The sequence below is a fragment of the Pseudomonas sp. Eth.TT006 genome (assembly GCF_054456575.1).
In genome coordinates this window covers 1-108820 of record NZ_JBTJEN010000012.1, presented here as the reverse complement: position 1 = coordinate 108820, position 108820 = coordinate 1, and the positions used below count along the sequence as shown (strand labels likewise).

Genomic DNA, 108820 nt, shown 5'->3' with positions numbered 1-108820 from the left:
CCCGCTTGCCGCCGGGCGTGAACTCGATGCCGGCGCGGATGACGTTGCCGTTCTTGGTGCTCTCGAATTTGTCGTGCGGCACGAACTCCGGCGCCAGAATCTGCAACTGCAGCGGAACCGCCAAGCCTTCATCCAGACTGCGAGGACGCAAGCGAACAAAGCATTCACCCGATGTTTCTACCGTGCGCGCCACCAGCGCCTGCTGGCCGTAAAAGTCGGTGCGGTCATCCGCATCCGACTCATCGACCCAATCGCACCACAGCTCCTGCAGCAGTTTGCGCAGGGCATCATCATCGGTTGCTGGCCGAGGGGTGATGCCGGTGCCGATCAGGTTGCTGACCCGCTTGTCGATGACGTTGAAGGCATACGGATCATTGCGAACCGCCGCCCGGGAGCGCGACCGCAAATTGCGCAATGCCGGGGTGTTGATGCTGTTGATCCCGTTGTCAGGAGCGTCCCAGTTAGCGGATCGGCGGCCTTCACCAGCGCCTTCGTAACTGGCCTTGATGTTGGACGGCAGCACAAAGCCGTTACGGGTCAACGTCGGAAAATGTCGGGCCATTAAAGTCCCTTGCCCCCGTGATAAAGGCGAACCACGCGCGAACGCGGCCCGGCGGCGCTGGCCAGCGACGAGCGTATTTCTTCGCGCGCCTTGAGCAGCTCATCGACCGTGCGGTATTCCACAGTACGGTCGGTGTAGCGCACAGTTTTTTCACCGCGAGCAATCGCCGCCTCAACCGCGTCGAGGTGCTTTTTCGTAAATGACATATCAGCGTCTCTTCAGGTAGCCACTGGTGGAAATGCGGCGTTGTGGGGGAGCGGCTGCCGGACGTGATTTCACGGCTGGTTGCGGCGCCTGCGGTACTGCCGTTGTTACGACTGGCTGGCTGAGCCGTTCGCTCTGAACGGGTTGACTGTTATCGCCCGAAACCGACTGGTTGACCGCCTGCCGAATCCGCGCCCAATCGTGATCCTGGTAGCGATTGATACCGAGGTAGTGGGCCATGGCCAGGTTGTAAACCATCAGATCGAGCGCTTCGTTACGCTCGGATTTGCCCTTGGTCCATTCGATGCGTTTATGCCCCCTGACGTAACGAGTGACTTTGCGCTCAGCCACGCACTGGGCGAAAAAGTCATCCGGCAGGTCGTTGGCAAAGTGCAGCGCTCCCGGGCCGGTGTCGAATACATAGCGGTTATAGATCCAGTCCTTCGCCGTGTCGGTACCAACAATCCATAGCTCGGCGCCATGCCGTTCAGTCAGGCCCTTCCATGTCACGTCGACCATCGAAGGTCGCTGCGCGATCACCGGCCGGCCCCGCTTGCTCGCCCCCTTGATGGCGAACACGCTGCGCCAGCGGCGCATACGACAGAACTGATAGACCTCATCCGTATGGTTACCACCAGAGTCGACCGCCGTAGCCATGATCATCAGCTCGGCACCACTAGGGTGTCGGTAACGGGCCTTAAGCAAATCATCCAGCGCCGCCCAAGTACGCTCATCTGCGGGGTCGCCGGAGATCACTTGAAAGTCGACCACCCAGCGCTCCATGCCGGCACCCCAACCCATCACCATCAATTCCAAGCGGTTGGCTTGGGTGTCAACAGAAGCGGTCAGCATCAACACGCCGTCGGGCATTGAGCCAAGTCCGTAGCTTTCCAGCCGCGCCCGTTCCCTCAGCACATCGGCTGAGGTTTGCTCCTGAGCGCTATCCCAAACCTTGGCCAGACGGGTGTTGTAAAACACCTGCATCGGCTCCAGATCGCCTTTGGCCTGAGCCTTTTTAGCTTTTTCGAATTGCTTGGCCAACGACGCCCAACCCGTCCAGCCGGGCGGCGAGTACAGCGCATTCAAGTTGAAACCAATGGTTTCGCCATCGCCTTGGGTGTGTGCCCGCCACTGCCCTTTCGCCAGCATCTCGCCCTTATAGCGCTCCTCGATCAGGACGTCGCAGTCGGGACCGGCACATTGGTAATGCACAACCTGAAAATCCGCCGAGTAATGCAAGCGCTCCCATTCGAGAACCTGCATATGGTCACAGGTTGGGCACGGCACGTAGTAGTAACGCTGATCGCTGACCTCAAACAGATCAGCGATCCGGGACGCCCCCCTGACCGTCGGCGAACTGGAAAAGTAGAATTTTGCGTTACGGCCGAAAGTACTACCGCGAGTCTCGGCCAGTTCGACCGGGTCGCCCTCTTCACCCACGTCCACACTCCAGCGATCAACTTCGTCGCCATAGATGTAGCGGGCGGAAAGCTCCGCCAGGTTGGCCGCAGAACCGGCCGTGGTGATGTACAGCGAACCACCCTCGAACTCCTTCGTGTCCATGGTGTTGCGCGCATCCCGCGAGCGGTTGGACGCCACGCGCTCACGCAGCACAGGCGTGGCCTTGATGGTTTTACCAATCCGCGACGATACCCGCTTGGCCAACCCCAGACTGGGCAACAACGTGAGGATGTTGGACGGGGCCATATGGATCAGGCCGCCGATCCAGTTCAAGGCGATCTGCGTTTTCATCAACTGCGAAGCCACCATAGTCACCACCCGTTTGCACGGGTGGGCTGGTGACAGACAGCGCATCGGCTCACGCGCATAAGGGGTGCGCGAAGTGTGGTATTGACCAGGCTCGGCCGCACCCGTGTCGCGCGGAATGCGCATGTACTCGTCGGCCCACTGATCAATCCAGACATCTGGCTCTGGTCGTTGCCCACGGAAATACGCTTCGCGGTACACCGTCGCACCGTTCGATATTTCTAAGGACATAGGTTTAGCTCGGGGTAATGGCTTGTTGTAGATCTACTGCTGACAGCCGCTCAGCATCTTCCAGTGTCTGTCGCAAAGCGGACGTCAGACGCTTTTCGATTTGCCATGGATCTGACAGCGAGGCCAGTTCCGGCGATAGCTGTGGCGCCATTCCAAGCAAAAGATCGCGAAGTAAGCGACCGGCGTTATAGGCCGCATCTTCGACCGCTTTGCGCTCTACCAAGGTGCCTCGGGCTTTAAGGAAATTGTCTTTTTCCTGAAGCGATAGGTAGTGCTCACGAAGAGCGCGTGACTTTTGAAAGTCGGGTACCTGACCAGAGGGGTCATCTACAAAGTCTGCGATGACTATTTCCAGCGGTGGCTGATCACTCCGCTTCGGGCGATTGCGCTCATGTCGAGCGACGACGGCGGCCTTGCTCGGGTCGCTCGTCATGGCCAGAAGCTGCTCGCTGGCCTCCACATCAATCTGCCCGGCAGCATTCAGAACGAGTCGTTCATTCTTGACCAGCTTGCCAACGTACTGCCGAGACCACCCCTTCAGCTCGCAGTACTCCTTGCGAGTTACAAAAGCCATGCGGCCTCCATCGTCGTGGCTTGTTAAGTGTGTCAACTAACCCGGCTCAGTTGACAAGCCTTCTGGCCATTGCGCCGGGGCTGCTGTTTAAGAAAATGAACAGGCATGAAAAGGCCTGCAGCCCAATAGAACCGGGGGTACTTCACTAAAAAGCTTTTTTTGGATCACGAAAATTCTGTCGCTGAAAACCCGGCATTCCTTGTCAACCTGTCAACCGCTGTCAACTAACTTTCCAGCCCTGTGGCTAACGCTTTCCCGCGGGTTTCCGACCCCGTATCCTTTGAATATCCCTAGGGGCCCCGGCGATTTTCGGCGCCAAAACGGTGCAACGCTGCTCGCGTGGCCGAAATTGGCACACCGGAACCAACTCATTTATGGCGCATATTGGAATCTGATGCTGGAGAACTGACCCCCGCTTTTCTAGCCAAAAACTGGGTATAGAGGCCTCCCGCGACGTCTGCCCCAATCACAGCGATCACGATGCCCAGTCCCGCAGCCAAATACAGGTTGTTCCAGAGCGCCATTGCGAGCAGCAAAGTAGCCATTCCCAAAAGACCGGATGCGAGAAACCGTAGCGCGACGCGTTGCAAGATCTGTTGTAAACCGAGGTCACTACCTGACGCTCTCAGCATCTCCCCCGATAGGCCGGCCATACTCAGCAGTATCAGTAGCCATAGGGGTACATCCGCGAGAGCTTGCTGCTCCGTGCTCATCTGTAGTCCTCAAATAGGTTCGGCCTCCATGTCACTGTCATCCGGGCAGTGCAAAGAGCCAGGCATGGGGCCGAAAACGAAAAAGCCCCGCTCAATGCAGGGCTTGTATGTAGGTATAAAAAAACCGACTCAGTGGCCGATTTTTTAAAGCGTTTCGCTGCGTTCACAGCAATTCACGCTGCCATAAAAACAAATTTATTCCGCGCGGAAAAGCCTTTTTCTCTTCCGTCTGCTTTTTCTAACCACCTACAGATCTATTGGCGCTCACGCTTTCCGGCCGAATGACGCAAGGATAGCACTGTGCCATAATGCGCACACACCAAATTCGAAAGCCTTAGCACTATAAACTTGCATAGCCCAAAAACCACTACAAACCATTAAGGACGCTGCGATGCTAGAGGAACTTTTTAAATTGGCCAAAGAAGGCCAGCTCATTACATACTTGTTTGTAGCACTCCTTTATGTAGTAACAGGATATATACTTTTCAAGAGTGGATTCGCCAAGAAACTAATTCGCAGTATGGGACTAGTTTTCTACTCAGACTCTAGCAGCTTTCAATCCAAGCGAATGACCAGTCATTTATTTGAATTGGAAGAAAAGATTCAAGGCATCCAGAAACGTCTTGCAAACAAAAACCTAGAGGCCCAAAGAAGCGCAATTGAGGCTGAACTCGAAGACCAGCTTACTCGAGACATCCCCAAGATAGTCTCCCGAAAGCTTGAGAAAATTAAAACACTTGATAACGCCTTCGACTCTGAATTAAAAGCCACAATCGAAGAAGCGGTGTCCGCATTTCTTTTGGCGAATGAACCTTTAAAATTACTGGAGGATCGTCGAGAGCAATTGCGCTTGAAAGAGCGTGCAGAACGCGGAAATATACTAGAAAAAACGATCCAAGAGCAGTCTCAAAGCGCTGGCCGCCTCAAAGCTGTAATGATCAACCTATTTGTGATCTTCAACATCGGTGTCTTACTAATTTATTTATTTGCCGCTGCTTCATTAACAGATCGTGCAGTAACTGCAATCATTGGTCTTTACGTCAGCCTAGCAGCCTTCATTGTTTACATCTACCGCACGTCCAACTTTAGATCTTCCGTCCTACTTGCACTCCGGGAAGACGCAAAGAAATATTTCGATGCCGATGACTATATCAGAAGGCTTAAACCAGGAGCCTCGCCTAACGATAGAGATATCGAAGTTTTAAAATTATTACTTCTAAATCGAGCCGAGCGTGAAAAAATGGCAAACCACCCTTACGAGCTAATCTTAAAAGGAATAACGAACTCTAACATCCAACTAAAAGGTGGAAAGATGATAAGCTCTAAAAAACCAGCCAAGAACGACACGGAATCAGCTTAACAAGCAGACCATTAAAATGCAGTAGCTGTATTTAGCACAACACAGCTACTGATTTTTTCAAGCCGCTGAAACTTTGCGACTTGGTATCTATATCAAGCGACCTCCCGAATCTCACTCACTGCGCAATCAATCCAAGCAGCCCCTGCCCTCGCCAGCTCCCTCGCCTTACCTTCACTGATTCCATATTGCTTACCAACTTTCACCATCGCCCATTTGGCGCCGTAATAAAGCCAGATAACGTCGCCCATTTGTTGATCTCGGTGCGCAAGCCTAGCGACGGCGCTGTCGATAGCCATAGCCCATTCATCCGTGATGCAATAGTTATTGCTTGCAGACGGCTGTGCTACTGCTTGGCGCATCAGCGCGAACGTTGGAGAGGCGTAACTAGGCCCCCCCATCCCATCCATCCTCCACCAGCCCCACTGCTCCAGTAAGTATTCGGTGTCTCCCAATGGTCGGCCCGCCGGCTTACGAATCATCATTCCTTCAATCCCCTGTGTAATTTGTGCCGCCCGCCCCCAGGCGGTTCGATCGTTCGTATTGGCTTTGTGGTTCGCTCATCAGCGGCGAACCTTTCAGCGCTGCAATTTCACGCTGAGCGTGCTGCAATTTGAAACTCAATTGAGTGACCAACTCGTCGGAAGAAAGCACCAACTTGCTCCCCCAAACAACCCAACCTGAGCCGTTGCAATCAGTGCAAACCAGCTCATAAAACAGCCCTTTCACCACCGCGTTCCCCGCGCAGATTGAGCAAGGCTCCAGCTCGATCCGTTCCCGCTTAAAGCCAGGCACTCGCCCTTTTTGCATGATTTGAAACCTCGCCTATGGTTGTTTCTTCAGTGGCCTTACGGGCCTTATGTTCTGTGGCTTGCAGCGAATTACCGGAATCTTCAAATCTAAAGCCGGTCAATCCATGAATCGCAGCAAAGCCTTTCTGATCTAGATGTGCGTGCCACTGTTCAAGGGCATCCCGCTTGCGGCTCATTACGTCCGACTGGATGTAAACCTTCACGTTGTGGCCCATCGCGTGGTTGATCAGCAGCTCGCCAATCAGGTGGTCGACGCCGAGGTCTGCCCAACCGGTGCGAGCCACCTTGCGCAGGTCGTGGCTGGTCCACTCGCCCTGCCCCAACCGACGAAACACTGCGCAACCTTGAGCCTCGCCCAGCGCCTTGCCGTTGCGCGCAGGGAATAGGCTCTGGCCCTCATAGCCTCGGGCGAACTGGCCTTCGCGGTACCGGATCAGCAGCGTGCACACTTGCTCGGTCAGGGGCAGGTGATGCTCGACACCGGTTTTCGTGTTCTCGGCCGGGATGAACCATTCGCGCTCGGCAAGGCTGATGTGCGACCAGCGCGCCATCCGGGTTTCACCGATCCGCGTGCCATGGCAGAGCATCATCAGTGCGAGCATCGAATCCAGCGGCGCCGTGGTCATGACGTCGGCCAGTTGCCCGAGCAGGCCTTCCAACTGAACGCCGCGCAGACGGGACGGCTTGATGCCGACCTTCGCTTTGGATAAGTCGTTGAAACGGATCGCCGCCATCGGATTGGACGTGATCATCCCCAGCTTGGCCGCCTGCCGGAATGCCAGGGCCAGTAGCTGGAATGCGGAACGCACGTAGTCGATGGAAACCATCTCTTGCAGCGGCCACATCAGCAAGGTGTCGAGCGCAGCCTTGTCGATACCGATCAGGGGCAGTTCGCCGAGGCGCGGTTTAAGGTGACACTTGATGATCGAGGCGCCGGTGTTCTTGCGCTTGGTCGACAGATTGCGATCGCGCGACATGCGATCCGCGAACCAGTCCAGCAGTTCGCCAACAGCGTTCCACTTCGACAGGCTCGCGCCCTCCCCGGCGCCCAGACGCAGCCGAAGCGACGGCAGCGCCGCTACAACCTGTTTGTGAGTCAGCTCGGGGAACGTGCCGATGGGATTCCACTTGCCCTTCAACACCAGGTACCACGAGCCACCGGTTCGAGCCTTGTTGAAGCGCAGGTACAGGCCCTTATTCTCAATGTCGCGTACGTCCTGTACGGTGCCGGCCACTTGGCGCTTGATCTCAGCTTCGGTGATCTTCACCGCGGCGGTACTCATGCGGCCCCCTTAACGGTGAGAATTCCAGCCCTGATCAGGGCTTCGTGGGTTTCGGCGATGGCGCGCGGCACGTCCTGCCAGTCGATCTCGCCGGCGGCGCGCCCGCCGATTACGTCGTGGCAAGCGCTGCACTCGAACACCGCCACGGTGTCAAAGCCTTTCATGCCCATGCCCTTCTGCCCGCAAGGCAGATGCGCGAGGACGGTCGTTTCTGGATTGTGATTGCATATGCCTGGCATCCGGACGGTGCACTCTTGGCCATTGGCTGAGGCGCGAAGATTCTTCGAGCTCACTCGCATGCAGGCTTCCCCGTCACGACGTCGACGACTTCGTAGGTCCCAGGCCACATCCACGAGCCATAACGCTTGGCCATGGCCTCGTCGGCAAACAGCGCCAACGCGTGGTCAGGCGGCGAACTCAGATCGACCTTGAACGAGCAGCAGAACACTGCGAAGCGATAGGTATCGATTTCAGGAACAGCCAGGCGGCGGTCAGGCATGACGGGCAGCCCCCGATCTCATGGCGCGCAGCTCGGAGAGCGCTCTGTTTCCGATCTCAGGTGTACGGCGGCCGTCAACTCGGGCGGGCAATGCCAGCGGCATCTTTTGGAGCGGCAACCCATCGATCAAACGGCGCACGGTGATCACGTAGTTGCGCTCGAACAGCTTGCGCGCCAGCGAGGTTTCGAGGCGGTTCAGACTCTCGAAACCAGACTCCTTGGCCGTGTGCCAAATCGCATCATGTGACCAGTTCGCTTGGCCGGCCATCGACGGATGGACATTGCGGCTCGCTTCGCGAAACGCCGTTTCGAGCGGTGGCAGCCCAAGCATTTCAGGCGTGGGCTGGCACAGGTTTATGAACTTGCCTACGCTCGGCGCGAAGTCAGAGCCAAGCTTCCGGCACTGCTCGATGCCGAAGCGAATCTGCTCGACCTTCGTGATTTTCTCGGCCATGAACGCCTTGGTCCAGGTGGCTTTCGCGGCGTTGACGGCCTCTTGATCAGGCCAAGCCTGCTTCCACGCCGGGAAGATTGCCATCAGCTCGCGGAACAGTGCGTTGATGACTTGGACGGTACCCGCATCCGCCTTCACTGGCGCGACCTCAGCCGACGCCACATTGGGTAACATTTGCAGCACACTCGAAACAGACTTCATCACAGACCTCCCAGGTCATCACCCCAACTGGTGTCGTTGAAATCAGGCTCTTGACCACGACCTGCTGCCTGCACTCGCTCACGCTTCACCCACTGGACCAGGCGGTAGCACCAGCCGGAGCCGGAATCGAGAGTGTTTGGCTTGGCGCAGTGGAAGCCCTTGAACTTCCGAACCGCTTCGTCAGGGACGCAGTCGGCCGGAAGCCCCGCGATGGCGATCTGATCCGACAACGCTTTCTCGTTCGGCAACCAAGTCGCGAACATGGAAAAGCGCTGGTGATTATCCTGCGGCTCGATTGCGGCGTTGTTCTGCTCCGCGATCGCGGCATCAATCTCGCGCTGCTGCTCTTCGGTTAATTGATGGTTAAGTGACGGATTGGGTGCAGCCGCTGCACCCCGTTCTGTCTTAGCTTGCACCCCGTTCTGTTGTGGGTTGCACCCCGTGCCGTCATTTGCACCCCGCTCGGAACGGGGTGCAGCATTTGCACCCCGCAATAATTGGAGGTCGTAAACGACTGGGCGTCGGTCATGGCGATCAATGTGAACAGCAGCAATCGCCTGATTGCCCTGCTTGATCAGCCCCAACTTCTCCAGGTCATCTAACTTGTAACGCACGGTACGCTCAGAAAGACCGGTGTCCTGAGCCAAGGTGGAAGCTGACGGAAACGCGCCAGCACCGTTCGATCCGGCATAGTTGGCCAGGCACAGCAGAACGTGCCGTGCGCTGGCATCCTTGAGAACTTGCGTGGGCAAAGACAGCGCCCATGACATTGCTTGAACGCTCACAGCGAGGCTCCGATATTCAATTCGGCAAAACGAGATGACGTGTGTTGCGACACGCTTTGCGAACTCTGAAACCGTGTCGCGACATTGTTCTGGGTATTGCTAGAATTTGGCTGGCTCTGCATAATCGGGCCTCTTTAGTTTTGCGAATCAGCCGACCTTCTCCGTCGGCTTTTTTGTGCCCGGGATTCAGGCAGCCTTCACCGAGGCATACATCACGTCTAGGCTCTGCCGAACGTGATTGATCTCTTGGCGGATCAAGTTTTTCTCAAAAGAACTGACGTGGTTGTCATCCAGCGCCTGGTGAACCGCGATGGTCAGATCGGCGACCTCTTTGCCGACGTTGATCAGCGAATTGGTGAGCGCTTGCGGCTCCGGCGCCGACTTCGATACCAAGTCAAAGCCGAACTCATTGGCCAAGGCCAGCAACGGGCGCATATCGCCTGTATGCAACAAGACCCCGAACAGGTGCTCCACGGTAAGATGGTGTGCCTCATTATCCGGATTCGCGCGTTGAAGCAGGCCAACGTGCGGAATACCCATCTTTGCCGCCAATGTTTTGGGGCTATTGCCCTTGACTGCTGCCTGGCACGCGTCCAAAAAGTCTTCCATTCGTAAAACCTCAAATTTGTTTCCGTGGCGCCCTGCCGAGACTGGGGCGAATATTTCATCAATCGGTTGATGGGTAAGGCATCTCAAGCTGCGGACTGCTGATCCTTTTGGCGCGTACAGAGGTCTCGAGCCGTGATTTTTCCGCCCGTCAGCTCCTCCGCTTTAAATGCCTTTTCAGCCCCCATCGTGTGAATGCCGGCAACCCAGTACGAGACTGCGGCCTGGGAAACATCTAGGGCCAAAGCTGTCTTGGTTTGCCCGCCAAAAAAGTCGACGAGTTTTTCAATTGGGGTCATGCAAGAAACCTCCAAATAAGCATGCTTATATCCTAAGTAGAAGGAAACTTATTTGCAAGCCAATAAGGGAACTTATAAATTCCAACGAATGAGCACACTCGCCGAACGAATCAAATCCGCGCGGAATCACGCAAAGCTGACGCAGAAGGCCCTTGCAATGAAAGTGGGCGTTGAGCAGCCGGTGATTTCGCAGCTGGAAACAGGAAAAAACCTGCAAAGCGCACATCTGCCAAAAATCGCGCATGTATGCGGGGTTAATGCCATATGGCTCTCTGAAAACATCGGTCCTATGACTGGCGGGAGCATTAGAGAATCGAACGTTGGTGATACCCATCAACCTGTCGAGTCCTACCGTTACCCGGTGATTAGTTGGGTAGCCGCTGGCGCGTGGGCCGAAGCGGTTGAACCCTACCCTGCCGGATTCTCAGATCGGTATGAATTTTCCGAGTACGATTCGAAGGGGGCGGCTTTTTGGCTGACCGTCAAGGGGGACTCGATGACAGCGCCGGCCGGTCAAAGCATCACTGAAGGCACGCTTATATTGGTCGACACAGAGGCAGAGGTTGCCCCAGGTAAACTAGTAGTGGCCAAACTACCAGATAGCAATGAAGCCACATTTAAGAAGCTAGTCAGCGACGGTGGGCGATTGTTCTTGAAGCCGCTGAACCCAAGCTATCCTATTGAACTATTTGATGAACATTGCCGAATTGTAGGTGTCGTCGTTCGTGCATTGCAGAAATTTTAAAGCCTCTAAACCGAATGTTTCCATAAATTCGGCATCGCGCCTATGGCATTGTTTTCGCTCACAACAATTTCTCAAAACTATATGAGCAGTAATAGAAATGGACATCAACGAAAAGCTGAAAATAGTATTTGACGCAGGCAAGTGCGAACCAACCATACGCCACATTAGATTCCCATACTTCAAAAACTTAAGCCCTAACCTGCAATTGAACTTTACAACTCCGATTACCGCAATAGTAGGCAGCAACGGAGCAAACAAAAGCTCAGTATTAAGAGCTTTAGCCTGCTGCCCGCATCATGAGAACATCGGGGATCATTGGTTTTCTACTGACATTGACCCAATTGACGAGTCGGGAGGACGGCCGCGCTACATATTTGGATACATAGACCCGTACTCGCGTAAGACTGTTGAAGTAATTCAAGTGAGAATCAAGAAAGCCTCTAATCCAGACTATTGGGAGCCTTCGCGTCCACTGCTTCAAGATCAAATGGAGAAGATGCCCGAGATAAAACCGGGTGAAAAACTAAAAGGCCGCAGCAAAACCAGGTGGTCAGGAATAACAAAAGAATTAGAAATACTTGATTTTCGAAGCGAGATCAGTGCCTTTGACAAGCTTTTTTATCATGGCGATATGACAGGACAACTTCGAAACAGAACTGCTAAAGAGCACTTGCGCTCCAGATCTAAATATTTGAAGCGCGTTATAAATGAAGATCTGCAAAGTTTTCGACCGTTTAGGGCAAAGCAAGAGACAATTTTCTCAAACACTCAACTACCGAAACGTCAGCTAGATGTAATTTCAAATATACTGGGTCGCACCTACGTTAATATACGGCTTATAAAACACAGACTATTTGAAAGTACATCATACACTGCAATCATGCAGACCACGGCGCTTCAATATAGTGAAGCATTCGCTGGCAGCGGCGAATTTGCAGTAGTAATGTTGGTACATAAAATAATGGATTTAGAACCAAACAGCCTAATTGTTCTTGATGAGCCGGAGGTTTCTTTGCACCCCGGGGCGCAAGTCAAGCTAATGGAGTTCCTCACTCAACACTGTTTAGAAAACAAGCATCAGGTATTTATTGGCACTCATTCTAAATACATAATCGAAAAGTTATCCCCGGAATCCATAATTTTACTTCAAACAGATCCTGTCACCCAAAAAATAATTTCAGAACAAAATATCAAGCCTAGTGAAGCATTCTTCCATTTAGGGTTGAATACCGAACACAAAAAAAGAGTTTTTGTTGAAGATCAACTTGCAGCAGCACTTGTTAAAAAATGCCTAAGAACTTTAGGTGAAGCTGCAATGAACCAGTTCGAGATAATTGTTTTCCCAGGGGGCGCTCCATCAATATTTGGAAAGTGCATGACCGGCTTGGTGCAAACTGGGGACAGCAAATCTTTGTTTTTCCTTGATGGTGATCAGAAACCAAAGAAAAATATCATATTGCCTCAAGAAATTCCCGATATAAAACATGATGATATTCGCGAGCAAATCTTCAATCTTACTGGCATTAAGCATCTTGAATTCGCTCTAGACGGAGGAAATGATCCTAGCGCGGGCGAAAAAAGAAAGGTCTTGGAGCGCAAATATCTAGATTATGCTTTACCTAGAACATTTTATCTTCCTTGCGCCAATCCTGAGATTTTCGTTTGGGAAAATATGCCAGAAGATCAAAACACAAAAAAATGTGGTAAACTACAGCCTAAGGAACGATTTAACGAACTAACAAAACTTGAAAAAGGGCTCAGTGAGTTCGAAAAAACAACAAGCACCGAGATCCTAGAAACTCAAATAAGAAAGCTCGCATTAATCAAGGACAACAACCCTGACCTTCAAGCAATAACAAACATCTTAAAAGAATTTATTGAGTAAAAAAATGAGTATTGATGTATTTGACTTTTTTTCTGGATGTGGCGGAACCAGCTCTGGCTTTCGCCAGGCTGGGTTCAACATCAAGATGGGGTTAGATATCGATGCTGACGCGAGGGAGACATTCACTACTAATTTCCCTCGCGCGCACTTTATACAGGACGACATTAGAACTGTTGATGTGAAATGCATCTCCGACCTAGTAGGGAAGCGTCGCAATCCTATTTTGTTTAGCGGTTGCGCTCCCTGCCAACCATTCTCAAAGCAAAATAGACAAGCCAGCGCATCAGATACCCGAATCGATCTACTTGATGAGTTTGGTCGTTTTGTAGAAGAGTGGAAGCCAGAATATGTATTTATCGAAAATGTTCCTGGCATGCAAAAGAAAGCTGCAAAAAGTGAAACATTCAAACGTTTTACAGAGCTACTAATTCGCTTAGGTTACAAATATGATGCACAAGTAGTTGAAGCTCAATGGTTTGGTGTTCCTCAAAAAAGGACCAGATTGGTGCTTCTTGCAACGCTGCAGGGTGAAATTGTCATTCCTTCCCAAACACATGGCAAAGAGAATCGCAAGTATTCGACGGTCGCAGATTGGATTTCAGACCTTCCACCTCTACAGAGTGGGCAAACTGATAACAACGATCGCGATCATTTTTCTATGCAGCTATCGCAACTAAACTTAGAAAGAATCAGAGCAACGCCTGAGGGAGGTGGTCGAGAGCATTGGCCTGATAATTTAATCCTAAATTGCCATAAAGGCTATAGTGGCCACAGCGACGTCTACGGTCGACTCAGTTGGAATAAACCTGCCGTTGGACTAACCACTAAATGCATTAGTTATTCAAATGGACGGTTCGGTCATCCAGTAGAAGATCGTGCGCTGAGCTTGCGCGAAGCTGCATGCCTTCAAACGTTTCCTCGAGATTTTGTTTTTTTTGGCTCAAAACAATCTAGGGCTCGGCAGGTCGGGAACGCTGTTCCTCCCTTAATGGCTTACGCGGTAGCTGAGCAAATAAAAAAACACTTAAAATCGAAAAGCGTTGCTGATTAACAAAAGCTCTCTAGTGAGTTTTTCAGCACACGCGTTTCACTCATGCCTACCTTTATTTCATCCCTCCTCTGCGCCCCCAGGCTCTAGCCTCGAGACATACATAAAAGAACGTCGCCTCCTACAGCCTCTTGTCCTCATCGATCACGCCGACTTTCTTGTACGCACCCACTAGCTTCAGAACCTCCTCGTAACGCTCCCTAGCTTCCATTCGGATTTCGAGGCCCTCAAGGAGTTTTCGCGAAGCGGCCAACGCCTGTATTTCCCGGTTGTCGCTAAGGTAAGTCACTTGATGGGCTATGAATCGGAGGAGACCTTCATTCCTCGTGCTTGCTGCCGCCGAGATGCGGTTCCGACCCCAAAGTGCCCTTCCCCACCCTTGCCAAATTATAACGGCCGCAATACTGTATGCACATACAGCTTAAAGCAAGGAGCTATCAATGCCCGCTACCGCTTCTCCCGTAATGCAATCCCAAGATTCCTACGTAATGGTAGGTCGCCGCATCCAGAGACTGATCACAGCGCCGAATGTGCAAAAAGTTCAGGTCGTAACCGTCGCTCGCAATGACGATGAAAGCCCGGAAGCTTGGCAGCAAGTGATTCAAGAGATCGGAGAGACTAACGGGGTACGCATCGAACATTTGGACGGGGGCGCCGTAAGGATCGGGTGGCGAGGCTATTGCGAAGGTTAAAACGAGCCCGCCGTTGAGCGGGCTTTTTATCGTGCATACGAAAAAATATAAGCATGCTTATTGACGATCAAAATAAGTGCTCTTATATTTGAGCCCAAGGCAACGCAACACCGGCCCAGCAGCGAAAGCCGCGCCGCTCTTTCACAATCTGGAATCTTCGCGGATCGATCCCCGGAAACGGGAACAGCGCGAAACACAAATTTCGATCCCCATGCCAGCTCTGGAACTGGCCGGGCTCCCTCATGAGAGCACGCAAAGTTGCACAGCCACCCGATGTGACGCCAGTTGCGGCAGCGGGCAGAGAGAGGACTCCGGCGTTGAAGTGCAGCGAGAAACGGAAAGCATCACTGAGCAGCCTTCTCACGAGGGCTGCTTGGGATGACAACCGATAGGTAATCAACCATGAAGCACGCAACAGAGATTGCTCAGGTCGAGATGCACCCACTGATGCAGCAGCGCCGGGACATTCTCAACGCCTTGTTTGTTCGCTCCCACGCAGCCCGTGGAGAGTTCGCCCGACTTGCAGGTCTGGCGGCGCCAGATAAGAAAGTGCGCTTTCAGGTGAAGACAGTCGGCAATGCCTATCACATCATTGATCTGGTCACCGGAAAGACCAAGGCTTTCCGCTTCAATTACCAGGTAGCAGTGAACATGGCGATCGCATTCGAAAAGCAGGCTAATCGCTTGGCGGAAGGTGTGCATTGATCGGTGCACCAATGCCAAACCCACGAAACCAGTTGCTCGACAACCTGAACCAGCAACTTGATCAGTTCTTCGGTTCCAGCGGTAAGGCTCAGCAAATCCCCAGTGGCGTCACTGGCGATCCAAAGCTGGCATCCACACCGCACCACGACCGTCTGCGCGTCGAGCGCAACAAGATCGCCCCGAAGGTTCGCGAACTGGCCGAAGCCGGCAAAACCATCAGCGAGACGGCCAAGACACTGCACATGCACGTCAAGCGGGTTGCGCTAATCGCCAGCGAGAACGGATTCAAGTTCAACTCATGAAACGCATCAGTAACCGGGCGACGACGCGCCGCCGACAGACCTGGCTGGACAAGCCGGCCAGCGGAATTGAAGAGGTAGGCCATGGCTTCGACGCAGGAAGATCGAACAGCCAAGCTTGCCGAAAAACGGCAGGATCTGGGCGAAAAGGAGATGCGGCACACGATTCCGAATGTCGCTAGGCAAATGCTCGACGAGCTGATGCTTTGGCATAAGGTCGAGGAAGTCAGCGAGGCGGTTCAACTGCTGGTGCTGAATGCCAAGGCTGACGATGTTCCGCCGGCCCCGCCGAAGCCCAAAGGCCCATCGGCGATCGTTCGGCACTACTTCAGGCAGGGAATGCGCGGCCGACTCACCGCGCTCACCGCCGATCTGGGTGAGACGAAAGATCGAGTAACCATCTGGCGCCTGATCGCACACGCGCACTCGCTCGGCGCCGAGAAATCCGCGCCACTCTTCGAAATTAAGCGCCACGAATACGAGATATCGGAAACCGTGGCGCGCAAGTTACGGCAAGCGGGTTTCGCCGAGTCGCTCCAAATGAACGTAAAAGACCATGAGTGAAACGTAACGCTTTTTAGCTACTAAAATAATAATCAGGCTCAACCTCGCCCATCGGTATCATCGAGGTATCTCGATCGTATTAGACTGACAACGTCTACCATTTCCATATCTTCATAATCGGCGTAGGCAAGTTTATTAAATAGATCAGAAATATCTCCATTACCTCCAACAACTGACAGCTCCAATGTTTTCAACATAGAATATTTCTCTACGTAAAATTTAAGACCGTCACCTTGAGTCGCCAAGCAATTTAAAAAAAGACATGCAACCTCGCTACTACTCAATTGCGCCCTCAACATATTGGCATAGTTCCTCTGAGAGCGATATGAACGTAAAGCACGCCTAATCTCCATCCCAGCCCGTGATTTTTTTGACGAGCCGAAAGAAGCGCTACCGAAGGCATCAACATACTTCAGTATCTGATAAATATTCCTATAATAATGTCCTACAGAGCCTACATATGCATCAAGAAACGCCTGAGAGTTACCTCTAACTTTTTCTACCTGAATTTCAATTGGCACAAGAGAATGAGGAACAAGATCTAGCTTGCCCAAATAATATCTTGATAGATACTTAAATGCCTCCTCGCCCTCCAACACCCTGGCGTTAGGGCCAAATCCTAATTTAATTCTCATATTCCTTGAAAGAGAGGAGTGCATATCAAGCAACCTAAAAAAAACCGATTCAAAGTTTTGCTGTCTAAAAATATCGCTCTGTTTGTTTTGTATATCTTGAGCTTCCCTAGCATCTTCGCGGGCGAGCGAAAGCTCTTCTCTCTGTAGAGACAGATTATAAAGAACTGCAATAAGAGCACAAAAACTCAGCAAAGGATTTAATATTCCACCGATAAAATCTCCAAGCTGCCCCCAATATTGCGCCGTCTCAGGGTGCTTAATGGATACCCACCACAAGTCCAAACCGAATTGAAAGTGTGCAATAACTAACGCACCTACTAGTGCAGAAATCACTAACGCCAACAACCCAAGAAGATAGATGTAATTCCTGCGCATCCAATCCCATCGGCCCAGCTTCCTTGCCCGTGTTGAAAATCGCATCGTGTTTACCATTGAGATAAATGAACAACTATACCGGCCAGGAGCCATCATGCCCATCACATATGGAAGCGTCTGCAGCGGCATCGAAGCCGCGACACAGGCCTGGCACCCGCTGGGCCTGCGCGCCGCTTGGTTTGCCGAGATTGAGCCGTTCCCCTCGGCTGTCCTGGCCCATCACTACCCCGACGTGCCCAACCATGGCGACATGACCAAGCTGGCTGCCTTGGTGTTGGCCGGGAAGATACCCGCGCCGGATGTTCTGGTCGGCGGCACCCCGTGCCAAGCCTTCAGCGTGGCCGGGATGCGCGAAGGACTCACCGACCCGCGCGGCGCCCTCACCATCAAATACGTGGAGCTCGCAGATGCAGTTGACTATGTTCGAGCAGGCCAGCGAAAGCCGCCCTGCGTCATCGTTTGGGAAAACGTCCCCGGCGTCCTCAGCGACAAAGGGAACGCCTTCGGATGCTTTCTTGGCGCGCTTGCTGGGGAAGACTGCGAACTGCAGTCTTCAGGGAAGAAATGGTCGGACGCTGGTTGTGTGTATGGACCCAAAAGAACAATCGCGTGGCGGGTCTTGGACGCCCAATATTTCGGCTTGGCCCAACGACGCCGGCGTGTGTTCGTTGTCGCAAGTGCTCGAGACGGGTTCGATCCCACCGAGGTACTTTTTGAGCGAGAAGGCCCTCGCAGGGATCGGTCGCCGGGATGGCCGGAGAAGCTCGCAGTTCATCCTACTCTCACGGCACAAGGGGGAGGCTCTCTCGATGACCGAGAGGCATATGTATTGGAGTCCGCTGGAGTACGAAGAACCAGCGTGATTGAGTGGGAGCGCTGCCAAGGCCTACCTGACAATTACACACGGATCCCATGGCGTGGAAGCCTAGAAAATGCTTGTCCCGACGGCCCGCGGTACAAAGCAATTGGTAATAGTAAAGCAGTTCATGTTGTTCGGTGGATCGGAGCAAGGATCATTTCGGCGTGTCACCTTCTATAGCACGTTGTATTTTAAGTTTAATCTCCCGATAGGTATCCGAACTATTACGCATATGCACATGAACGACCGAATGACAGTTTGAGCATAACAAGGCAAAATCATTTGCAGTCACCTTTGTGCCAGAAGGAAGAGTCGAAACCGCGACTTTATGATGCGCTTCAATATATTCAACATTATATTTGACTCGAAAATCCAACTTGCAAATTTCGCATTCAAATCTTCCATTGGATTTCAAAAACGAAACAACCTCTTTACTACGCTCTGAAACCAAATGAGTTACGTACTTCTTGCCCCCCTCAACGAAATCCGGTTCGTATTTCTCAATGATTTTATCTCCCTTAAGATCCTTTCTTATTAACTCAACACTATCACTGCCTATTTCTGAAACCTCAAATACCCCTTCAAACCTCCAAAAAGCTCTGCGATCAGACAGCAACACGACAGGATAAGAATATTGAGGTTGATTAATAAGCGATCGATTTGCTTTCTCCGTCAAAGAGACGATCCCTTTCCGAGCTTTGAAAGAATATCTGTAACGCTCGTTATCAGCCCCCATCCAGCCGTCACCGCTATAACTTCCAGGCCGCACCTTCAGTATTACTCCTGCTAAAACTGGAAATTCTCCAACCCAATTTATTCCCTGCTGCGGAGTGTTAGCGATCAAAAGCTCTTTTCCGTACCAATGATCCGAGCCTTCTACTTTAGATAGTCGAATTAAATCGAAAATTTCTCTTTTTGGAATCAATACGCCGAGATCGGCTTCTAACAAATCCAAAAAGTTGTCTTTTTTCATGGTTCCCTCCATACAAAAACGAAAATTATTTATGAGCCTGCATACTGACAGAAAACAAACCGGCGAGCCGCCGCATGCTAGCCGTTCGTCTGCATTTTTGATGGTTATTTCGCCAAGCCTCGCCCTCGACCGCTAGTAACGAGTTAATCAAAAACTGCAAATATCTACTCACCCTACATTTGCTTATTAGTTGCATTTCCCGATCTTGCAGAGGCCTGGTAAAAAACTGGGAAGATAAGCATTTCGCAATTCAGTAAGCTTTTCAGAATTTCTAGGAACTATCGAAATAACGCCATTGAACTGGTCGTCATATACACCACCCAAAACAATTAAATCACCATATGCAGAGAGGATCGCATATTCCCTTTCGTTCATACTCACCGTTTGGTAGTCACTCCTAAACTGAGCAAACCCTTGTCCCGCACCATGCACCATAAGCGCTAGAAGAACTAGCACAACGGCAAGTAAAATATGAAATATCCGCTTATTTCCCAAGTCCAGTTTTTTTAATGCCTCCCGAACTATTGAGCGCTCGGTTAAACCCTCGAGTTCAGCAGCTCGAATTAAAGTCCCCCTCAGTCCATATTTCAAACCTTTGAGCAGGATGAACGCGTATTTTGAGACAGCAAAAATGAAAGACGAAATAAATGCAATGATAAAAACTTTTGAGTGAAACCCTGTAACACAAACACCTATGAGCGCCATTACGGGTAAAAAAAACTCCAAACCCAACACCCTCACCTCTTTTGATTCGTCACTCATCACCCTGAACACACCAATAGAAAATAAGATTACGGGGATCAATAAAATCACTGAGCACGCTAGCGAGACAACCATTGTTTTTAAATCAATAGAAATGAAAGAGTAGGAGTAGCCAAACTCTCCAGCGTAACCGACTTCAAACATCAAAGCGCCTACAAATGAAATCAAAGGAAGGACGGCAAGGAGCACGCTTTCCCTAAGAAAAAAACTATTCACCATCACCTTCTATATTTTCCATATGAACTTCTACTCAATATACAAGATTGTAGATCCGCGAGCGAGGCTCACTTATGCCCAATCTACGAACGATATCCACAGCAACCTCTCGCTAGCACTTGTGAGTCTCCTATAACTAGCTAACAACATCTTACTCTAAGCGAAATAGCCCATCCCACTTTCCGCCGCAACGTGCGGTATGGAGCACCACATGGAAACAGAAATTCTCTCCGACGAAGAGCTGGCCGAACTCACTGGCTACAAGGCCAGAGCCTACCAGCGCCGCTGGCTGATTGATCGCCAATGGGTGTTCGTCGAAAGCCGGGGCAAGCGCCCGCTGGTGGGTCGCATGTACGCCCGCATGAAGCTTGGCATGATCAGCCCCACCATCGCCGACTCGAACCTGCCACCGGCCACGCCGGCATGGACGCCAGACTATTCGCGAGTGAACTGATATGCGCCCCCGCAAGGCCGACACACGTAATTTGCCACCTCGAATGTACCAGTGGACGCGAACACGAAAAAGCGGAAAGGTTTGGATCGCCTATTACTATCTGGACATGACAGGTAAGGCGATCCCGTTGGGCAAGGATCTGGACTCGGCCAGGGTCAAATGGGCGGAGCTGGAGGCGAAGGAAAAGCCGCTTGATCTACGCACCATGAAAGGCATCTTCGACCGATATATCCGCGACATCGTATCGAAAAAAGCGGCACGGACGCAGAAGGACAATTTGGCGGAGATCAAGCAGCTTCGGCCGATGTTCGACAGCGCTCCCATCGACTCAATCACCCCAGCAACTATCGCAGGGTACCGCGACGCGCGGACCGCCAAGGTTCGAGCGAATCGCGAGATTGCCACCCTCTCCCACGTTTTCAACATTGCTCGAGAATGGGGACTGACGACCAAAGAAAATCCCTGCCAAGGCGTGCGAAAAAACAAGGAAACGCCCAGGGACTATTACGCAAATGATGTGGTTTGGGATGCTGTTTACATAAAGGCAGCTCAAGAGCTGAAAGACGCAATGGACTTGGCCTATCTGACCGGGCAAAGACCGGCAGATGTCTTGGTCATGAGGAGGGACGATGTCGAGGGAAATTACTTGGGTGTGCAGCAGAACAAGACACACAAAAAGCTGCGTATCCAGATGACTGACGGTGATGAGCCAAACAGTCTGGGCCTGTTGATCGGGAAAATGGCTGAGCGCAATGCTCAGCATATTTGCAGCTATCTGATCTTGAGCTCGCGCGGCAAACGGATGACGGCGAAGATGCTTCGCGATCGATGGGACGACGCCAGAGAAAGGGCCAAGAAAGAAGCTGAAGAAAAAGGCGATGTTCAGCTGGCGGAGAAAATCGGAGGCTTCCAGTTCAGAGACATCAGGCCGAAAGCGGCGTCGGAAATCCTCGACGTCGGCGATGCGAGTTTACTCTTGGGGCACACCAAAGGAGACATTACCGAACGCGTCTATCGACGAATTGGCGCCATTGCCAAGCCATCGAAATAGCCCCAAAAACCGTTACAAAACTCAAAATCCGCCCCTTGTAGAATGCGGGCTGTAGAGGTGTCAAAAAATAAACGTATCGTAACGAAAAGTGGCTACAGGCCTCGGTTTCATTGGCTTTGCATATCGGTCTTGAAAACCGTCGACTGTAACAGGTCCATGAGTTCGAATCCCATCGCCTCCGCCATCTTATGTACGACAAAGCCCTGATTATTCAGGGCTTTGTCGTTTCTGGCATTCAGGAAATCAGCTCCGCTCTCCATGGATCGCTTCCGCATCTTTTCAGCTATTTGCGCAACCCTTCTCTTCCGACATCACTGGTTCGCCCTCGACACATCTGAAAATGTGGACGTTGGCATTTATCGCAATCCCTTCGACTCGAACAATTCGATTAGCCAATCGACGAAGACCCGTACGCGCGCGCTGAGGTGACGGTTTGGGGAATAGACGATGTAAATGGGGTTGGGCTCCAGTGACCAGTCTTCGAGCAGAGGCACTAATGCGCCGGACTGGAAATGTGGCTGTGCCATGAAACGCAGGGTCTGCAGCACACCCAGACCTGCCAATGCCGCAGCCAGCACTGCATTGGAGTCGTTGACGGCGACAAAGTAATCGGCGTCGATGTTCAGCCGCTCCCCATCCCTGACGAACTCCACAGCCATGCGGCGGTTGGTGCCGGCGAAGAAGTAACGCACCATCTGGTGGCCGCTTTGCAGATCGCTGGGGTGCCGAGGGGTGCCATGGGCCTCCAGGTAGCCCGGTGTCGCGCAGGTCACGAACTGCAGGCTGCCCAGCCGTCTGGCGATCAGCGATGGGTCCGTCAGGCTGCCGCCACGGATCACGCAATCGACCCTGTCGCCCAGCAGATCCACAGGCCTGTCACTGACACCAATATCCAACTGCAGATCGGGATAACGTCGTTGAAATTCCGGCAGCGCCGGCAACACCAACATGGTCGCCATCGTCGATCCCATGTCCACTCGCAAGCGCCCATGTGGACGCGCATGGGCGCTGACGAGGTCTGATTCGGCTTCGAGCCATTGATCGACAACCCGCACCATGCGCTCGTAGTAGGCGGTGCCATCGTTGGTCAGCGAAATCCGTCGCGTCGTGCGATTGAGCAGTTTCACCCGCAGGTGACTTTCCAGCGCCTGGATCTGCTTGGTTACCGTATTTCGCGGCAGATTCAGGGTCTGCGCCGCTTTTACGAAACTGCCCGCCTCCACCACCTGAATAAAGGCTCGTACCGATGAGAAGTAGTCCATGCAAGTGCCTCGGGCTAATGGCATACAGTCAATTAGCCTCGCTATGGGAACAATGGTGTCCTTTTTAGCTAATTTATCCCGCCGATTCCATCCCATAAATTGATCTCACCCAAACACAGCTACCCACAAAGGCGTAGCGAATCAGGAGGTCAGACAAATGACTCAGCAATTGCAAGGCAAAGTGGCACTGGTCACTGGCGGTTCCCGTGGCATTGGCGCAGCCATCGCAAAACGTCTCGCCGCAGACGGCGCCCATGTGGCATTCAGCTACGCGAAATCGGCAGAGCAGGCAAAACAGATCGTCGACGAAATCGAACGCCAGGGCGTGCGAGCCCTGGCCATCCAGGCTGATCAGGGCGACACAGCACAAGTGACAGCGCTGGTCCAACAGGTGCATCAACACTTCGGCCGCCTGGACATACTGATCAACAGTGCCGGGATGTTCGTCACCGGTGCGGTGGGTGCCGTCGATGCCGATATCGCCGCGTTCGATCGTCAGCAGGCGGTCAATGTGGGGGGCGTAGTCACCGCCGTACGCACAGCCGTGGGCCTGATGAACGATGGTGGTCGCATCATCTCGCTGGGCACCACCGGTGCCGATCACGTTCCTTTCCCGGGAGCCGCCGATTACATCGCCACGAAGGCCGCCATCGCTGCGTACAGCCGTGGATGGGCGCGCGATCTGGGCCCGCGCAATATCACGGTGAATGTGATCCAGCCTGGCGCCATCAATACAGAGATGAACCCTGAAACCGCCGGTCACGCACCTTTCCTCGCCGGCCTTGCCGCGCTGGGACGTTACGGCCAACCCGAGGACATCGCCGCCGCAGTTTCCTTCCTGGCCGGCCCCGAGGCCTCGTACATCACCGGCGCCACGCTCAACGTCGATGGTGGCCAGAGCGCCTGACGCTTCAGGCCGCACTCAACGAGGGCGGCCTTCCTCAAGCAGCATTCTTCGTCAAACATCCTTCATCGCCGAGGCGGTCATGACTCAACGCATCCGGATTTACCAACAAGGCAGTCCCGAAGTTCTGCAACACGAAACCTTCATCCAGGAATCACCGGCGCAGGGGCAGGTACAGATACGGCACGAAGCCATTGGGGTGAACTTCGTCGATACGATGTTCCGCGATGGCACGTTCAAGGTGCAGCTACCCTGGAGCATGGGGGTGGAAGCGGCTGGCGTCATCGAGGCCATCGGACCGGGCGTCGAAACACTGAAAGTGGGTGATCGAGTGGGCTATTTCTTCGCCCACGGTGCCTACGCGCGCACCCGTGTCATCGAGGCAGGAGCCTTGATCAAACTGCCTGACGACATCTCCAGTGAAGAGGCTGCGGGCCTGCTGGCGAAGGGGCTGACCGCCTGGGCGTTGCTCAAACGTGTCCACCCGGTCAGGCCCGGCGAAACGGTGGTGGTGCAGGGAGCTTCGGGTGGAGTCGGCTCATTAGTGGCCAGGTGGGCGAAATCCATCGGCGCCAGGGTCATTGCGACGGTCGGCTCGGCAAGCAAGATCAGTACTGTCAAAGGCTGGGGACTGGACCACGTGCTGCATATCGCCGAGCCCCGATTGGCCGAGCAGATCCGCGCACTGACCGCGGGTGTCGGCGCCGATGTGGTGTACGACCTCGTGGGGCGACAGACGCTCGATTCCTCCATCGAGGCGCTGCGCGCGGGCGGTGTTCTGGTCCATGCTGGCAACGCATCCGGAGCGGTGACAGCCGATACACAGCGGTTGGCCGCGCGCAGCATCCGCTATCAGCAACCGACTACCCCGCAGTACGTCAACCCACAGAACCAGGATGCCGCGGCATCCGAGTTGTTCGAGCGCTACCGGGAAGGTGCATTGGGGCCGCTGACGCTCACACGTTATCGGTTAGAGGAGGCGGCTGAGGCCCATCACGCGATTATCCAGCGCAAGCACAGCGGCTCGATCCTGCTGATGCCCTGACCGTGCGGCAATAACTCCATGCGCTGGACTCCGTGTGCATGAAGGAAATTAAAAAACCTCTACAAACGAAGCGTTCACGTATAGATAAAACCACCCTAAATGTGAGAAAAATCATTAATTTAGCAATTGTCAGACAATTCTTTGAATTTTCTCCAGCAGCAAAAATCACTACCTCATGAGCCAAAAAAGGAGCGGTAACTCGTGAGTTCGGTAGATATTTTTGTGATTGAGTACAAGCTTCATGGAAGACCGAAGTCGTTTGTCATCCGCACCAAACTGATGAACAACGCAGAGGCTTGGCAGTGGGCGAGTTGCGACGCGGGTATTGCTCCGATACCCAAACCCGGACGCCCTCCTCTCAAGCGGTTCACAAAACCCATGGCAGAACGATTTGGAATCGCCGACGTGAAGTGGCGGGCCACCAGTGCTGTCACCTGGGAGGACACCGGAGCGACGCAAATGGAAAAATAATGCATCGCAGGAAGCGCTCTACATTTCGATAGAGCGCATCTCAAATGAATGGGAGGACACATGAAATCCAGATCCAGCCCCATAACCACATCCGATTGGTACGCAGCGACCGGCCGCAGTAATGAACTGTTTCAAGAGGCTGATCGACTCAATGCCATCGCCTACGAACTGCTAACCCATGCGGCCGACTCCCCCGAGGCAATGGAACGCTACAAAAACGCCAGAGATGCCGCGGATGCCAAAACACTGGAAGGCAAAAAAGCCTGGGACGAGGCAAGAGCGAGACTTAAAAGGCGTCAGTAAAAAAGCCCGCGCTGGGCGGGCAAAAGGGAGTCCACTTGTTCAGGCCCCTGATTCAGGGTCGCTGGCGGGTATGCCGCGAGGCTCCTTCACGTCGCCGTCCTGGACATCTGTGGTGTCAGTCTTCACAGACACCGGGGCACTTGCGCCACTCCCGGCTTTCGGGTGCTCTGCAGATACAGAGTTTGTCGCAGCTACGTCCGTCATATCTTCATCAATGGGCGCTTCGTCATCCGGCGGTAGCGGGATCTCCGAATCTTTAACCCGAGGATCATGACCTGTTTCATTGTCAGTCGAGCGGGTCACTGCCTGTTGCGATTGATTGCCTGGTGCATTCTCGTCGATTTCCATGATGCCTCTCCGATCGGTGCACGGGGGTTCGTGCTTAAACGTGTGAGGGAGGAAGGTCGCGACAAGTGCCGGTTATTGGACGAATGGCTGATCCGAGCGGCTTTGTGCAAAAGGTTTTAATAGGAACGTTCGTCTTTCCGAGCTGTCGGCCTGAGGCCTTCTCAACGTCAACGCCCTATGCATCGATCTCGCTGATCCCGTCTCGCGCCACCCTGCAGCAGATGGTGGTGCCAGGGTGCGCGGGCTGCCGGTGTTGATTCCGTACGTCGCGCTATCCGGCTATCGACTTCCAGACCTTCCGGAGGCTGTCCTGGCTACAAGTAAATTCGAGGCATAAAAAACCCCGCTTGATAGCGGGGCTCCCTTGAAATTCTAATTAGAGGTCTGACTCTTTAACCCATTCGAATGGCAGCGCCGAACTTCGAGTGCCATATTCGCTTTTGGTATGCGCACAAACGATAGTTCCATAACTCAAAAGGCACCCCTTGTAGAATGCAGTCTGTAGAGGTGCTGCAAAACAAAAGTATTGGAACGAAAAAGCGTCTTAGGCCGCGTATTCAGCGGCTTTCCATAGCGGTCTTGAAAACCGTCAACTGTAACAGGTCCATGAGTTCGAATCCCATCGCCTCCGCTATCTTTGATAACGACAAAGCCCTGATTATTCAGGGCTTTGTTGTTTCTGGCATCCTCAGAATCCATTCCCTCAGAAGAAGCGTTCCATAACTTTACCGTTTTTCCCCTTCTCCGGCGTCCTGCCGAACGTAAAACACTCTTCATGTAACACAGTGCTACGCCGGGTTCTTTCACGGAGGAAACCCAATGACAAATTCAGATCTGCTCCCTTCCCTTCTCTTTAAGATCAACGAAAATCAGCTCGCCCTCGAATCAGCCATCATGGAGTCGACGATCTGGGTCGAACAGCGCGGCTCCGCGGATGTCGACGAGAATGTACGCAGCCCGCTGGCTGCGTTTGATCGGAATGAAGAATTCATCAGACGACCCTGGTCGTGTCGCTGACTGCTGATTGACCTCGTTATTAAATTCGCATCTTCAAAAAAACATCTATCGTAGGAAGTGCAACTCAACTTTGCATCACCAAGGAGATGGTCATGTCAAAATCAAGTAGCGGAAAAGCAGGGGCAAATTCAGCGGGCAAATCTGGTGGGTCGAAAGCGCCAGTTGTTCCTAATCTGCCTAGCAAAACCGGAGCACCTTCAGGCGGCGGTCGTGGTAATGCTGCACCGAAAGGAAAGTAAACTTTGCCCCGGTGCCCCTTGTAGAGCATCGGGGCCGTTTGAAACAACCACCAGGTCAAGGTGACCCAAAAACCCACGCAACCAGTTGATATTAAAAAAGACATGGAATTTTTTAGAAGGTACAAAACGGCGTATTGCCCTATAAGAATCAATAATTTAGCGTTGTATATTCCTACAGCAGTCTCCTTTCCCCGGCGTCCTGCCGACCGTTAAATATCCTTTTAAATGCAGTGTTACGCTTGACCTCAAACCAGAGGATTCGCGATGCCATATTACGATCTGCTCCCTTCCCAACTGCTCAAGATCAACGAAAACCGACTCGCGCTCGAGGCGGCGATCATGGAATTGTCAGATTGGGTCGAGAAACGCGGCGGCAGCGAAGTTGCCGAAAACGTCAGGGGCGCCCTGGAGGCGATCGACCGCAACGAGGAATACATCAAAATGACGCTCGCGGCGATGATGATGATGATGGCTCCAGAATGATCAAGCCTCACGCACCATGCGAATGATCCCTGACGCTGTGCGTCAAAACTCCCCATACGTGGAAGTCGCCCCCTTCCAGAATGAAGCGATCAGCAAACCGCTTGTTGGCCGACCTGAGTACCGGAAGCCCCTGAACGACAGGAACTTCACCATCGGCTCTGGGTTCACCACACCAATCACAACATCACCGGCCTAGGCATCGAGTCCTTTGTCAACGATCAGAATGTCACCGCTGAACACCCCTGCGTCCTGCATGCTGTCGCCTTCGCATTTGACGAGGCAGGTTCCAGGCGCGCGGATGTTTAGCAGGTAATCAAGTGATATTTCGAGGTGATCGGGCGAGTCCATTGCCAGCCTCAATGCTGGATAAATAACCAGCACCGTATACGAATGCACCCTATTCAGCGAAACCTGACGAACGGATTAGATATCGAGGGAACTTTCTAGAGGGGCTGATGTAACCAAAAATACACAAATCTGTGCAATCGGATAGAATCCGCGCCATCGGCTGCCTGCACGCCCGTGCATGGAAGCATTAACACATCAAGGACAGATGATGAAAGCATCACTCCCTGCTCTGACATCACTGCGATTCTTTGCGGCTGCAATGATCGTGATCCAGCATTCGGCAAGTCACTTCCATATATTGGAGGGCTTCACGCAGAGGTTCACCCTGATCCAAGGGGTGACCTTCTTCTTTGTTCTGTCGGGGTTCATCCTGACCTATGCCCACAGCAATCTGTCGGGTGTTGGAAATTCCCTGAGATTTATGTGGGCTCGAATTGCTCGGGTATGGCCGGCGCACATTTTTACGATGGGGCTTTTGTATGTGCTGTGGGTGTACCCGTTCGCGACGGGCTTGGTAGTAACTGCTGAGCAGACAATCCTGAGCGCAACCCTCACTCAGGCATGGAGTCCGTGGCCGTCTGATTTCTTCGCCTTCAATGGTGTGGCTTGGACTCTGTCCGTCGAAATGTTCTTCTATGCGATGTTCCCACTGCTGATCATGAACTTCTCGAAGACCTGGCACATCAAGCTGGCTCTGTCGTTTGCGCTGGCCATGGCTGCCGTGTTCATAGCAGTGACCACCAACGCTCCCGCATACGGCACCGGTGAAGTTGTGACTACGGCGTCGTGGGTCTATATCTGGCCACCTGCTCGCCTGTTTGAATTTGTGCTGGGCATGGTCGCCGGCAAAGCGTTCCTGCTTTACGGGCACAAGATCAAAGACTCTGGGTTCAAGGCGATCGGCATGTCGGCGCTCCTGCTGATACTCGCAGGCTCCTACATAATGCCAGCGATTGGCTGGAAGCTCGCCGTGCACGGCCTGATTGGCCCTGCACTGAAAGGCTGGGTAACCGTCAGCAGTTCTTCGGTGTTTTATGCGGTCGGGCTTTTCCTTCTGGCATCCAGCACCGGTGTTGTGGTATCGATCCTGAGTTGGCGCCCGCTGGTACTTCTCGGCGAAATCAGCTTTTCGGTTTACCTCATTCACCAGATCGTCATCCGCTCATTGATGATCAATCCGGCATGGACAGAAGGCATTGATCCCGCGCTGGTCATGATCGGCTACTGGGCATTCACCATTGCGGCGTCATACCTGCTGTGGGTTGTGATCGAGAAGCCATGTCAGCGTGCAATGCTACGGCTCACAAAGCGCAAGCCGGTGACGGCTCAGAGCCTTCAAAAGGCATAAAGAAAACGGCGGCTTATGCCGCCGTTTCTCATTCGTATCAGGTTAATGAGTATCTAGGGTCGGGCCTTTTGGATCTTGGCCCTGAGACTTTTTGAAAGCATCCAAGTCAAAATCATCTCGCTCGCCGTGACTGTTTAAGAGGCATTCAGGACAGCTTGCAAGGTCAAGTAACTCTTCTCTTTATAGGCTTGAACGACTGATTGCCAAAGCCGCGATGCTCACACTGAACTATTATTTTCGGATTTTGCTATGGGTTGTAGAGTATGAACCCCAATGTTTATTGGGGTTCAACTAGCATGCACCACCCACAGATCTACTGCGAAACACACGCAGTGATACAAATATTGGTACAGGATTCACCCCTCTCCGGCGTCCTGCCGACCGAGCGCCAATCCAAATTCCTAAAGCTCGTCGCCTCACCCCTCCAGCGTCCGTGCCTCGATTACTGTCCATGCATACAGCACATGTATAGTAAATCTCTTCCCATGAATTTCGACCAAGCCAAATCTCTCCGGCTCCAGCAATGGTGCGCGACTCTCGACCACCAGGACTTTCGTATGCAGAACCCGAAGGCGCACCGGGAAACGCTTCATCAAATGGCTGCTGCACTGCATACAGAGGGATTGATCGACCAGTTTGAGCAGTTCGACATGAACGAGATGGCAGACGCCCCCCTCTGGTACGCTGCCGAGGAGCTGCAAAACTCGCCGGGCCAGTACTGCGGAGCGTCGCCCTATGATGTCGGACAGATCGACACCGGAAGGCTGCTTGGCAATATCAGCCGGTCGATCATCAACTTCGAAAGCGACGCACCACGCGGCGCCTCCTTTCCCTGCGACGGCAAGGTCTACTCTGACGCGGATGGAGCGCGGCTCCTAGGGTCTCTCCCAGAAGATTGGGACAATCTCGGGCCTGATGCTGGAACTGAACGGGCACCGGTACCAGTTGATCGAGACCGAACGGGTGATCAGCGGCGTCGACTACAAACCTATCGACGACCCAGACGCATACCGCGCGATGGTTGATGCAGCTCAGGTCGCCAAGAAGAGATAGACCTACGCGCTTTTGAGAAGGTACGACCGCACATCGAGTCAACGGCCTTCTGCATGTGTCCTGCCTCTGGATCGGCTTGGCGCTGGGGACGACTGCCCAATCTGCACCGGAAAAGGTTTTGTAAAGCTCCTTTTTCAACGGTTAAAAGGTAACCTGTGGCGACGACTCGACAAGCTCCCTCGCCACAGGTACAGCGTTCATCCTTAACTGACTGGCATTAGGCCCGCAGGCCAGGTTCTGCCTGAATTTTAATGGTCAGTACCGCTCCAACTGCCTTGTTTCGGTCTTGTTGCAGCGAATACACGAAAGTGTTTTGTGCGTATCGTTGCGGGAAACCTCAGTCATGTAGTGGTCTTCCTTCTTCACCTGAGTGAAGCCGCATCTGATGCATTTCTCCTTCACCTTGCAAAAGTCATCTGTGCCCATCTCAACAAAATCTTCATGCCTCACCTTTGAATCCTCGTGGCCGCAATGTACGCAGTTCCGAATCATCGTGCAGGTGTGATGGTTTTTGTAAGTGAACTCGCCAAACTCGTGTTTGTGTTTGGTTAGATGATCAAGGCAGTCAGGGCATGTCTTTTCCAGCAGACATGCCGGGCCATCAACTGCCTTGGTATATTCCCCGGCGTGTATACCGACTCCGCATTTAGCTTTGAGAGCCAGTTCCTTGACCTTGTCGAAAAATCCCATTTATTTCTCCGCCGCATTGTTCTTAACACCGATATGTCGTCGGCGAAGCTGAAAGCTTTAATAAAAACCTGCGCCAACCGAGTGGTCGGGGGGTCCGCGTCATCGACGACTACGATGCCAGTTACCCGAAGGAGCACATGCGCGAAACGCGGGTAGTGCTGTGCGACCCGCCATTTACGCTGCTGGAAGTCTGATTCAACTTGGTCACGTTTCTGACCAGACGGCGACGCCATGATCCTCGCGCTGTTTTACATGCCTGGCCTGATCCAGGAGCAGCTGTTCTGATTCGACGTCAGGAACCGAGCGGCCCTTCCAGTGAACGACCGTCCAGCGCAGGCATGGGATCAATTGAAACGCCCGCTACGGCGCTAATCCACGCCGTATACGCGGCGCTCTGCCGTGAGAATGTTTCATCCCATTGCGTGCCGGAAATCTCACCCGCAACGACCAGCATCATCAATTGCGTTGTCGCAGCGTCAAGTTCGACAAGAAGGACGTGGGCTCGGAATCTGAAGTCGTCTGATGGAATCATGGCTGCACTCTGTAAACGGGGCTGTCCTGGAGCCGGTGAGAAATCTGATTCCTGCTTGTATTTTACGCAAGAACCTGTACAAACATGATTCATTTGTACACCTTATGCGCAGCAAGTTTCATCACGCAGAGCGCATTCGACGAACTGCACCGCCTGAGTTTGGCCAGGTTGCCCCCGAGAACCATCACCCCTTGCTGTGCTCCGGCGATGAAGGCCCCTTGGTAATGCCGCGCGGCCCCGACACGCCCCAGATCACCACGCCCAGCAACGGCACCAGGAAGATCAGCGCTGTCCAACCTGCCTTGGTGGCGGACGGCTTGTCGCTGCGCATCACGCTGTTGAGTGCCCAAAGGTCCAACAGCAGGAGCAGGACCGCAGCGGCGATCCACACATATTCGGTTTGCATGATGGTTTCCTCCGTGTTGTTTTTAAACGCCACGGCCTCCGTGATCGCCGTGGCGTTTATATGGAAAGCGCTTCACCCCCTCATTATTTTTCGAGGGTCGCCGCCTGATTACCGCCCTGCTCGGCGATTTTCGTCAGCTTTTCATCGGCGCCTTTTTCTTCTGCCAGCGTGGCTTGCAGCAGGGTGACGGCATCCTCGAGCTTGAGGTGCTTGGCCATCGCGATGAGCGTGCCGTAGCTGGCGATTTCGTAGTGCTCGACCTTCTGCGCCGCACCGATGAGCGCCGCGTCCAGTACCGCGCCTTTTTCGATTTCGTCGAGCAGTTCCTTGGACTCTTCGACCAGCCCTTCCATGGCCACGCACTTCATGCGTTTGAGTTTCAGCCCGGCCAGTTCCACCAGTTGGTCGATGCGCTCGATCTGGCCCTGGGTTTCCTCAAGGTGCGAGGTGAACGCTTCGGCAAGCAGTGGATTGGTTGCGGCGCGCGCCAGACGCGGCAAAGCTTTGGTGATTTGCTTCTCGGCGCTGTAAACGTCGGACAGCTCATGGATGAACAGATCATCAACAGTTTTTCTAGCCATTTCTAACTTCCTTCTGATGGTTGGATAGTGTTCGGGGCGAGACGTTTGGCTTGTCCACCAATGTGGCTTTCATTACAGGTGACTCACCCTGTCGAGCAGGTGTTCAAAACGTTTTTCGATTCACGGATGAAGTGTTATTTGGTTCAGCCCAACGCGGTATCGAGGAACATCATCACGCCGAAGCCCAGCATCAAACCGAGCGTCGCCGGGGTCTCGTGACCATTGCGATGGGTCTCAGGAATGACTTCGTGCGACACCACAAAAATCATCGCCCCCGCCGCCAGACCCAGCGCAATTGGATAGCCCAGCGCAAAGCCACTCGACACGCCCAGCCCGACCACCGCCCCCAACGGCTCCATCAAACCGGAGCCGATGGCGATCAGTGCTGCGCGCCAGGCCGAGATCCCGGTGACGCGCAACGCCAGCGCCACCGCCAGACCTTCGGGGATGTCCTGGATGGCAATCGCGGTGGTCAGTGGCAGGCCGACTTTCATGTCGCCATTGGCAAAGCTGACGCCGATGGCCATGCCCTCCGGCAGGTTGTGCAGGGTGATAGCCAGGACAAACAGCCAGACGCGATTGATGCGTTGGGCCTCAGGCCCGCGTCTGCCGATCTGCTGATGCTCGTGAGGCACGAAGCGATCGAGACCGACCATCAAGCCAACGCCCAGGGCCAGGCCTACCACGACCACACAGGCGGACAGCAACGGATTGCCACACAGCGCTTGCGCGGCCTCGATACCCGGCAGGATCAGCGAGAAGGAACTGGCGGCCAGCATCATGCCGGCGGCGAAACCGAGCATGATGTCCTGAGTGCGTGAGCTGATATCGCGCAGGATGATCGCCACCACCGCACCCAACGCGGTCGCGCCGAATCCCGACAGGCCACCCAAAGTGGCCAGGCGCAGATTCTGCTGGTCAGCGCCGACCAGCGCGGAGTAACCGCTGAACAACAGCAGGCCGCTGACCAGGATCAGCGATGCCCAGAACAGCACGCCCGGCCAACCGCCGCTGGACGCCATGCTCCAGCCGTTGCGCTGCGGCGTTGTCGTCGACGATGAGCTGAGTGACATGTCGCCTCCTAGCGTCCGGTAGAGCGTTTGCCGCTGGAGTCGAGCACGGATTGGCGCAACGTCTGGGCGATCCGCTGCGCGGTTCGATCAAACGACGTGACGCTTGCGTTAAACCGACTGGACAGCGACTGCGCCAGGTCGCTGCTGGAAATCCCGGAGTTCTGATTCATGTGCGGTACCTCGGATCGTATCGATTGAAAAACCGCACGCCGTTGCGGCGTGCGGTCCCGGTCATCACGCGTCGGGTTGCCCCTGCACACCCGCGCCCAGATCGGCACCGGTGATCGGGTTGCTGTCCGGGTCGGACATGGTTCGCGCTTTCATGTCCAGCAGCAGCGCCTCTTCCTCGGCACTGAGCTGGACGCTGGCGCTGCCGTCGCCGCCATCCACCGCAGGCTCTGGACTTTCCACGAACTCCCAGTCGTCGCCCTGGTTCCATGGACCGCGCGTGCTGCCCTCCCCCTGGGACATGTTGAAGTACACGTTGGTGAACTCCGGCATGCCGGGTTGCTTGCCCTGCGGGAAGTTTGGCTGGATCGCGTGCAGTGCTTTTTCGAAGGACAACTGGTGGGCGATTTCGCGGGTCATCAGGAAGCCCAGCGCTTCCTTGACGCCTGGATCGTCGGTGACGTTCATCAGCCGTTCGTAGACGATTTTCGCCCGGGCTTCAGCGGCAATGTTCGAGCGGAAATCCGCCGTGGGTTCACCGATCGTATCGACATACGCAGCCGTCCATGGCACACCCGCCGAGTTGGTCAGCGGCGCGCCGGCGCCGTACAGCAGACTGGTGATGTGCGAATCGTTGCCGGCCCCGTTAATGGCCCGATACAACTCGCCCTCTTCTTCCACGCCTTCGGCCACTCGGCCTTTGGCGCCCTTGTTGAGCATGACGATGATGGAGCCGACGATTTCGAGGTGGCTGAGCTCCTCGGTGGCGATGTCCATCAACAGATCCTTGCGACCCGGATCATCCTCGGCCAGCGCTTGAGTGAAGTAACGCGAGGCCGCCGCCAGTTCGCCCTGGGCGCCGCCGAATTGTTCGAGTAGCAAGTTCGCCAGTCCCGGATTGGGTTCGGCAACACGCACGGTGTATTGAAGTCGCTTGTTATGTAAGAACATGACAATTCCCTCAGGCTGTGTGAGATGAGATTCGTTATAAATTGCGTCACACAGTTCTGAATCGATACCACGAACTAAAATTTCATTTTTTTGATCAAGGGCGACGAGCGGCTAAACCGCGAAAGTTCTATTTATCGATAACGTTCTGAATCAATGAACAAACAGGCACCGCTCGTTAAGGTTCCATAATTATTCCTATCGGAAATAATTAACTTTATTTGTACAAAATCTACTTTCCTGTACAGGAATAATCCAAGAATTATGGCCCTTTGCCTTGATTTCGAAGTTTAATATTTCGAAAAAATCAGGATGCACACATGCCGCTTTCTTTCGATCCGCGCTTTAACGATCTTCTCCAGCGCCTCATTCTCATGGCGCCGCCCGTGGGCCAAATCAATCTGGATATGCTCGATTCCATTGAGCCTGAGGCGATTGCCATCCCGGACGAGGTGGTTGCGACAATCATCGAAGTCAGCACCCGACTCGCTGCAAAAAAATCTGACGCTCCCGACCGTTTTGTAGAACTATTGCTGAAGCTGGAAAGGATCAATGCGCTGCCACACGACAAGGCTCAGCACTTCACTGATCGTGTGCTGGGGTACAGCAGAGACAATGGATAAGCACGCGAAGTCAAATTTAAGACATTCGCAAGTGCACTCGGACAGAACTGCCCTCCTGCTTATGAAGGCTATAAACAAGTAACCCGCAATTAAGCCTGCCGACTGATCAGTCAAGTCTCGTTGGGAATCACCGAAATCTTCCCATTGCGTTCAATGATCGCAAACTTGATCTGTTCAATACGCTCAATACCTTGGCTGGAACGAGCCGCTTCCATGACATCCGCCTCGATCAGCCGTGCATGGCGCAAACGCCGGTGCAACAGCTTGCCGTTCTCGACGATGATCGTCGGCTCGCCATCGATCAGCCGCGACACCCAGCCCGACCGCTGTTTGAGCAGAGAGAAACCGACGTCGATGGCGATCAGCGTCACGATCACCACCATCGCGTTGGTCAGGGAGAAATCATCGCCTAACAAGGCCTGCTGCGTGGCCTCGCCGATGATCATCAGCAGGACGAAATCGAAGGTGGTCAGGTCCGCCAGCGAACGCCGGCCGGCGATCTTGAACAACACCATCAACGCCCCATACATCACCGCCGCACGCAGTACCGAGTCCATGGGTCACCTACGGAAAAATGAATTGAGAAAGCGTGACGCCGCTGGAGCCTGGCGTACTGATGTGGCTGCGATACAAGCCCAGGCCGTCGCCGCGCAAACTCAGGTAAAGACTCACCTGGCCTTGCCGGTCGGCCTGCAGCCAGAAGCGTACGCCATCGGCCGCACTGCGACTGCGCAGCGGTTCCGGTTGCAGGGTCTCGACACTGAAGCCCTCCAGCAGATCACCGGCCAGTTCAAGTTCCACCGCCGCTTCCGGCGCCGCTGTGAGGCTGATACGCATCGAGTTGGTCGAACCGTTACGGTGGAACATTTCATAGTGCACCCGGACGTGGCCATCCTCGGAGCGCACGTCACGGCTGCTGATCAGGCCTCTGGAAAACAACCCCGCCATGGCCAGTACCATCAGCAGCACCAGGGCATACCAGCCGCAGCGTTCGAAGCGCCAGACCTTCAGCTGATAGGCCATGTCTTCGCGAAACGGCACGTCCCGGCTGCGCAGATCAGGGTGGTCGGCATCGTCACTCATCAACCGGACACCTCATCTCCTGCAGGGCCGCACGGTGAAATCGCTGTATGCCCTGCAGCGCGTATTCCGTGGCCTGGTTTTGCACCTCACAGCGACTGCCGGAAAAACGCATTTCCCGGGAGTAGACAAACTGCCCGGCTGCGGACTGGAAAGCCCAGGCGAAGCACACCGTTCCGGCAGGGATACCGTCGACGTCATCCGGACCGAGAATGCCGGTGGTCGCCACCGCCACATTCGCGGTGCTGTCATGCAACGCCCCCACCACCATTTCGCGGGCGACCTCGACGCTGGTCAAGTTGAAGCGCTCGATGGTCTGCGGACTGACGCGCAACAGGCGCTGTTTGGCCTGCGGCGAATACACCACGTACCCGCATTCGATGAACTCACCACTGCCTGGGACCTCGGACAACAACGTTACAATCATTCCCGCCGTACATGACTCGGCGGTGGTCAGGAGCAGTGAATGTTCGCGCAGATAATCAACAGTCGCTTCAGCAATGGACATGGCAGGCTTCCCAAAACAGAACTGTCCGGTTGACCGTGGCGAGCGCATTTGAGTTTCGCTCGCTTATCCGCCGACACGATCACTTGTCCGACTCGGCCGCCTTGTCTTTCTGGATCTGCAGCGACGCCTTGCTTTTGTCGCCGTCCTTGTTCGGCGCATCATTGGAACCTTCGAAACAGCCCTGCAACAGCAGCACTGAACAAAGCCCCAGACAGGCACAGATGGTTTTCATGATCGTCTCCCGCTCAATGATCCCGTGGCGAGGGGATCTCGCCACAGGTCTGCTTGCTTACACCGCCGGCACCAGCGGCGCCGTGCCGTCCGCCTCGGCCAGCGGCACATCGCTGCGGCCCGGGGTCAGAATGACCTTGCGGCAGTCTTCCTGTTTTTTATCAAAAATCTTGTAGCCCTCGGCCGCCTGCTCGAGTGACAGCCGATGGCTGATGATCGCGTCCGGCTGCAGGCGCCCGGTTTCGATATATCCGAGCAGTTCGGGCAGATAGCGCTGCACGTGGGTCTGGCCCATCTTGAAAATCAGCCCCTTGTCGAAGGCATCGCCAAACAGGAAGCCGTGGATAAACCCGGTATACACCCCCGGCACGCTGACCGTGCCACCACGGCGCACCGCGGCAATGCATTGACGCAACGCCTTGCCACTGCTGCCTTCGAGCTTGAGCGTGGCAAGCACGGTTTCGGTGGTGCTGCCCTTGGCCTCGAAGCCCACCGCATCGATCACACCATCCACGCCACGGTTGCCGGGCGTCTGGCTTATGATGGTATCCGCCGGGTCGTCGTCCTCATCGAAGTTGATCGGGATCACACCGTAGGTGCGTTGCGCGTAGGCCAGGCGGTAGGCATGGTGATCGACCATGAAGATGCGCTCGACGCCAAGCATGCGCGCGCACGCCGCGCTGAGCAGGCCGACCGGTCCGGCGCCGTAAATCGCCAGACTCGAACCTTCGCCAACGCCGGAATTGATCACCGCCTGCCACGCCGTCGGCAGAATGTCGGAAAGAAACAAAACCTTCTCGTCTGCCAGCGTTCCCGGCACCTTGAACGGCCCGGTATTGGCCTTCGGCACTCGCACCAGCTCGGCCTGGCCGCCCGGAACGCCACCGTACATGCGGCTGAAACCGAACAGCGCCGCCGGCGGTGGAATATGCTTTTTATTCATCGCCGCGCCCGGCCCGGGATTGGTGGTCTCACACGCTGCGTACAGCGCATGCTGACAGAAGAAACAGTCGCCGCAGGCAATCACGAACGGGATCACCACCCGATCGCCACGTTGCACCGCCGTCACGGCCGAACCCGTTTCCTCGACAATGCCCATGAACTCATGGCCAAAGATGTCGCCGTGCTCGACGGTCGGGACCTTGCCCCGATACAGGTGCAGGTCCGAGCCGCAGATGGCCGTGGCGGTTACTCGCAGGATGATGTCGTCGGGCGCTTCAAGGATCGGATCCGGCACGGTTTCGACTCTGACGTCGTGGGCGCCTTGGTAGGTCATTGCTCGCATGGTGGAATCCTCTGACGATGGAAGAATTGAAGAACAGCCTCTTCAAGTTCCGAAGGACTCAGCCAGCGCGAGTTCAGTCTGTTTTGCATATTTCTGGATCAGTGGGGCGGCGGCACCCGGACCTTGCCACTGAACACCCGGAAGCCATAGGTGTTGTAAATCAGGGTGACCGGCACCAGCAGCGCGAAGCCTGCCAGCACAAATACCTGACTGTTGCGACTCGAAGTCGCCGCTTGCAAGGTCAGGTCGGGCGGAATGATCAACGGGAACAGCGCGACCAGCATCAAGCCGAACGCGAGGATAAAAATGCCGAGCGCGGCGAACAACGGCAGGCAGTCAAAGCGGCTGCGAAACCCTAGGAAAAACCCCGTCAGCAACGCGGCGGCGGCGACGGCTGCCGGCAATCCGATCAAGGGCGAGATCAGGCGCTCGGCATATTGCGCGTGCAGCGTCGATGTCCACAGCACCAGCACGATCAGCAGCCCGACCGTGACCCACGCCAGCATCCGCGCCTGACGTGCCGAGCGCTGCAGCAGTTCATCGACGGTGCGCCAATACAGCCAGCAGGCACCCAGCCACGTATAACCGCACACCAACAGCAGACCGCAAAACAACGGGAACGGACCGAGCCATTCCCAACCAGTGCCGCTGTATTGCCCGCCATCGTGCGGAACGCCCTGCACCAGCGTGCCAAGCACCACCCCCTGGGCCATGCCGGTCAGCAGCGAAGCGCAGAGCAGGCCGGCATCCACCAGACGTTTCATCCGTGCGCTCGAAGCATGATCACGAAACTCCAGGGCCATCGCGCGCAAGATCAACGCCAGAAACATCAGAATAAATGGCAGATACAGCGCCGGCAGAAGAATCGCATAGGCCTGCGGAAACAATGCGAGCAACCCGCCGCCACCGAGCACCAGCCAGGTTTCGTTGGCGTCCCAGATCGGCAGGATGCTCACGGCCATGGCGCGTCGGTGATCGCTGCGGCGGGTCAACCCCAGCAGCACGCCAACCCCGAGGTCGGTGCCGTCGAGCAGCACGTAATTGATCACCGAGAACGCCAGGGCGCCGGCGCACAGCAGCGTGATTGCGTCAGTGTCCATGAAAGCCATTCCTCAGGAGCGTCCGATTTCATCGGGCAGGGTTGGCTGCGGACCGGGTTCGCCATGGTGCGGTGGCTCGCGCAGCAGCCGCAGCAACACCCACAGCCCAACCGTGAAAATCACCAGATAGAACCCCAAGATCAGCCAGGTTGAGCCGAGCACCTGCGCCCGCGACACCGAGGACAGGCTGTCCTCGGTGCGCAGCAATCCGTAAACGGTGAACGGCTGGCGCCCGACTTCGGTCACCACCCAGCCACTGAGCATCGCGAGAAAGCCCGCCGGGCTCAGCAACGCGCACGCCCACAACCAGCGGCGGGACGTGTAAAGACGATTGCGCCAGCGCAGCACCAGACTGACCACACCCTGCGCGAGCATCAGACATCCCAGCCCCACCATCAGCCGAAAGGCGAAGAACACCGGCGGCACTGGCGGAATGTCCTGCGGCGCAAATTCGTCAAGCGCGGCGATGGTGCTGCTCAAATCGTGGCGCAGGTACAACGAGCCGATGCGCGGGATCGCCAGCTCCCAGTGATTGCGCCGCTCGTCCATGTCCGGCCAGGCGAAGACCCGCAGCGGCTCGCCAGAACCTTGCGCGGGACGCGTCCACGAACCTTCGATGGCGGCGACCTTCTGCGGCTGCACCTGCATGCTATGTCGGCCGTGCAGATCACCGACCACGATCTGCAGCGGCGTCAACAGCGCGATCACCCACAACGCCATGGACAATTGCACCCGGGCCCGCGGGTTATGCGCGGCCTTGAGCAACTGCCAGGCGCTGACGCCGGCGACGAATGTCGCGGTGCCAAGAAACGCCGCCAGCGTCATGTGCGCCAGGCGATAGGGAAACGAAGGATTGAAAATGATCGCCCACCAGTCCGCAGCGTGAAAGCGCCCGTTCGCGTCGAGGGCGTAGCCGGCGGGGGTGTGCATCCACGAGTTGGCCGACAGGATCCAGAACGCGCTGATAAATGAACCGACCGCCACCGCGCAGGTGGCGAAGAAATGCAGACGCGGGCCAACCTTCTTCATGCCGAACAGCATGATGCCGAGGAAACCGGCCTCGAGAAAAAACGCCGCGAGAATTTCGTAAAACATCAACGGCCCGATAATGTCCCCGGCCTGCGCCGAAAGTCGCGACCAGTTCAGGCCGAACTGGTACTCCAGAATCAGTCCGGAGGCCGTGCCGATCGCCACGGTCAAGGCAAAGACCTTGAGCCAGTAGCGGAAGATATCCAGATAGACCTCGCGCCCGCTCCTGAGCCACAAGCCTTCGAGCACCATCAGGAAGTTCGCCAGGCCAATGGTGAACGCCGCCAGCACAATGTGAAAACTGATGGTGATCGCGAACTGCATGCGCGCGGCCATGAGTGCGGTATCGGCGGTTTCCATAGCACTTGCACCTCGCTGGTCAGCCTTGCTGCGCAATACTCGCCGAAGCACTTTTCGGAGCGTCCCGGTCGAAGATGTCGACCATTTATCAATCGTCAGAGCGCTGCCTTTTCGATCCCTTCGTCAGGGTCTAGTCTTAGACCCGGCTTCGCCTGACGCCACACGCCCTCCGCCTGATTCAAGGACAATGATGAGACTGCACGAGTTCATCCTGACGCATATCGAACAGATTCTCTCTGCCTGGGAACGCTTTGCCCGCTCAGTGGAAACCGCCCTGCCGCCTATGGATTCCAAGGGTTTGCGCGATCACTCGGAGCACATCCTGAGAACCGTCGCCGAGGATATGCAAAGCCCCCAGACAGAACGACAGCAGATCGCCAAATCACTGGGCCATGGCCCCGACACGGAAGGCGACTCTCCGGCCCAGACCCATGCAATGACGCGGTTTGTCGCGGGGTTTTCCATGGATCAGATGGTGTCGGAATATCGCGCGCTGCGCTCGAGTGTGCTCAGACTGTGGCTAGCCCAACAGCGCGTAGATGATGAGCACGATGTGCAAGACATCATTCGCTTCAATGAGGCCATCGACCAGGCCCTGATCGAGTCGATCGCCACTTACGGCGAGGCGGTGGAGGACACGCGCAAAACCGTGCTCGGCGTCCTCGGCCATGATCTGCGCTCACCGCTTGGCGCAGTAATGATGGCCAGTGATCTGCTACGCGAAAGCGCCAATGTGACTGACCGGGACAGGAAACTCGCGGTGCAGATCAGCACCAGCGTCCGGCGCGCGAACCAGATGGTCGGTGATTTGCTGGATCTGGCCCGCTGCAATCTCGGCGCGGGCATCCCCGTAAGTCCGCAGGACACCGACCTGAGCAGCGTGTGCGCTTCGGTGGTAGACGAATTGCGTACCGGTTTCCCTGGCGCACAGATCGTTACCCAACTGCATCAACGGGTGACGGGGCAATATGATCCGTTACGCATGGAACAGGTCTTCACCAACCTCATCAGCAATGCCGTGCGCCATGGCGATTCAGCGCAGCCGATCCAGGTGACCCTGGTGCAGGACAAGGATGGCTCGGTGTTCAGCGTGCAGAATCGCGGCGAACTGATTCCTGCGCAGGTGATTCCGCACCTGTTCAATCCGCAGGCGCGCTACTCCAGCTACGCGGCATCGGAAACAGGCGCGACCGCCGGTCTGGGACTGGGCCTGTTCATCGCCTCGGAAATCGTCAAGGCGCATGGCGGAGATATCGAGGTGGCATCGACCGCAGAGCACGGCACGGTGTTCAAGGTACGCCTCCCGCTCATGCGGTAACGTGGTCCCGCACGACGCTGGCAGGCGGTTCAAACGCGTGAAAGGGTTTTCAGGCGCTCGACCAAGGCCGCCTCGAAAATCACGTATAGCCTATCGGCATCGCCGTCCCGCAGCGCCCCACCGGTTTCCAGCCCCAGCACGAAGCCATCCGCGCGCGCGCCCGCCTTCACGGCGATGATCATCGAGTCTGCGCCGACAATCTGGGCCAGAAGCCGATCCGCTTCACGGCGCATTTTGTCGTTCAACACGACGCCTTCCATTTCAGAACCCTCGTATTCACTGCAACTTCCCCTAAATTACTGGATTCAATGGGGCCCGGCTACGCCGCAGGCACAGCGCTCCGGTGCGCGCGCAGGCGCTTCTTTCAGGACGATTGTTCCGGTGAACAAATTCCTTTTGTCTAAAATCAAAAAGGACAGCTTCAAACCCGTGTAGTGTGCCAGCTCTAAAATCCATTAGCGGAGAACATGCATGCCTCTGAGTGACACCATTCACCGAGCGTTGCTCAGCTCGGAGGAACGCTCCTCGATCGCTGAAATTGAAGCGATCACCAATATTCTGCAGCTCGTCACCCGTACCACCGGTACCCGCTTCGCCGCGATTGCCAAATTCACCGACAAGGAATGGATCGTCTGTTCCGCCTACGATCCCATTGAACTGGGGATCGACGCCGGCGACCGGCTGGATCTGGAGATCACCCTGTGCAGTGAATTTCTGACAGATCCCAAGGTGCTGCTGGTACCACAGATCAGCGAGGACCGTCGATTCGCGACGCGGCCAGTGGTCAAGCAGTATCTGATTGACAGCTACGCCGGTGCGCCGATTTTCCTTCCCGACGGGCAACTGTGGGGCGCGCTGTGCGCACTGGACTCGCAACCGGTGATGTTTGACCCGGATCTGGCGGCCACGCTGGGCCTGTTCGCGCGGCTGATCGGCTGCATCTTTTTCTCGAATCTGATCGAAGCCAACAGCGGCTACAGCCCTTGCGTTGCAAGTGTTACGCCATGACAACGACACAGCCCCGATCCCTCAGGGCTGCGTCGTTTCTGGCGCGTGAGTTTCAGGTTCCGCCTTACAAGGTGTAGGAAATCCCCACTTGCACGGTTCGCGGCGCCCCCGGATAGGCATAGACGTTGCCGAATGCGCCCTCTTCGTAATCCCGGTCAAACAGGTTTTTCACGTCAAGATTGAGCCGGACCTTGTCGTTGATCTTGTAGAAGCTGAGCAAGTCGACCACGGTGTAGCTGCCCATCGAAAACGCGGTGTTGGCGGTTTGGCCGGCGCGTTCGTCGACGTACTTGAGGCCGGTGCCCAGGCCAAGTCCCTTGAGCGTGCCGTCCTGAAACTCGTACATGTTCAGCAGGCTGAAGCTGTTTTTCGGGATATTCAACAGGCGCGTGCCAGAGCGCAACACGTTGTCCTTGGTCACCTCGGCATCGACATAGGCGTAACCACCAATCACCCGCCATTCCGGAGTCAGATTGCCGCTGACATTGACGTCGAACCCACGGCTACGCACCTCACCGGCCGCCACGCTGAAGGTCGAGTCAACCGGGTCGGTGGTCAACACGTTGCGCTTTTCGATCTGATAGACCGCCGCATCGACACTGAGCTGCTGATCCAGCGCTTCCCACTTGATCCCCATTTCGTATGACTTGCCTTTCTCCGGCTCGAAACCACCGCCCTGGCGGCTTGCGCCGGTGTTCGGCTTGAATGAGCGTGCGGTGTCGGCATACACTGCCAGCGTTTCGGTCAGGTCGTAACTCACGCCGATGCGCGGGGTCACCGCGTTATCGCTGGCCTGCCAGCTCTTGGCGCCAGGCACGAAGGTGTCGTAGTCATGTTCGAAGCGCTCGAAACGCGCCCCGGCCAGCACCTTCAGTTTGTCGGTCAAGGCGACCTGGTCCTGGACGAACGCGGCGTAGGTCTTGAGGTTTTCCTTGTCGTGCGTCGGCGTGCGGGTCAGTGCCGGACGCGACTGGCCGTACACCGGATCGAAGATGTCGATCGGGTACGCATTGATCGCGCCACTGGAGCGCTGGATGATCGACTTGTAGTCGTAATCCTCGTACTCGATCCCGGTCAGCAAGGTGTGCTGCAAACCGGCGGTGTCGAAATGCCCGGTCAGGTTGAGCTGGGTGTCCTTGTCGGTCCACTCCAGCTTGCGATAGTTGAAGTTGCGCCCCAAAGTGTGGCCGTCAGCGGCAATACCGTTGGCCTCGACCGCGTTGCCCTTGAGCGAACCATCGAGCCACTGGAAGCCGCCGCCCAGGGTCCAGTCGTCGTTGAGCATGTGCTCGAAACGCAGTTGCGCCATGTTGTTGTCGTTATGCAGTTTGCCCGCGTCTTTCTCGCCGAAAAAGCTGTCGCGCGAAGCGGAACCGATCTGTTTCGCATAACGGGTCACGCCGCGATCCAGAGGCGCGTTGTTGCGCATGAAGTCGCCTTCGAAAATCAGTTTGGTCGCGTCGGTCGCCTGCCAGCTGAGCACCGGCGCGATGCCGTAGCGCTCGGTCTCGACATGATCGCGGAAGGTGTCGCCGCCCTCGCCCACTACATTGAGTCGATAGGCCAGACGGCCTTCGTCGTCGAGCGGGCCGGACGCGTCCAGCGTGCCGCGCTTCATGCCCTGATCATTGAGCTGGCTGCCCAGAGTGACGCTGCGCTCAGGCAACGGTTGCTTGGACACCACGTTGAAGGTGCCGCCGGGATCACCCCGACCGTAGAGCATGGTGGCCGGGCCGCGCAGCACTTCCAGACGCTCGATCGTATTGGCATCCGGCATGTTCGGATAACCGCGATTGATCGGGAAACCGTTGCGATAGAACTCGCCGGTGGTGAAGCCACGCACGGTAAACGTGGTCAGGCCCTGACCACCGAAATTGTTCGCCCGCCCCACGCCACCGGCGTAGTCCAGCGCGTCCTGCAAACGGGTCGCGCCGAGATCCTCGACCGCATCTTTCGACACCACACTGATCGATTGCGGGGTTTCGTGAATCGAGGTGTCGGTACGCGTGGCACTGGCCGAACGCGTGGCCCGATAACCCTGCACCGGGCCGTCCGCCCGTTCGTAATTCGCAGTACCGACAACGTCGGTGGCGTCCAGCTCCAGCGTTGAGGGTGATCCCCCAATCTGTTCAGCCCAGGAGACAGGCGACAAGGCTTGCAGCACACAAATGGAAAGCAGGGTTCGACGCATGAAGGGAAAAAACCTTTACGAATAAGCCAATGCAGGGAGTGAAACCGCCAAAAACGCCCGCGCATGCTATACAAACCCATTCGCAATTAATAGATATTCCCATTAGCGACGATTGACGCTGATAACGCCGTTACCGGCGCTCAGTCCTTTTGGCCCGCGAAGTTTTAGGTCGCGCCCGTAAGTCCCTCGGTCGCCTGAACAAATTTCACCCCGGCCTTGCGCACCAGCTGACGCCATTCGAGCGCGCTGATCAGCCCTTCCTGCTCCATCGAATCAGCCATTTTCAACAACTCGTCATACTGATCCTCGGCGTCCATCCAGATCCCTGGCTGTTCGAGCAGTTTTTGCCACGCGGCCAGCGCCTGCTGTTTGCGACCGTCACTCATGGTGAATCTCCCCGGTATGTTGTAAACCGGTAGAGAGCGGCGGTTGTGGAGTGTTCCGTGGAGGTGACTGACGGTGTGGCTGGTGGGGCCAAAGATGAGAACTTGCTCCCACTTCAGGATGTTCCCGGTTGAAAATAGCGGGCAAACTGACTGCCCGATTTCAAATGGCTTTGGCAGCTGATCAAGTAAGGGCTGATAACGAATGGATTTTCTGGATCTTTTAGGCGAAGCCTGCAGCGTCTTCAGCAATACTCAGGGCTTTGAAAAACCGCGCCGCGTGTTCACCCGTAGATTTGTCGCCTTCTGCGTTTTTGTGGCGGTTTTCGAACTTATTGCTCTGAACCTCTACTACTGAAAGCGTGACACGATAATGTGGGAAGACATCTGGCCCGGATGCGTTGCTCAAGAACCAGCCTACCCCCGCAAACAGCTTTGAGAGTCGCCATTGAAGCCTGTCGACTGCATCAGAGTCATGAGTTCGTCTCCCCGCCGCTGCACCATTTATCTACGACAAAGCCCTGTGCAGTCAGGGCTTTGGCGTTTCCGGGCATGTCGGTTTTCTCTGATGAGCTGCCGGAGAGGTGATCAGTCGAACTTCACCAGATCCTTGAAGATCAGTGCCCCCCAACTGTTGCCGCGCGCCTGCACCAGCAGTCCACCTTCGGACAGCCCGCCGAGTCTGATAGGCGAGAAACCGAGGTTTTCTGCCAGCGAAGCGACTTGCGTTGCAGCCTCTTCATCGTCACTCGTCAGAAATACCACCCGCCTGCCGCCCTGTATCGCCGGATCCTGCTCAAGCACGCCAGCGACCAGATGATTAAAACCCTTGACCAGCCTTGCGCCGCTAAAGGCTTGCGCGATGACCTTCGACGAAGGCTGATCACCCAGCGTTTCGGGTGGCACGCCGTAGGCGTTGGTTACATCGATGAGAGTCTTGCCCTGCCAGTTCGGCAGGGCCATGGCGACGTCGCGATGCGACTCAAAACGGACCGCCAGAAACAGGATGTCCGCCTTGACGGCTTGCGCCAGCGTGACGGGAATAATCCCGGGGCCGATCGCGGCTGCAGTGCCGGCGAACTGCTCTGGATCGCGGGTGGTTGCAACGGATACTTCAATGCCGCTTCGAGCAAATGCCTTGGCCAGCGCCTGGCCGAGCTTGCCGAAACCGATAATGGCGTAACTCATGATTTTTTCCTCGGGTGACCCTGCCCGACCGCGGCGAAAAACCGGCGGTCATCGACCGGGCGTGGTAAGTCAGATTTGCGCCAGACCGCCGTCGACCGCGAGTTCACTGGCGGTCATGAAGCTGCTGTCCGGCGACGCGAGAAACGCAGCCGCCGCACCGATTTCCGCGGGCTCGGCCATGCGTTGCAGCGGATTCATCGAAGCGAAGACTTTCATGCCTTCTTCGCCCAGCGCGGCCTTCGCCAGCTCGGTGGCTGTCGGGCCAGGCGACAGCACGTTTACCCGGATGCCGGTGCCTTTGAGGTCCTCCGCCCAAGTTCGAGCGAGGTTGCGTACGGCGGCCTTGCTCGCGCTGTAGACACTGAATGCCGGTGCACCCGTGGTGCCGGCGCTGGATCCGGTGAGGATGATCGAACCGCCCTGCCCCATCAGCGGCAACGCCTTCTGCACCGTGAAAATCAGGCCCTTCACGTTAGTGTCGAAGGTCTCGTCAATGTGCTGCGCAGTAATGCTGCCGAGCGCAAGCGGGCTGCCCGCTCCGGCGTTGGCGAAAACGATGTCGAGGGTTGCGCGCTCGGCCTTCACCGCTGCGTAGAGTCGGTCCAGATCGGCCGGCTCCGAGACCGAACCCTTGACCGCACGAGCATTGGCTCCGAGTTCGGCCAAAGCGGCATCGAGCGCTTCCTGGCGGCGGCCGAAGATGAAGACAAAAGCTCCCTCTTCGATGAAGCGTTTGGCGGCGGCGAGGCCAATGCCGGTCGCGCCGCCGGTGATCACTGCGGTCTTGTCATTCAGTCTGGTCATATCTGCATCCTTCATTGAAATCTCACTCAAACAGGGACTGCTTGCTTGAGACAAAGGATGCGGCGCTGCTAACCTAACGACAAGTATGCACTTTTTGGTAAGTATGAAAAAAATAAGCAGAACTTCTGAAATCTGCGGCACCGGATGCGGGCTCAACGCCACGCTGCGCGTCATCTCCGGTAAGTGGAAACCGTTGGTCCTGTTTTTTCTGCGCGACGGCCCGAAACGTTACGGCGAACTGAAACGTTTGATTCCGGGCGTCAGTGACAAGGTGCTGATCCAGCAGTTGAAGGATCTCGAAGCCGATCGTGTATTGGCGCGGACCGACTACAAGGAAGTGCCGCCACGCGTCGACTACACGCTGACCCCACTTGGACGCAGTCTGGCGGATGCAATCATGCCGCTGTGCGCGTGGGGCACCGAGAATGCGGCACAAATGGCGGACATCTTCGCCGAGCGCGACGCATTGGTTTAAAGCGATGCCGACGAACCTCCGGGCGTGACGCTTTGGCGCAGGCGCGCACCATCCTTGCGCAGCGCGAACACCTGCGCCGCCACACCCAGGATCAGCACCAGCGCAATAAAAGCCAGCGCACCTTTGAGCAATGGCGAATTCGGGTCAGTGACGATCGGGTGGCCGTCGGGCACTCGGCGCAGTGTCTCCGAGACGGTCGGGACCACCAGCAAGAACGCGGTCAGGCTCAGCAGGATGGTTTCCAGGTACAGCCCTGCGCGGCCGAGTCGGGTCACGAAACCGACGCCGTAACCGGCGAGCAACAGCACCAGCGTAACTGCGCCGATCACCGGACTGACCGGTTGCCGGGCCACCAGAAACACGGTCAAGCCGCCGATCAGCATCGCGACAAAATAGCCGAGGCCGGCTCGCGAACGGGGCACGATGCGTCCGTGTTTGATGAACATGTAAGCGGCCAGGGGAATGGCTGGCAGACTGCCGAGGGTGTGTACCCAGCCGAGGGCGGAGATCCCGAACATGCTGATGGTCCTTTTGTGATTGGATGATGAGCATCACGCAGCGAACGCAATGGCGTTGCCGATCAACCGCGTGAAAGCGTTATGATTTCGCGGTTCAGACTATTGCGGGCGTGGCCGGACGGATATGACGGATCGACTTGAAGACTTGACCATTCGTCCAGAGTTGCAGCTGGAGGGCCTAGCCACCGGGGACCTGCTGTCGCAGGTATTGGCGCAGATCCGGCTGACCGGCGATCGCGTCTATTCCATTACGCTGGCGTCGGGGCAACGTCTGCAACTGGACGAAAAAAGCTCGCACATCTGCGTCCTGCAAAAAGGCCAGTTGCACATCGAAGGTGCTGACGGCCAGCTCCAGACCATCGAACAAGGCGACATTCTGCTGCTGCCCCACGACCCGTCATCCTTGAACATCACCGTGTCCGAGGGGCCTGCGTCGCTGGTCATCTGCCGCTTCTGGTTCGACGCCAGCAGCTTTCAGGCGATGCTGTTCGCGTTGCCGTGGCTGATCCATATCAGGCAGGCCGAGGCGGCAGCGTGGTCCGAAGGGATCCTGCATTTCATGCTCATCGAGGCCAACGACACGCAGCCGGGAGGTGCTTTGATGATTTCACGCCTGATCGACCTCACCGTCATTCGCATCCTGCGCACCTGGGTTCAGCACGGCACGGCCTCGGGCTGGCTCGGCGGTTTGGCCGACGAGCGCATCGCGCGCACCCTGCGAGCCATCCACGAAAAGCCCGGACAACAATGGCGCATCGACGCCCTCGCCACACTCGCCGGCATGTCGCGCTCCAGCTTCTGCGACCGGTTCAGCGCACTGGTGGGACGCTCGCCGCTGCGTTATCAGAATGAATGGCGACTGACCCTGGCCAAGAGCATGCTGGCCAGGCACAACAGCCGTATCGGCGAGGTGGGGTTTGCGATTGGTTACGAATCCGAGGCGGCTTTCAGCCGTGCCTACAAGGCGTATTTCGGCCGCTCGCCTCGGGATGATAACAGCCTGGGTGGAAGTGAGTAACAGAGCGGAAATTCAGCATTTGCTGGCCCCCCTCAGGCTGTCGCCTCAGCAAGATGTAGCGCAGTCGCACTGCGCCCCGCCAACCACGCCAACACCGACGCCACCACCAACACCGCCGCGCTCAGCTCGAAGGTGGCTTTATAGCCGCTCAGGTCAAAAGCCAGCCCCCCGACAATGGCTCCGCCGGCGATGGCCAGTTGCACAATCGCCACCAACAATCCGCCACCGGCTTCGGCATCGTCCGGCAGTGTTCGCGCCAGCCATGTCCACCAGCCCACGGGCGCAGCGGTCGCGACCAGTCCCCAGGCTCCGAGCAGTACGGCGGTGAACAGTGGCGATGCGCCGAAGTTGACCAGTGCCAGGGCGATGACCGCCATGATCAGCGGGATCACCGTCAGCGTGCGGTAGAGGCCATTGCCGATGAATCTCTCGATCACAAAGGTGCCGACGAAACCGGCCACACCCAACCCCAACAGCATCAACGACAAAGTCGTCACGCCGACACCGGTAACGTTTTCAAGAAACGGCCGCAGGTAGGTGAACAGCATGAACTGGCCCATGAAAAACACGCTGACGGCGATCATGCCCAAGGCCACGGGCAAACGGCTCATCAGGCGCAGGACATTGCCGCTGCCGGCCTGACGTTCGGCCTTGAACGACGGCAGGCTGATCAGCAGCCACACCGCCGCCAGCGCCGCGACCGGAACCACACAGAAGAATGCGCCGCGCCAGCCTATCAACGCGCCGAGAAAACTCCCAGCCGGGGCGGCGATGACTGTCGCCAGCGCGTTACCGCCATTGACGATGGCCAGCGCTCGGGACACCTGATCGGGCGCTACCAGGCGCATGGCGGTCGCCGCCGAGAGTGACCAGAAGCCGCCGATAGCGATGCCGATCAAGGCACGTCCGAACATGAATGACGGATAGCCTGGGGCGAATGCGACCACCGTCCCCGAGACGATCATCAACAAGGTCAGGCCCAGCAGCAGCTTCTTGCGTTCGACACGCGCGGCGACCGCTGCAATCAGCAGACTGGTAAACAAGGCGAAGGCACCGGAGACGGAAATCCCCTGCCCGGCTTGGCCTTCGGTGATCTGCAGCTCTGCCGCGATGGGGGTCAGCAGGCTGACCGGCATGAACTCTGAAGCGACCAGAGCAAATGCGGCCAACGACATGGCCAGCACAGCGCTCCAGCCGCGTTTTTCGGAAGAAAGGGAAGTCATTGGATTTACCTGTGTTGCGAGAGGCGTCCGGGCGATGACCCGGACGCGCGGTTTTTCACGGTGCCAGCGTCGCGTTGTCGATCACGAAACGGTATTTGACGTCACCCTTGAACATGCGCTCGTAGGCCTCATTGATCTGCTCGGCGCGGATCAGCTCGATGTCTGAAACGATGCCGTTTTCGGCGCAGAAATCGAGCATCTCCTGAGTCTCGGGAATGCCGCCGATCATCGAACCGGCCAGGGTGCGACGTTTCATGATCAGGTTGAACACGTTGGGCGATGGGTGCGGCGAGGCCGGCGCGCCCACCAGCGTCATCGCGCCGTCACGCTTGAGGAGCACCAGCAAGGCATCGAGGTCGTGCGGCGCGGCCACAGTGTTGATGATCAGATCGAAACTTTTCAGGTGCGCGGCCATTTGCTGCGCGTCGCTGGAGACCACCACTTCGTCGGCCCCCAGGCTTTTCGCCGCCTCGCGTTTCGATTCGGAGGTGGTGAACGCCACCACGTGTGCGCCCAGCGCATGGGCCAGTTTGATGCCCATATGACCGAGGCCACCGATCCCCACCACGCCGACCTTCTTGCCGGGGCCGGCGTTCCAGTGCCGCAGTGGCGACCAGGTGGTGATACCTGCGCACAGCAACGGCGCCACGGCCGCCAGCTGCGCCTCGGGGTGCCGAATGCGCAGTGCGTAGCGCTGGTGTACGACGATCGCTTGCGAGTAACCACCGAGGGTCCAGCCGGGAGCGTCCGGAGTCGGAAAGTTGTAGGTGCCGATCATGCCGTCGCAGTAGTTCTCGAGGCCTTCGGCGCATTCTTCGCAATGCTTGCAGCTGTCGACGATGCAGCCCACGCCAACCAGATCACCGAGGGCGAATCCAGTGACTTGTTGGCCGACAGCGGTGACACGCCCGACGATTTCGTGACCGGGTACGCAGGGGTATTGCGTGCCTGCCCATTCGGCGCGCACCTGGTGCAGGTCCGAGTGGCAGATGCCGCAATAGGCAATCTCGATCTGCATATCTTCCGGGCCGGGTTCGCGGCGGGTGATGCGCAGGGGTTCCAGCGGTTGATCGCCCGCATGGGCGCCGTAAGCGAAAACTTGCATGTGCACTCTCCTATAAGGGCTTTCCTGTAACAGTTCGACACATTCTCCCGGTCGATCCGCCTCTGCCCTAGTGCATTCCTCTTGAATGCTTGCCTGATCCTCTGAGGATGCAGGGTCATGGATAGGAAACCCTGCGGCGGCGGACTAGAGTTCGCTGACAGGAGTGACCTCACATGATCGATAGCCCCTTGCGCCGTGCATCCCCGCTGGCGTTGACCATTGACCCGCGCGTCAGCGCGCCGGGTGATTTCGCCACGGCCATTCCCGGGCTGTCGTTGTTTCGTCGTGATCAGCCGGCGCCTCCGGCCGTGTGCATGGTCGAGCCGAGTCTGATCCTGGTGGGGCGTGGTGAAAAGCGTATGTGGGTCGGTGGCGAGGGCTACAGCTACGACCCGACGCGGTTTCTGGTAACGACGCTCGACCTGCCGGCGAACTCCGAAGTGATGCAGGCCAGCCCCGAGCAGCCTTGCGTGGGGCTGGTGCTGAAGCTGGATGTCGGCATGCTTGCCGAAGTCCTGAGCAAGGGCGGTCTGCCGGCGAAACGTCAGCCGACCCTGAACTCCGGTGCGGGCATTGGCAGTCTGTCGTCCGCCCTCGAAGACGCGCTCGAGCGCCTGCTGGCGTTGCTCGATGAGCCCGAGGCGATTCCGGTGCTGGCGCCGCTGATCCTGCGCGAAGTTCACTATCGGTTGCTCAATACCGATCAGGGCGCGCGGCTGCGGCAGATCATCGCCGTGGATGGTCAGGGTTATCGCATCGCCAAGGCCATCGACTGGCTCAAGGTCAATTACACCGAAGCACTGCGCATCGATGAACTGGCGGCGCGGGTGCAGATGAGCGCGCCGACCTTTCACCATCATTTTCGCCAGCTCACTGGCATGAGCCCTTTGCAATATCAGAAATGGCTGCGACTGAACGAAGCCCGGCGGCTGATGCTGAGCGAGCACCTCGACGTCTCGCGCGCGGCGTTCGCGGTCGGCTACGAAAGCCCTTCGCAGTTCAGCCGTGAATACGGGCGCCTGTTCGGCACTGCGCCGAGCCGCGACATTGCCCTGCTGCGCGGGCAGCCACTGCAAGCCGAAGCACTTTACCGCTGAGGCGCCTCGCCGCGTGTCAGCGCTTATAACAATGCACCTCAACCGATGATCAGCGGGTGAACCATGGAACTACGAATCAACCAGAAGACCTATCAGGTCGATGCCGACGCCGATACCCCGTTGCTGTGGGTGATCCGCGATGACCTGGGCATGACCGGCACCAAATACGGCTGCGGCCTGGCGCAATGCGGCGCCTGCTCGGTGCTGGTGGACGGCAATGTGGTGCGCTCGTGCGTGACGCCGGTGGCCGGTGTGGTCGGGCGCGAGGTCACCACCATTGAGGCGATCGAGAGCGATGAAGTGGGCAAGCGCGTCGTCGAGACCTGGGTCGATCTGCAGGTCGCGCAGTGCGGCTACTGCCAGTCCGGGCAGGTGATGGCGGCCACCGCGTTGCTCAAGCAGAACCCCAAACCCAGCGATGCGCAGATCGAAGCAGCGATGGTCAATCTGTGCCGCTGCGGCACGTACAACGCCATTCATGCCGCCGTGCATGAGTTGGCCGGCAAGGGAGAAGCCTGATGAACGTACGCATCGATCCGACTCTCGAAGCTGCAGCATTGGACCTGCATGACCCGGTCAATCTGTCGCGCCGACGCTTTCTGACCGGCACTGCCGTCGGCGCGCTGGTGCTCGGTTTTGGCCTGCCGCTAGGTGCGACTCGCGTGCAGGCTGCCGCGGCGGCAACCACTGCCGAGCGCGGTACGCAGGTGCCGGCGTTTCTGGAAATCCGCCCGGACAATCGCGTGCGTCTGCTCTGTCCGTTCATGGAGGGCGGGCAAGGTACGTTCACCGCGATGGCGCAAATTGTCGGCGAAGAACTGGATGCCGATCCGGCGACCTTTCTGGTCGAGGCCGCACCGCCCGGCGAAGCCTATGTGGTGATGGAAAACGGCATGCGCATCACCGGCGGCAGCATGTCGGTGCGCATGAGTTACCCGGTGATGCGCCGCCTCGGCGGCCTCGCCCGCGCCATGTTGTTGCAGGCCGGCGCGCAGCAACTCGGGGTGCCGGTGAGCGAATTGAGCACCGAACCGGGCAAAGTCGTGCACGCCAAATCGGGCCGTTCGCTGGCCTACGGTGAACTGGCCGAGCAGGCAATGGATCTGCCGGTTCCCGATCCGGCTTCTGTGCAATTGCGCGACCCGAGTCAATTCCGCTGGATCGGCAAACCGGTCAAGCGCCTCGATGCCTACGACAAGTCCACCGGCAAGGCGCTGTACAGCATCGATCTGAAAGTCGACGACATGCTGCACGCCGCCGTGCAACACGCTCCGCGTCTGGGCATGACCGTGGGCAATCTGCGCAACGAAGATCAGGTCAAGGCAATGAAAGGCGTGCATTCGGTGCATCGCCTGCCGGGCGCCGTGGCGGTGGTCGCCGAGCGTTGGTGGCACGCCAAACGTGCGGTGGAAGCGATTCAGGTCGACTGGCAGGAGCCGGCGGCCGACAGCAAGGTACGCGTGATGCCCGCTGACTTTTCCAGCGATACCTGGCTCAAGCGCCTCGCGCAAGACAAAAGCCCGGCCAGAGATGATGAAAACCAGGGCGATGTCGCTTCGATTCTGACATCGGCCAAGACCCGCATCGACGCCACTTACCACAACCAATATTTGAACCACGGACAACTGGAGCCGCCGTCGGCGCTGGCCCGCTTCAATCCGGACGGTTCACTGGAGGTCTGGCTGCCGAATCAGGCGCCGGACATGTACCTCGCCGATATCGCCAAACGCACCGGGCTCGATCCGTCGCGCATCACGTTGCACTCGCCACTGCTGGGCGGATTTTTCGGCCGGCATTTTCTTTACGACTCGGCCAATCCCTACCCGCAGGCGATTGCCCTGGCCAAGGCTGTTGGCCGCCCGGTCAAGCTGATCTGGACTCGCGAGGAAGAGTTCCTGCGTGACGTGCTGCGTCCGGTGGCGGCGGTGAATTTCCGCGCGGCGCTGGACAACGATGGCTGGCCGCTGGCAATTGAAGCGGTCAGCGCCACTGAAGGTCCGACCGAGGCGCTCGCCGGCAAGCAAGGGGAAAAACTCGACCCGACCGCGCTTGAAGGCTTGTCCGGCAAGTCCTACGCAATCCCCAACAAACGCATCGCGCAGATCTACGTCAAAGGCCCGGCGATGCTCGGTTACTGGCGTTCGGTGGGCAACTCGCTCAACGACTTTTTCTATGAGTCGTTCCTCGACGAACTGGCCGACAAGGGTGGCAAGGACCCATTCGACCTGCGCCTGCATCTGCTGCGTGATAACCAGCGGCTGACCACGTTGCTGCACGCGGTGGCTGAGCTGTCCGGCGGCTGGAAGCGTGGACCGTTTACCGCCGAGGACGGCAGCAAACGTGCACGTGGTGTGGCAATGGCTTCGCCGTTCGGCACGCAGACGGCGGTGATCGCCGAGGTGTCGATCGAGCACGGCCAGGTCAAGGTGCATGACATCTGGCAGGCGATTGACCCGGGCAGCATCGTCAACCCGGCGATTGTCGAAGCGCAGGTCAACGGCGCGGTCGCGCTGGGGTTGTCGCAGACCCTGGTGGAGGAAGCGGTGTGGCTGGATGGCAAACCGCGCGCGCGCAATTACGACTTGTACCCGATCCTGCCGCCAGCGCGGATGGCCCGGGTCCATGTGCGAGTGGTCGAGAGCGGGGAAAAAATGGGCGGTGTGGGTGAACCACCGTTGCCGGCCGTCGCGCCTGCCGTGGCTAACGCGGTGGCGACGTTGACCGGGCAGCGTGTACGCAGCCTGCCGATGAGCCGACACACCTTCTCTTGATCAGCGCCGGAGCGTTCATGAATAACAGCCGATTCGCAAGAACCGCAGGCTGGCTGGCCGTGCCGTGCCTGGTCGCGGCAGGCCTGCTGGCCTGGTACGTCACCCGCGAGCCCGTCTCGCGTCTGGAACACAATCAGATCGCCGTGGCCGATATCGACCCGGCGCTGGTCAGCCGTGGCGAATACGTCGCCCGCCTCAGCGACTGCGTGGCCTGTCACAGCGTGCCGGGCGGTGCGCCGTTCGCCGGCGGCCTGGAAATGGCCACGCCGCTGGGCGCGATCCACGCGACCAACATCACCCCGGACACAGAAACCGGCATCGGTCGCTACAGCCTCGCGGACTTTGACCGCGCGGTGCGCCACGGCGTGGCGCCGGACAGCCGCCGTCTGTATCCGGCGATGCCCTACCCGTCCTACGCCAAGCTCAGTGATGACGATGTGCGGGCGCTGTATGCGTTCTTCATGAAAGGCGTGGCGCCGGTGAAACAGGCGAACATCCCCAGTGCCATCCCGTTCCCACTGAACCTGCGCTGGCCGATTGCCCTGTGGAACGGCGTGTTTGTCGACGCCGAACCTTACGCGGCCAAAGCATCGCAGGATGCGCTGTGGAATCGCGGCGCCTATTTGGTTCAGGGCGCCGGGCACTGCGGCAGTTGCCATACGCCACGTGGTCTGGCGTTCAACGAAAAGGCACTGGATGAGTCCGGCAAGCCGTACCTCGCCGGCGCCCTGCTCGATGGCTGGTACGCGCCGAGCCTGCGCGCTGATCACAACACCGGGCTGGGCCGCTGGAGCGAAGCGGAGATCGCGCAGTTCCTCAAGACCGGGCGTAATCAACATGCGGTGGTCTACGGCTCGATGACCGAGGCATTCAACAACTCCACGCAGTTCATGACGGATGAGGATTTGGCCGCGATTGCCCACTACCTGAAGCCGCTGCCCGGCGACCGTGAACGCGATGGCGCGCCGTGGCAGTATCAAAACACAGCGGCAGCGGAACGTCTGGACGCGCCCGGCGCTCATACCTACGTGACGCGCTGCGCTGCGTGCCACGGCCTCGACGGCAAGGGCCAGGCCGAATGGATGCCACCGCTGGCCGGCGCCACTTCGGCATTGGCCAAAGAAAGCGCTTCGGCGATCAACATCACCCTTAACGGTTCGCAGCGAGTGGTGGCAGCCGGCGTGCCGGACGCTTATCGTATGCCGGCGTTCCGCGAGCAGTTGTCGGATCAGCAGATTGCCGAGGTGCTGAGTTTCATGCGCAGCAACTGGGGCAACCAGGGCGGGGCGGTGGACGCGCAGGCGGTGGGCAAACTGCGTGAACACACCGGCCCGGCGAGCAGCAGCCCGATCATTCTGCAGATGCGCTAAGAGGAGAACCTGATGGAAAGTATCGACTTGCTGGTCCTGCGCACGGCGCGGGACTGGCTGGCCGCCGGCGAGCGAGTGCTGCTCGCCACCGTGGCGCGCACCTGGGGTTCGTCGCCGCGTCCGACCGGGTCGATGATGGCCTTGCGTGACGACGGCCGGGTGATCGGCAGCGTGTCCGGCGGCTGCATCGAGGACGATCTGATCCATCGCTACACCACGGCCCATGGCGGCAGCGGTTTCAGCGACGGCAAACCGCAAGTGGTGCGCTACGGGGTCAGCGCTGATGAAGCGCATCGCTTCGGTTTGCCTTGCGGTGGCACGTTGGAGTTGATCCTCGAATTCAACCCGGCGTGGCCGTCACTCGATGAGCTGCTGACGCAACTGGATGCCGGGCGACTGGTTCGGCGGCGTGTGGCACTGGATTCCGGCCACGTCATGCTGGAGCCGACCAAAACGCCGGAACAATTCAGCTTCGACGGCGCGCAGATGCTCAACACCCTGGGGCCGGGCTATCGAATGCTGATGATCGGCGCCGGCGCGCTGGCCGAATATCTGGCGACCATGGCGCTGTTCAACGGCTTCAAAGTCGCCATTTGCGATCCGCGCCCCGAGTACATCGAGACCTGGGCGGTGGACGGCGTGGAGCGCATCGTCGGCATGCCGGATGACGTGGTGCGCGACTTCGCCGTGGATCTGCGCACCTGCATCGTCGCCCTGAGTCATGACCCCAAACTGGATGATCTGGCGTTGCTCGAAGCGCTGCACAGCCCGGCGTTTTACATCGGCGCCATTGGCTCGCGGCGCAACAGCCAGCAGCGTCGTGAACGTCTGATCGAGCACTTTGGCGAGACCGAAGCGTCGCTTGCGCGCCTGCGCGGCCCTATCGGCCTGTACATCGGCAGCAAGACCCCGGCGGAAATCGCCGTCAGCGTGATGGCCGAGATTCTGGCGGTGAAGAATGGTGCGCAGCTGCCGCAAGCGTTTTCAATCGCCACGGCCAAAGCGCTGGCGGAGTAAGCGGCGCTGCTACTTCGCCTCCGTCTCAGCGGCCGGCAACGAAGCGAGCATCTGCGCGCGGCACACCTCAAGAATCTCGTCCGCCAATGCCGAGTCATCCGGGCAAGCCCGCGACAGGACGAGCGCGCCGACGGCCCGCGCCAGCAGGTCAATCATCCGCTTGCGCCCCTCACCCGCCACGGCGTCCGGCCCGGTCGGGTATTTCTCGCCCAGGGTTTGCACGGTGTGCTCGATGCCCTCGGCAAACGTCGCTTTCACTTCATCCGCCTGGCGCGCCGCGTCACCGCCCAGTGCGGCCATGGTGCAACCGCTGCTGCGTGCGTCGCGGTGTTCGCGGTTCACATAAACGTTGATGAAGCCCGGCACATCCAGCGCCTGCGCAGCGCTCAGCGATTTGCCCAGGCTGCACGCCGCCGCTTCGGCCATCAGGTCGGCCTTCGACCCGAAATGCTTGTAGAAACCCCCATGGGTAAAACCGGCGGCCGCCATCAGATCCGCCACACCGACGCCATCGAAGCCGCGCTCACGGAACAGCTCTGACGCTGTTTCAACAATGTGCTCTCGATTGGCCTGCGCCTGGGCCTTGCTCACTCTCACCGTGCAATACCTCTTGATTACGGGGAAATCCTGCGTCCGATGATACATAGATGTTGGCCGTAATCAAAACCGTTGACACTTTAGATTTTGATCATCATCCTAATTACAGCAACCAGCGTTGTTCTTCTCACACCCTGAAAGAGAGATCACCCATGAGCACTCGTCCTACTGTTTTGATTACTGGCGCCTCCACCGGCATTGGCGCGGTCTACGCCGAACGCTTTGCACAACGTGGCCACGATCTGGTGCTGGTCGCCCGCGATCAGGCGCGTCTGGACGCCCTGGCAACACGCTTGCGCAGCGAACACAAGGTCGACGTCGATGTGCTTCCGGCGGACCTGACCCAACTCAGCGACCTGCACACCGTGGAAAACCGCCTGCGCGACGACGCCCGTATCGGCATCCTCGTCAATAACGCGGGCGCCGCGCTGTCCGGGACCTTCGTCGAGCAAAGCACCGACAACGTCGCGCAACTGGTGGCCCTGAACACCACCGCGCTGGTGCGTCTGGCCAGCGCCATCGCCCCCCGTCTGGCCAAGGCCGGCGACGGCGCGATCATCAACATCGGTTCGGTGGTGGGTCTGGCGCCGGAGTTCGGCATGACCGTCTACGGTGCGACCAAAGCCTTTGTGCTGTTCCTGTCCCAGGGCTTGAGCCTGGAACTGTCGCCGCAGGGCGTCTACGTGCAAGCCGTGCTGCCCGCCGCCACGCGCACGGAAATCTGGGATCGCTCCGGCGTCGGCATCGACAGCCTGAGCGAAATCATGGAAGTCGGCGATCTGGTGGACGCCGCACTGGTCGGCTTCGACCGCCGCGAGCCAGTGACCATCCCGCCGCTGCACGAAGCGCAGCGCTGGGACGACCTGCAGGGCGCACGTCAGGGCCTGCTCGGGCAGATCCGCCAGTCTGCGGTTGCCGAGCGCTACCAGACGCCAGCCTGACCTTTTGCTCGCCACCCAAATCATCACCGACAAGAGCCACACCCGGATGAAAGCATTTCTGATTGATCGCTATGGCAAGCAACCCGGACGCATCGGCGAAGTCCCGGCGCCCACTGTGGGGCCTGACGATGTGTTGGTTGAGGTGCATGCCAGCAGCATCAACCAGCTGGATTCGAAGATCAGCAGCGGCGAATTCAAGCTGATCCTGCCCTACCAGTTTCCGCTGGTACTGGGTAACGATCTGGCGGGTGTGGTGGTCGAGGTTGGCGCGCAAGTCACACGTTTCCAGGCGGGTGACGAGGTGTACGCCCGGCCGCCGCAAGCGCGGATCGGCACGTTCGCCGAGTTGATCGCCGTCAACCAGGATGCGCTCGCGCCGAAACCGGCCAATGTCAGCATGGCGCAAGCGGCGTCCCTGCCCTTGGTGGCGCTGACCGCCTGGCAGGTGCTGGTGGAAACCGCCCGTCTGCAAAAGGGCCAGAAAGTGCTGATTCACGCCGGTTCCGGCGGCGTCGGCACGCTGGCCATCCAGCTCGCCAAACACTTGGGGGCTTATGTCGCGACCACTACGAGCACGGCGAATGTCGAGTGGGTCAAGGCGTTAGGCGCTGATGAGGTCATCGATTACAAAAAACAGAACTTCGCAGAGGTCCTGCACGACTACGACGTGGTGTTGAACAGCCTCGGCGCCGATGTTCTGGAAAAGTCACTCAAGGTGCTCAAGCCCGGCGGTCAGTTGATTTCCATCTCCGGACCGCCCACGGCGCAGTTCGCTCAGGAACAAGGATTATCCTGGCCCTTACAGCAAGTCATGCGTCTGCTGAGCTTCGGCATTCGGCGCAAGGCGCGCAAAAAGGACGTTCGCTACGCATTCGTATTCATGCGTGCCGACGGTGCGCAATTGCAGCAGATCACCCGGCTGGTCGAGGCCGGCCTCATCAAACCGGTGATTGATCGCGCCCTGCCCTTGGCCTCGACCGCCGAGGCGCTGAGCTACGTCGAACAGGGACGGGCCAGGGGCAAGGTGGTTGTCACGCTCAAATGACGCCGTCGATTCAAGCCGCCATGCCCGTGGCAAACTGGTTGCGACCCTGCGCCTTGGCGTTGTACAGCGCCTGATCCGCGACCTCGATCAGCGCCTGCAGGTCTTGCAGTTGTGCCCCTGAAGCCGTGGCGATGCCGATGCTCACGCTCAGGCGTCCGAACGGGCTGGCGGGGTGCGCGATGTTTTCCTGCTGCAGGCGATCGAGTATGAGCTGCGCCACCACCGTCGCGCCCTCAGCGTTGGTGTCCGGCATGATCACGCCCATTTCCTCGCCGCCGTAACGGGCCACCAGGTCTGACGGTCGGCGCACACACTCTTCGAAGATCTTGCCCACCTTTAGCAGGCAAGCATCGCCGCCAACGTGACCGAACGAGTCGTTGTACAACTTGAAGTAGTCGATATCGATCATCAGCAACGCCAGCGTCGTACCGTCACGTTGCGCGCGCCGGGCTTCCATGGCGAGGCTCTGGTCGAAGCAGCGGCGGTTGGCGAGCCCGGTCAGGGCATCCTTCATCGCCAGCAGCTCGAGTTGGCGATTAGACGAAAGCAATTGCTGCTGGGTGCCGCGCAATTGGTCCTCGGCCCGGGTGCGCCGGCGGATGTCCAGAATCAGGAACCAGCCGATCAGCCCGGTCAACCCCAGCAGCCCGCTGACCACTACCGCCGACAGCCACGCCTCCAGACGCCACGCGGCTAGGGCTTCGCGCTTGCCGAGGGCGACAGTGGTGATCAACGGCAGCCGGTCGCTCTTGCGGAAGGCATAGAGACGGTCCACGCCATCGAGGCTGGAGGTGTACGACGCGGTGCCGACCGAGCGATCCACCAGGTACTTGGCGTAAATCGGCGACTTGGAAAAGTTGCGGCCCATGTCCTGCTCGCGGAACGGATAGCGCACCAGCAACGTGCCGTCGGTATAGGACAGGCCAATGGCGCCTTCCTGGCCGACGTCGATCGTGCCAAACAGGCGCAGGAAGTTTTCCACCCCGAGGGTGACCGCCACCACGCCGGCGAACTTGCCGTCGGCATCGTTGAAGCGGCGGCTGAGGGTGATCACCCACTCCTGATTGGTGCGGCTCTGGATCGGCGGACCGATAAACGTCTCGCGGGACGGGTCGTCGCGGTGATGGATGAAATAGGCGCGATCACTGCTGTTCGCCCCGACCGGTATCGGCCGGTTGGAGGACATCAGCCAGCGACCCTGACTGTCATAGATGGTGATGCCGCTGAGCTGCGGCATCAGCGGTTCCTGGCGGTTGACCAGCGCCGTCAATCGCTCGATCTGCGCCGGGCCGCTGCCCTCGGTTTCCAGGCGCTCGACGATGCCCAGCAGCAACAGCGAACTCTGGCGCACGATGCCTTCGGAATACGTCGCCAGCGCCTGCGTCAGGTTCAAGCCATGGACGTTGACTTCCTCCAGCGCCCGCTCCCGCGCGGCCAGCACTTTCCACACTGTCAGTGACGCCAGGGAACAGCCGATCACCGCCAACAACAGCACTACCAGGTGAGTATCACGCTTCACATCACTACCTATGGGAAAGTCCGGTTTCCGTTCCAGCGACTCAAGATCGGTTCAAATGGCTGCAGCCGCCTGTCCTTGTGGCGTGCAAGGATACAAGCCGGCGTCAAACGCTGCAGCAACAGATTATAAAAAGGGAGCAGTCCGTGGGTGCCTTGCCGTATTCCGCCAACACGCGTCAGCGACTGCGACAAAAGCGTTTTGTATGGGACGAAAGAACCACAAGCATGCCAGCCCAAGCTATCGCCAGGCTTTCAGATGCAGAATCGCCAGGGAAATGCGCAGACGCAAAAAGGCCCGCAGTGCGGTAATGCTGTTCACTTAACCTGTGGCGAGGGGATTTAGCGAAACGTCGCACCGCCCCGATCGGCTGCGAAGCAGTCGCCGCTTTTGATGAGTTTAGGGCCGCTTCGCAGCCCATCGGGGATAAATCCCCTCGCCACAACGTTCTGTAAAACTTAAGTGAACAGCATTACGCAGCGCGGGCCTCGATTTTCAGCTGTTGAAGTTACGCCGGTTTGGCCGTTGCAGTCTGCTGCCCCGCGTGCGGGCGGATCTTGAACCAGATCGAGTACATCGCCGGCAGAAACACCAGGGTCATGATGGTGCCGACCAGCGTGCCACCGATCAGGGTGTAAGCCAGCGTGCCCCAGAACACCGAGTGCGTCAGAGGGATAAACGCCAGGATCGCCGCCAGCGCGGTCAGCAGCACCGGTCGCGCGCGCTGCACCGTGGCCTCGACCACCGCGTGAAACGGGTCCAGCCCCTCTTGCGCGTTGTGATGAATCTGCCCGATCAGAATCAGCGTGTTGCGCATCAGAATCCCCGACAGGGCAATCAACCCCACCAGCGCATTGATGCCAAACGGCTGATTGAAGATCAGCAGGGTCGGCACCACACCGATCAAGCCCAGCGGTGACGTGAGGAACACCATGATCATCGCCGAGATCGAACGCACCTGAATAATCAGGATCACCAGGGTCATGGCGATCATGATCGGCAGCAACGGCAGAATCGCCTTGCCGGCCTTGCCGGACTCCTCGATGGCACCGGCCTGTTCAATCCGGTAACCGGCAGGCAGCGACTCGATGATCGGCTGCAGCTGCTTCAGCAACGCAGCGGATACATCCGGCGGCTGCAGGTCTTCAGCAATGTCGCCACGCACGGTGATAGTGGGCGTGCGATCGCGGCGGCGCAGGATCGGATCTTCCATGCGCACATCGACCTCACCGATCTGCGACAGCGGGATGCGCTGCCCCGAGGCCCCGACCAAGGTGAAACCTCTGATCTGTTCTGGATCGAGACGGATATCGCCCGCCGCCCGGCCCATGACCTGCACCGAGCGAATATCTTCGCGCACCGCAGTGATCGGTACGCCGCTGAGCAGGAACTGCAATTGCTGGGCAACCGCCGCCGATGTCAGCCCCACCGCCTGCAGACGATCCTGATCAAGGTTGAAATGCAGGGCCGGGGTCAGCGGCCCCCAGTCGGTGTTCACCGTCCGCATCATCGGGCTGGCCTGCATCACCTCGCGCACCTGCTCGGCGATCAGGCGCAGTTTCGCCGGATCAGGCCCCATCACCCGGTACGCCACCGGAAACGGCGAGTACGGGCCGAAGACGATTTGCGTGGCGCGCAGACGCGCTTCCGGGGCCAGCCCTTCGGCAGCGGCCTGACGAAACCGCAGCTTGAGGGTTTCCCGTGCTTCCTGACTGTCGGTCAGCACCACGATCTTGGCGAACGACGGGTCGGGCAGCTCCGGGGCCATCGCCAAGAAGAACCGCGGCGCACCCTGGCCAATATAGGCGGTGACGATTTTGGCTTCGTCCTGCTGGCGCAGCCAGGCCTCGACCTTGGCGGCGGTGGCACTGGTCTGCTCGATGGAGGTGCCGTAGGGCATCTGCACCTCGATCATCACTTCGGGCCGGTCAGAGGTCGGGAAGAACTGCTTCTTCACCAGGCCCATGCCCGCCGCCGCGACGAAAAACAGCAGGACCACCGTGCCCGCCACCAGCCACTTGCGCGCAATCACCCGCGTCAGCAGCCGGCGAAAACGGTTGTAGCGCGGCGTGTCGTAAATCGCCGCGTGCCCGCCCTCCACCGCCTTGATGTCCGGCAACAGCTTCACCCCCAGATAAGGTGTGAACGCCACCGCCACCACCCAGGAAGCAATCAGCGCAATGCCGACGATCCAGAACATATTGCTGGTGTATTCCCCGGCCGTGGACTGGGCGAAACCGTTGGGCAGAAAACCGATGGCGGTCACCAGCGTACCGGACAGCATCGGCGCCGCCGTGTGGCTCCAGGCATAGGCAGACGCCTTGATGCGGTCGTAGCCCTCCTCCATTTTCACCACCATCATCTCGATGGCGATGATCGCGTCATCGACCAGCAGCCCCAGCGCGAGGATCAATGAGCCAAGGGTGATCCGGTCGAAATTCTTGCCGGTGGCGGCCATCACCACAAACACGATGGCCAAGGTCAACGGCACCGCGGCGGCGACCACCACGCCGACCCGCCAGCCCATGCTCAGAAAGCACACGAGCATCACCACCAGCAGTGCAACAAAGAACTTGATCATGAACTCGCCGACGGCCGAGTCGATGTTCACTGCCTGGTCGGTAACCTTGGACAGGCTCATGCCCAGCGGCATTTGCGCATTGATGCTCGCGGTCTCGGCATCCAGCGCCTTGCCCAGATCCAGACCGTTCCAGCCATCGCGCATCACCACACCGAGCAACAGCGCCTGTTCGCCGTTGTTGCGCACCAGAAAAGTCGCCGGGTCTTCATAACCGCGCTCCACGGTCGCCACATCCGACAACTTCAGCGTTCGCCCCTGTACGACCACCGGGGTCTCGCGAATTTTCTGCAGCTTGTCGAACGCGCCATCGATACGCACGAACACCTGCGGCCCGCTGGTTTCAATCGATCCGGCCGGGGTCAGGAGATTCTGACTGTTCAGTGCGGCGAAGATGTCCTGCGGCGCCAGGCCCAGGGTCGCCAGGCGGTCATGGGAGAACGACACGAATATCCGCTCGGCCTGCTCGCCGATGATGTTGACCTTCTTCACCCCCGGCACGTGCAACAGGCGCTGGCGCATGGACTCCGCATCGCGCACCAGCAGGCGCTGCGGTTCGCCCTTGGCCTTGAGCGCGAATAGCGCAAAGGTCACGTCGGAATACTCATCGTTGACCATCGGCCCGATCACGCCGGCCGGCAATTTTATCGCTTCATCAGCGAGCTTTTTCCGCGCCTGATAGAACTCCTCCTGCACTTGTGAAGGTGGCGTGCTGTCGAGCAGCGAGACCATGGTGAACGCGAGTCCGGGGCGGGTGTAGGTTTCCGAGCGGTCGTACCACTTGAGTTCCTGCAGGCGTTTTTCCAATGGTTCGGCGACCTGATCCTGCATCTCCTGTGCGGTCGCTCCCGGCCACGCGGTGATCACGGTCAACTGCTTGACCGTGAACGGAGGGTCTTCGGCGCGCCCCAACTTGAAGAACGCCAGGGTGCCGGCGACCGCGATCAGAAAAATCAGAAACACCGTGATCGCCCGCTCGCGCACGGCGATCGCGGAAATATTCAAGCGTCCTTCGCTCATGGCTGGCTCCCGGCGACGCTGGTCGCATCCGGCGCCGGCAGTCTGACCGGTTCGCCTTCGTGCAACAGATGAGCACCGAGCGCGACAATCTGCTCGCCGACCTTGAGCTGGCCGGCCACTCGCGCCGAATCGTCGCTCAAGCCGAGCACCTGAACCGGGCGCCAGCTCACCGCTGGCGGCGTGCCGGTAATCACCCACACGCCAGGTCCCTGCCCCGCGTCATAAACCGCAGCGATCGGCACTTGCAGCGATGCGGCGGTTGTCGAACCCTCGGCGATGCGCAGGGTGACCGTCGAACCGATCGGGGCGTTGGCCAGCGGCCCTTCCAGCACATAGCGTGCCTCGAAGGTACGCGTGGTGCGATCCGCCGAGTCCGACAGCAAGCGCAGTTTTGCGGTGACCGCGCCTGAGCCGTTGCCATACAGCGTGGCCTGCGCGGTGGAGCCTGCGGCCGGACGCAACGTCTCGGGCAGGTGCACGATGGCCTCGCGCTGCCCGGCCCGTGCCAGACGCACCACCGGTTGTCCGGGGCTGACGACCTGTCCGGGCTCGACGAGGGTGTCCACCACCACGCCGTCGGCATCGGCGACCAGCAGCGCATAACCGGAGGCGTTGCGCGCCACGTCCGCTTGCGCTTCAGCGGCGCTGAGCTGCGCCTTCGCGGTATCGGCAGCGGCTTTGATCTGATCGTAGGCCGAGGCCGAAATGGCGCCGGCGCTGACCAGGGTGCGATAGCGCGCTTCGTCATCGGCGGTCTGTTTCGCCCGAGCCCGGGCGGCGCTGACCGCCTCCTGCTGCGCGCGCGCCTGCAGTCCGAGGTCGATGGGGTCAAGGCGCATCAACGGCTGACCACGCTTGACAGTCTGCCCGGTGTCAACCAGACGCTCGAGCACCTTGCCCGCTACGCGAAACCCCAGGTCGCCCTGAACCCGCGCGGTCACCACCCCGGTGAAGGCGCGTGAACCGTCAGCTGCCGCTTGTACGGCGCTGGTCCGGACCAAAGGCGCCTGCGTGCGCGGGTCTGCAACAGAAGAGGAATCGCCACACGCCGCCAGGACGAGTGGCAACAGGCATGCGGCAAGGGGGAAAGATCGGAGCCGACGCATTGGGGGGTGCCTTACTGGAATAGGATGATCATCATATTCTCAGGATCGTGACCAATATCGTCAAGAGTCACTTCTAGAAAATCCTTCACCGCGTACTTTGTAGCAGCGTATCTGCGAACGGCTCAAGGAGCTGAATTGACAGCCCGTGACCATTACGTATTATGGTCACAATATTTTTCCACAGGGAATTTCGCATGTCGCCTCTTCGCCCGATTGCTCTGTTACTTGGCGCCGGCCTGCTGGCCGGTTGCGCGGTAGGCCCAGATTACCGGCGTCCAGACGCGCCGCTCTCAGACCATTACCTGGGTCACTCCGCCGCCGATTCAAAATCCGCAACATCGCCGGCCAGCCTTGCCACCTGGTGGCAAAACTTCAATGATCCGCTGCTGACGTCCCTCGTCAGCCAGGCATTGCAGCAGAATCTCGACCTGGCGCAGGCGGCGGCGCGGGTCACTCAGGCACGGGCCGGGCTGGGCGCGGCAAACGCGGCCCTGCTGCCCTCAGCGAACGTCAGCGCCCAGGCTGCGCGGGCATATCAGTCGGTCGAGACGCCACTCGGTCAGGTGCTCAATTCCACCCCGGGCTACGACCGCTACGGCAATGCCTACGAGGCCAACCTTGAAGCGGGTTGGGAAATCGACGTGTTTGGCGGACTGCGTCGCGAGCGTGAGGCGGCCCTGGCCGAGTACCAGGCCTCGGCTGCCGGCGTCAACGCGACACGGCTGGCCGTCGCCGCGCAAACCGCAGATATCTACATCACCCTGCGCGGTTTGCAGGCTCGTCTGGATATCGCCAACCGCCAGGTCGACACCCGCCGCGAGTTACTTGAGAAGGTTCGTCTGCTTTACACCAAGGGGCTGGCTGCGGAATACCAGGTGCGCCAGGCCGAGGGTGAGCTGGCGCAAGTTCAGGCCACGGTTCCGGTACTGCAAAGCGGTCTGGAAGCGGCGATGAATGCCATGGACGTGATGCTCGGCACGCCGCCCGGCACTCATCGCACGCAACTGGCCGGCGATGCCGATATTCCACTGGCGCCGTCACTGAATGCCCTGGGCACACCAGCGGATCTGCTGCAGCGCCGCCCCGATCTGATCGTCGCCGAGCGCCGTTTGGCCGCCGCCAACGCACACATCGGCGCCGCGATTGCCGAGTACTACCCGAAATTTTCCCTCAGCGCCTTGCTCGGCAGCGCGACGGCGGTTTCCGGCGGCAATCTGTTCAGCAGCGGCGCGAGCCAGTCATCCGGGGTTTTAGGGTTGCGCTGGCGGCTGTTCGACTTTGGGCGGATCAACGCGCAGATCGATCAGGCCAAAGGTCAGGAGGCGGAGGCGCTGGCCGCATATCGCCAGTCGGCACTGCGCGCCACCGAAGAGGTCGAGAACGCGCTGTCATCCCTGGTGAATCGACAAACCCAGACCACCACCCTGACCGGCGGTGAAGCGGCGCTGGCCCAGGCACGTCAGTCCTCGTTCAGCGCCTATGAACAAGGTACCGCCAGCCTGATCGATGTTTTGCACGCCGACGAAACCTTGCTGCAAGCCTCCGATGCCCGAGCGCAGGCCCGCACGGAATCGGCGCGCGCTGCAGTGGCAGTGTTCAAGTCCCTCGGTGGGGGCTGGCAAGCACAAGAGTCGGGGTCGGTGGCGGTGCGCTGAGCTACATCGCAAGACGCGTTTCAGATCGAGACAGCGGATCCGGGAGACGCACGTGCTCCCGGTCCGCATCCGTGGCGTAAGCGCTTGCAACTAGAATCGGTAGCTCACCGAAGTACCGAACCCGCTGGCGCTGTTCTTGTACTTCGCACTGTATGCACCGCGACTGGCCGACGTGTCGTTGATCTGCACGCTTTCCTCCCAGAGATAGGAATACGCCAGATCGATGGTGACATTGTCCATTGGCGTCCAGCCGGCACCGAAGCTGACCACCTTGCGGTCGCCAGTCGGGATGCGGGGCCCGCGATTGGTATTGTTGGTGGGTGACTGATCAACCGAAAACCCGCCACGCAGCACCCACTGGTCATTCAATCGATAGGCCGCACCGATCGCGTGAGCCCATGTGTCGTGCCAGTTCTGCTCTTCGCTGATGGTGCCCAACTGACCGCTCAGTAATGGCGGCAGCCCGCTGTTCTCGATCGTCAGTTCCTTGAAGCGGCTCCAGCGCGTCCAGGTACTACCGACATACAGCGTCCAGTCATCGTTGAATTGATGGGTCATGGAAACATCCACCGACTCCGGCGTATCGACATCCAGCGAGGCGTCATAGCTTCGCCCGCTGACGCCCAGCACGCTGAAGATGCCGTCGGTGACTTTGCTTTTCGCGTCCAGGTGATAGCTGACCTTGGAGTGATAGGTCAGGCCCAGACGGGTCTGATCAGTGGCCTGCACCAGCACCCCGGCGTTGAAGCCCAGGGCGGTGTCGTCGCCATTGCTTTTGAGCTTGCCGTCATTGCGCCCAGGACTGAGCGGGTTGGGCACCATGCCCGAGATCTCTCCGCTGATGCGGTTAATGGTCGGCCCGAATCCGATCGATACCTTGTCGTTGAAGGCGTAGCTCACGGTCGGCTGGAACGTCAGGGTGGTGACTTCGCTCTTGTTGGCGTAGTAGCGCCCGGCAAAACCACTGCCGTAATCGGTGATCAGCCCGAACGGTACATAAAACCCGAGGCCGAATGCCCAACGCTCATCGATGGGTTTGACGTAATAGCCCATCGGCACGGTGGTCGTGGGCACCATGTCGCCGTCTTCCTTGCCGCCGAACGTACTGCGAGTCCGGCTGATATCCGATTTGGCGAACAGTGTCGCCGCGCCCACGCTGGCCTGCTCCTGCTTGAGCCGCGCCATGCCCGCCGGATTGCCGAAAACCGTGCTGGCGTCTTCAGCCGATGAAGAACGACCGGCAAAACCGGAGCCCATCGCGCTGATGCTTTGTTCGTTAAGCGCAAATCCACCGGCGAGCACATTGGAGGACGCCAGCACGACGGCCAGGCCAAGGGTGTTCTTGAGCGTTATTTTTTTCATTATCCGGACTCTATAGGGTCGCTGAAATAGAACATCGAGAGCGACAACGACGCCATATTATCCAAGTGACCATATCAGTCAATGGTCACGAACAGCAAAAATCAGCGCTGCTCCGGCACGCAGGTGCCGGCATCAGAACGTAATAAAGGGGGACATCGCCTTGGCTCAAATCACTTGAACAGTGATCAGCGCTGGCTCAAGGCATCAGACTGCGCAGGATAAGGTTGGTGGTGAGCGTCGGCGCCACCTCGACAAAATCCAGGTTGTGCTGCAGCAGCAACGGGTTGACGAAGGGCCGCAGGGTCAGATGGATCGCTTCGACCGTCTCATCCAACGGGGTCTTGCGCTCAAACTCGCCGGCCTCGCGCCCGTCACGCACGATCTCATGGATAAAACCCTTGATCTGCTCCTCATAGCGCTGCGCACTGGGCCAGCGCTCCGAGGCGGAAAAGGCCGCAATGTCGTAGAGCTTGCGATCGTTGAAGAACAGGTCCACACCGGTGGCGATCACGGTTTTCACCAAGCGACGCAAACGCTCGGTCGGCGCCAGTGCTTCGGCGTTAATCGCCTGCTCGACGGCGGCAACGATCTGTCCCAGGCAGTTCGCGCAGATCGCTTCGCCAATCGCCTGTTTCGAATCGAAGAATTTATAGATGTACGCCTTGGAAAACCCGATGGCCCGGGCCAGATCGGACACCGTGGTTTTGCCGTAGCCGTACTGGCTGAAATGCTCGTTGGCCGCCGCGACGATCTGATCGCGAATCTCATGATCGGCGGGGCCGCGAGTGCTGGGTGGGGATGACGCAAGGGATGTCTGGTTCATGCCAGCAGCTTACTCACCCGCCTGCGGGCTGACAACGTGTGACCGCCGGCGAATCGAATCAGGTCATTTCCACCCCCTCGCCATCACCCTCAAGCCAACCTTTTGACGCCTGTTTTACGGCCCTGTACGCCGGTGTCTACGCGGCTGAAATTTTGGCACTTTTGCACAACAAGTTGACCTGCAAAAGCATGCCACACGTCGCCGATGTCTTTAGAGTATGCGCCCTTAAAAAGGAAAGGACTCTTGATGACTCAGTCACTCTCACGGCGCGTTGTGGCGATTACCGGCGCCCTGGGGAACCTCGGCGAGACCCTGGCGGACATGGCCGCAGCCCAGGGCGCCGATCTGGTGTTGATCGATCGGGCGCCGATCGGCCTGCCCAGTTCGCACAACCGACTGGTGTTGTCCGGGATTGACCTGGCGTGCCTCGCCGATTGCCAGGAGATCGCCCGGCAGATCAGCCGTTACTTCGGCCGCCTCGATGCGCTGATCAATGGCGCCGGCGGCTATGCCTGGGAACCCTTGCTCGGCGGCACGCTGGACGCCTGGGACCGGCTCTATACGCTGAATCTGCGCACCGCGCTCAACGCCAGCAAAACCCTGTTGCCGTTGCTGCTGCAGTCCTCGGCGGGACGCATCGTCAATATCGGCGCGAGCATGGCGGCCAAGGCCGGGCTCGGCATGGGCGCTTACGCCGCGTCGAAATCCAGCGTGCTGCGCCTGACCGAAAGCCTCGCCGAAGAACTCAAGGACATGAGCATCACCGTCAACGCCGTGCTGCCAAGTATTCTCGACACCCCGCAAAACCGCGAGGCCATGCCCGACGCCGAGCATCAGCGCTGGGTCACCCCGGCCCAACTGGCAGCGGTCATTCTGTTTCTGATCTCCGAGCAGGCTTCAGCGGTCACCGGCACCGGGATTCCGGTGATCGGGCGCCTGTAAGGCTTATCGACGCCACGTGCCTTGGCGATGTCGCGTCCCTCACTTTTCGGCCAAGCAAGATCACCGGATGACCGGACTTCCCCTCCCCCCATGCGACCCGCCACTTCCAGCGCTGCCTTCGTTAACCATGTCCTTGATGTCGCCGAGCAACACGGCGGCGATCGCGATTCGCTGCTGCTTCAGAGCGGACTGACTCGCGAGCAGTTGTCCGATTCGATCGTGCGCATCCCGATGACGCAACTGCGCACTTTGCTGGAGCTGGCGGCGCGCAATTGCGAGCTGGCGCATTTCGGTCTGCTGGTCGGCGCTGCGGTGCGGCCCGGCAGCTATGGCGTGCTCGGTTATGTGCTGATGACCAGCGCAACACTGGGCGAGTCGCTGAACATGATTTTGCGCTTCGGCAAGATCGTCTACGACAGCCCGTCGAGCCAGAGCCGAATCATCATCGAGGACGGTCGCGTGACCCTCGAAGCTCAGCGCAGCAATGAACTGGAACCCTACTGCGCGCTGCATCAGGAAGCGCTGATGGTCGGCTGGGTGGCATTCGGGCGCTGGTTGATCGCCAGTCACCCGCCGATGCTGGAAGTGCGCATGATGCATGCGGCGGTCGGAGAGCCGGCGCTGTACGAAGATTTTTTCGGTTGCCCGGTGCAGTTCGGGGCCGCCAGCAACGCCCTGGTGTTTGCCGAATCGACGCTCTCGACAAGAATCCAGGGCGCCGACCCGCGCATGCATCGCAGCCTGTTGCTGGAGGCCGACTGGCAGTTGTGCCTGTCATACCCGGCGTTCTCGGTGACCGACCGCTTGCGTGCGCTGCTCACCGAACAGCTGCCAACCGGCGACTTCAGCCTGAAAAGCCTGGCCCGCCAGTTAGCGATCTCACCGCGCACCTTGCAGCGCAAACTGGCCGCCGAAGGGGAAAACTTCAATCAGGTGCTGGAAACCATGCGCATGGAATTGGCCGACCATTACCTGCGGCGCACCGACACCAGCATCATGAACATCGCCCTGATGCTGGGTTACTCGCAGGCCAGTTCGTTCAGCCACGCCTTCCGTCAGGCACGCGGGATTTCACCGGTGGATTACCGCAAATTGCTGCGCGCCAGATAGGTCGGTTACGGCTTCAATTGCAACAATGGCTGGCCCTTGCTGACGACGTAGGTCGCCAGTTCGACGCCCTTGTCGCTGCCGACATTCTTCGCCACATGGGCCACACCGGCCGGGATGAACAGCGAATCACCGGCCTTGAGGATCACGGCTGGCTGCCCCTCAAGCTGATATTCAAAAGTCCCGCTGAGCACATGCGCCACCTCGACACCCGGATGCGCATGCCGTGGCGCCGTCACCCCCGGCTCGAAATCGATACGCGACTGGATCACTTCCCGATCCGCTGCGCCGAGGTCTTGCTGAATCAGATCGGTACGGCTCAGGCCTTGCTGCCAGCTCTTGGCTGGCGCGTCCGCCGCCTGCGCCAGACCGGTGAAGGAAATCAGTGCGGCCACGCTGGCCAGAATCAGTGTGCGGTGCATGGGAATGCCCTCTCGACTGTGGTGGTGTGAAGGTCACCACTGTGCGGACGGTTTGTAGCGCTGATGTGTCGGGCACTGGGGGGTTGGTCGCAGCGTGTATCGCGCCCGGCGCTGGATACACAGGCATACAAAGCACCTGCGCCAGCGCAGTAGTCGTGTATCGCAGTGTGTACAGACGCGCCAGCGATACACGCGCAGGTGTTTCGGCGTTTTTTCGACATGAGCCAGATACTCCCCGGCGTTGCAATGCCTGCACGGTTTGCAAGGCTCGGCCCGAACCGCCACTCCCATAGAAGGCTGGCCAAGGAGACATTCCCCATGAAAATCGCAATCCACCACAGCCGCTCAATCCTCGCCCTCGCCCTGTTCGGCGCGATGGCGGCGACGCAGGTGCAAGCCGCCGCACAAGCAGAATCCAGCAGCAAAAGCGTCAGCTACTCCGCACCCTCACCGTTCGGCCCGCTCAAGCATGTGAAAGCCGGGCTGCTGGACGTGGCGTACGCCGAAACCGGTCCGGCGCAGGGTCCGGTGGTGATTCTGCTGCACGGCTGGCCGTACGACATTCACAGCTACGACGCGGTGGCGCCATTGCTCGCCGCCAAGGGTTATCGGGTATTGATGCCGTATGCGCGGGGTTATGGCGACACGCATTTCCTCTCGGCGCAGACCCCGCGCAACGGCCAGCCGGCGGCGCTGGCCAGCGACGTGATCGACTTCATGGACGCGCTGAACATCCGCCAAGCGGTGCTCGGTGGCTACGACTGGGGCGCACGATCGGCGGACATCGTTTCGGCGCTGTGGCCGGAGCGGGTCAAGGCACTGGTGTCGGTCAGCGGCTACCTGATCGGCAATCAGGCCGCCGGGCAAAACCCGCTGCCGCCGAAAGCGGAATTGCAGTGGTGGTATCAGTTCTACTTCGCCACCGAGCGTGGCCGCGACGGCTACCGCAAAAACACCCACGATTTCGCCAAGCTGATCTGGCAACTGGCCTCGCCGAAGTGGGCGTTCGATGACGCCACCTTCGAGCGCAGCGCCAAGGCCCTGGAAAACCCCGATCACGTCGAGATCACCGTGTTCAACTACCGCTGGCGGCTAGGACTGGTGCAGGGCGAAGCGAAATACGCGGCGCTGGAACAGAAACTCGCCGCCGCGCCATCAATCAGCGTGCCGACCATCACCCTCGAAGGCGATGCCAACGGCGCACCGCACCCAGCGCCCGAGGATTACGCCAAGCGCTTCACCGGCAAGTATCAGTTCCGCCTGATCAACGGCGGCATTGGCCACAACCTGCCGCAGGAAGATCCGCAGGCGTTTGCCCAGGCGGTGATCGACGCCGATCACCTCTGAAACCGGCGCAAACGTCTGGGCTATTTGACCAGACGTTTTTCCTTGGACGGCCGATAGCCGAAAAACGCGCTGTAGCATTTGCTGAAATGGCTTGGGGAAACAAACCCGCAGGCCACCAGCACTTCCATCTGCGACAGCTCGGTGTGCTGCAACAGGCGCCGGGCTTCGGTGATGCGCAGTTCCAGGTAATAGCGCTGCGGCGTGGTGCCCAGTTGTTCCTTGAACAGTCGCTCCAGCTGCCGCCGCGAGCGCCCGGCATACACCGCCAGTTGCTCCAGTTCCAGCGGTTCTTCGAGGTTGGCGTCCATCAGTTTGACCACCTCGCGCAACGGCGCGCTGACGCAAAGATTTTCGTCAGGCTTGATCCGCCGATAGCGCGATTCCTCGAACGCCAGAATGTCCTCGATGCCTTCGACCAGTGCCTTGCCGTGCAAACCCTTGATCCAGTCCAGCGCCATGTGGAAAGCCCCGGACGGACTGGACGCGGTAAGCCGGTCACGATCGATCACATAGGGTTCGCTGCTGACTTGGGTGGACTTGGCAATCTCCGTCAGCGCCGGACGATGTTCCGGATGAATCGCGCAACGATAACCGTCGAGCAATCCGGCGCGCCCAAGAAACCAGGCACCGTTCCATAAACCGGCGAGGCTGACCCCGCGTTCCGCGGCCGCGCGCAACAGGTTGATCAACTCTTCGCTGGCCTTGAGCTCCGTGCGGTAACCGCCGCACACCACCAGCAGATCCAGCTCGGCAAGGCTGGCCGGTTCAATGCGCGCATCCGGACGAATGACCAAGCCCAGATCGCTGATCACCTCGCCCTCGCCCAGGCCGAAAGTGCGCGAGGCAAACAGCCCGGCGCGCAGCAGGTTGGCGGTGATGATGGTGTCCAGCGCCTGGGTGAAGGCCGGCAGCGAAAAGTGTTCCAGCAGCAGAAAACCGGTGCGAGTGAGGCGCGAATCTGCGGAGTGCTCGTTCAGATAGCGCAGGTTTTTACCCTTCATGCCTCCGCTGAATTGACGTCGTTCGATCAAGGTCTGGCCCATCGGTCATGTTGTTATGCGCCGATAGTTGGCTCGATGGGCCAAAGAGTCAATCACGCTAGCGTTTGAGCAACAACCTCAACGAACAATGACCGGCGCATGCTGCGCCATCACCTCGACGATCCAGTCGATGAACACCCGCAGTTTCAGGCTGACATGCCGATTCGGCGGGTACGCCACGTAGAGCGGCATCGCTTCCAGTTGCCAGTCCGCGAACAGCGGCACCAGTTCACCGCGTGCGACGTGCACGTCGGACATGTACCGTGGCAACCACAACACGCCCATACCAGCAAGACCCGCCGCCAGATAAGCGTTGCCATCATCGACCGCCAGGACATGCCGGCCCTTGACCAACAAACGCTCATCGCCGTTGTGCAACGCGTAAGCCAGGGGTCGGCCGGTGCGCGCCCAGAGAAACGCCACCACGCGATGCTCCGAATCCTCGAGTTCCAGCGGATGCAGCGGCGTGCCGGCGCGAGCCAGGTAACTCGGCGCGGCGAACACCCCGAGTTGCAGATCCGCCACGCGCCGGGCCATCAGCGACTGATCCAGCAACTCACCGCCGCGCACCACGCAATCGACGTTCTCATCAATGATGTCGACGATGCGATCGCTGACGCCCATGTCGATCTGGATGTCCGGATAGCGCTGGTGAAAATCCGGCAACGCCGGGATCAGAATCAGCCGTGCCAACGGACTCGGCACATCGACTCGCAGGCGTCCCTTGGGGAACGCTGAGGCGCCGGACAGTCCCGTCTCGGCCTCCTGCAGATCCGCCAGCAAGCGGATCACCCGCTGATAGTAGAGCGCGCCATCGGCGGTGACATTGACCTTGCGCGTGGTGCGATTGAGCAACCTGACCCGCAGCCGCGCCTCCAGTTGCTGCACCAGTTGCGTCACCGTGGTCTTGCTCATGTGCAGGGTCTCGGCGGCCTTGGTGAAGCTGCCCGCCTCGACCACCCGGGCGAACGCCTGCATTGCATCGAAACGGTCCACTTTTCGCCCTCTGATTGTTTGGCATCCGCAAACAGTGAAGGCCAAGGTTGCGCGTTTATCGCCGCCGCGCAAGCCCCTACAGTCGCTCCATCGCCAACTTATCAGCCAATGATGGAGACACACCCATGACCCAGCGCGACGTCGTTTTCCCGCCAGCCCGCCACGCCCTGTACGAGCGCCATCGCTACTCGCCGGCAATCCGCTCCAACGGTTTTCTGTTCGTCTCCGGACAAGTCGGCAGCCGTGAAGACGGCTCCCCCGAACCGGACCTGCAGAATCAGGTGCGCCTGGCCTTCACCAACCTGAATGCGATCCTCAAGGCCGCCGGCTGCAGTTTCGACGACGCTGTGGACGTGACGGTGTTCATGATCGATCCGCAAACAACCTTCGAAACCATCTGGGAAGTGGTCCCGGAATTTTGGGGCAACGCGCCCTATCCGACCGTTACTGCGGTTGGCGTGACCTGGCTGGCGGGGTTTCAGTTTGAGATCAAGGTGATCGCCAGACTGGCGGAAAATCATCCAGCGTGACCTGAGGTAAAACATCGTCCGACACCGCGGCTGGCCTTTGACTGCCCGGCTGCGTATAACCTCGCCGTTTCGTCTAACCTGATTGAGCCCCCGGGCGCGACACCTCGCGCCGGGGCGCTTAGAATGCGACGCTCATGAAACGGAGATTTCCATGCTCAAACGCACCCTCGCACTGACCGCTGGCCTGGCCCTGTCTTTTTCCGCTCTGGTGGCGCACGCCGCCGATGTGCTGCGGGTCAGCGCGATTCCCGATGAAGCGCCGACCGAATTGCTGCGCAAGTTCGAACCATTGGGGGCTTATCTGGAGCAGCAACTGGGGATGAAAGTGCAGTTCGTGCCGGTGGCCGATTACCCGGCGGTGGTCGAAGCGCTGGCGACCGATCGCCTCGACATGGCCTGGCTGGGTGGTTTCACCTTTGTTCAGGCACAGCTGAAAACGCAGGGCGAAGGCAAGACTTCGGTGATTCCGCTGGTCCAGCGCGAACAGGATGCGCAGTTCACCAGCAAGTTCATCACCGCCGACCCGAATGTGAAAAGCCTCGCTGATCTCAAGGGCAAAACCTTCGCTTTCGGCGCGGTGTCGTCCACCTCCGGCAGCCTGATGCCGCGCTACTTCATGCTGAAGAACGACAACATCAAACCTGAAGGCTATTTCAGCCGCGTCGCCTACTCTGGCGCGCATGACGCCACCGTCGCCTGGGTTCAGGCCGGCAAGGTCGATGCCGGTGTGCTGAACGCCAGCGTCTGGCAGAAACTGGTGGACGCCGGCAAGGTCGACACGACCAAGGTCAAGGTTTTCGCCACCACCCCGGCCTACTTCGATTACAACTGGACCGTGCGCGGCACCCTCGATCCGGCACTGGCGGCGAAGATCAAAAAAGCCTTCCTCGCCCTCGACCCGGCCAACCCGGAACAGAAGAAGATTCTGGATCTGCAGGCAGCCAGTCGTTTCATCGACACCAAGCCCGAGAATTACAAGGGCATCGAGGAAGCAGCTCGCGCCGCCGATCTGTTGAAATGACCCTGAGCCTCACACAAGCTCGCCTGCACCACACCAACGGGGTCGACGCGCTACGCGGCGTCGATCTGCAGATTGACGCTGGTGAACAGGTGGCAATCATCGGCCCGTCCGGGGCCGGCAAGTCGAGTCTGTTGAACCTGCTGGCCACCGCGTTGCGTCCCAGCAGCGGAGAGATCGAGGTGCTGGGCGAACGGCCCTGGCACCTCTCCGCCCGGCAGCGCCAACGCCTGCGCGCGCGCATCGGTCTGGTGCATCAGGCCCCGCCGCTGCCGCCACGCCAACGCGTGGTAACCGCGGTGCTGGCCGGCAAACTCGGCCAGTGGAGCCTGGGCAAAAGCCTGTTGAATCTGCTGCATCCACTGGACATTCCCGGCGCCCGTGCCGCCCTCGTGAAGCTGGATCTGGGCGACAAACTGTTCGCCCACTGTCAGCAATTGTCTGGCGGGCAACTGCAGCGCGTGGGCATTGCCCGGGTGCTGTATCAGGCGCCGGAGATTCTGCTGGCGGATGAACCCGTTTCGGCGATGGACCCGGTGCTGGCCGGGCACACGCTGTCGATCCTCGCGCAACACGCCAAGGCGCATCGCGTCACGCTGGTGGCGAGCCTGCACGCGGTGGAGCTGGCCCTCGCGCACTTTCCGCGAATCATCGGTTTGCGCGACGGCCGGATCCTCTTTGACAGCCCGGCCGAACAGGTCAGCCGCGACATGCTTGATGCGCTGTACGCCAACGAACAATTGCAAAGCCCGACAACGCCCAGTGCGCCACTGATTGTGCAGATTCCGCGATGCTGAAGGCCGATTCACGCGACCCGGCCAGCGCGCCGCGATTGCTGCTGACGTTGTTGGCGCTTGCCTTGCTGTGGCCGGGCATTCAGCTCAGCGAACTGGACCTCGGTGTGCTGCTGCACAGTGACAGCCAGAGCGAGATGGGCCGGTTTATCTCGGGCTTCTGGCCACCGGCGCACGACGCCGAATTTCTCCAGTTGCTGCTCAAAGCCACCCTGCAAACCCTGGCCATCGCCACCGCGGGCATGGCCTTGGCTTTGCTGCTGGCAGTGCCAGCCAGCCTGCTTGCCAGTCGCGCACTGTCACTGTCGGCGGCGTCACGCGGCGGCGTTCCGAGCCGGCTCGGGCGCTTGTTGCGTTGGCCGGTACGCGGGCTGCTGATCTTCCTGCGCAGCGTGCCGGAAATCGTCTGGGCGCTGCTGTTCGTCCGCGCTGTGGGCTTAGGCCCGGCGGCGGGTGTGCTGGCGATCGCCATCACCTACAGCGGCATGCTCGGCAAGGTTTACGCGGAGATTTTCGAGTCCACTGATCAGCGTCCGGCGCATGCCTTGATGCAGGCCGGCAGCGGTCGGCTCGCAGGTTTCGCTTACGGCATTTTGCCGAATGTCGCGGCCGAGCTTTTGTCGTACACGGTCTATCGCTGGGAGTGCGCGATTCGGGCCTCGGTGGTGATGGGCTTTGTCGGCGCCGGCGGCCTCGGACAACAGATCGATTTGTCGTTGCGCATGTTCGCCAGCGGTGAAGTGGCGAGCATGTTGCTGACCTTCCTGCTGCTGGTGCTCGGCGCCGACCAACTCAGCCGTCTGCTGCGCTGGAGGCTGACATGAACCGCCTGCTCAATCTGCTGCTGATGGTGGCGATCGGCGCGGCTGTGGTCGCCTCGTTCGGCTATCTGCAACTCGACCTCGATGAATTGGGCAGCAGCACCAGCCTCAAGCAGATGGGCGCCTACGCGCAGCGTTTTTTCAGCCCGGACCTGAGCGCCACGCACCTGCAAGCGATCCTCAAAGGATCAGCGGAAACCCTCGCCATGTCGGCCCTCGGCACGCTGCTCGCGGCGCTGTTCGGCATCCTCTTGGCGCTGCCTGCCGCCGGGCGTTTCGGCTGGCCGCTGCAAAGCGCTTCGCGCCTGCTGCTCAACGGTCTGCGGGCGATTCCGGAACTGGTGTGGGCGGCGTTGATGGTACTCGCCGCCGGCCTCGGGCCGAATGCCGGCACCCTGGCGCTGGCGTTGCACACCACTGGGGTGCTCGGTCGGCTGTTCGCCGAAGCCCTGGAAAACACCCCGCCCGAACCTGCCGAAGGGATTCGCTTGCAGGGCGGCAATCCGTTCCTCGCGTTCTGCTACGGCACCCTGCCCAACCTCGCCCCGCAGTTGCTCGCCTATTGCCTGTACCGCTGGGAAAACAACATTCGCATGGCCAGTGTGCTGGGCTTTGTCGGTGCCGGCGGACTGGGGCAGATGCTGTATGTCAGCCTCAGCCTGTTTCAGGAGGCGCAGGCGAGTACGGTGATTCTGGCGATGCTGATTCTGGTGCTGGGCGTGGATTCGCTGAGTGCCTGGAGCCGGCAGCGTTGGGTCAAGGCCTGACGGACTCCTTCACGGCGCCGTCGCCAACCGATACTCGCGCGGGGTAAACCCGGTCGAGGCCTTGAACTGCCGAGTGAACGCGCTGTGGTCGGTATAACCGCACTGCAGCGCTACTTCAGTGATCGGCAAGTCGCCGTGCAACAGCCGATGCGCATGCTCCAGACGGACTTTCTGGATCATCTGCCGCGGCGTCAGATGGAACACCCGCTTGCAGTAGCGCTCCAGTTGCGCCACGGAAATCCCGGCGATGCGCGTCAGTTCGCCAAGGCTGACGCGACGATTGAAATTCGCCCGAATGTACTCGTCCACTGCCGCCAGCCGTTGATAGGCCGGATGGGTTTCGCTGGCGGTTTGCAAATCCACGGAAATCCCGGCGAGGCCGATGATCCGGTTGTCGCGGTCGTACAGCGGACGCTTGTGCGTCAGGCACCAGCCCGGTTCGCGACTGCCGTACAGATGCAGTTCCAACTGATCCTCCAGCACCCAGCCCTCCTCCAGCACCCGTCGATCCTGCTCGGTATAGCCCGGGCCCAATTGCGCCGGAAACACCTCGGCGCTGGTCTTGCCGAGCAATGGCCGCAAGTCTTTCAAACCACAGCGCTGCACCAGCGTGCGGTTGGCCATGACGTAACGCGCCTGCAGATCCTTGATGAAGATCGCCGCGTTGGGAATCACGTCGAGCATCGGTAGCAACAGCGCCATCCCCGCCAGCAAATCATCAAGGGTCTGCGGCCGGCTCGCCTCGTTTTGCTGGCTGAGGATCGCAAAGGCGTTGTGTGGCATGTCTCTTACTCCCAGCCGATTTGCACGCAGATTGCCCCATGGCTGACGGCCTGTCGAGCCGGGCCTTTGGTGTTGGCCATTGTGCTGATTTCGTCATCGCTGCCGGCAAAAAACATCAATCGCGCCGCATTCGATGAGTTCACTGTAACGCCACTGCACGCCCCTCCAACAACCAACAAGAAGGCGACGCTATGACAGGCCAAGGCAAGTTCAAGAAACAACTTTCACTGATAGACCTCACGTTCATCGGGCTGGGGGCGATCTTCGGTTCGGGCTGGTTGTTTGCCGCCAGTCACGTGTCTGCCATCGCAGGTCCCGCAGGGATTTTCTCCTGGCTGCTCGGCGGCTTTGCGGTGTTGCTGCTGGGCATCGTCTACTGCGAATTGGGCGCCGCACTACCCCGTGCTGGCGGTGTGGTGCGCTACCCGGTTTATTCCCACGGGCCGCTGCTCGGCTACCTGATGGGCTTCATCACCCTGATCGCGTTTTCCAGTCTGGTGGCGATCGAAGTGGTCGCCTCGCGACAATATGCGGCGGCGTGGTTTCCCGAGCTGACCAAGGCTGGTTCCAGCGATCCGACAATACTTGGCTGGTTCGTGCAATTCGGCCTGCTATGCGTGTTTTTCCTGCTCAATTACCGCAGCGTGAAAACCTTCGCCATGGCCAACAATCTGGTCAGCGTGTTCAAGTTCATCGTGCCGCTGCTGGTGATCGGCGTACTGTTCACCTTCTTCAAACCGGCGAATTTCCAAGTGCATGGCTTTGCTCCGTTCGGCCTGTCCGGGATCGAAATGGCGGTGTCGGCCGGCGGGGTGATCTTCGCCTATCTGGGCCTGACGCCGATCATTTCGGTGGCCAGTGAAGTGAAGAATCCGCAACGCACGATTCCGATTGCGCTGATCCTCTCGGTGCTGCTCTCCACCGCGATCTACGTGCTGCTGCAAACCGCATTCCTCGGCGGCATCCCGACGGAAATGCTCGCCAATGGCTGGGCCGGCGTGGCCAAGGAACTGGCCCTGCCGTATCGCGACATCGCCCTGGCCCTGGGCGTCGGCTGGCTGGCGTATCTGGTGGTGGCGGACGCGGTGATCTCACCCAGCGGCTGCGGCAACATCTACATGAACGCCACCCCGCGAGTGATCTACGGCTGGGCGCAGACCGGAACCTTCTTCAAGCTCTTCACCCGCATCGATGAAAAATCCGGCATTCCGCGCCCGGCACTGTGGCTGACCTTTGGCCTGTCGGTGTTCTGGACCCTGCCGTTCCCGTCATGGGAAGCGCTGATCAACGTGGTCTCCGCTGCGCTGGTCTTGAGCTACGCGGTGGCGCCGGTGACCGTTGCTGCGCTGCGTCGCAACGCGCCGGACATGCCGCGCCCGTTCCGGGTCAAGAGCATGGGCGTGCTCGGCCCGCTGTCGTTCATCATCGCCGCGCTGATCGTCTACTGGTCGGGCTGGAGCACCGTGTCGTGGCTGCTCGGTCTGCAAATCCTGATGTTCGTCATTTACCTGCTGTGTGGCCGCCTGGTGCCTACCGCGCACCTAAACCTGGCTCAGCAAGTGCGCTCGTCGGCGTGGCTGATCGGCTTCTACGCGCTGACCATCGTCCTCTCCAAGCTCGGCAGCTTCGGCGGTATCGGTGTGCTCAGCCATCCGTTCGACACATTGATCGTCGCGGTTTGCGCGCTGGGCATCTACTACTGGGGCGCCGCCACCGGCGTACCGGCGCAGCTGATTCGCCTGGAAACCGAAGACGACGAAAGCGAAGCCGCGCAATCCTCAACCCGCACCGTCAGCGGCCAACGCCCGGCGCACGCCTGACTTTTATCCAAGGGACGCAATCATGAAGCGACTGCACATCATCGACTCCCACACCGGCGGCGAACCCACGCGGCTGGTGATGCAAGGTTTCCCCGAACTGCCCGGCGCCAGCATGGCCGAGAAGCGCCACGCCTTGCGCGAAGGCCACGATCAATGGCGCCGCGCCTGCCTGCTGGAACCGCGCGGCAATGACGTACTGGTTGGCGCGCTGTACTGCGCGCCGGTGTCGCCGGACGCCACCTGCGGGGTGATCTTCTTCAACAACGCCGGCTACCTCGGCATGTGCGGCCACGGCACCATCGGCCTGATCAACTCGCTGCAGCACCTGGGCCGTATCGAACCCGGCGAGCACAAGATCGACACCCCGGTCGGCCCGGTCAGCGCCACGTTGCATGAGGACGGCACGGTGACCCTGCGCAACGTGCCCGCCTACCGCCATCGCCAACAGGTGCCGGTGGATGTGCCCGGTTACGGCCGCGTGCTTGGCGATATCGCTTGGGGCGGCAACTGGTTTTTCCTCGTCTCCGATCACGGCCACGACCTGCAGATGAGCAACGTCGAGACCCTGACCGATTACACCTGGGCGCTGCTCAAGGCGCTGCAAGCCCAAGGCATTCACGGCGAGAACGGCGCGCTGATCGATCACGTCGAACTGTTCGCCGACGACGCTCACGCCGACAGCCGCAACTTCGTCATGTGCCCGGGCAAGGCCTACGACCGCTCGCCGTGCGGTACCGGCACCAGCGCCAAACTGGCCTGCCTGGCCGCCGACGGCAAACTCGCCGAGGGCCAGATCTGGACTCAGGCGAGCATCACCGGCAGCCAGTTCACAGGCCACTTCGAATGGGAAGGCGAGCGCGTGCGCCCGTACATCACCGGCCGCGCCTACATGACCGCCGACGCCACCCTGCTGATCGACGAACAAGACCCTTTCGCCTGGGGCATCTGACCTGCCCCGTTTTTTAACCGATCTGAATCAATGATGCGAGGAGCTACAACCATGAGCGATAACATCTTCACCGGCTGCATTCCGGCCCTGATGACCCCGTGCACCGCCGCGCGCAAGCCGGACTTCGACGCGCTGGTGGCCAAGGGCCGCGAGCTGATCGATATCGGCATGAGTGCGGTGGTTTACTGCGGTTCGATGGGCGACTGGCCGCTGCTGACCGAGGCCGAGCGTCAGGAAGGCGTGGCGCGGCTTGTCGCCGCCGGGGTTCCGACCATCGTCGGCACCGGCGCGGTCAACAGCCGTGAAGCAGTGGCCCATGCGGCGCATGCGGCGAAAGTCGGCGCGCATGGCCTGATGGTGATTCCGCGCGTGCTGTCCCGTGGTGCCTCGGCGACCGCGCAGAAAGCCCACTTCGCCGCCATTCTGCAAGCCGCGCCGAACCTGCCGGCGGTGATTTACAACAGTCCTTATTACGGCTTCGCCACCCGCGCCGAGCTGTTCTTCGAGCTGCGCCGCGACTACCCGAACCTGATCGGTTTCAAGGAGTTCGGTGGCGCCGCCGACTTGCGTTACGCCGCCGAGAACATCACCTCGCAAGACGATGCGGTGACGCTGATGGTTGGCGTCGATACGCAAGTGGTGCACGGTTTCGTCAACTGCAACGCCACCGGCGCGATCACCGGCATCGGCAACGCCCTGCCCCGCGAAGTCCTGCAATTGGTGGCGCTGAGCAAGCAGGCGGCCAAGGGCGACGCCAAGGCCCGGCGTCTGGCGCGCGAGCTGGAAGCGGCGCTGGCGGTGCTGTCGTCGTTCGATGAAGGCTGCGATCTGGTGCTGTATTACAAGCACTTGATGGTGCTCAACGGCGACCGCGAGTACGCGCTGCATTTCAACGAAACCGATGTTCTGAGCGACGCCCAGCGCCGCTACGCCGAGGCGCAGTACGCGCTGTTCCGCCAGTGGTACAAAAACTGGTCCGCCGAACACAACGTCGCCTGACCGCTGGCCCTGCCCCGGCACCCGCCGCCGGGGCTTCACTCGAATTATCAGGAAGCGCCATGACTCTGACAGGCCACATGTTGATCGGCGGCCAAGCCATCGCCGGCAGCCATGAAACGATCCGCGCGATCAACCCCGCCACCGATGCCGCACTGGAACCGGCCTATGCCGGCGCCAGCGCTGAGCAGGTCGAACAGGCCTGCGATCTGGCGTGGCAAGCGTTTGACCGTTATCGCGATACGTCGCTGAGCGCTCGCGCCGAATTCCTCGAACGCATTGCCGCCGAGATCGAAGCCCTCGGCGATGAATTGATTGACCGCGCCGTAGCCGAAAGCGGCCTGCCGCGCGCGCGGATTCAAGGTGAGCGCGGGCGTACCTGCGGGCAACTGCGCACCTTCGCCCGCACCGTGCGCGCCGGTGAATGGCTCGACGTGCGCGTCGACCCCGCGCAGCCTGAACGGCAACCTGCGGCGCGTGCGGACCTTCGTCAGCGGCAGATTGCACTGGGGCCGGTGGCGGTGTTCGGCGCCAGCAACTTTCCCTTGGCATTCTCTGTGGCCGGCGGTGATACCGCGTCGGCACTGGCTGCCGGTTGCCCGGTGATCGTCAAGGCGCACAGCGCGCATCCCGGCACCAGCGAACTGGTCGGCCAGGCGCTGAGTCGCGCAGTGAATAAGTCGGGTTTGCCTGCGGGCGTGTTCTCGCTGCTGTTTGGTTCCGGCAACGAAGTGGGTATTGCATTGGTCAGCGACTGGCGCGTCAAGGCCGTGGGCTTCACCGGTTCGCGCAGTGGCGGTCTCGCCCTGAGCCAAGCCGTGCAGGCGCGGCCCGAGCCGATTCCGCTGTACGCGGAAATGAGTTCGATCAATCCGGTGCTGCTGTTCCCCGCAGCGCTTGCCGCACGGGGTGAAGCGCTGGCGCAGGGTTTTGTCGCCTCGCTGACCCAGGGCGCCGGGCAGTTCTGCACCAATCCCGGCTTGGTCATTGCCCGGCAAGGACCGGCACTGCAGCGTTTCATCGCGGCGGCGGCCGAGCATGTCCAGCGCAGCCCGGCACAAACCATGCTCACGCCGGGGATCTACCGTGCCTATGTCAGCGGCGTCGCCGCGCTGGCCGAGCATCCGCAAGCGCAGTGCGTGGCCAGTGGCCTCGCCGCTGAAGGGCCGAACCAATGTCAGACGCAGTTGTTCACCACTCAGGCGGGGGACTTCCTCGCCGACCCACGCCTGCAAGGGGAAATTTTCGGCGCGGCCTCATTGATCGTGCAGTGCGAAACTGAAGATGAAATCCGTCAGGTTTGCGAACATCTCGAAGGCCAGTTGACCGCCACCCTGCACCTGGATGACGCCGATCTGGATCTCGCCCGAAGCTTGTTGCCGACCCTGGAGCGCAAGGCCGGACGCTTGCTGGTCAATGGCTGGCCGACCGGAGTGGAAGTGTGCGACGCGATGGTCCACGGCGGGCCGTTCCCGGCCACCTCGGACTCGCGCAGCACCTCGGTGGGCACGGCGGCGATCCAGCGTTTCCTGCGCCCGGTGTGCTATCAGGACTTTCCCGACAGTCTGTTGCCGTCGGCATTGCAACAAGCCAATCCGCTGCACTTGCGGCGCTTGCTCGATGGTCAAAGGGAAGCCTGAACCATGTCCGACATCCTCACAGCGGACAACGCCGACATCGCGGTGGTCGGCGCCGGCATCATCGGCGTCGCCTGCGCCCTGCAACTGGCGCGTCAGGGCCGTCGGGTGCTGGTCATCGACCGTCAACCGCCGGGCCACGGCGCCTCGTTCGGCAATGCCGGGCACCTGGCCACCGAGCAGGTGTTTCCGATTGCCGACGCGTCGATCCTCAAGCGCCTGCCGGCGATGCTGATGGACCCGATGGGGCCGCTGCGCCTCGACTGGCGATACATGCCGCGCGCGGTGCCGTGGTTCACCCGCTTGCTGCTGAACCTGCGCCCGGCGCCGTTCCAGCGCACCATCGCCGGCCTGCGCGCGCTCAACGAAAGCAGCTTCGCCGCGTGGAATCGCTTGCTGCAGAGCATCGGCCAGACTGATCTGCTCAAGGCAGACGGCTCGCTGCTGGTGTTCGAACGCGGCGAATCGCGGCCAGCCATCGACGCCTTGCAGGCACGCATGCGGCAGCAACAGGTGCCGGTGGATTTCTGGTCGGCCAGCACCGTGCACCGCAGCGCGCCGCAACTCAGCGCGCAGATTCAGGGTGGCCTGTTTTTCCCGCGCACCGGGCATTTTCTCGACCCGTATCGGCTGGTGTGTGAACTGGTGAACGCGGCGAAAGCGGCCGGTGTGCAGTTTCTCCAGCAGGAGGTTCAGGACGTTCAGTTGCAGGAACACGGCGTGGCGCTGATCACCGATCAGGGCCGCATCACTGCGCGTAAGGTGTTGATCGCCTGCGGTGCACATTCGGCAAAACTCACCGCCGCGCTGACCGGTAAACAGGTGCCGCTGGACACCGAACGCGGTTATCACCTGATGCTGCCGCACGAGCATGAGCGCTTGCCGTTCGCCGTCACCTCGCTGGAGCGCAAGTTCATCATGACGCCGATGGCCGGCGGCTTGCGCCTGGCCGGGACGGTCGAGTTCGCCGGTCTGCAGCGCCCACCGTTCATGGAGCGCGCCTGGCAGTTGCATCGCTTGAGCAAGGGTTTATTCCGCCATGAGCTGAACGCCGAAGACGCAACCCCGTGGATGGGCTTTCGCCCATCGCTGCCGGACTCGCTGCCGATCATCGACAAGGTCTGCGACGGCAAGGTGCTGCTCGCTTTCGGTCACCAGCATTTGGGGCTGACCCAGGCGGCGGTGACGGCGGAAATGATTGCGCAGCTGGACGCGCCGGGAACCTGTTCTGACTTGCCGTCACTGCAGGCCTATCGACTGGACCGTTTCTGAGATATCGACAAAGCGTTTTTGCTTTCATAATGGCGCTCGACCTCAGCCCCGCGCCTATGGAACCGACGATGACTTCAGCAATGGATACCCCCGAACCGCAAGCGATCTGCAACCCCATCACCAGCAGCGCGATCTTCATCGTCGCCACGCTGATGCCCGGCAGCGATGCCGCCAGCCAGGTGCGCGGCTGGTGCGGCGACATCGCCGCCCTCACCCGCTCGGTCGGCAAGCGCGTGCCCAACGGCAACCTGTCGTGCATCTGTGGTTTCAGCGCCAGCGCCTGGGACGCGCTGTTCGGCAGCCCGCGCCCGGCATCACTGCATCCGTTCCGTGAGTTCGGGGTCGAGGGCCGCCGCGCCGTGGCGACCCCGGGCGACATTCTGCTGCACATCCGTGCCGACCAGATGGATCTGTGTTTCGAACTGGCGACGCAGTTGTGCAGCGCGCTCAATGGCGCGATCACCGTGGTGGATGAGGTGCAGGGTTTCCGCTATTTCGACATGCGCAGCATCATCGGTTTTGTCGATGGCACCGAGAACCCGGTGGGGCGCAAAGCGGACCACTTCACCCTGGTCGGCAATGAAGACCCGGCGTTCGAATCCGGCAGCTATGTGCTGGTGCAGAAGTACCTGCACAAAATGGAGGCGTGGAATGCGCTGAGCGTCGAAGCCCAGGAAAAGGTGATCGGCCGGACCAAACTGGCCGACATCGAACTCGCGGAAGAAGTGAAGCCGAGCAACTCCCACAGCGCCCTGACCACCATCACCAAGGACGGCCAGGAGCAGAAGATCCTGCGCGACAACATGCCGTTCGGCCGCCCGGGGGCTGGCGAATTCGGCACCTACTTCATCGGCTACGCGCGCTCGCCGGAACCGATCGAGCAAATGCTGGAGAACATGTTTGTCGGCAAACCCGTCGGCAACTATGACCGCCTGCTGGATTTCAGCACGGCGGTCACCGGAGGGCTGTTCTTTGTGCCGTCAGCCGACCTGCTCGAAGATCTGGCGGAGCGCGAACCCGAGCAAGCGTGACGGCGTAGCGCCACGCCCGCCCGTGACTCAGTGTGGCGCGCGGGGGATGGTTTTCAGCAGGTCTTCGGGGCTGATGTGGCCGACCACGCTGCCCGGCTGCGGCATGTTGAGGATGTGACCTTTCATCTTGCCGATGATGTGCATCTCGCACGGTTTGCAGTCGAACTTCAGGGTCAGCACTTCGTCGCCATGAATCAGCTGCATCGGCGCGACCTTGGTGCGTACGCCGGTCACGCCCTTGGCCTGTTTCGGGCACAGGTTGAACGAGAAGCGCAGGCAGTGCTTGGTGATCATCACCGGCACTTCACCGGCTTCTTCGTGGGCCTCGTACGCCGCATCGATCAGCTTCACGCCGTGACGGTGATAGAAGTCGCGGGCCTTCTGGTTGTAAACGTTGGCGAGGAACGTCAGGTGCGACTCCGGGTACACCGGCGGCGGCGTGGTTTCGGCCTTGCGGCTGCCACGCGGGTGCGCTGCGACACGGGCGGCGGTCAGCGCTTCGATCACTTCCCGGCGCAAGGCCTTGAGCTGCGAGTTCGGGATGAAGAACGCCTGCGGCGCATCAAGCTTGATGTCGGTGGCGTGGTACTGGGTGGTGCCGAGCTGACCGAGCAGATCGTGCAATTGCTCCAGCGCCTGCTCCGGCTTGTTGGCGACACCGAACGGACCGTTCAGAGTGACGCTGGCACTGATGCCCTCTTCACTGGTGGCAGTGACTTCCAGTTGTTCTTCACGCAGACGCGCGACCCAGCTCAGGGCCACGCGGCGCTCGGCGGAAGTCTTTTGCAGCGCCTGTTGCCAGTTGTGGTCGAGGTTGCGGTTCAGCGGATGGTTCGGGCGCAGTTTGTACAGGCCTTCCGGCATCTCGTTCGGCTCGACGCGGTAGCGATAGCGCTTCTCGCCGTCTTCTTCGAACTCGCCTTTCGGCTCGGCGATGTTGGCGCGGAAACCCACCACTTCACGCTTGACCAGCACGTTGAGACCATCGCCATTGGACAGCGGCTCGTGGGTCACTACCTGCATGTCACGCTTGCCGACTTTCTCCACGGTGCCCACCGGCAGGCCGGTGAAGGTTGGCGAGTCGAATGCGCCGATGTCGATCTTGCGATCGGTGACGAAATAGTCGGTGCTGCCGCGGTGGAAGGTCTTTTCCGGGTCCGGCAGGAAGAAATGCGCGGTGCGGCCGCTGGAGGCGCGGGCCAGGTCCGGGCGGTCTTCGAGCACATCGTCGAGGCGCTGGCGGTAATAGGCGGTGATGTTCTTCACATAGCCCATGTCCTTGTAGCGACCTTCGATCTTGAACGAGCGCACACCGGCCTCGACCAGCGCGCGGATGTTGGCGCTCTGGTTGTTGTCCTTCATCGACAGCAGGTGTTTTTCGTAGGCGATCACCCCGCCCTTTTCGTCTTTCAGGGTGTACGGCAAACGGCAGGCCTGCGAGCAGTCGCCTCGGTTGGCGCTGCGCCCGGTCTGCGCATGGGAGATATTGCACTGCCCGGAGAACGCCACGCACAACGCCCCGTGGATGAAAAATTCGATGGCGGCATCGGTTTCGTCGGCGATGGCGCGGATTTCCTGCAGGTTCAGCTCACGGGCCAGCACCAGTTGCGAGAAACCGGCCTGATCGAGGAACTTCGCCCGCTCCAGGGTGCGGATGTCGGTCTGGGTACTGGCATGCAGCTCGATCGGCGGAATGTCCAGTTCCATCACGCCCAGGTCCTGGACGATCAGCGCATCGACACCAGCGTCGTACAACTGGTGGATCAGCTTGCGCGCCGGCTCCAGTTCGTTGTCGTGCAGGATGGTGTTGATGGTGGTGAAAATGCGCGCGTGATAACGCCGGGCAAACTCCACCAGCTCGGCGATTTCGCTCACCTCGTTGCAGGCGTTATGGCGCGCGCCGAAGCTCGGGCCACCGATGTACACGGCGTCGGCGCCGTGCAGGATGGCTTCACGGGCAATCGCCACGTCACGGGCGGGGCTGAGCAGTTCCAGGTGATGCTTGGGCAAGGACATAGTTTTTTTAATCAGGCGGTCACGGTTAAGGCGCGCATTGTAGCTGCGAAACGCCCGGGCGGCACGCCTGTGCTGCCAAGTGGCAGCTCGATCTGCTTTTGTAGGAGCTGCCGCAGGCTGCGATCTTTTGATCTTCCGAAGCAAAGTCAAAAGATCGCAGCGTGCCGCAGCTCCTACAGGGTAGGCGGTGTTGCTTCAGGCCTTGGCCGCCATCGCGGTGACTTCCACGCGCATGCCTTCAACCGCCAGCGAGGCCACGCCCACGGCGGCGCGCACTGGCCATGGCTTGGCGAAGAAGCGCTTGTAGACCTCGTTGAACGCCGCGCGATCGGCCATGTCGGTGAGGTAGATGGTCAGGTGCATCACACGATCCATCGAACTGCCCGCCCGCTCCAGCGCCACTTTCAACGCCTGCAGGGTGCATTCGCTTTGCAGGGTGATGTCGCCCAGCTCCAGGCTGCCGTCGGCGTGGGTCGGGATCTGGGTCGACACCAGAATGCCGTTGAAACCGACCACGTCGGAGGAAATCGAATCCGCGTCCGGATCAGGGGTGAAGCTGAGGTCTTGATTGGCCATGTAAGTCTCTTGTCTGCAGAGCGTGAGGGTCGCCGGCGAGCAACCTGCCGGGCTTGTCGCGGGGCAGTTTACAACAGTCCTCCGCTGCGGCTCAGGCCAGCATCGCGGCCAGCGCCAAATCGCGCGCATAAAAAAACGCCAGCCCTTTCGGACTGGCGTTTTTTCTGAATATGGCAGGGGCGGCTGGATTCGAACCAACGCATGGCAGGATCAAAACCTGCTGCCTTACCGCTTGGCGACGCCCCTGTATCTCAAACTCTGTAACAAGCTCTGCGAGAATGGGCCGCAATTTACCAACCTTTTCCCGAACTGGGAAGCCCCGAGTGCAAAAAAATTTGTTTTAAAACAGCCAGTTATTTCTGGAGCATGGCGGGCGCCGGGATTCACTGCGGCAAATCGAATGCAATTGACTGGTGAATCGGGGCTTTCAAGGACTGCGCATCGCCCCTGCTGCCCTCTTGAAAAGGGCTCGTCACCCAGAAAAAACCGGTCGCATGCCTTTACCCGTGAGCGATCAATGCCGCATGCAATGCTCGATACGCCGCTACCAGTTGTTCAAGAGAGAACGCGCGATTGCGCCCGCTCGGATTCGGCAACACCCACACCTGCGCGCCGCTAAAGGTCTCTTCCTGCGCCCCCCATGCCACGACTTTCTGCCCCGACAACGCGGCATACCCAGCCTTGCCAAGAAACGCCACATAACGCGGCGCATAGCGGCTGATCTTCTGGTCAAAGCCCATAGCCGCTGCGGCAAATTCATGCGCTGCCAACTGATCCGCCCGCGCCGTCGGTCGCTCGACCACCGCTGTCAATCCGCAGCCGAATTGCATGAGGCTGCGATCATCCTCTGCCCGCAGCTCATGCGGGGTGAACCCGGCCAGGTGCAAGGTGCGCCAGAAGCGATTGCCACGCCCTGCAAAATGATGCCCTTGCGCCGCCGCGAGCAATCCCGGATTGATTCCGCAGAACACCACGGAAAGCCCCGGCGCCAGAATGTCTTCAAGCCCTTCACCCGCCATGCGCCCGCCCTCGTTCGCAAACATTTGCATCTCCCCCCACGGCAAACCCTAGAATGGCTGCCCGATCCACAGAGACCACGCCACGATGGACGTTATTCAGACCCTGCGCTGTTTCGTCGCCGTCGCCCAGAGCGGCAGCTTCACCGCGGCGGCCGAGGTGCTCGACACCACCACGACCAACGTGTCCAAAGCCGTCTCCAGCCTCGAAGCCCGGCTGCACACGCGCCTGATTAACCGCACCACCCGCCGCCTCGCCCTGACCGAAGCAGGCATGCGTTATTTGCAGCGCGCCGAAAAAATCCTCGATGACCTGCGCGAAGCCGATGAAGAAGCCGGCACCGCCCAGACCCTGCCGGTCGGGCGCCTGAAGATCCACGCCATGGCCGCTATCGGCAACCACTACGTGATCAACGCCATCGCCCGCTACCGCGAGATTCACCCGACGGTGATGTTCGACCTGACCCTGAGCAATCGCCTGCCCGACCTGCTCGAAGAAGGCTACGACATGTCGATCGTCCTCGCCCGCGACCTGCCCGATTCCGGCTTCGTCGCGCAGCGTCTGGGCAGCACTTACAGCATCCTCTGCGCCGCGCCATCGTACCTGGCCAGACGCGGCCACCCCGCCACACCCGCCGACCTCGCCGCGCATGACTGCCTGCGTATCGTCAACACGGTGATGCCCGCGGAAAACTGGGTGTTCGACGGGCCACAAGGCATGCAAACGCAGAACATCCCCGACTCGCCCTTCCATATCAACACCGCCGACGGCATGGCCACGGCGATCAGAAATGGCATGGGCATCGGCATTCAGCCGCTGGCCTCCGCTGTCGAAGGATTGGTGGGAGGAACGTTGGTGCGGGTTCTGCCGAAATACCGCCTGGAGGAATACAACCTGTTTGCGATCTATCCGTCACGCAAATTTGTGGACGCGAAGATCAAGACTTGGGTGGAGTTTCTGAAAACCGCCATCCCGCAATTGCTGGCGTCCGATGAAGCCATGGCCGGCGCCGGGGAGCGTGCCAGCGCTTGATGCCGCAGACCTGGAGTGTCGACCCTCCAGCCTCTGCGCAGGCATCAACCGTTGGAACAACCGCTGCCCATCACCTGGTATTGCACGACATGCCGCGCACCGGTCGAATCTTCATAAGTCATCTGCACCGGCACCGGACCGCACTGGTTGGCCGCATCGGTAATCGAAACCACATGGGCGATGTCCGGTTTAGCTGAAGCGTTATAGGCCTCGACCTGAGCGGTTTCGTCCGCCGCAAAAGCTTGCGCGCCGATACCGCCAAGGGCCAGAAGAAGAGCGATTTTTGCAAGTTTCATGATGTTCACCGTCTTGTGGGGAACCGTGCTGGGTCACGGGTTGCAGACGATGTTAGGGGGTGAGGCGCGGGGTAAAAATCGGCGGGCTGGACAAACACTGTGTCCAAAAGAGTGATGAATAAATCCACACACCGTGGGTGCCCCATTCGCGAGCAAGCCCGCTCCCACAGTGGTTTTTCGGTGTTCACAACATCTGTGTCCGACACAAAACCTGTGGGAGCGGGCTTGCTCGCGAAAACGCCAGCCCAGCCAACGCATTACTGGAGCCTAACGCCCCCCACGCGCCCCCGGCCGGAAGCCATGCCCCCGCGCCCACCACGCAATCGTGAAACTCGCGCCGACCAGCAGCACCATCGCCCAGGGAAACGCCGCAACACCCCATCGATCCAGCAACACGCCACCCACCACGCCGCTGCCGGCAATCGCGCTGTTCCACGCCACCACGTTCAGCGACAACGCGACATCGGCGCCGTCACCCGCCGCATCCGCCAAGGCCGTTTGCAATAAGGTCGCCGCGCCGCCGAACGTCAGTCCCCACACCGCTACGCCAAGGTAGATCACCTCCGGCACACGCCCGAGCAAACCCAGCACCACGCAGACTGCGGCAAACGTCGCAAGACTCATCAATACCGTTTTACGCAGCAGCGGCTCCACCAGTTTCGCGGTTAGCCAGATCCCCGCCAGCGCAGCGATTCCGAATACCAGCAACACCAGATCCACCCGATCCTGCAGCCCTGCCGGTGCCACGAACGGCGCGATGTAGGTGTAGAGAATGTTGTGCGCCAGCATCCAACTAATCACTACCGCCAGCACCGGCCGCACACCCGGCGTCGTCAATACGCTGCGCAGCGACATGCGCTGGTGCGCAGGTTGCGGCGGATAGTCCGGCACTTTCACCAGCACCCAGACGATCAAGATCAACGTCATGCCCGACATGATGCCGAACGTCGTGCGCCAGCCCACGAGGTTGCCCAGCCAGGTCCCGAGCGGCACCCCCAGCGACAGGGCAATCGGCGTACCGACCATGGCCAGCGCCAGTGCCTTGCCCTGTTGCTCGGGCTCGACCATTCGCCGCGCGTAACCGGCCAGCAGACTCCAGGCCAACCCCGCCGACACCCCTGCAAAAAACCGCGCCACCAGCGTCACCCCATAGTGCGACGACAGCGCCGTGATCGAGTTGAACAGCAGAAAACCCACCACCGTCAGCAGCAACACATTGCGTCGGCGCCAGCCGCGCGTCGCGATGGTCATGGGAATCACCGCCAGCACCGAACCCAGCGCATAAGCAGTGACCATCTGCCCGGCCATCGACGGCGAAATCTCCAGACCCGCGCTGATCAGCGGCAGCAGCCCGGCGGGCAAGGTTTCGGTGACGATGCAGATGAATCCGGTCATCGCCAGCGCCAGCAACGCGCCGACAGGCAAGCGTTTGGGCGCGGCCGATAAAGTGATTGAAGGTGTCACGGGAAGCTCCTTGAGCAGAGAAATTCAGACTTAGATACCGATCGATATAAAATACTGGCCGCAAGCGTCGCGCGTTGTCAACGACTTATGTATCGATTAGTATCCAAGTTATCTTTTCGAGGAGTTCCGACATGGCAAGAATGGGCCGCCCCCGCGCTTTCGACCGCGACGACGCCGTCGATCAGGCCATGCAACTGTTCTGGCAACACGGCTACGACTCAACCTCCCTCGCCCTGCTGAAGGCCGAACTGGGCGGCGGCATCTCCGCGCCGAGCTTCTACGCCGCGTTCGGCTCCAAGGAAGCCCTGTTCGACGAATGCGTGCAGCGTTACCTGGCAACCTACGCCCAGGTCACCGAATGCCTGTGGGACAAAACCCTGCCACCGCGCCAGGCCATCGAAACCGCTTTGCGCCAGTCCGCACGGATGCAGTGTGACGACGGCCACCCCAAGGGATGCATGGTGACCCTCGGCGTAATGAGTGCGCCGAGTCCGGAGAATGCCGGTGTGGTGGAGGCGCTTACGCAATCGCGCGCGCGTACCCGGGCGGGGATTTTGGCGTGTGTTGAGCGTGGCGTGAGTGAGGGGTTGCTAGCGGACGACACAAATGCCGTTGTCATGGCGACCGTGTTCGACAGCTTTCTGCAGGGGATTTCCATCCTCGCTCGGGACGATATGCCACTGGAAAGCATTGATGCGGCGATTACGCAGGTGATGGGGGCCTGGGATGCTAGCGCCGCCAGCACGGATTTCGGTTCAAAACCAACAACAGCCACGCTCTAAATCAAAACTACAAATCTCAGCGCATTTGCCTACAAATCTTGCGGAATTGGCTGGCTTGTACGCTTTGCGAAGCGGCTTTATCTTTTCGCCGCGTCGACTTCTTGATCTGCGCTGACTCCGCCCAAGGCAGTACGCCGTCCTAACCATCCAGGATGCGCCAAACCCTTGAGAGTTTTACTGTCCGAAATCCACTTTCTTCCCCACCAATCCAAATCCCTGTGGTAAGGGGATTAGCGAAACATCTCACCGTCCCGATGGGCTGCGAAGAGGCGAGCCTTTCCCTTTGCCAAAGCTCCAGTAAAGCTACAGTGGTGCATCCAAAAAGCATGTCCAATTTTTTGGCCAATGAATCTACATCGCAGCGTCATTTACCTGACATTACTTCTCGGCACTGGCTGTGTAAAAACAACGAGCATTCCCCCCGCAGACTTGACTTTGTCGTCCTTTGAATTAGGACCAAACAATCTCACCGGAAGGAGTTGAACCGAACGCTTGAGCGTGAACTCACTGAAGTACACCGTTCATTCATAAAACTTCCCAGCCAACAGAATCTCCGCACACCGTTGCCAGACATTCGAAACGGCAGCATCCGCGTGAGTAATCCTCGAAGTCGCCATAGCCCAGGCAGCCGCCGCATCAAGAAACGTATCGACCGCCCCATTTTCCCAACCCGACGCACTCGCTTCATGAGACGACGGCGTGGTCTTTGCGCGCGCCCGCTCTTGGGAGAAATCAGCACTCAGCGCCGCGACGAACTCGATGAACGATTGCTCATCGGTGACACGTACCAGTAACTCATCAAGATCTACAGACATAGTCATCCTTGCATTGAAAGATTAGCGCCGAGCAGCAGGCGAGCGTCACAGGATGTCCCATCGCTAATCGACCACCTCAACATAACTCGACTCCCCGCCGCCCTCGGCTCCTGACAACCAACCCCACACAAACCTTAGCGTCGTTCGCCCCGCCTCATCCATCCCCACCACCCCGCGCGACCAGCCTGCGCGAATTTCTCCATCCGTGGTGATGCACTGATAAAGCAGCTCGATACTGTCAGCCCCGGTCACCCGGCCGACCTGATTGCCCATGCGTATATGCCCGCCCGCATAAGTCCCCCAAACCGCCGCGCCTTCGACGAAGTAGTCAAAAACCGTGCGTGCATCTGACAACCCCTTAGCGTTGTTCGCCACGCAGAAGCGGCGGTTGTGCAGACGCTCGGTGACTTGCGCAAAAGCAGATTCCATAAACCACATATCCTTAGTTGAGAAGATCCATTAAGCCTTGAGCATCCTATTTGATCGACACGCTGATTTCGATGGCGGACTGCACACGCCGTCCCCATTTCATTCCGCCACCAAGTGACTTGCCCCCCCTCTAGGACGGGGCCTTTACTTCGACGTTGTCCAGCGCCTTGTTGACCGCCAACTCCCCCAACATCACCACTTGGGCAATCCCCAACAACGTATGGCGATTCGGCCCTTCCAGCATCCCGGCAAAATCACCCAGCATCACCGTCGCCGAAGCCAACGACTCGCAAGCATTGACCAGCAAGGTTTCGGTATCGGATTGCGGGTTGACCATGAACAAAGCGCTGGGGCTGTAAGGCGTGGCCATGATCTTCTCAGGCACAAGATAATGATCGAGCGCCCGCTCTGCCGCGGCGTGAAGCTTTTTTGAATCAAATGATTCATAGGGCGACGCCGGATCTGTCACCGGCGGAATATCTGTGGTTTCGGACATCAACTGAATCTCCAGCAAGCGCCCCGCTAGGCACTCAAAGAACCACAAAACGAATCGCCACCTGTAGGAGCTGCCGCAGGCTGCGATCTTTTGATCTGCTCTTGGTCATAAAAAACAAAATCAAAAGATCGCAGCCTGCGGCAGCTCCTACAGGGCGTTCGCAATGCACCGTGGATGTAACCGCAATTAGTTCGGCAAGCGGCGCCCGTCGAGGACTCGATTGACCATCAGCTCACTCAGCATGATCACCTGATGCAGCATCAGCATGGCCCGACGCTGAGAGTGGTCGACGACATCGCCGATATCACGCGCCATGTCACTGGCAGCGGCTAGCGATTCGCAGGCTTCGAGGAGCAGGGTTTCTTCGTCTACGGAGGGGTCGACGAGGAAGATTTTGTTGTTCTTGCGGGAGGGGATTGTCAGCTTCAGTGAACCGGGGTTGAGATAGAAGTTGATCGCGCGGTCTGTCGCCTCTTTTATCCTTTGAGGTTCAAGCGCTGGGTCGTACGGGATCGGATCGGCGTCCGGTGGGTTTGGCGTTACTTTGAACATAGATGACTCTCTACCTTGAATGAATAAAGAGCCGTCACTCTCGCTACCAAACGAAGGGTGGCGGCCACGCGCGGGTTGGTAGACCGGTCAAGATAGCTAACCCGGCGCTCACGAATGAGCCCCACGCATGGTCACCATAAAAGCTGAGCCTCCAAACAGAGACAGCAAAAGTGACGTCATACGGCTATCAAGAAGCGGGCTACCAAACCCGATCACTGTTTTGCAGTGACGAGGAAACGATATAGCCCGCCCCGATAGCACGTATGCCGGCGGATTCTGGAGTATGCGTAGGTAACGGCGCAAGGCGGTGTAGCCGTTATGGCGTAACGGGTTGTGTAATTTAAACGCGTTTAAGGAGGTGGGCTGCGTTTTCGGGCCGTATGAGTGGGTGATAATCCCGTGTAGGAGCTGCCGAAGGCTGCGATCTTTTGATCTTGAAAAAGCAAAAGATCGCAGCCTGCGGCAGCTCCTACAGGGTCCTCCTGTTGGAATGGAATTTTCGATTGAAGGCCATCCCGTCCATAATTCCTTTCCATCACTTACGCGAGCAAGGAGTGCCAATGCTAATTGTGTTCAGCGGCCTGCCAGGAACCGGCAAGACCACCATCGCCAAATTGCTCGCCTCCCGCCTGGATGCGACTTGCCTGCGTATCGATTCCATCGAACAGGCCCTGCGCAACGCCGGGGTTCTGGCGGATGACGTTGGCAGCAGCGGTTACCAGATCGCCAACGAGCTGGCCATGAACAACCTGCGTCCCGGCCACAGTGTCGTGGTTGATTGCGTGAATCCGGTGGCTGAGAGCCGGCAAGCTTGGGCCGACGTTGCGGCTCGTTCGGGTGTGCGGTTGCTCAACGTTGAAGTGGTTTGCCCGGATCAACAGGAGCATCGTCGGCGGGTGGAGCATCGGCAATCAGATATCGCGGGGCTGACGCCTCCGGGTTGGTCTTCTGTTTTGAATCATGAATATGAAGTCTGGAGGCAACCGGTGCTGCGTCTCGACACTGCGAGCCTCGCGGTGGATCAGGCGGTGGAAATGGTTGTGGCTGCCGGCCTGATGGGACATGCGGGCCATCAGGTCGAGTGATGGGGGCTGATAGGGACTCATCGCGAGCAGGCTCACTCCTACAGGGGATGGCGGTGCGTGACGATTTCCAGTCCCTCGCCCGCTTCCGGTACCTGGAAGTACCGCGTGATCAAATCAAATTCGGCGTCCGATGCCGCAAACTCATGCTCGGCCAGAGCGTTGCGCGCATGTAGCCGGGCGCGGCAGGTCGTGTCATCGACTTCGAGATAATGCAGGCGATGCTGCACTCGCGCACTGTCCGCCAGCCCCCGCAGCCACTGCCGATCCGCCACGGTGTTGGCCGGAAAATCCAGCACCACACTCACTCCCGCCGCCAGCAAATCGTTCACCAAAGGCCCGAGCACTCCGCGAATCTGCCGCGCGTATCTGACGTAATCCGCCACGGATTTGATCTGCTCTGGATACAGCCGCGACAGCCACTGATCTTCGCTCAGCACAATCGCGCCGTGTTCCTCAGCCAGTGACGTGGCCAGCGTGGATTTGCCCGAGGCGATCTTGCCGCACATCAGGTGGAGCGTGGCTGTGCTCATGGGGGACGCTTCCTTATGTCGATTGCGGGATAATGCCCAACGCCTGTCAGCGAGGCGATTGCAGCGCCCGACTCAACGAGGAACCTGGATGAACACAATCAACCCACGCCAATGCATCTCATGGCTGCTGCTCGCCCTGCTCGCCACCGGCGTGGCGCTGACCGCCGGCTGTTCGAGCAAACGTTACGCCACCAACGGCTCGAACTGCTACGCCAAAGCCGTGCCCACCTCCGGCGAAGGTGGCCTGGCCTGGGGCGATACCTTGAGCATGGCGCGCAAGAAATCGATGAATAACTGCATGCGTTATGCGAGCCGTTCCGGGGGGACGCCGAATACTTGCCAGGTGGTGCAGGCGCAGTGCAAGCGCTGACGGAGCCAAAATTCATGCTGATCGATGCGGCCCCATCGCTGGCAAGCCAGCTCCCACAGGTTATGGGATGGATGCGGGATTGGCGCATTACATCAGGACTTAACTAGGCCCCGCGCTTGAGCACCGCCGTCGAAACCCGTGGCTGGATCGACTTCTCGATCAACGCAACAATGTCTTTTGCGCCAAAGCAGCGGAACAGAAGACTGCCGGCATCGGTGTCTAGACAGACGATTTTAGTGATGAAGCCACCTTCAAGAGTGACCTTGCGGATCATCCCCAGCGGCACTCTGATGTCCAGTGTGCCGTCCTGAACCAGGCGGTTCATGGCGTTGGCGTTCAAGTACACGGCGGCGTTCGTCAGAGTCATTTTGCCGCCGACCCACAGCCCGCCGTAAACCTCCTGGAAACCCTCCAGCACATCGGCCAGCGCGCCGACATTGCCACTGCCGGCGACATCGTAGAAATCTCCGACGCCTTCGTAGTCCACTTCGACGTCAGCCACCAGAAAGTTGACCAGCTTCGACTTGATGACCTTCTCTTCCATCCTTGTTCTCCATGTTCCCACAATACTCACTTGTGGTGAGGGGATTTATCCCCGATGGACTGCGCAGCAGTCCGCCTCTTGATTGGTTGAAGAAGCTGAGCCCGCTCCGCGCGCCATCGGGGATAAATCCCCTCACTACAGATTTACTCAGCGCAAGTGAACGTTTGCTATTAGCGATTCAACGCCGCCGCATTAGCCCGTGCCGCATGCAGCTTCTTGTAACTGTCGATCAGACGCAGATGACGATCCAGCCCTTCGAGCTTCATGCTGGTCGGCGTCAGACCATGGAAACGCACGCTGCCGTTGACCGAGCCGATCGCCGCGTCCATGCGCTCGTCGCCGAACATGCGGCGGAAGTTGGCTTCGTAGTCAGCCAGTTCAAGGTCGTCGTCCAGTTCCATTTCCAGGCAGACGTTGACCGCCTGATAAAACAAACCGCGCTCGACGGTGTTGTCGTTGTACTGCAGGAAGGCTTCGACCAGGTCTTTGGCCTGTTCGTATTTCTGCAGGGCGAGGTAGATCAGCAGGCGCAGTTCCAGAATGGTCAGTTTGCCCCACGGCGTGTTGTCGTCGAATTCGATGCCGATCAGCGTGGTGATGTCGGTGTAATCGTCCAGCTCGCTTTTTTCCAGACCTTGCGCGAGGTTGCGCAAACCGACCTTGCTCAGGCTGTGCAGGTTGAGGATGTCGGCGCGGAACTGCAGGGCCTTGTTGGTGTTGTCCCAGATCAGGTCGTCGACCGGGTAGATTTCCGAGTAGTCCGGCACCAGGATCCGACAGGCGTTAGCGCCGAGGTCGTCGTAGACCGCCATGTACGCCTCTTTGCCCAGGTCTTCGAGGATCCCGAACAGGGTGGCGGCTTCTTCGGCGTTGGAGTTCTCGCCCTGCGCGGAGAAGTCCCACTCGACGAATTCGAAGTCAGGCTTGGCGCTGAAGAAACGCCACGACACCACACCGCTGGAATCGATGAAGTGCTCGACGAAGTTGTTCGGCTCGGTCACGGCCTGGCCGGAGAACGTCGGCTGCGGCAGGTCGTTCAGGCCTTCGAAACTGCGGCCCTGCAGCAATTCGGTCAGGCTGCGTTCCAGCGCCACTTCCAGGCTTGGGTGCGCGCCGAACGAGGCGAATACGCCGCCAGTACGCGGGTTCATCAGGGTCACGCACATCACCGGGAACTCCCCGCCCAGCGACGCATCCTTGACCAGCACCGGGAAGCCCTGCTCTTCCAGACCTTTGATCCCGGCGAGAATGCTCGGATACTTTTCCAACACGTGCTGCGGCACGTCTGGCAGGGCCATTTCGCCTTCAAGGATTTCGCGTTTGACCGCGCGCTCGAAGATCTCCGACAGGCACTGCACCTGCGCTTCGGCCAGGGTGTTGCCGGCGCTCATGCCGTTACTCAGGAACAGGTTTTCGATCAGGTTGGACGGAAAGTACACCACCTCGCCATCCGACTGACGCACAAACGGCAGCGAGCAGATGCCGCGCTGGGTATTGCCGGAGTTGGTGTCGTACAGGTGCGAGCCCTTGAGTTCGCCGTCGCGGTTATAAATGCCCAGGCAGTATTCGTCGAGAATCTCTTCCGGCAACTCGTCTTTCGGGCCGGGCTTGAACCAGCGCTCGTTCGGGTAATGCACGAACTCGGCGGTGGCGATGTCTTCGCCCCAGAACTGGTCGTTGTAGAAGAAGTTGCAGTTCAGACGCTCGATGAACTCGCCCAGCGCCGAGGCCAGCGCGCCCTCTTTGGTCGCGCCCTTGCCGTTGGTGAAGCACATTGGCGAGTGCGCGTCGCGGATGTGCAGCGACCACACGTTAGGTACGATGTTGCGCCACGAAGCGATTTCGATCTTCATCCCGAGATCGGCAAGGATCCCCGACATGTTGGCGATGGTCTGTTCCAGCGGCAGGTCTTTGCCGACGATGTAGGTGCCCGCCTCCGATGTCGAATGCGGCATCAGCAACGCTTGCGCATCGGCGTCGAGGTTCTCGACTTCCTCGATCACGAACTCGGGACCGGTCTGCACGACTTTCTTCACCGTGCAGCGATCGATCGAACGCAGGATGCCCAGACGATCCTTCTCGGAAATGTCCGCCGGCAACTCGACCTGAATCTTGAAGATCTGGTTGTAGCGGTTTTCCGGGTCGACGATGTTGTTCTGCGACAGCCGAATATTGTCGGTCGGGATGTTGCGCGTTTCGCAGTACAGCTTGACGAAGTAAGCCGCGCACAAGGCCGACGACGCCAGGAAGTAGTCGAACGGACCGGGTGCCGAGCCATCGCCCTTGTAGCGAATGGGCTGATCGGCGATCACCGTGAAGTCGTCGAACTTGGCTTCAAGTCGAAGGTTGTCGAGAAAGTTGACCTTGATTTCCATGCGGGTTTACCAGAGAGCAAAAACGAATTGGCGGCCATTATCCGGGTTTTCCGCCTGACGTCTTGTGCTTTTACATCATCGCCGCCAGGCGGGCCGCGCTGCGTGTGCGCGGGTACGGACGACAAAAATGCCCTGAGCAGTGAATTATTTGGTGTCTTCTTGTATCTGACGGAAAGAACCCATGCCACCAAAACAATGGCATCGAATCCGTTCAGCTATGAGTGACCCGCATGAAATCAAGGAAAAACAAGGTCAATCCCATCGGATTGAAAGACATCACGATTGTCGACGACGCCAAGATGCGCAAGGCGATCACCGCCGCCGCACTGGGCAACGCCATGGAATGGTTCGACTTCGGCGTCTACGGCTTTGTCGCCTACGCACTGGGCAAGATCTTCTTCCCCGGCGCCGACCCCGGCGTGCAGATGATTGCAGCGCTGGCGACCTTCTCGGTGCCGTTCCTGATTCGACCGCTGGGCGGGCTGTTCTTCGGTGCGCTGGGCGACAAGTATGGACGCCAGAAAGTATTGGCCGCGACCATCGTGATCATGTCGCTGAGCACCTTCGCCATCGGCTTGATACCGTCTTACGAGTCGATCGGCATCTGGGCGCCGATCCTGCTGTTGCTGGCGAAAATGGCTCAGGGTTTCTCGGTCGGCGGCGAATACACCGGCGCGTCGATCTTCGTCGCCGAATACGCGCCTGACCGCAAACGCGGGTTTCTTGGCAGCTGGCTGGACTTCGGTTCGATTGCCGGTTTTGTCCTCGGTGCCGGCGTGGTGGTGCTGATTTCAACCATCATCGGTGAAGAGAAATTCCTCGAATGGGGCTGGCGTCTGCCGTTCTTCCTCGCCCTGCCACTGGGCATGATCGGCCTCTATCTGCGTCACGCGCTGGAAGAAACCCCGGCGTTCCAGCAGCACGTCGAGAAACTCGAAGAAGGTGACCGCGAAGGTCTGGCCGGCGGGCCGAAGGTCTCGTTCAAGGAGGTCGCGACCAAGCACTGGCGCAGCCTGATGACCTGCATCGGCGTGGTAGCGGTGACCAACGTCACCTATTACATGCTGCTGACCTACATGCCGAGCTACCTGTCGCACAACCTGCACTACAGCGAAAACCGCGGCGTGCTGATCATCATCGCGATCATGGTCGGCATGTTGTTCGTGCAGCCGGCGATTGGTTTTATCAGTGACAAGATCGGTCGCAAACCTTTCATCGTGGTTGGCAGCATCGGCTTGTTTCTGCTGGCGATTCCGGCGTTCATGCTGATCAACAGCGGCAAGATCGGCTTGATCTTTTCCGGCCTGCTGATGCTCGCCGTGTTGCTCAATTTCTTCATCGGTGTGATGGCCTCGACCCTGCCGGCGATGTTTCCCACGCACATCCGCTACAGCGCGCTGGCCGCGGCATTCAATGTCTCGGTGCTGATCGCCGGCCTGACTCCGACCGTCGTCGCCTGGCTGGTGGAAAGCACCAATGACCTGTACATGCCGGCCTATTACCTGATGGTGATTGCCGTGGTCGGCCTGATCACCGGCGTGACCATGAAGGAAACCGCCAACAAGCCGCTGCGCGGTGCCGCACCGGCCGCGTCGGATCTTGAGGAAGCTAAAGAGCTGCTCAAGGAACACCACGATCATATTGAACAGAAGATCGAAGACATCGACGCCGAAATCGCCGAACTGGAAGCCAAACGCAAGGAGCTGGTGCAGCAGCATCCGCGCATCAACTGATGGATGATTGACGGCAGCCCTGCTCGGGGCTGCCGTCGCTCAGCGTTTCACAGCACGAAACCATCACCGATCAAACGCACCAACACCTCCCCCGCCTCACTCAATTCACCCGGCGCCTGCGTCAGCCGCAGTTCATGCAACGGCAGCTCGGGAAAACCGTCGTCGCTACCCAGCACGCGCATCCCCGGGCGCACTTGCGCACGATCAACAATGCCTACCGCCAGTCCAGCCTCGATGGCGGTTTCCAGCGCAGTGGCGCCGGCGCTGACGATCACCGCCCGCCACCGCCTGCCGCGCTCACTCAACGCATCCACCGCCACACTGCGATAGGGACAGCCCTTTCCGTGCAAGGCCAACGGCACCGGCCTGGTGAGATCCTGGGTGTAGTTGTGCGCTGCGACCCATACCGGTTGAGTCAGTCCAAGCACTTTCACGCAGCGCACCGATGCAGCGGCATCGGCGACAACCACCAGCAATGCCAGATCCAGTTGCCCACGTTCCAGCCGCGCGCTCAACCGGCCGCTGGCACCGGTTTCAACTTCCAGTTCGATGTACGGAAAGTCCGCCGACAGGTGCGGCAGCGTACAGCCGAGCACTGCACCAGCGTACTCCTCGGAAATCCCCAGTCTGACTCGGCCGCTGGCCAACGGCGTGCTGAAACTGGCCAGCAACTGATCGTGATGACGCAGCAGTTCGGCGCTTTGCAGGGCGAAACGCCGGCCCAGTGGCGTGAGGTTGACAGTCTGGTTGTCGCGCTCCAGCAAACGTCCGCCGGCGAGCGCCTCCAGACGCCGTACATGCAAGCTGACCGCTGACGGACTTTTGTTCAGAAAGCTCGCCGCGGCAAGAAATTGTCCGAAGCGCACGATCGCCTGAAAGGTGCGTAACAGTTCGATATCAAGGGCTTCGGCCATGCTTGAGAAATCCTGCATCAGTGGTGCGAAACGTATCGTTTGAATGCATCAGCGCTTGATTCATATCATCGAATTCAGCCCTTTGTCAGGCGCCATTCGATGAACGTCATTTCTATTCGCGGTTCACTGTTGAGCTTTGTCTTGCTGATGGCGATGGTGGTCAGCTGGAGCTCCGGTTTCATCGGTTATCGCTACATCGCTGATCAAGGCAGCGTGTACCTGGCTTCGTTATGGCGATTTGTGCTGGCGGCGTTGCTGTTGCTGCCGTTCGCTTGGGCGGGCTTGCGGGGATTGCGCGGTAAGGATGTGCTGCATCAGGCACTGCTCGGGTTGTTCGCGATTGGCGGGTACATCGCGCCGATTGCCGCTTCGATTCAACTCGGCGTCTCACCGGGCACCGCTTCGCTGTTTGCCAATTTCCTACCGCTGACGATTGTGCTGTTGGCCGGGCGAGTGCCGGGCCAGCGTACCCGTGGCTGGCAATGGCTCGGGTTGATGCTTTGCGTGGTCGGCATGTTACTGGCCAGCGCGGCCAGCGTTGAATGGGCCAGTGCGGGATTGTGGATCTACAGCCTGCCTTTGCTGGCGGTGCTGTCGCTGGCGGCGGCGACATTGTTTGAGAAAGCCAGACCCGGCGTGGCGATGCCGGCGTGCACCGCGTTATTCATTCAAGTCTGCGCGGTGATTCCGTTGTTTGCGCTGCTGGCCGGTCTCGAGGGTGAATTGCGCCCGCCAGCGAGTATCGGATTTGCCGGAGGTGTTGTGTGGCTGGTGATCTTTTCGACGTTCGGCGGCTATGGATTTTACTGGCTGTGCCTGCAGCGCTTCAGCATTCAGCGGATCAGCGGCGCGCTGTTCCTTACGCCGCCGGTCACGCTGGTGTGGGCGTGGTTGCAGTTCGGTGATCCGTTGAGTGTCAGTGCGGTGCTCGGTATCGGCTTGACCTTGATGGGGCTGCCATTACTGACAAGCACAAAAACACAGGCCAGCGCGGCCGGGTGTGAAACTAAAGCTGCGGGCGACAAGTCATTGGCTTAGCGGAGGTTGAGTCATTTCGCCGAACCTCGATCACTGAAGATGCCACCGTGAGCAATCACTCCGATCGTCGCAACAATCTCTCACTCGACAGCCTTAATTTCTTCCTGGCCGATGTGCGCGACGGGCTCGGCCCCTATCTCGCCATTTATCTGCTGGCGGTGCATCACTGGGAGCCCGCGAGCATCGGGCTGGTTATGACCCTCGCCGGCATTGCCGCCCTCGTCACCCAGACACCGGCCGGCGCGCTCGTCGACAATACCCGCAGCAAACGGGCAGTCATCGCGATCGCCGCGCTGGTGGTTACGGGCAGCTGCGTGGTGTTGCCCTTTGTCACGTCGTTCAGCCTGGTGGCGATCACTCAAGCCTTGAGCGCTGCGGCGGCATCGGTCTTTGCGCCGGCCATCTCGGCCATCACCTTGGGGATCACCGGCCCACGCGCCTTCACTCGACGCACTGGGCGCAATGAAACCTTTAACCATGCTGGCAACGCTTGCGCTGCATTGTTGGCCGGTGGTTTTGCTTATCTGTTTGGCCCGGTGGCGGTGTTTTATTTGATGGCGGTCATGGCACTGGCCAGCGTGATCGCAGTCGGTTTCGTTTCTGCCGAGGCCATTGATCATGATGTCGCCCGCGGTCTCAATCCTGATGACGCGACACAGGGTATTTCGCCTTCGGGCTTTTCGGTACTGCTGAGCAATAAGGCGCTGTTGATGTTTGCCATTTGCTGCGCCTTGTTCCACTTGGCTAACGCAGCAATGTTGCCGCTGGTGAGTCAGAAGCTGGCCCAGGTCAATCTGCAGATGGCCACGCCGCTGACGTCAGCCTGTATTGTGGCTGCGCAACTGGTGATGGTGCCGGTGGCGTTGCTGGTCGGGGCCAAGGCCGATGTCTGGGGCCGCAAACCGTTGCTATTGGCAGGCTTCCTGATTTTGCCGTTGCGCGGCGTGCTCTATACGCTATCTGATGATCCGTACTGGCTGGTCGCCGTGCAGTTGCTTGACGGTATCGGTGCGGGGGTCTTCGGTGCGCTGTTCCCGGTGGTGGTTAAGGACCTGACTCAAGGCACCGGGCATTTCAACATCAGCCTCGGCGCCCTTTCTACGGTGTTCGGTTTGGGTGCAGCATTGAGCAGCAGTGTGGCAGGCATAGTCGTGCAAGAAGCTGGATACAGCGCAGCGTTTCTGACTTTGGCGGGGATTGCCGGGGTGGCTCTCGTTCTGTTGCTGTTAGCGGTACCGGAAACGTCACAGAAGACAGCGAATGATGTGAACCCGATTGACGATGAAAGCCTCGTCAGCAGGCTGTGAAAC

General features: G+C 59.1%; 118 protein-coding genes, 1 tRNA gene and 2 pseudogenes (1 of these 121 cut by a window edge). 54 read left to right on the top strand and 67 right to left on the bottom strand.

Features of this window, described 5'->3' with window-relative positions:
• The 5 genes from ACXR0M_RS19620 to ACXR0M_RS19600 form a co-directional block, all read right to left on the bottom strand.
• On the bottom strand, nt 1–562 hold the 5' end (the start) of the coding sequence (locus ACXR0M_RS19620; RefSeq protein WP_458833426.1) for a phage portal protein. It extends 920 nt beyond the left edge of the window; only the first 562 of its 1482 coding nucleotides appear in the window; its start codon is at nt 560–562; the stop codon falls past the left edge of the window.
• Complete coding sequence (locus tag ACXR0M_RS19615) at nt 562–768, bottom strand: phage head-tail joining protein (RefSeq protein ID WP_041481045.1); 207 nt, start codon at nt 766–768, stop codon at nt 562–564. The genes ACXR0M_RS19620 and ACXR0M_RS19615 overlap by 1 nt, the downstream gene beginning before the upstream one ends.
• 1 nt (nt 769) lies before the next feature.
• The gene (locus ACXR0M_RS19610; protein ID WP_458833425.1) at nt 770–2764 is read right to left on the bottom strand and encodes a phage terminase large subunit family protein; all 1995 of its coding nucleotides are present in this window, start codon (nt 2762–2764) and stop codon (nt 770–772) included.
• 4 nt (nt 2765–2768) lie between these two features.
• Complete coding sequence (locus ACXR0M_RS19605) at nt 2769–3338, bottom strand: terminase small subunit (RefSeq protein WP_458833424.1); 570 nt, start codon at nt 3336–3338, stop codon at nt 2769–2771.
• 368 nt (nt 3339–3706) lie between these two features.
• Nucleotides 3707–4051 carry a phage holin family protein gene (locus ACXR0M_RS19600; RefSeq protein WP_458833423.1) on the bottom strand — a complete coding sequence of 115 codons (345 nt, stop codon included), beginning with the start codon at nt 4049–4051 and terminating at the stop codon, nt 3707–3709.
• 391 nt (nt 4052–4442) lie between these two features.
• Here ACXR0M_RS19600 and ACXR0M_RS19595 point away from each other — a divergent pair, with 391 nt between their 5' ends.
• Nucleotides 4443–5411, top strand: a complete 969-nt coding sequence (locus ACXR0M_RS19595; RefSeq protein ID WP_458833422.1) for a hypothetical protein — start codon at nt 4443–4445, stop codon at nt 5409–5411.
• A gap of 92 nt (nt 5412–5503) precedes the next feature.
• Here the strand turns inward: ACXR0M_RS19595 and ACXR0M_RS19590 are convergent, their stop codons facing one another.
• The 9 genes from ACXR0M_RS19590 to ACXR0M_RS19550 form a co-directional block, all read right to left on the bottom strand.
• Nucleotides 5504–5893 carry an antiterminator Q family protein gene (locus tag ACXR0M_RS19590; protein ID WP_458833421.1) on the bottom strand — a complete coding sequence of 130 codons (390 nt, stop codon included), beginning with the start codon at nt 5891–5893 and terminating at the stop codon, nt 5504–5506.
• 4 nt (nt 5894–5897) lie between these two features.
• Nucleotides 5898–6218 carry a hypothetical protein gene (locus ACXR0M_RS19585; RefSeq protein WP_150775386.1) on the bottom strand — a complete coding sequence of 107 codons (321 nt, stop codon included), beginning with the start codon at nt 6216–6218 and terminating at the stop codon, nt 5898–5900.
• Entirely contained in the window at nt 6190–7503 is a 1314-nt protein-coding gene (locus ACXR0M_RS19580) for a tyrosine-type recombinase/integrase (RefSeq protein ID WP_458833420.1), read from the bottom strand. The genes ACXR0M_RS19585 and ACXR0M_RS19580 overlap by 29 nt, the downstream gene beginning before the upstream one ends.
• A complete protein-coding gene (locus ACXR0M_RS19575; protein WP_458833419.1) occupies nt 7500–7802 on the bottom strand; it encodes a nuclease domain-containing protein in 303 nt (100 codons plus the stop codon). Before ACXR0M_RS19575 ends, ACXR0M_RS19580 begins: the two co-directional genes overlap by 4 nt.
• Nucleotides 7793–8002, bottom strand: a complete 210-nt coding sequence (locus ACXR0M_RS19570; protein WP_041481054.1) for a hypothetical protein — start codon at nt 8000–8002, stop codon at nt 7793–7795. Before ACXR0M_RS19570 ends, ACXR0M_RS19575 begins: the two co-directional genes overlap by 10 nt.
• Nucleotides 7995–8657 (bottom strand): replication protein P, encoded by a 663-nt coding sequence (locus ACXR0M_RS19565; RefSeq protein ID WP_041481055.1) that lies wholly within the window; start codon nt 8655–8657, stop codon nt 7995–7997. Before ACXR0M_RS19565 ends, ACXR0M_RS19570 begins: the two co-directional genes overlap by 8 nt.
• Nucleotides 8657–9442 (bottom strand): helix-turn-helix domain-containing protein, encoded by a 786-nt coding sequence (locus ACXR0M_RS19560; RefSeq protein WP_458833418.1) that lies wholly within the window; start codon nt 9440–9442, stop codon nt 8657–8659. The genes ACXR0M_RS19565 and ACXR0M_RS19560 overlap by 1 nt, the downstream gene beginning before the upstream one ends.
• A gap of 186 nt (nt 9443–9628) precedes the next feature.
• Entirely contained in the window at nt 9629–10051 is a 423-nt protein-coding gene (locus tag ACXR0M_RS19555) for a phage regulatory CII family protein (protein ID WP_458833417.1), read from the bottom strand.
• Nucleotides 10052–10134: 83 nt separating this feature from the next.
• A complete protein-coding gene (locus ACXR0M_RS19550) occupies nt 10135–10347 on the bottom strand; it encodes a Cro/CI family transcriptional regulator (protein WP_458833416.1) in 213 nt (70 codons plus the stop codon).
• Nucleotides 10348–10435: 88 nt separating this feature from the next.
• Between ACXR0M_RS19550 and ACXR0M_RS19545 the strand changes: the two genes are divergently transcribed.
• From ACXR0M_RS19545 to ACXR0M_RS19515, 7 genes are all read left to right on the top strand, one after another.
• Nucleotides 10436–11092 carry a LexA family protein gene (locus ACXR0M_RS19545; RefSeq protein ID WP_458833488.1) on the top strand — a complete coding sequence of 219 codons (657 nt, stop codon included), beginning with the start codon at nt 10436–10438 and terminating at the stop codon, nt 11090–11092.
• Between the two features lie 97 nt (nt 11093–11189).
• Entirely contained in the window at nt 11190–12977 is a 1788-nt protein-coding gene (locus ACXR0M_RS19540; protein WP_458833415.1) for an ATP-dependent nuclease, read from the top strand.
• Nucleotides 12978–12981: 4 nt separating this feature from the next.
• Nucleotides 12982–14028: a DNA cytosine methyltransferase gene (locus tag ACXR0M_RS19535; RefSeq protein WP_458833414.1), complete on the top strand. Its 1047-nt coding sequence runs from the start codon at nt 12982–12984 to the stop codon at nt 14026–14028.
• A gap of 437 nt (nt 14029–14465) precedes the next feature.
• Complete coding sequence (locus ACXR0M_RS19530; protein ID WP_458833413.1) at nt 14466–14717, top strand: DUF1654 domain-containing protein; 252 nt, start codon at nt 14466–14468, stop codon at nt 14715–14717.
• A 402-nt stretch (nt 14718–15119) separates the two neighbouring features.
• Nucleotides 15120–15422 (top strand): hypothetical protein, encoded by a 303-nt coding sequence (locus tag ACXR0M_RS19525; RefSeq protein ID WP_458833412.1) that lies wholly within the window; start codon nt 15120–15122, stop codon nt 15420–15422.
• A gap of 11 nt (nt 15423–15433) precedes the next feature.
• On the top strand, nt 15434–15724 hold the full coding sequence (locus ACXR0M_RS19520) for a hypothetical protein (protein ID WP_458833411.1): 291 nt from the start codon (nt 15434–15436) through the stop codon (nt 15722–15724).
• An 81-nt stretch (nt 15725–15805) separates the two neighbouring features.
• Entirely contained in the window at nt 15806–16285 is a 480-nt protein-coding gene (locus ACXR0M_RS19515) for a hypothetical protein (protein WP_458833410.1), read from the top strand.
• A 38-nt stretch (nt 16286–16323) separates the two neighbouring features.
• Here the strand turns inward: ACXR0M_RS19515 and ACXR0M_RS19510 are convergent, their stop codons facing one another.
• Complete coding sequence (locus ACXR0M_RS19510; RefSeq protein ID WP_458833409.1) at nt 16324–17424, bottom strand: putative phage abortive infection protein; 1101 nt, start codon at nt 17422–17424, stop codon at nt 16324–16326.
• Here ACXR0M_RS19510 and ACXR0M_RS19505 point away from each other — a divergent pair.
• A pseudogene (locus ACXR0M_RS19505) lies at nt 17390–18043 on the top strand (DNA cytosine methyltransferase); the annotation flags it as partial. The gene ACXR0M_RS19510 and the pseudogene ACXR0M_RS19505 overlap by 35 nt on opposite strands.
• A gap of 265 nt (nt 18044–18308) precedes the next feature.
• Here the strand turns inward: ACXR0M_RS19505 and ACXR0M_RS19500 are convergent.
• Both ACXR0M_RS19500 and ACXR0M_RS19495 read right to left on the bottom strand, forming a co-directional pair.
• Nucleotides 18309–19127, bottom strand: coding sequence for an HNH endonuclease (locus ACXR0M_RS19500; RefSeq protein WP_458833408.1), 819 nt, complete (start codon nt 19125–19127; stop codon nt 18309–18311).
• Nucleotides 19128–19313: 186 nt separating this feature from the next.
• Nucleotides 19314–20111 (bottom strand): hypothetical protein, encoded by a 798-nt coding sequence (locus ACXR0M_RS19495; RefSeq protein ID WP_458833407.1) that lies wholly within the window; start codon nt 20109–20111, stop codon nt 19314–19316.
• Between the two features lie 205 nt (nt 20112–20316).
• On the opposite strand from ACXR0M_RS19495, the gene ACXR0M_RS19490 reads away from it, so the two are divergent.
• Nucleotides 20317–20559, top strand: coding sequence for a DUF4224 domain-containing protein (locus ACXR0M_RS19490; protein ID WP_458833406.1), 243 nt, complete (start codon nt 20317–20319; stop codon nt 20557–20559).
• Between the two features lies 1 nt (nt 20560).
• A complete protein-coding gene (locus tag ACXR0M_RS19485) occupies nt 20561–21610 on the top strand; it encodes a tyrosine-type recombinase/integrase (RefSeq protein WP_458833405.1) in 1050 nt (349 codons plus the stop codon).
• Nucleotides 21611–21717: 107 nt separating this feature from the next.
• Here ACXR0M_RS19485 and ACXR0M_RS19480 read toward each other — a convergent pair whose 3' ends face one another.
• Both ACXR0M_RS19480 and ACXR0M_RS19475 read right to left on the bottom strand, forming a co-directional pair.
• Nucleotides 21718–21870, bottom strand: coding sequence for a hypothetical protein (locus ACXR0M_RS19480; RefSeq protein ID WP_458833404.1), 153 nt, complete (start codon nt 21868–21870; stop codon nt 21718–21720).
• Between the two features lie 96 nt (nt 21871–21966).
• The gene (locus tag ACXR0M_RS19475) at nt 21967–22872 is read right to left on the bottom strand and encodes a LysR family transcriptional regulator (protein WP_458833403.1); all 906 of its coding nucleotides are present in this window, start codon (nt 22870–22872) and stop codon (nt 21967–21969) included.
• A gap of 157 nt (nt 22873–23029) precedes the next feature.
• On the opposite strand from ACXR0M_RS19475, the gene ACXR0M_RS19470 reads away from it, so the two are divergent.
• The 4 genes from ACXR0M_RS19470 to ACXR0M_RS19455 all read left to right on the top strand — a co-directional run bounded on the left by ACXR0M_RS19470 (nt 23030) and on the right by ACXR0M_RS19455 (nt 25595).
• Nucleotides 23030–23779: an SDR family NAD(P)-dependent oxidoreductase gene (locus tag ACXR0M_RS19470; RefSeq protein WP_458833402.1), complete on the top strand. Its 750-nt coding sequence runs from the start codon at nt 23030–23032 to the stop codon at nt 23777–23779.
• A gap of 79 nt (nt 23780–23858) precedes the next feature.
• Nucleotides 23859–24821 carry a quinone oxidoreductase family protein gene (locus ACXR0M_RS19465; protein WP_458833401.1) on the top strand — a complete coding sequence of 321 codons (963 nt, stop codon included), beginning with the start codon at nt 23859–23861 and terminating at the stop codon, nt 24819–24821.
• A gap of 201 nt (nt 24822–25022) precedes the next feature.
• The gene (locus ACXR0M_RS19460) at nt 25023–25292 is read left to right on the top strand and encodes a DUF6555 family protein (protein ID WP_458833400.1); all 270 of its coding nucleotides are present in this window, start codon (nt 25023–25025) and stop codon (nt 25290–25292) included.
• Nucleotides 25293–25352: 60 nt separating this feature from the next.
• Complete coding sequence (locus ACXR0M_RS19455; RefSeq protein ID WP_458833399.1) at nt 25353–25595, top strand: hypothetical protein; 243 nt, start codon at nt 25353–25355, stop codon at nt 25593–25595.
• A gap of 159 nt (nt 25596–25754) precedes the next feature.
• Here the strand turns inward: ACXR0M_RS19455 and ACXR0M_RS19450 are convergent.
• Nucleotides 25755–25943, bottom strand: a pseudogene (locus tag ACXR0M_RS19450) (hypothetical protein); the annotation flags it as partial.
• 819 nt (nt 25944–26762) lie between these two features.
• Between ACXR0M_RS19450 and ACXR0M_RS19445 the strand changes: the two are divergent.
• Nucleotides 26763–26960 carry a hypothetical protein gene (locus ACXR0M_RS19445; RefSeq protein WP_458833398.1) on the top strand — a complete coding sequence of 66 codons (198 nt, stop codon included), beginning with the start codon at nt 26763–26765 and terminating at the stop codon, nt 26958–26960.
• A gap of 503 nt (nt 26961–27463) precedes the next feature.
• The gene (locus tag ACXR0M_RS19440; RefSeq protein ID WP_458833397.1) at nt 27464–27682 is read left to right on the top strand and encodes a hypothetical protein; all 219 of its coding nucleotides are present in this window, start codon (nt 27464–27466) and stop codon (nt 27680–27682) included.
• Between the two features lie 192 nt (nt 27683–27874).
• Here ACXR0M_RS19440 and ACXR0M_RS19435 read toward each other — a convergent pair whose 3' ends face one another.
• The gene (locus tag ACXR0M_RS19435) at nt 27875–28030 is read right to left on the bottom strand and encodes a LexA family protein (protein WP_458833396.1); all 156 of its coding nucleotides are present in this window, start codon (nt 28028–28030) and stop codon (nt 27875–27877) included.
• Nucleotides 28031–28238: 208 nt separating this feature from the next.
• On the opposite strand from ACXR0M_RS19435, the gene ACXR0M_RS19430 reads away from it, so the two are divergent.
• Together ACXR0M_RS19430 and ACXR0M_RS19425 are read left to right on the top strand one after the other, a co-directional pair.
• A complete protein-coding gene (locus ACXR0M_RS19430; protein WP_458833395.1) occupies nt 28239–29378 on the top strand; it encodes an acyltransferase family protein in 1140 nt (379 codons plus the stop codon).
• A gap of 557 nt (nt 29379–29935) precedes the next feature.
• Nucleotides 29936–30403: a hypothetical protein gene (locus ACXR0M_RS19425; RefSeq protein WP_458833394.1), complete on the top strand. Its 468-nt coding sequence runs from the start codon at nt 29936–29938 to the stop codon at nt 30401–30403.
• A 283-nt stretch (nt 30404–30686) separates the two neighbouring features.
• Here ACXR0M_RS19425 and ACXR0M_RS19420 read toward each other — a convergent pair whose 3' ends face one another.
• The 7 genes from ACXR0M_RS19420 to ACXR0M_RS19390 all read right to left on the bottom strand — a co-directional run bounded on the left by ACXR0M_RS19420 (nt 30687) and on the right by ACXR0M_RS19390 (nt 34832).
• On the bottom strand, nt 30687–31121 hold the full coding sequence (locus tag ACXR0M_RS19420) for a hypothetical protein (protein WP_458833393.1): 435 nt from the start codon (nt 31119–31121) through the stop codon (nt 30687–30689).
• A 292-nt stretch (nt 31122–31413) separates the two neighbouring features.
• Nucleotides 31414–31653 carry a hypothetical protein gene (locus tag ACXR0M_RS19415; RefSeq protein ID WP_458833392.1) on the bottom strand — a complete coding sequence of 80 codons (240 nt, stop codon included), beginning with the start codon at nt 31651–31653 and terminating at the stop codon, nt 31414–31416.
• 184 nt (nt 31654–31837) lie between these two features.
• Entirely contained in the window at nt 31838–32059 is a 222-nt protein-coding gene (locus tag ACXR0M_RS19410) for a PLDc N-terminal domain-containing protein (RefSeq protein WP_458833391.1), read from the bottom strand.
• Between the two features lie 83 nt (nt 32060–32142).
• A complete protein-coding gene (locus ACXR0M_RS19405; protein ID WP_458833390.1) occupies nt 32143–32640 on the bottom strand; it encodes a YciE/YciF ferroxidase family protein in 498 nt (165 codons plus the stop codon).
• A 143-nt stretch (nt 32641–32783) separates the two neighbouring features.
• Nucleotides 32784–33662 (bottom strand): ZIP family metal transporter, encoded by an 879-nt coding sequence (locus tag ACXR0M_RS19400; RefSeq protein ID WP_458833487.1) that lies wholly within the window; start codon nt 33660–33662, stop codon nt 32784–32786.
• 59 nt (nt 33663–33721) lie between these two features.
• Nucleotides 33722–33883, bottom strand: a complete 162-nt coding sequence (locus ACXR0M_RS19395) for a hypothetical protein (RefSeq protein WP_458833389.1) — start codon at nt 33881–33883, stop codon at nt 33722–33724.
• A gap of 64 nt (nt 33884–33947) precedes the next feature.
• Nucleotides 33948–34832: a manganese catalase family protein gene (locus tag ACXR0M_RS19390; RefSeq protein WP_440781074.1), complete on the bottom strand. Its 885-nt coding sequence runs from the start codon at nt 34830–34832 to the stop codon at nt 33948–33950.
• Nucleotides 34833–35149: 317 nt separating this feature from the next.
• Here ACXR0M_RS19390 and ACXR0M_RS19385 point away from each other — a divergent pair, with 317 nt between their 5' ends.
• Nucleotides 35150–35452, top strand: a complete 303-nt coding sequence (locus tag ACXR0M_RS19385; protein ID WP_458833388.1) for a hypothetical protein — start codon at nt 35150–35152, stop codon at nt 35450–35452.
• A 110-nt stretch (nt 35453–35562) separates the two neighbouring features.
• On the opposite strand, the gene ACXR0M_RS19380 is transcribed toward ACXR0M_RS19385, so the two are convergent.
• From ACXR0M_RS19380 to ACXR0M_RS19350, 7 genes are all read right to left on the bottom strand, one after another.
• Nucleotides 35563–36009 carry a DUF421 domain-containing protein gene (locus ACXR0M_RS19380; protein WP_458833387.1) on the bottom strand — a complete coding sequence of 149 codons (447 nt, stop codon included), beginning with the start codon at nt 36007–36009 and terminating at the stop codon, nt 35563–35565.
• A 7-nt stretch (nt 36010–36016) separates the two neighbouring features.
• Entirely contained in the window at nt 36017–36535 is a 519-nt protein-coding gene (locus ACXR0M_RS19375) for a hypothetical protein (protein WP_458833386.1), read from the bottom strand.
• Nucleotides 36528–37040: a CinA family protein gene (locus ACXR0M_RS19370; RefSeq protein WP_458833385.1), complete on the bottom strand. Its 513-nt coding sequence runs from the start codon at nt 37038–37040 to the stop codon at nt 36528–36530. Before ACXR0M_RS19370 ends, ACXR0M_RS19375 begins: the two co-directional genes overlap by 8 nt.
• A 79-nt stretch (nt 37041–37119) precedes the next feature.
• Nucleotides 37120–37272, bottom strand: coding sequence for a hypothetical protein (locus ACXR0M_RS19365; RefSeq protein WP_170928918.1), 153 nt, complete (start codon nt 37270–37272; stop codon nt 37120–37122).
• Between the two features lie 57 nt (nt 37273–37329).
• Nucleotides 37330–38556, bottom strand: coding sequence for a zinc-dependent alcohol dehydrogenase (locus ACXR0M_RS19360; RefSeq protein ID WP_458833383.1), 1227 nt, complete (start codon nt 38554–38556; stop codon nt 37330–37332).
• Nucleotides 38557–38654: 98 nt separating this feature from the next.
• A complete protein-coding gene (cydB, locus tag ACXR0M_RS19355; protein WP_458833382.1) occupies nt 38655–39656 on the bottom strand; it encodes a cytochrome d ubiquinol oxidase subunit II in 1002 nt (333 codons plus the stop codon).
• Between the two features lie 12 nt (nt 39657–39668).
• Entirely contained in the window at nt 39669–41045 is a 1377-nt protein-coding gene (locus tag ACXR0M_RS19350; RefSeq protein WP_458833381.1) for a cytochrome ubiquinol oxidase subunit I, read from the bottom strand.
• A gap of 190 nt (nt 41046–41235) precedes the next feature.
• Here ACXR0M_RS19350 and ACXR0M_RS19345 point away from each other — a divergent pair, with 190 nt between their 5' ends.
• Entirely contained in the window at nt 41236–42363 is a 1128-nt protein-coding gene (locus ACXR0M_RS19345; protein ID WP_458833380.1) for a sensor histidine kinase, read from the top strand.
• A 29-nt stretch (nt 42364–42392) separates the two neighbouring features.
• Here the strand turns inward: ACXR0M_RS19345 and ACXR0M_RS19340 are convergent, their stop codons facing one another.
• Nucleotides 42393–42623 carry a hypothetical protein gene (locus ACXR0M_RS19340; RefSeq protein ID WP_458833379.1) on the bottom strand — a complete coding sequence of 77 codons (231 nt, stop codon included), beginning with the start codon at nt 42621–42623 and terminating at the stop codon, nt 42393–42395.
• A 211-nt stretch (nt 42624–42834) separates the two neighbouring features.
• Between ACXR0M_RS19340 and ACXR0M_RS19335 the strand changes: the two genes are divergently transcribed.
• Complete coding sequence (locus ACXR0M_RS19335) at nt 42835–43371, top strand: GAF domain-containing protein (protein WP_458833378.1); 537 nt, start codon at nt 42835–42837, stop codon at nt 43369–43371.
• Nucleotides 43372–43435: 64 nt separating this feature from the next.
• On the opposite strand, the gene ACXR0M_RS19330 is transcribed toward ACXR0M_RS19335, so the two are convergent.
• Both ACXR0M_RS19330 and ACXR0M_RS19325 read right to left on the bottom strand, forming a co-directional pair.
• A complete protein-coding gene (locus tag ACXR0M_RS19330; RefSeq protein WP_458833377.1) occupies nt 43436–45562 on the bottom strand; it encodes a TonB-dependent siderophore receptor in 2127 nt (708 codons plus the stop codon).
• Nucleotides 45563–45726: 164 nt separating this feature from the next.
• A complete protein-coding gene (locus tag ACXR0M_RS19325; protein ID WP_458833376.1) occupies nt 45727–45948 on the bottom strand; it encodes a hypothetical protein in 222 nt (73 codons plus the stop codon).
• 202 nt (nt 45949–46150) lie between these two features.
• Here ACXR0M_RS19325 and ACXR0M_RS19320 point away from each other — a divergent pair, with 202 nt between their 5' ends.
• A complete protein-coding gene (locus ACXR0M_RS19320) occupies nt 46151–46303 on the top strand; it encodes a hypothetical protein (RefSeq protein ID WP_458833375.1) in 153 nt (50 codons plus the stop codon).
• A 230-nt stretch (nt 46304–46533) separates the two neighbouring features.
• On the opposite strand, the gene ACXR0M_RS19315 is transcribed toward ACXR0M_RS19320, so the two are convergent.
• Complete coding sequence (locus tag ACXR0M_RS19315; protein WP_458833374.1) at nt 46534–47133, bottom strand: NADPH-dependent F420 reductase; 600 nt, start codon at nt 47131–47133, stop codon at nt 46534–46536.
• Nucleotides 47134–47202: 69 nt separating this feature from the next.
• Nucleotides 47203–47937: an SDR family NAD(P)-dependent oxidoreductase gene (locus ACXR0M_RS19310; protein ID WP_458833373.1), complete on the bottom strand. Its 735-nt coding sequence runs from the start codon at nt 47935–47937 to the stop codon at nt 47203–47205.
• 85 nt (nt 47938–48022) lie between these two features.
• Between ACXR0M_RS19310 and ACXR0M_RS19305 the strand changes: the two genes are divergently transcribed.
• Nucleotides 48023–48412: a winged helix-turn-helix transcriptional regulator gene (locus tag ACXR0M_RS19305; RefSeq protein WP_458833372.1), complete on the top strand. Its 390-nt coding sequence runs from the start codon at nt 48023–48025 to the stop codon at nt 48410–48412.
• On the opposite strand, the gene ACXR0M_RS19300 is transcribed toward ACXR0M_RS19305, so the two are convergent.
• Complete coding sequence (locus tag ACXR0M_RS19300) at nt 48409–48930, bottom strand: hypothetical protein (protein ID WP_458833371.1); 522 nt, start codon at nt 48928–48930, stop codon at nt 48409–48411. The genes ACXR0M_RS19305 and ACXR0M_RS19300 overlap by 4 nt on opposite strands.
• Before the next feature lie 124 nt (nt 48931–49054).
• Between ACXR0M_RS19300 and ACXR0M_RS19295 the strand changes: the two genes are divergently transcribed.
• Nucleotides 49055–49948, top strand: a complete 894-nt coding sequence (locus ACXR0M_RS19295) for an AraC family transcriptional regulator (protein WP_458833370.1) — start codon at nt 49055–49057, stop codon at nt 49946–49948.
• A gap of 32 nt (nt 49949–49980) precedes the next feature.
• Here the strand turns inward: ACXR0M_RS19295 and ACXR0M_RS19290 are convergent, their stop codons facing one another.
• Both ACXR0M_RS19290 and ACXR0M_RS19285 read right to left on the bottom strand, forming a co-directional pair.
• On the bottom strand, nt 49981–51171 hold the full coding sequence (locus ACXR0M_RS19290) for an MFS transporter (RefSeq protein ID WP_458833369.1): 1191 nt from the start codon (nt 51169–51171) through the stop codon (nt 49981–49983).
• Between the two features lie 55 nt (nt 51172–51226).
• Nucleotides 51227–52276, bottom strand: a complete 1050-nt coding sequence (locus ACXR0M_RS19285; RefSeq protein ID WP_458833368.1) for an NAD(P)-dependent alcohol dehydrogenase — start codon at nt 52274–52276, stop codon at nt 51227–51229.
• 173 nt (nt 52277–52449) lie between these two features.
• On the opposite strand from ACXR0M_RS19285, the gene ACXR0M_RS19280 reads away from it, so the two are divergent.
• The 5 genes from ACXR0M_RS19280 to ACXR0M_RS19260 all read left to right on the top strand — a co-directional run bounded on the left by ACXR0M_RS19280 (nt 52450) and on the right by ACXR0M_RS19260 (nt 58531).
• Complete coding sequence (locus tag ACXR0M_RS19280) at nt 52450–53373, top strand: AraC family transcriptional regulator (protein ID WP_458833367.1); 924 nt, start codon at nt 52450–52452, stop codon at nt 53371–53373.
• Between the two features lie 63 nt (nt 53374–53436).
• On the top strand, nt 53437–53892 hold the full coding sequence (locus tag ACXR0M_RS19275; RefSeq protein ID WP_458833366.1) for a (2Fe-2S)-binding protein: 456 nt from the start codon (nt 53437–53439) through the stop codon (nt 53890–53892).
• Nucleotides 53892–56144 carry a xanthine dehydrogenase family protein molybdopterin-binding subunit gene (locus ACXR0M_RS19270; protein ID WP_458833365.1) on the top strand — a complete coding sequence of 751 codons (2253 nt, stop codon included), beginning with the start codon at nt 53892–53894 and terminating at the stop codon, nt 56142–56144. Before ACXR0M_RS19275 ends, ACXR0M_RS19270 begins: the two co-directional genes overlap by 1 nt.
• A 17-nt stretch (nt 56145–56161) precedes the next feature.
• The gene (locus ACXR0M_RS19265) at nt 56162–57514 is read left to right on the top strand and encodes a c-type cytochrome (RefSeq protein ID WP_458833364.1); all 1353 of its coding nucleotides are present in this window, start codon (nt 56162–56164) and stop codon (nt 57512–57514) included.
• 12 nt (nt 57515–57526) lie between these two features.
• The gene (locus ACXR0M_RS19260; protein ID WP_458833363.1) at nt 57527–58531 is read left to right on the top strand and encodes an XdhC family protein; all 1005 of its coding nucleotides are present in this window, start codon (nt 57527–57529) and stop codon (nt 58529–58531) included.
• 9 nt (nt 58532–58540) lie between these two features.
• Here ACXR0M_RS19260 and ACXR0M_RS19255 read toward each other — a convergent pair whose 3' ends face one another.
• Nucleotides 58541–59128, bottom strand: coding sequence for a TetR/AcrR family transcriptional regulator (locus ACXR0M_RS19255; protein ID WP_458833362.1), 588 nt, complete (start codon nt 59126–59128; stop codon nt 58541–58543).
• A gap of 152 nt (nt 59129–59280) precedes the next feature.
• Here ACXR0M_RS19255 and ACXR0M_RS19250 point away from each other — a divergent pair, with 152 nt between their 5' ends.
• Both ACXR0M_RS19250 and ACXR0M_RS19245 read left to right on the top strand, forming a co-directional pair.
• Nucleotides 59281–60069 carry an SDR family NAD(P)-dependent oxidoreductase gene (locus tag ACXR0M_RS19250; protein WP_458833361.1) on the top strand — a complete coding sequence of 263 codons (789 nt, stop codon included), beginning with the start codon at nt 59281–59283 and terminating at the stop codon, nt 60067–60069.
• A 46-nt stretch (nt 60070–60115) separates the two neighbouring features.
• Nucleotides 60116–61114, top strand: a complete 999-nt coding sequence (locus ACXR0M_RS19245) for an NADP-dependent oxidoreductase (RefSeq protein WP_458833360.1) — start codon at nt 60116–60118, stop codon at nt 61112–61114.
• A gap of 10 nt (nt 61115–61124) precedes the next feature.
• Here the strand turns inward: ACXR0M_RS19245 and ACXR0M_RS19240 are convergent, their stop codons facing one another.
• The 3 genes from ACXR0M_RS19240 to ACXR0M_RS19230 all read right to left on the bottom strand — a co-directional run bounded on the left by ACXR0M_RS19240 (nt 61125) and on the right by ACXR0M_RS19230 (nt 67334).
• On the bottom strand, nt 61125–62633 hold the full coding sequence (locus tag ACXR0M_RS19240) for a sensor domain-containing diguanylate cyclase (protein ID WP_458833359.1): 1509 nt from the start codon (nt 62631–62633) through the stop codon (nt 61125–61127).
• 505 nt (nt 62634–63138) lie between these two features.
• Complete coding sequence (locus ACXR0M_RS19235; protein ID WP_458833358.1) at nt 63139–66228, bottom strand: efflux RND transporter permease subunit; 3090 nt, start codon at nt 66226–66228, stop codon at nt 63139–63141.
• Nucleotides 66225–67334 (bottom strand): efflux RND transporter periplasmic adaptor subunit, encoded by a 1110-nt coding sequence (locus ACXR0M_RS19230; protein ID WP_458833357.1) that lies wholly within the window; start codon nt 67332–67334, stop codon nt 66225–66227. Before ACXR0M_RS19230 ends, ACXR0M_RS19235 begins: the two co-directional genes overlap by 4 nt.
• Before the next feature lie 194 nt (nt 67335–67528).
• On the opposite strand from ACXR0M_RS19230, the gene ACXR0M_RS19225 reads away from it, so the two are divergent.
• Entirely contained in the window at nt 67529–68989 is a 1461-nt protein-coding gene (locus ACXR0M_RS19225; protein WP_458833356.1) for an efflux transporter outer membrane subunit, read from the top strand.
• Between the two features lie 90 nt (nt 68990–69079).
• Here the strand turns inward: ACXR0M_RS19225 and ACXR0M_RS19220 are convergent, their stop codons facing one another.
• Both ACXR0M_RS19220 and ACXR0M_RS19215 read right to left on the bottom strand, forming a co-directional pair.
• Nucleotides 69080–70351 carry an OmpP1/FadL family transporter gene (locus ACXR0M_RS19220; protein ID WP_458833355.1) on the bottom strand — a complete coding sequence of 424 codons (1272 nt, stop codon included), beginning with the start codon at nt 70349–70351 and terminating at the stop codon, nt 69080–69082.
• A 196-nt stretch (nt 70352–70547) separates the two neighbouring features.
• Nucleotides 70548–71174: a TetR/AcrR family transcriptional regulator gene (locus ACXR0M_RS19215; protein ID WP_458833354.1), complete on the bottom strand. Its 627-nt coding sequence runs from the start codon at nt 71172–71174 to the stop codon at nt 70548–70550.
• Between the two features lie 246 nt (nt 71175–71420).
• Here ACXR0M_RS19215 and ACXR0M_RS19210 point away from each other — a divergent pair, with 246 nt between their 5' ends.
• Nucleotides 71421–72116, top strand: a complete 696-nt coding sequence (locus ACXR0M_RS19210; RefSeq protein WP_458833353.1) for an SDR family NAD(P)-dependent oxidoreductase — start codon at nt 71421–71423, stop codon at nt 72114–72116.
• A 90-nt stretch (nt 72117–72206) separates the two neighbouring features.
• A complete protein-coding gene (locus ACXR0M_RS19205) occupies nt 72207–73226 on the top strand; it encodes an AraC family transcriptional regulator (RefSeq protein WP_458833352.1) in 1020 nt (339 codons plus the stop codon).
• A gap of 5 nt (nt 73227–73231) precedes the next feature.
• Here ACXR0M_RS19205 and ACXR0M_RS19200 read toward each other — a convergent pair whose 3' ends face one another.
• The gene (locus tag ACXR0M_RS19200; protein ID WP_458833351.1) at nt 73232–73645 is read right to left on the bottom strand and encodes a cupin domain-containing protein; all 414 of its coding nucleotides are present in this window, start codon (nt 73643–73645) and stop codon (nt 73232–73234) included.
• A gap of 318 nt (nt 73646–73963) precedes the next feature.
• Here ACXR0M_RS19200 and ACXR0M_RS19195 point away from each other — a divergent pair, with 318 nt between their 5' ends.
• Nucleotides 73964–74992 carry an alpha/beta fold hydrolase gene (locus ACXR0M_RS19195; protein WP_458833350.1) on the top strand — a complete coding sequence of 343 codons (1029 nt, stop codon included), beginning with the start codon at nt 73964–73966 and terminating at the stop codon, nt 74990–74992.
• Between the two features lie 20 nt (nt 74993–75012).
• Here the strand turns inward: ACXR0M_RS19195 and ACXR0M_RS19190 are convergent, their stop codons facing one another.
• A complete protein-coding gene (locus tag ACXR0M_RS19190; protein WP_458833349.1) occupies nt 75013–76035 on the bottom strand; it encodes a GlxA family transcriptional regulator in 1023 nt (340 codons plus the stop codon).
• A 75-nt stretch (nt 76036–76110) separates the two neighbouring features.
• Nucleotides 76111–77028 carry a LysR family transcriptional regulator gene (locus tag ACXR0M_RS19185; protein WP_458833348.1) on the bottom strand — a complete coding sequence of 306 codons (918 nt, stop codon included), beginning with the start codon at nt 77026–77028 and terminating at the stop codon, nt 76111–76113.
• A 125-nt stretch (nt 77029–77153) separates the two neighbouring features.
• Between ACXR0M_RS19185 and ACXR0M_RS19180 the strand changes: the two genes are divergently transcribed.
• The 5 genes from ACXR0M_RS19180 (at nt 77154) to phnE (ending at nt 80958) form a co-directional block, all read left to right on the top strand.
• Complete coding sequence (locus tag ACXR0M_RS19180) at nt 77154–77558, top strand: RidA family protein (RefSeq protein WP_458833347.1); 405 nt, start codon at nt 77154–77156, stop codon at nt 77556–77558.
• A gap of 151 nt (nt 77559–77709) precedes the next feature.
• Nucleotides 77710–78579: a putative selenate ABC transporter substrate-binding protein gene (locus ACXR0M_RS19175; RefSeq protein ID WP_458833346.1), complete on the top strand. Its 870-nt coding sequence runs from the start codon at nt 77710–77712 to the stop codon at nt 78577–78579.
• Nucleotides 78576–79373 carry a phosphonate ABC transporter ATP-binding protein gene (locus tag ACXR0M_RS19170; RefSeq protein WP_458833345.1) on the top strand — a complete coding sequence of 266 codons (798 nt, stop codon included), beginning with the start codon at nt 78576–78578 and terminating at the stop codon, nt 79371–79373. Before ACXR0M_RS19175 ends, ACXR0M_RS19170 begins: the two co-directional genes overlap by 4 nt.
• Entirely contained in the window at nt 79367–80194 is an 828-nt protein-coding gene (locus ACXR0M_RS19165) for a PhnE/PtxC family ABC transporter permease (protein ID WP_458833344.1), read from the top strand. Before ACXR0M_RS19170 ends, ACXR0M_RS19165 begins: the two co-directional genes overlap by 7 nt.
• Nucleotides 80191–80958, top strand: coding sequence for a phosphonate ABC transporter, permease protein PhnE (gene phnE, locus ACXR0M_RS19160; RefSeq protein ID WP_458833343.1), 768 nt, complete (start codon nt 80191–80193; stop codon nt 80956–80958). Before ACXR0M_RS19165 ends, phnE begins: the two co-directional genes overlap by 4 nt.
• Before the next feature lie 9 nt (nt 80959–80967).
• Here phnE and ACXR0M_RS19155 read toward each other — a convergent pair whose 3' ends face one another.
• Complete coding sequence (locus ACXR0M_RS19155) at nt 80968–81741, bottom strand: helix-turn-helix domain-containing protein (RefSeq protein ID WP_458833342.1); 774 nt, start codon at nt 81739–81741, stop codon at nt 80968–80970.
• Nucleotides 81742–81932: 191 nt separating this feature from the next.
• Between ACXR0M_RS19155 and ACXR0M_RS19150 the strand changes: the two genes are divergently transcribed.
• The 6 genes from ACXR0M_RS19150 to ACXR0M_RS19125 all read left to right on the top strand — a co-directional run bounded on the left by ACXR0M_RS19150 (nt 81933) and on the right by ACXR0M_RS19125 (nt 89446).
• A complete protein-coding gene (locus ACXR0M_RS19150; RefSeq protein WP_458833341.1) occupies nt 81933–83561 on the top strand; it encodes an APC family permease in 1629 nt (542 codons plus the stop codon).
• A gap of 22 nt (nt 83562–83583) precedes the next feature.
• Nucleotides 83584–84510, top strand: coding sequence for a 4-hydroxyproline epimerase (locus ACXR0M_RS19145; protein ID WP_458833340.1), 927 nt, complete (start codon nt 83584–83586; stop codon nt 84508–84510).
• Nucleotides 84511–84561: 51 nt separating this feature from the next.
• Entirely contained in the window at nt 84562–85509 is a 948-nt protein-coding gene (locus ACXR0M_RS19140) for a dihydrodipicolinate synthase family protein (RefSeq protein ID WP_458833339.1), read from the top strand.
• A gap of 59 nt (nt 85510–85568) precedes the next feature.
• Nucleotides 85569–87146, top strand: a complete 1578-nt coding sequence (locus ACXR0M_RS19135) for an aldehyde dehydrogenase (NADP(+)) (RefSeq protein WP_458833338.1) — start codon at nt 85569–85571, stop codon at nt 87144–87146.
• Nucleotides 87147–87149: 3 nt separating this feature from the next.
• The gene (locus ACXR0M_RS19130; RefSeq protein WP_458833337.1) at nt 87150–88415 is read left to right on the top strand and encodes an NAD(P)/FAD-dependent oxidoreductase; all 1266 of its coding nucleotides are present in this window, start codon (nt 87150–87152) and stop codon (nt 88413–88415) included.
• 68 nt (nt 88416–88483) lie between these two features.
• The gene (locus ACXR0M_RS19125) at nt 88484–89446 is read left to right on the top strand and encodes a Dyp-type peroxidase (protein WP_458833336.1); all 963 of its coding nucleotides are present in this window, start codon (nt 88484–88486) and stop codon (nt 89444–89446) included.
• 27 nt (nt 89447–89473) lie between these two features.
• On the opposite strand, the gene ACXR0M_RS19120 is transcribed toward ACXR0M_RS19125, so the two are convergent.
• The 4 genes from ACXR0M_RS19120 to mug form a co-directional block, all read right to left on the bottom strand.
• Nucleotides 89474–91462: a peptidase U32 family protein gene (locus ACXR0M_RS19120; RefSeq protein WP_458833335.1), complete on the bottom strand. Its 1989-nt coding sequence runs from the start codon at nt 91460–91462 to the stop codon at nt 89474–89476.
• Nucleotides 91463–91657: 195 nt separating this feature from the next.
• A complete protein-coding gene (locus tag ACXR0M_RS19115; protein ID WP_458833334.1) occupies nt 91658–92038 on the bottom strand; it encodes a RidA family protein in 381 nt (126 codons plus the stop codon).
• Nucleotides 92039–92209: 171 nt separating this feature from the next.
• Nucleotides 92210–92284 (bottom strand) — tRNA-Gln (locus ACXR0M_RS19110).
• Nucleotides 92285–92538: 254 nt separating this feature from the next.
• On the bottom strand, nt 92539–93057 hold the full coding sequence (mug, locus tag ACXR0M_RS19105) for a G/U mismatch-specific DNA glycosylase (protein WP_458833486.1): 519 nt from the start codon (nt 93055–93057) through the stop codon (nt 92539–92541).
• Nucleotides 93058–93142: 85 nt separating this feature from the next.
• Between mug and ACXR0M_RS19100 the strand changes: the two genes are divergently transcribed.
• Entirely contained in the window at nt 93143–94087 is a 945-nt protein-coding gene (locus ACXR0M_RS19100) for a LysR family transcriptional regulator (RefSeq protein WP_458833333.1), read from the top strand.
• A gap of 44 nt (nt 94088–94131) precedes the next feature.
• On the opposite strand, the gene ACXR0M_RS19095 is transcribed toward ACXR0M_RS19100, so the two are convergent.
• Nucleotides 94132–94383, bottom strand: coding sequence for a DUF2790 domain-containing protein (locus ACXR0M_RS19095; RefSeq protein ID WP_458833332.1), 252 nt, complete (start codon nt 94381–94383; stop codon nt 94132–94134).
• 267 nt (nt 94384–94650) lie between these two features.
• Complete coding sequence (locus tag ACXR0M_RS19090) at nt 94651–95847, bottom strand: MFS transporter (RefSeq protein WP_458833331.1); 1197 nt, start codon at nt 95845–95847, stop codon at nt 94651–94653.
• 131 nt (nt 95848–95978) lie between these two features.
• On the opposite strand from ACXR0M_RS19090, the gene ACXR0M_RS19085 reads away from it, so the two are divergent.
• Entirely contained in the window at nt 95979–96629 is a 651-nt protein-coding gene (locus ACXR0M_RS19085) for a TetR/AcrR family transcriptional regulator (RefSeq protein WP_458833330.1), read from the top strand.
• A 521-nt stretch (nt 96630–97150) separates the two neighbouring features.
• Here ACXR0M_RS19085 and ACXR0M_RS19080 read toward each other — a convergent pair.
• The 4 genes from ACXR0M_RS19080 to ACXR0M_RS19065 form a co-directional block, all read right to left on the bottom strand.
• Entirely contained in the window at nt 97151–97444 is a 294-nt protein-coding gene (locus ACXR0M_RS19080) for a DUF7660 family protein (protein ID WP_458833329.1), read from the bottom strand.
• 63 nt (nt 97445–97507) lie between these two features.
• A complete protein-coding gene (locus ACXR0M_RS19075; RefSeq protein ID WP_458833328.1) occupies nt 97508–97873 on the bottom strand; it encodes a hypothetical protein in 366 nt (121 codons plus the stop codon).
• A gap of 130 nt (nt 97874–98003) precedes the next feature.
• On the bottom strand, nt 98004–98369 hold the full coding sequence (locus tag ACXR0M_RS19070) for a DUF6124 family protein (RefSeq protein WP_458833327.1): 366 nt from the start codon (nt 98367–98369) through the stop codon (nt 98004–98006).
• 186 nt (nt 98370–98555) lie between these two features.
• Nucleotides 98556–98921 carry a DUF6124 family protein gene (locus tag ACXR0M_RS19065; protein ID WP_458833326.1) on the bottom strand — a complete coding sequence of 122 codons (366 nt, stop codon included), beginning with the start codon at nt 98919–98921 and terminating at the stop codon, nt 98556–98558.
• A gap of 560 nt (nt 98922–99481) precedes the next feature.
• Between ACXR0M_RS19065 and ACXR0M_RS19060 the strand changes: the two genes are divergently transcribed.
• Nucleotides 99482–100006 carry an AAA family ATPase gene (locus ACXR0M_RS19060; protein ID WP_458833325.1) on the top strand — a complete coding sequence of 175 codons (525 nt, stop codon included), beginning with the start codon at nt 99482–99484 and terminating at the stop codon, nt 100004–100006.
• Nucleotides 100007–100044: 38 nt separating this feature from the next.
• On the opposite strand, the gene ACXR0M_RS19055 is transcribed toward ACXR0M_RS19060, so the two are convergent.
• Nucleotides 100045–100536 carry an AAA family ATPase gene (locus tag ACXR0M_RS19055; protein ID WP_458833324.1) on the bottom strand — a complete coding sequence of 164 codons (492 nt, stop codon included), beginning with the start codon at nt 100534–100536 and terminating at the stop codon, nt 100045–100047.
• 88 nt (nt 100537–100624) lie between these two features.
• On the opposite strand from ACXR0M_RS19055, the gene ACXR0M_RS19050 reads away from it, so the two are divergent.
• Nucleotides 100625–100906 (top strand): hypothetical protein, encoded by a 282-nt coding sequence (locus ACXR0M_RS19050; protein ID WP_458833323.1) that lies wholly within the window; start codon nt 100625–100627, stop codon nt 100904–100906.
• A 103-nt stretch (nt 100907–101009) separates the two neighbouring features.
• Here the strand turns inward: ACXR0M_RS19050 and ACXR0M_RS19045 are convergent, their stop codons facing one another.
• Nucleotides 101010–101450, bottom strand: coding sequence for a hypothetical protein (locus ACXR0M_RS19045; protein ID WP_458833322.1), 441 nt, complete (start codon nt 101448–101450; stop codon nt 101010–101012).
• A gap of 170 nt (nt 101451–101620) precedes the next feature.
• The gene (locus ACXR0M_RS19040; RefSeq protein ID WP_458833321.1) at nt 101621–103825 is read right to left on the bottom strand and encodes an OsmC domain/YcaO domain-containing protein; all 2205 of its coding nucleotides are present in this window, start codon (nt 103823–103825) and stop codon (nt 101621–101623) included.
• 230 nt (nt 103826–104055) lie between these two features.
• Between ACXR0M_RS19040 and proP the strand changes: the two genes are divergently transcribed.
• Nucleotides 104056–105558: a glycine betaine/L-proline transporter ProP gene (gene proP / locus ACXR0M_RS19035; protein ID WP_458833320.1), complete on the top strand. Its 1503-nt coding sequence runs from the start codon at nt 104056–104058 to the stop codon at nt 105556–105558.
• 47 nt (nt 105559–105605) lie between these two features.
• On the opposite strand, the gene ACXR0M_RS19030 is transcribed toward proP, so the two are convergent.
• A complete protein-coding gene (locus ACXR0M_RS19030) occupies nt 105606–106472 on the bottom strand; it encodes a LysR substrate-binding domain-containing protein (RefSeq protein ID WP_458833319.1) in 867 nt (288 codons plus the stop codon).
• Between the two features lie 99 nt (nt 106473–106571).
• On the opposite strand from ACXR0M_RS19030, the gene ACXR0M_RS19025 reads away from it, so the two are divergent.
• Both ACXR0M_RS19025 and ACXR0M_RS19020 read left to right on the top strand, forming a co-directional pair.
• Nucleotides 106572–107510, top strand: coding sequence for a DMT family transporter (locus ACXR0M_RS19025; RefSeq protein ID WP_458833318.1), 939 nt, complete (start codon nt 106572–106574; stop codon nt 107508–107510).
• 47 nt (nt 107511–107557) lie between these two features.
• Nucleotides 107558–108817, top strand: a complete 1260-nt coding sequence (locus tag ACXR0M_RS19020) for an MFS transporter (protein WP_458833317.1) — start codon at nt 107558–107560, stop codon at nt 108815–108817.
• Nucleotides 108818–108820 lie beyond the last annotated feature (3 nt).

What these genes read in the sequence shown, in the direction of transcription:
- ACXR0M_RS19615 (WP_041481045.1), bottom strand. Translation starts at nt 768, where the DNA reads ATGTCATTTACGAAAAAGCACCTCGACGCGGTTGAGGCGGCGATTGCT.
- ACXR0M_RS19610 (WP_458833425.1), bottom strand. Translation starts at nt 2,764, where the DNA reads ATGTCCTTAGAAATATCGAACGGTGCGACGGTGTACCGCGAAGCGTAT.
- ACXR0M_RS19605 (WP_458833424.1), bottom strand. Translation starts at nt 3,338, where the DNA reads ATGGCTTTTGTAACTCGCAAGGAGTACTGCGAGCTGAAGGGGTGGTCT.
- ACXR0M_RS19600 (WP_458833423.1), bottom strand. Translation starts at nt 4,051, where the DNA reads ATGAGCACGGAGCAGCAAGCTCTCGCGGATGTACCCCTATGGCTACTG.
- ACXR0M_RS19595 (WP_458833422.1), top strand. Translation starts at nt 4,443, where the DNA reads ATGCTAGAGGAACTTTTTAAATTGGCCAAAGAAGGCCAGCTCATTACA.
- ACXR0M_RS19590 (WP_458833421.1), bottom strand. Translation starts at nt 5,893, where the DNA reads ATGATGATTCGTAAGCCGGCGGGCCGACCATTGGGAGACACCGAATAC.
- ACXR0M_RS19585 (WP_150775386.1), bottom strand. Translation starts at nt 6,218, where the DNA reads ATGCAAAAAGGGCGAGTGCCTGGCTTTAAGCGGGAACGGATCGAGCTG.
- ACXR0M_RS19580 (WP_458833420.1), bottom strand. Translation starts at nt 7,503, where the DNA reads ATGAGTACCGCCGCGGTGAAGATCACCGAAGCTGAGATCAAGCGCCAA.
- ACXR0M_RS19575 (WP_458833419.1), bottom strand. Translation starts at nt 7,802, where the DNA reads ATGCGAGTGAGCTCGAAGAATCTTCGCGCCTCAGCCAATGGCCAAGAG.
- ACXR0M_RS19570 (WP_041481054.1), bottom strand. Translation starts at nt 8,002, where the DNA reads ATGCCTGACCGCCGCCTGGCTGTTCCTGAAATCGATACCTATCGCTTC.
- ACXR0M_RS19565 (WP_041481055.1), bottom strand. Translation starts at nt 8,657, where the DNA reads ATGAAGTCTGTTTCGAGTGTGCTGCAAATGTTACCCAATGTGGCGTCG.
- ACXR0M_RS19555 (WP_458833417.1), bottom strand. Translation starts at nt 10,051, where the DNA reads ATGGAAGACTTTTTGGACGCGTGCCAGGCAGCAGTCAAGGGCAATAGC.
- ACXR0M_RS19550 (WP_458833416.1), bottom strand. Translation starts at nt 10,347, where the DNA reads ATGACCCCAATTGAAAAACTCGTCGACTTTTTTGGCGGGCAAACCAAG.
- ACXR0M_RS19545 (WP_458833488.1), top strand. Translation starts at nt 10,436, where the DNA reads ATGAGCACACTCGCCGAACGAATCAAATCCGCGCGGAATCACGCAAAG.
- ACXR0M_RS19540 (WP_458833415.1), top strand. Translation starts at nt 11,190, where the DNA reads ATGGACATCAACGAAAAGCTGAAAATAGTATTTGACGCAGGCAAGTGC.
- ACXR0M_RS19535 (WP_458833414.1), top strand. Translation starts at nt 12,982, where the DNA reads ATGAGTATTGATGTATTTGACTTTTTTTCTGGATGTGGCGGAACCAGC.
- ACXR0M_RS19530 (WP_458833413.1), top strand. Translation starts at nt 14,466, where the DNA reads ATGCCCGCTACCGCTTCTCCCGTAATGCAATCCCAAGATTCCTACGTA.
- ACXR0M_RS19525 (WP_458833412.1), top strand. Translation starts at nt 15,120, where the DNA reads ATGAAGCACGCAACAGAGATTGCTCAGGTCGAGATGCACCCACTGATG.
- ACXR0M_RS19520 (WP_458833411.1), top strand. Translation starts at nt 15,434, where the DNA reads ATGCCAAACCCACGAAACCAGTTGCTCGACAACCTGAACCAGCAACTT.
- ACXR0M_RS19515 (WP_458833410.1), top strand. Translation starts at nt 15,806, where the DNA reads ATGGCTTCGACGCAGGAAGATCGAACAGCCAAGCTTGCCGAAAAACGG.
- ACXR0M_RS19510 (WP_458833409.1), bottom strand. Translation starts at nt 17,424, where the DNA reads ATGCCGCTGCAGACGCTTCCATATGTGATGGGCATGATGGCTCCTGGC.
- ACXR0M_RS19500 (WP_458833408.1), bottom strand. Translation starts at nt 19,127, where the DNA reads ATGAAAAAAGACAACTTTTTGGATTTGTTAGAAGCCGATCTCGGCGTA.
- ACXR0M_RS19490 (WP_458833406.1), top strand. Translation starts at nt 20,317, where the DNA reads ATGGAAACAGAAATTCTCTCCGACGAAGAGCTGGCCGAACTCACTGGC.
- ACXR0M_RS19485 (WP_458833405.1), top strand. Translation starts at nt 20,561, where the DNA reads ATGCGCCCCCGCAAGGCCGACACACGTAATTTGCCACCTCGAATGTAC.
- ACXR0M_RS19480 (WP_458833404.1), bottom strand. Translation starts at nt 21,870, where the DNA reads ATGGAGAGCGGAGCTGATTTCCTGAATGCCAGAAACGACAAAGCCCTG.
- ACXR0M_RS19475 (WP_458833403.1), bottom strand. Translation starts at nt 22,872, where the DNA reads ATGGACTACTTCTCATCGGTACGAGCCTTTATTCAGGTGGTGGAGGCG.
- ACXR0M_RS19470 (WP_458833402.1), top strand. Translation starts at nt 23,030, where the DNA reads ATGACTCAGCAATTGCAAGGCAAAGTGGCACTGGTCACTGGCGGTTCC.
- ACXR0M_RS19465 (WP_458833401.1), top strand. Translation starts at nt 23,859, where the DNA reads ATGACTCAACGCATCCGGATTTACCAACAAGGCAGTCCCGAAGTTCTG.
- ACXR0M_RS19455 (WP_458833399.1), top strand. Translation starts at nt 25,353, where the DNA reads ATGAAATCCAGATCCAGCCCCATAACCACATCCGATTGGTACGCAGCG.
- ACXR0M_RS19445 (WP_458833398.1), top strand. Translation starts at nt 26,763, where the DNA reads ATGACAAATTCAGATCTGCTCCCTTCCCTTCTCTTTAAGATCAACGAA.
- ACXR0M_RS19440 (WP_458833397.1), top strand. Translation starts at nt 27,464, where the DNA reads ATGCCATATTACGATCTGCTCCCTTCCCAACTGCTCAAGATCAACGAA.
- ACXR0M_RS19435 (WP_458833396.1), bottom strand. Translation starts at nt 28,030, where the DNA reads ATGGACTCGCCCGATCACCTCGAAATATCACTTGATTACCTGCTAAAC.
- ACXR0M_RS19430 (WP_458833395.1), top strand. Translation starts at nt 28,239, where the DNA reads ATGAAAGCATCACTCCCTGCTCTGACATCACTGCGATTCTTTGCGGCT.
- ACXR0M_RS19425 (WP_458833394.1), top strand. Translation starts at nt 29,936, where the DNA reads ATGCAGAACCCGAAGGCGCACCGGGAAACGCTTCATCAAATGGCTGCT.
- ACXR0M_RS19420 (WP_458833393.1), bottom strand. Translation starts at nt 31,121, where the DNA reads ATGGGATTTTTCGACAAGGTCAAGGAACTGGCTCTCAAAGCTAAATGC.
- ACXR0M_RS19415 (WP_458833392.1), bottom strand. Translation starts at nt 31,653, where the DNA reads ATGATTCCATCAGACGACTTCAGATTCCGAGCCCACGTCCTTCTTGTC.
- ACXR0M_RS19410 (WP_458833391.1), bottom strand. Translation starts at nt 32,059, where the DNA reads ATGCAAACCGAATATGTGTGGATCGCCGCTGCGGTCCTGCTCCTGCTG.
- ACXR0M_RS19405 (WP_458833390.1), bottom strand. Translation starts at nt 32,640, where the DNA reads ATGGCTAGAAAAACTGTTGATGATCTGTTCATCCATGAGCTGTCCGAC.
- ACXR0M_RS19400 (WP_458833487.1), bottom strand. Translation starts at nt 33,662, where the DNA reads ATGGCGTCCAGCGGCGGTTGGCCGGGCGTGCTGTTCTGGGCATCGCTG.
- ACXR0M_RS19395 (WP_458833389.1), bottom strand. Translation starts at nt 33,883, where the DNA reads ATGAATCAGAACTCCGGGATTTCCAGCAGCGACCTGGCGCAGTCGCTG.
- ACXR0M_RS19390 (WP_440781074.1), bottom strand. Translation starts at nt 34,832, where the DNA reads ATGTTCTTACATAACAAGCGACTTCAATACACCGTGCGTGTTGCCGAA.
- ACXR0M_RS19385 (WP_458833388.1), top strand. Translation starts at nt 35,150, where the DNA reads ATGCCGCTTTCTTTCGATCCGCGCTTTAACGATCTTCTCCAGCGCCTC.
- ACXR0M_RS19380 (WP_458833387.1), bottom strand. Translation starts at nt 36,009, where the DNA reads ATGGACTCGGTACTGCGTGCGGCGGTGATGTATGGGGCGTTGATGGTG.
- ACXR0M_RS19375 (WP_458833386.1), bottom strand. Translation starts at nt 36,535, where the DNA reads ATGAGTGACGATGCCGACCACCCTGATCTGCGCAGCCGGGACGTGCCG.
- ACXR0M_RS19370 (WP_458833385.1), bottom strand. Translation starts at nt 37,040, where the DNA reads ATGTCCATTGCTGAAGCGACTGTTGATTATCTGCGCGAACATTCACTG.
- ACXR0M_RS19365 (WP_170928918.1), bottom strand. Translation starts at nt 37,272, where the DNA reads ATGAAAACCATCTGTGCCTGTCTGGGGCTTTGTTCAGTGCTGCTGTTG.
- ACXR0M_RS19360 (WP_458833383.1), bottom strand. Translation starts at nt 38,556, where the DNA reads ATGCGAGCAATGACCTACCAAGGCGCCCACGACGTCAGAGTCGAAACC.
- cydB (WP_458833382.1), bottom strand. Translation starts at nt 39,656, where the DNA reads ATGGACACTGACGCAATCACGCTGCTGTGCGCCGGCGCCCTGGCGTTC.
- ACXR0M_RS19350 (WP_458833381.1), bottom strand. Translation starts at nt 41,045, where the DNA reads ATGGAAACCGCCGATACCGCACTCATGGCCGCGCGCATGCAGTTCGCG.
- ACXR0M_RS19345 (WP_458833380.1), top strand. Translation starts at nt 41,236, where the DNA reads ATGAGACTGCACGAGTTCATCCTGACGCATATCGAACAGATTCTCTCT.
- ACXR0M_RS19340 (WP_458833379.1), bottom strand. Translation starts at nt 42,623, where the DNA reads ATGGAAGGCGTCGTGTTGAACGACAAAATGCGCCGTGAAGCGGATCGG.
- ACXR0M_RS19335 (WP_458833378.1), top strand. Translation starts at nt 42,835, where the DNA reads ATGCCTCTGAGTGACACCATTCACCGAGCGTTGCTCAGCTCGGAGGAA.
- ACXR0M_RS19330 (WP_458833377.1), bottom strand. Translation starts at nt 45,562, where the DNA reads ATGCGTCGAACCCTGCTTTCCATTTGTGTGCTGCAAGCCTTGTCGCCT.
- ACXR0M_RS19325 (WP_458833376.1), bottom strand. Translation starts at nt 45,948, where the DNA reads ATGAGTGACGGTCGCAAACAGCAGGCGCTGGCCGCGTGGCAAAAACTG.
- ACXR0M_RS19320 (WP_458833375.1), top strand. Translation starts at nt 46,151, where the DNA reads ATGGATTTTCTGGATCTTTTAGGCGAAGCCTGCAGCGTCTTCAGCAAT.
- ACXR0M_RS19315 (WP_458833374.1), bottom strand. Translation starts at nt 47,133, where the DNA reads ATGAGTTACGCCATTATCGGTTTCGGCAAGCTCGGCCAGGCGCTGGCC.
- ACXR0M_RS19310 (WP_458833373.1), bottom strand. Translation starts at nt 47,937, where the DNA reads ATGACCAGACTGAATGACAAGACCGCAGTGATCACCGGCGGCGCGACC.
- ACXR0M_RS19305 (WP_458833372.1), top strand. Translation starts at nt 48,023, where the DNA reads ATGCACTTTTTGGTAAGTATGAAAAAAATAAGCAGAACTTCTGAAATC.
- ACXR0M_RS19300 (WP_458833371.1), bottom strand. Translation starts at nt 48,930, where the DNA reads ATGTTCGGGATCTCCGCCCTCGGCTGGGTACACACCCTCGGCAGTCTG.
- ACXR0M_RS19295 (WP_458833370.1), top strand. Translation starts at nt 49,055, where the DNA reads ATGACGGATCGACTTGAAGACTTGACCATTCGTCCAGAGTTGCAGCTG.
- ACXR0M_RS19290 (WP_458833369.1), bottom strand. Translation starts at nt 51,171, where the DNA reads ATGACTTCCCTTTCTTCCGAAAAACGCGGCTGGAGCGCTGTGCTGGCC.
- ACXR0M_RS19285 (WP_458833368.1), bottom strand. Translation starts at nt 52,276, where the DNA reads ATGCAAGTTTTCGCTTACGGCGCCCATGCGGGCGATCAACCGCTGGAA.
- ACXR0M_RS19280 (WP_458833367.1), top strand. Translation starts at nt 52,450, where the DNA reads ATGATCGATAGCCCCTTGCGCCGTGCATCCCCGCTGGCGTTGACCATT.
- ACXR0M_RS19275 (WP_458833366.1), top strand. Translation starts at nt 53,437, where the DNA reads ATGGAACTACGAATCAACCAGAAGACCTATCAGGTCGATGCCGACGCC.
- ACXR0M_RS19270 (WP_458833365.1), top strand. Translation starts at nt 53,892, where the DNA reads ATGAACGTACGCATCGATCCGACTCTCGAAGCTGCAGCATTGGACCTG.
- ACXR0M_RS19265 (WP_458833364.1), top strand. Translation starts at nt 56,162, where the DNA reads ATGAATAACAGCCGATTCGCAAGAACCGCAGGCTGGCTGGCCGTGCCG.
- ACXR0M_RS19260 (WP_458833363.1), top strand. Translation starts at nt 57,527, where the DNA reads ATGGAAAGTATCGACTTGCTGGTCCTGCGCACGGCGCGGGACTGGCTG.
- ACXR0M_RS19250 (WP_458833361.1), top strand. Translation starts at nt 59,281, where the DNA reads ATGAGCACTCGTCCTACTGTTTTGATTACTGGCGCCTCCACCGGCATT.
- ACXR0M_RS19245 (WP_458833360.1), top strand. Translation starts at nt 60,116, where the DNA reads ATGAAAGCATTTCTGATTGATCGCTATGGCAAGCAACCCGGACGCATC.
- ACXR0M_RS19235 (WP_458833358.1), bottom strand. Translation starts at nt 66,228, where the DNA reads ATGAGCGAAGGACGCTTGAATATTTCCGCGATCGCCGTGCGCGAGCGG.
- ACXR0M_RS19230 (WP_458833357.1), bottom strand. Translation starts at nt 67,334, where the DNA reads ATGCGTCGGCTCCGATCTTTCCCCCTTGCCGCATGCCTGTTGCCACTC.
- ACXR0M_RS19225 (WP_458833356.1), top strand. Translation starts at nt 67,529, where the DNA reads ATGTCGCCTCTTCGCCCGATTGCTCTGTTACTTGGCGCCGGCCTGCTG.
- ACXR0M_RS19220 (WP_458833355.1), bottom strand. Translation starts at nt 70,351, where the DNA reads ATGAAAAAAATAACGCTCAAGAACACCCTTGGCCTGGCCGTCGTGCTG.
- ACXR0M_RS19215 (WP_458833354.1), bottom strand. Translation starts at nt 71,174, where the DNA reads ATGAACCAGACATCCCTTGCGTCATCCCCACCCAGCACTCGCGGCCCC.
- ACXR0M_RS19210 (WP_458833353.1), top strand. Translation starts at nt 71,421, where the DNA reads ATGACTCAGTCACTCTCACGGCGCGTTGTGGCGATTACCGGCGCCCTG.
- ACXR0M_RS19205 (WP_458833352.1), top strand. Translation starts at nt 72,207, where the DNA reads ATGCGACCCGCCACTTCCAGCGCTGCCTTCGTTAACCATGTCCTTGAT.
- ACXR0M_RS19200 (WP_458833351.1), bottom strand. Translation starts at nt 73,645, where the DNA reads ATGCACCGCACACTGATTCTGGCCAGCGTGGCCGCACTGATTTCCTTC.
- ACXR0M_RS19195 (WP_458833350.1), top strand. Translation starts at nt 73,964, where the DNA reads ATGAAAATCGCAATCCACCACAGCCGCTCAATCCTCGCCCTCGCCCTG.
- ACXR0M_RS19190 (WP_458833349.1), bottom strand. Translation starts at nt 76,035, where the DNA reads ATGGGCCAGACCTTGATCGAACGACGTCAATTCAGCGGAGGCATGAAG.
- ACXR0M_RS19180 (WP_458833347.1), top strand. Translation starts at nt 77,154, where the DNA reads ATGACCCAGCGCGACGTCGTTTTCCCGCCAGCCCGCCACGCCCTGTAC.
- ACXR0M_RS19175 (WP_458833346.1), top strand. Translation starts at nt 77,710, where the DNA reads ATGCTCAAACGCACCCTCGCACTGACCGCTGGCCTGGCCCTGTCTTTT.
- ACXR0M_RS19170 (WP_458833345.1), top strand. Translation starts at nt 78,576, where the DNA reads ATGACCCTGAGCCTCACACAAGCTCGCCTGCACCACACCAACGGGGTC.
- ACXR0M_RS19165 (WP_458833344.1), top strand. Translation starts at nt 79,367, where the DNA reads ATGCTGAAGGCCGATTCACGCGACCCGGCCAGCGCGCCGCGATTGCTG.
- phnE (WP_458833343.1), top strand. Translation starts at nt 80,191, where the DNA reads ATGAACCGCCTGCTCAATCTGCTGCTGATGGTGGCGATCGGCGCGGCT.
- ACXR0M_RS19155 (WP_458833342.1), bottom strand. Translation starts at nt 81,741, where the DNA reads ATGCCACACAACGCCTTTGCGATCCTCAGCCAGCAAAACGAGGCGAGC.
- ACXR0M_RS19150 (WP_458833341.1), top strand. Translation starts at nt 81,933, where the DNA reads ATGACAGGCCAAGGCAAGTTCAAGAAACAACTTTCACTGATAGACCTC.
- ACXR0M_RS19145 (WP_458833340.1), top strand. Translation starts at nt 83,584, where the DNA reads ATGAAGCGACTGCACATCATCGACTCCCACACCGGCGGCGAACCCACG.
- ACXR0M_RS19140 (WP_458833339.1), top strand. Translation starts at nt 84,562, where the DNA reads ATGAGCGATAACATCTTCACCGGCTGCATTCCGGCCCTGATGACCCCG.
- ACXR0M_RS19135 (WP_458833338.1), top strand. Translation starts at nt 85,569, where the DNA reads ATGACTCTGACAGGCCACATGTTGATCGGCGGCCAAGCCATCGCCGGC.
- ACXR0M_RS19130 (WP_458833337.1), top strand. Translation starts at nt 87,150, where the DNA reads ATGTCCGACATCCTCACAGCGGACAACGCCGACATCGCGGTGGTCGGC.
- ACXR0M_RS19125 (WP_458833336.1), top strand. Translation starts at nt 88,484, where the DNA reads ATGACTTCAGCAATGGATACCCCCGAACCGCAAGCGATCTGCAACCCC.
- ACXR0M_RS19120 (WP_458833335.1), bottom strand. Translation starts at nt 91,462, where the DNA reads ATGTCCTTGCCCAAGCATCACCTGGAACTGCTCAGCCCCGCCCGTGAC.
- ACXR0M_RS19115 (WP_458833334.1), bottom strand. Translation starts at nt 92,038, where the DNA reads ATGGCCAATCAAGACCTCAGCTTCACCCCTGATCCGGACGCGGATTCG.
- mug (WP_458833486.1), bottom strand. Translation starts at nt 93,057, where the DNA reads ATGGCGGGTGAAGGGCTTGAAGACATTCTGGCGCCGGGGCTTTCCGTG.
- ACXR0M_RS19100 (WP_458833333.1), top strand. Translation starts at nt 93,143, where the DNA reads ATGGACGTTATTCAGACCCTGCGCTGTTTCGTCGCCGTCGCCCAGAGC.
- ACXR0M_RS19095 (WP_458833332.1), bottom strand. Translation starts at nt 94,383, where the DNA reads ATGAAACTTGCAAAAATCGCTCTTCTTCTGGCCCTTGGCGGTATCGGC.
- ACXR0M_RS19085 (WP_458833330.1), top strand. Translation starts at nt 95,979, where the DNA reads ATGGCAAGAATGGGCCGCCCCCGCGCTTTCGACCGCGACGACGCCGTC.
- ACXR0M_RS19080 (WP_458833329.1), bottom strand. Translation starts at nt 97,444, where the DNA reads ATGTCTGTAGATCTTGATGAGTTACTGGTACGTGTCACCGATGAGCAA.
- ACXR0M_RS19075 (WP_458833328.1), bottom strand. Translation starts at nt 97,873, where the DNA reads ATGGAATCTGCTTTTGCGCAAGTCACCGAGCGTCTGCACAACCGCCGC.
- ACXR0M_RS19070 (WP_458833327.1), bottom strand. Translation starts at nt 98,369, where the DNA reads ATGTCCGAAACCACAGATATTCCGCCGGTGACAGATCCGGCGTCGCCC.
- ACXR0M_RS19065 (WP_458833326.1), bottom strand. Translation starts at nt 98,921, where the DNA reads ATGTTCAAAGTAACGCCAAACCCACCGGACGCCGATCCGATCCCGTAC.
- ACXR0M_RS19060 (WP_458833325.1), top strand. Translation starts at nt 99,482, where the DNA reads ATGCTAATTGTGTTCAGCGGCCTGCCAGGAACCGGCAAGACCACCATC.
- ACXR0M_RS19055 (WP_458833324.1), bottom strand. Translation starts at nt 100,536, where the DNA reads ATGAGCACAGCCACGCTCCACCTGATGTGCGGCAAGATCGCCTCGGGC.
- ACXR0M_RS19050 (WP_458833323.1), top strand. Translation starts at nt 100,625, where the DNA reads ATGAACACAATCAACCCACGCCAATGCATCTCATGGCTGCTGCTCGCC.
- ACXR0M_RS19045 (WP_458833322.1), bottom strand. Translation starts at nt 101,450, where the DNA reads ATGGAAGAGAAGGTCATCAAGTCGAAGCTGGTCAACTTTCTGGTGGCT.
- ACXR0M_RS19040 (WP_458833321.1), bottom strand. Translation starts at nt 103,825, where the DNA reads ATGGAAATCAAGGTCAACTTTCTCGACAACCTTCGACTTGAAGCCAAG.
- proP (WP_458833320.1), top strand. Translation starts at nt 104,056, where the DNA reads ATGAAATCAAGGAAAAACAAGGTCAATCCCATCGGATTGAAAGACATC.
- ACXR0M_RS19030 (WP_458833319.1), bottom strand. Translation starts at nt 106,472, where the DNA reads ATGGCCGAAGCCCTTGATATCGAACTGTTACGCACCTTTCAGGCGATC.
- ACXR0M_RS19025 (WP_458833318.1), top strand. Translation starts at nt 106,572, where the DNA reads ATGAACGTCATTTCTATTCGCGGTTCACTGTTGAGCTTTGTCTTGCTG.